Raw genomic sequence first — 112649 nt, 5'->3', positions numbered from 1 at the left:
CGTCCGCACCTGACGGCGTCCGTCCGCGGACAGCTGGGCCACATGGATGGCGCCGTTGCCGTACGCCACGTACAGGGTGTTGTCGTCGTCCACCAGCAGCCCCGCGTCGTAGTAGACCTGAGGCAGCGCCGCGTGTCTGGTCCAGGGCCCCTCGACGGCGGTGGCCGTGTAGACGTAGGTCGCGGCGAAATCGATCTGCCCGAGCCAGTAGAACGTCCGCTCGGCGGGACGGTAGGCGAGCGACGACGCCCAGATCCCTCTGACGTAGCCGCGCCCGCCGTTCAGGTCGTACTTGGAGCCGAAGTCCAGGACGGGCACCGAGTGGCCGGCGATCTCCCAGTTCACCAGGTCGTACGAACGCAGGACAGGTGCGCCCGGCGAGTAGTGCATCGTCGAGGCGGAGCAGTAGTAGGTGTCCCCGACGCGGATGATGTCGATGTCCGCGAAGTCCTGCCAGACCACCGGGTTCCCGTACGAGGCGGCCGGCGCCGAGGCGGCGGCTCTCGCCGGATCAGCCGGCAGCAGGGCGCCGACGGTCAGGCCGGTGGTGGCGGCCAGTGCCCTACGGCGACTCAGGATGTGACCTGTCCATGTCATGGGGGGTGCCGCCCTTTCGGTGGGGCTGCCGGGGGAGGGGGTGGAGCGAATGGTGCGGGGCCTGGTCCGAGCGGCGCACGAGAGAGAGGGTGTTCCATATCTCGAACGTCAACTGTCATGTCGAACGTCTTGGATGATAGGAGTCCCTGACGGGGCGTCAATACTTCTCGCAGCATTCGATGGAAGCAGCGAAATGTTTCGCTCACTGGGCGCCGTACACCGGCTTCGGTGACGTCGCCCCGGCGAGGAGCCTCAGCGCCGCCTCCCCGGCCTCGGCCGGGGACCAGCGGGCGCCCTTGTCCGCCGTGGGGCCGGGACGCCAGCCCTCCATGACGGTGATGCGGCCGCCCTCCGCCTCGAAGACGCGCCCCGTCACCCCGGCCGAGGCGGCGGAACCCAGCCACACGACGAGCGGCGACACGTTCTCCGGGGCCATGGCGTCGAAGCCTTCCCCTGGGGCCGCCATGGTCTCGGCGAACGTCGTCTCGGTCATACGCGTCCGGGCCGCCGGAGCGATGGCGTTGACCAGGACGCCGTAACGGCGCAGTTCGGCGGCGGCCACCAGGGTCAGCCCGAGGATCCCTGCCTTGGCCGCCGAATAGTTGCCCTGGCCGACGCTGCCCAGCAGCCCCGCCCCGCTGCTGGTGTTCACGACACGGGCCGCCGGGACCCGGCCTGCCCTGGCCTCGGCGCGCCAGTGCGCCGCAGCGTGCTTCAGCGGCAGGAAGTGCCCCTTGAGGTGCACACGCATGACGGCGTCCCAGTCGTCCTCGTCCAGGTTCACCAGCATGCGGTCGCGCAGGAAACCGGCGTTGTTGACCAGTGTGTCGAGCCGTCCGTAGGTCTCGACGGCCGTGCGGACCAGCGAGGCCGCGCCCTCGGTCGTGGCCACGTCCCCGTCGTGCGCGACCGCCTGCCCGCCGCGTGTCCGGATCTCCTCCGCGACGAGCCGGGCGGGCCCGGCCGCGGCGCCGGTGCCGTCGAGGCCGGTGCCGAGGTCGTTGACGACGACCTTGGCGCCTTCGGCGGCGAGAGCGAGGGCGTGCGCCCGGCCGAGTCCGCGCCCCGCCCCGGTGACGACGGCGACGCGTTCACTGCACAGTCCGGCCATGATCTGACTCCTCTCGTGGGAACCTGAAGGCCAGGGGGCCTGAAGGCCTGGGCGTCCGAAGGTCTGGGCATCCGAAGGCCTGAGGTCCGCAAGTCCGAAAAGCCGCCCGGCGGGTCAGCCGCCGGCTCCGGCCGCGTCGAGGAAGGCCGGGCGTTCGCCGCCCCCGTGGACGAGCAGGCTGGCGCCGCTGATGTACGCCGCACGGTCGGAGACCAGGAAGACGCAGGCGTCGCCCACCTCGGCCGGGTCGGCGAGCCGCCCGAGCGGCACCGTCCGGCCGACGGCGGTGATGCCGTTGTCGTCGCCGTAGTGCAGATGCGACAGCTCGGTGCGGACCATGCCGAGGACCAGGGTGTTGACCCTGATCCGCGGCGCCCATTCCACGGCCATGCTGCGAGCGAGGTGCTCCAGCCCCGCCTTGGCCGCGCCATAGGCCGCCGAGCCCGGTGACGGGCGGCTGCCGCTGACACTGCCGATCATGACGATCGACCCGCCGCCCGGCTGGGAGCGCATCAGCTCGTACGCGGCGAGGGATGCGGTCAGGGGGGCCAGCAGATTCAGCTGGACCACCCGGGCGTGCCGTTCGGCTCCGCCCTCCTCGAGCGGCCGGTACGGCGTGCCCCCGGCGTTGTTGACGAGGATGTCCAGCCTGCCGTGGTCGGCGCGTACCTGCTCGAAGAAGGAGCCGGCCGCGTCCGCGTCGCGCAGGTCGAGGGGACGGAACCGGGCGGCGCGCCCGGCCGCTTCGACGGGCTCGTCCGGCGGGCGCCGGGCGCACATCACCACTTCGGCGCCGGTCTCCAGTAAGGCACGGGTGATGCCGGCGCCCACGCCCCGGGTGCCGCCGGTCACCACCGCGACCCGTCCGGTCAGATCCGTGATCGATGCCATCGGGGCCTCCCGCGACGTGTGCTCCGCTGCTACCTTCACACCTAACAAACGTTTGGTGGAAAGGTAGCTGATCCGCTCATGGGTGTCTCCACCGCAAGCCCCGCGGAGGGCGTCGCCGTCGTCACCGTGGACTACCCGCCGGTCAACGCCCTTCCCGTACAGGGCTGGTACGACCTCGCCACCGCCGTGCGCGCGGCGGGTTGCGATCCCCATGTGCGCTGTGTCGTCCTCACGGCGACGGGCCGCGGATTCAACGCCGGCGTCGACATCAAGGAAGTGCGGCGATCGGCCGGCCACGACGCCCTGATCGGCGCCAATCGCGGCTGCTACGAGGCCTTCGCGGCGGTCTACGACTGCGAGGTCCCGGTCGTCGCCGCGGTGCAGGGCTTCTGCCTGGGCGGCGGCATCGGTCTCGTCGGGAACGCCGACGCGATCGTGGCCAGTGAGGACGCCACCTTCGGCCTGCCCGAACTGGACCGCGGCGCGCTCGGCGCCGCCACCCACCTCGCCCGGCTGGTCCCGCAGCACCTGATGCGGGCGCTCTACTACACGTCCCGTACCGCTGCCGCCGAGGAACTGCACCGCCACGGCTCGGTGTGGCGGGTCGTACCGCGCGAGCGGCTCCTCGAGGCGGCCCTGGAGCTGGCCGGGGAGATCGCCGCCAAGGACGGCTCCCTGATCCGCCTCGCCAAGGCCGCGATCAACGGCATCGACCCGGTGGACGTCCGCCGCAGCTACCGCTTCGAGCAGGGCTTCACCTTCGAGGCCAATCTCAGCGGCGTCGCCGAGCGGGTCCGCGCCACGTTCGGCACGGACCGGCCCACCAGGGAGGGGCAGCACCCATGAGCAGGGACAAGGCGATGACAGCCGCGGAGGTCGTGGGCCGGCTGCGCACCGGCATGACCCTCGGGATCGGCGGCTGGGGATCGCGCCGCAAGCCGATGGCGCTGGTCCGCGCACTGCTCCGCTCCGACGTCACGGACCTCACCGTGGTGTCCTACGGCGGCCCGGACGTGGGGCTCCTCGCCGCGGCGGGTCGGATCCGCACCCTCGTCGCCCCCTTCGCCACCCTCGACTCCATCGCGCTGGAGCCGCACTTCACCGCCGCCCGGCAGCGCGCCGCATTCGAACTGGTCGAGCTGGACGAGGCGATGTTCATGTGGGGCCTGACCGCGGCCGCCCAGCGGCTGCCCTTCCTGCCGGTCCGGGCCGGCCTCGGCTCGGACGTGCCGCGGGTCAACCCGCGCCTGCGCACCGTCACCTCACCGTACGAGGACGGCGAGGAGCTCGTCGCGGTCCCCGCCCTGCGTCTGGACGCCGCGTTCGTCCACCTCAACCGGGCGGACCTGCACGGCAACGCCCAGTACCTCGGCCCCGACCCCTACTTCGACGACCTCTTCTGCCAGGCCGCCGACACCGCCTACGTCTCCTGTGAGCGGATCGTGGACACCGCCGACCTGCTCAAGGCGGCGGGCCCGCAGACGCTGCTGGTCAAACGCGCCTTCGTGACCGGCGTCGTGCAGAGTCCGAACGGCGCGCACTTCACCTCCTGCGTCCCGGACCACGACCGTGACGAGGAATTCCAGCGTGCCTACGCCCGGGCCGCCCGCGACCCGGAGGCCTGGCGGGCGTTCACCGAGCGGTTCCTGTCCGGCGACGAAGAGGCCTACCAGGCCGCGGTGACGGCCTTTCACGAGGAGCGGCAGCGATGAGCGGCGGGACGGCGACGACCGGGGTGACACGAGCCGAGTACTGCGTGGTGGCCTGCGCCGAGGCCTGGCGCCACGCCGGGGAGGTCCTGGCCAGTCCCATGGGCATCGTCCCCACCATCGGGGCACGCCTGGCGAGGCTCACCTTCGCCCCCGATCTGCTGCTGACCGACGGCGAGGCACTGCTGATCGGCGACGTCCCGGCGGTCGGGGAGCGCGCCGACGTGGTGGAGGGCTGGCTGCCCTACCGCCAGCACCTGGCCCTCGTGGCCACGGGACGGCGGCACGTGATGATGGGCGCCGCGCAGATCGACCGCCACGGCAACCAGAACATCTCCTGCGTCGGCGACTGGTCCCGCCCCACCCGGCAACTCCTGGGCGTACGAGGCGCACCCGTCAACACGCTCAACAACCCCACGAGTTACTGGGTGCCCAGACACTCCCGGCGGGTCTTCGTCGAGCGGGTCGACATGGTGTGCGGAGCCGGCTTCGACCGTGCCGCCGAGGCCGGGCCGTCGGCCACCCGCTTCCACGACGTCCGGGAGGTCATCAGCGACCTCGGCGTCTTCGACTTCGCCACCCCGGACCGCACGATGCGACTGCGCGCACTGCACCCGGGCGTCACGGCCGAGCAGGTCGCGCAGGCCACAAGCTTCGCGCTCACCGTCCCCGACGAGGTGCCCCGCACCCGCGAGCCCACCGCCGCGGAGCTGCGCCTGATCCGGGAGGTCATCGACCCGAAGGGCGCCCGTGACCGTGAGGTGCCGGCATGAGCGGCGTCACGATCGCCACCGCCCTCACTGCACTGGTCGGGGTCCGGACCCCCCTCGTCCAGACCGGCATGGGCTGGGTGGCGGGCCCCCGCCTGGTCTCCGCCGCCGCCGGCGCCGGCGCCCTGGGGATCCTCGCGTCCGCCACCATGACCCCGGACCGGCTCCGCTCGGCGGTGCGCGAGGTCAAGTCCCGCACCGACGTGCCCTTCGGCGTCAACCTGCGGGCCGACGCCTCGGACGCGGGGGAGAGGGTGCGGATCATCATCGACGAGGGCGTGCGAGTGGCCTCGTTCGCGCTCGCCCCCCGACGGGAACTGATCGACCGTCTGAAGGATGCCGGGGTCATCGTGATTCCGACCGTGGGTGCCCGGCGGCACGCGGAGAAGGTCGCGGCATGGGGTGCCGACGCCGTTCTCGTGCAGGGCGGGGAGGGCGGCGGCCACACCGGCGGCGTCGCCACGACCGTCCTGCTGCCGCAGGTCGTGGACGCCGTGGACATCCCGGTGATCGCCGCCGGCGGATTCCGCGACGGACGCGGACTGGTGGCCGCGCTGGCCTACGGCGCCGCCGGCATCGCCATGGGCACCCGCTTCCTGCTCACCTCCGACAGCACCGTCCCCGACGCCGTCAAGGCCCGCTACCTCGCCGCGGGCGTCCAGGACATCACCGTCACCACCAAGGTCGACGGCCTGCCGCACCGGATGCTGCGCACCGACCTCGTGGACACGCTGGAGCGCTCCGGCCGCGCGGCCGGCCTGCTGCGCGCCCTGCGGCAGGCCTCCGCCTTCAAGCGGGAGTCCGGCATGAGCTGGGCCGGCCTGGCACGCGACGGCCTGGCCATGAAGCACGGCAGGGAACTCACCTGGAGCCAGGTCCTGCTGGCGGCCGGCACACCGATGTTCCTCAAGGCCGCGATGGTCGACGGCCGCACGGACCTCGGCGTCATGGCCTGCGGCCAGGTCGGCGGACTCATAGACGATCTGCCGTCCTGCGCCGAACTCGTCGAAAGGATCATGACGGAGGCACACGTCACACTCGGGCGGCTGAAAACCACCCCGTGACACCGCCCGGGCCGGACGGCGCCGCCGCGAGCACACGGGCCCGGCAGGCGGCCGGATCACCCCACGCGGTGCGCAGCGGGCGGGCCTTGCGGATCCACAGGGACAGGTCCGGTTCCGCGGTGTAGCCGAGGGCGCCGTGGAGGTGCAGGGCCGTACGGGCCGACGCGTGCGCCGCCTCACCGGCCGCCACCTTCGCCGCGGCGATCTCCCGCCCGGACGCCGGATCGCCCGCCGCCAGCGCCAGGGCCGCGGAGTGGACCAGGGGCTGGGCGAACTCCAGCGCGATGAGGGTGTCGGCCAGGCGGTGCTTGACCGCCTGGAACGAGCCGACGGCCACCCCGAACTGGGTGCGCCGCCGGACGTACTCCACGGTGCGTTCCAGCAGCGCGCGTCCCAGCCCCAGGCCCTGGGCGGCCGTGGCCAGCGCCGCGACCTCCACGGCGTGCGCGGCGGCCGCCGCCACCTTCGGTCCCCGCTCCAGCACGGTGCCACCGAGCGGACGGGCCAGCCTCCGCGCCGGGTCGGCCGACGGCTGCACCGGACCGTGCGACTCCGCGAGGCGTACGGTGTCGCCGTCCACGACGAACACCGCGTCGGCGATGTCGGCGTCCAGGGCGTACGGGCTGCCCTCGGACGACAGGACGCACAGGGACGCCACGGCCTCGCCCGAGGCGAGCCGCGGCAGCCAGGCGCGGGCGGCGTCGCCCCCGAGCCGGCCGAGGAGAGCACCGGCGGCGGCCGTCTCCACCAGCGGGCCGGGCACGGCATGGCGGCCCAGCTCGCCGAAGGCGACGGCCAGTTCCACGGGGAGGAGTCCCAGGCCGTCGTGCTCCTCGGGCACGGCGAGGGCGAAGACGCCCGCCTCGGCGAGCCGGGCCCACAGGGCGCGCCCGGGTCCGTGGTCGCCGCACGCCCAGGACCGTACGGCGCCCGGAGTACCGGCGGATCCCAGCATGCCGTCCAGCGTGCGGGCGAACTCCCGCTGCTCGGCGTCGGGGAGGAACCGCATCACCGGCGTCCCTTCGGAAGGCCGAGCAGCCGCTCGGCGATGATGTCGCGCTGGATCTCGTTGGTGCCGGCGTAGATGGGCCCGGCCAGCGAGAACGTGTACCCCTCCGCCCAACTGCCGTGCGCCGGTGCCTGAGTGGCCTCGTCGGACAGTTCGCCCCACGGACCGAGCAGATCGAGGGCCGTCTCGTGCAGGGCGATGTCGAGCTCGGACCAGAAGACCTTGTTGAGGCTGGACTCGGCGCCGATCGACCCGCCGGCGGCGATCCGTGAGGCGTGGGCGTAGGCGGACAGCTGGTAGGCGCGGGCGCCGATCACAGCGTCGGCGACCCGGTCACGCAGCGCGGTGCCGCCGGGGCCGGCGGCACCGCGCCACAAGGCGGCCAGCCGGTCGGCGGCGGCGGTGAAGCGGCCGGGGCTGCGCAGGGTCAGTCCGCGCTCGTTGCCGGTGGTGCTCATCGCGACCCGCCAGCCCTGGCCCGGCTCGCCGATGACGTCCTCGTCCGGCACGAACACGTCGTCGAGAAAGATCTCGGCGAAGGCCGGCTTGCCGTCCAGCCGCCCGATCGGCCGCACGGTCACCCCGTCCGCGTCCAGCGGGAACATCAGGTACGTCAGGCCCCGGTGCGGGCGCTCCGCGTCCGGATCGCTGCGGAAGAGGCCGAACGCGCGGTCGGCGAAGGCCGCGCGGGACGACCAGGTCTTCTGGCCGCTGAGGCGCCAGCCGCCCTCCGACCGCACGGCGGTGGACCGCAGCGAGGCGAGATCGGAACCCGCCTCGGGCTCGGACCAGGCCTGCGCCCAGATCACCTCACCGCTGGCCATGGGCGGCAGGACGCGCGCACGCTGCTCGTCGGTGCCGTACTCGAACAGGGTCGGAGCGAGCAGGCTGATGCCGTTCTGGGAGACCCGGCCGGGCGCGCCGGCCCGGTAGTACTCCTCCTCGAAGATCAGCCACTCCAGGAGGGTGGAGCCCCGGCCGCCGTACTCCTCGGGCCAGGAGACCACCGACCAGCCTCCGGCGAACAGCGCGCGTTCCCACTCCCGGTGAGCCGCGAACCCCTCGGCGGTCTCCAGTGACGGCAGCGGGGCCGGCGGCACGTGGGAGGCGAGCCAGTCCCGGATCCCGGCGCGGAAGGCGTCCTCGGCGGCGGTGAAGTCGAGGTCCATCACCCTCCTTCCCTAACAAGTGTTTGGTAGATTAACCTGCTTGGCGTCAGCCGTCGAGAACCGCCGGGAGCCGCCCATGAGCAGCGCACAGGCCCCGCCGCCGTATCTGCCCGGCCACGGCCTGCTGGCCGGCCGCACGGCCGTCGTCACCGCCGCGGCGGGCGCCGGGATCGGCGGCGCGACCGCCCGGCGGCTGCTGGAGGAGGGCGCCCGGATCGTGGTCTCCGACGCCCACACCCGCCGCCTGAAGGAGACCGAGGCCGAGCTGGCCGCCGAGTTCGGCGCGGACCGGGTCACCGCGCTGCCCTGCGACGTCACGGACGAGGGCCAGGTCGGTGCGCTGTTCGACCACGCCGAGGAACACCACGGGCGCCTGGACGTCGTCGTCAACAACGCGGGCCTCGGCGGCACGGCCGACCTTGCCGACATGACCGACGAGCAGTGGAGCAAGGTCCTCGACGTCACCCTCAACGGCACCTTCCGCTGCACGCGTGCCGCCCTGCGCCGGATGAGGGCAGCGGGCGCCGGCGGCGTCGTCGTCAACAACGCCTCGGTGGCCGGCTGGCGTGCGCAGCGGGGACAGGCCCACTACGCCGCCGCGAAGGCCGGCGTCATGGCCCTCACGCGGTGCGCGGCGGTGGAGGCCGCCGCATACGGGGTGCGGGTGAACGCCGTCTCCCCGAGCCTGGCCATGCACCCGCACCTCGCCAAGGTCACCACCCCCCGGCTGCTGGCCGAACTGACCAGTCGTGAGGCCTTCGGACGCCACGCCGAACCGTGGGAGGTGGCCAACGTGATCGTCTTCCTGGCCAGCGGCTACTCGTCGTACCTGACCGGCGAGGTCCTGTCGGTCAGCAGTCAGCACCCGTGAGGCGAGAATGGTCCGGTGCCGAAAAGCAGCAACGACAACCGCAAGAAGACCACGGTGAGCCAGGCCGAGCGGCGCGAGGAACTCCTGGCCATCGCCGCCCGCGTGTTCGCCGAGCAGGGCTACAGCGCCACCACCGTCCGGAAGATCGCGGACGCGGCGGGGATGCTGGCGGGCAGCCTCTATTACCACTTCGACTCCAAGGAGTCGATGCTGGACGAGATCCTCTCCACCTTCCTGGACGAGCTCTGGGCCCGGTACGACGCCGTGCTCAGCGCCGGGCTCGGTCCCAGGCAGACGCTGGAGGCCCTGGTGACCGAGTCCTTCCGGGAGATCGACCGGCACCACGCCGCGGTCGCCATCTACCAGAAGGAATCCAGGCACCTCGGAACCCAGCCCCGCTTCGCCTACCTCGTCGAGTCCCAGCGGAAGTTCGAGAAGGCGTGGCTCGGCACGCTGGAGCGCGGAGTGGCCGCCAAGGTCTTCCGCGCCGACCTGGACGTACGGCTCACCTACCGCTTCCTGCGCGACACCGTCTGGGTCGCCGCGTCCTGGTACCGCCCCGGCGGCCGGCACAGTCCGGAGGAGATCGCCCGGCAGTACCTGTCGATGGTGCTGGAGGGCATCGCACTGCACGAGGCATAGGCAGCCCCGCGGATCGCGGACACGCAGAAGGAGACGCCATGGCCGAGGCCTACATCGTCGAAGCGGTGCGCACCCCGGTCGGACGGCGTGGCGGCGGACTGTCCGCCGTCCACCCGGCCGACCTCGGCGCGCACGTGCTGACCGCGCTGATGGAGCGCTCCGGCGTCGACCCGGCCGCCGTCGAGGACGTCGTCCTCGGCTGCCTCGACACCGTCGGCCCGCAGGCCGGTGACATAGCCCGCACCTGCTGGCTGGCCGCCGGACTGCCCGAAGAGGTGCCCGGTGTGACGGTCGACCGCCAGTGCGGCTCCTCGCAGCAGGCCCTGCACTTCGCCGCGCAGGCCGTCCTCTCCGGCACCCAGGACCTGGTCGTCGCGGGCGGTGTGCAGAACATGTCGCAGGTGCCCATCGCCTTCGCCACCCGCCAGGCCGCCGAACCGCTGGGTCTGACCGAAGGGCCGTTCGCCGGCTCGGAGGGCTGGCGGGCCCGCTACGGCGACCGGCCGGTCAACCAGTTCCTCGGCGCCGAGGAGATCGCACGCACCTGGGACATCTCGCGGGAAGCCATGGAGGAGTTCGCACTGGGTTCCCACCGGCGCGCGATCCGGGCCATCGACGAGGGCCGCTTCGACCGGGAGACCGTCGCGTACGGCGACGTGACCCACGACGAGGGACCGCGCCGCGACACGAGCGAGGAGAAGATGGCGGGACTGCGGCCACTGGTGGAGGGCGGCCGGCTGACCGCCGCGCTCTCCTCGCAGATCTCCGACGGCGCCTCGGCCGTGCTCATCGCCTCCGAGCGGGCCGTACGGGAGCACGGCCTGACCCCCAGGGCCCGCGTCCACCACCTCTCGGTGCGCGGCGAGGACCCGATCCGCATGCTGTCCGCCCCGATCCCCGCCACCGCGTACGCGCTGAAGAAGGCCGGGATGACGCTCGACGAGATCGACCTGGTCGAGATCAACGAGGCCTTCGCCTCGGTGGTGCTGGCCTGGCTGAAGGCGACCGGCGCCGACCCCGGGAAGGTCAACGTCAACGGAGGCGCCATCGCCCTCGGCCACCCGCTCGGAGCCACCGGGACCCGGCTCGCGACCACGCTGCTGCACGAGCTGGAACGCACCCGCGGCCGCTACGGACTGCAGACGATGTGCGAGGGCGGGGGCCAGGCCAACGTCACCGTCATCGAACGGCTTTGAGGGCCGTGAGGGACTTCAGCCCATCGTGACCAGGAGGCCCGGCCCTCTTTCGGTACGCCGTATCGTACGATGACTCGCATGCCCCGTCACTCTCCCTCCCTGGCACGCGCGACCCCGGACCGCATCGCCGAAACGGCCCTCCTGCTGATCGACGAGGGCGGCCCCGAGGCCCTGACCTTCCGTGCCCTGGCGGCGCGGCTGGAGATCTCCCTCGCCTCACTGCAGCGTCGGTGCGCCGACCTGGCCGGACTGCTGGACCTCTGCCTCGACCACCTGGCCGCCCAGTTGCCCGAAGCGGCGCCGCACGCCGACTGGGCCGGCGCCACGGAGGCCCGGTTCACCGCGCTCCACCGGCTGCTGGCGGAGCGTCCGGGACTGCTGGCCCTGCGCGGTACGCGACCCTGGCTCGGGCCCCAGCTGCTGGCCCGGCTGGTCGAGCCGCAGCTCGCCGACAGCCTCGCCGCGGGGATGACGCCCGAGGAGGCGATCACCGCGTACCGGCGGATGTACCTGCTCACCCTCGGCAGCGCCGGCTTCGTGGACCACCACGACGTCAAGGCCGCCCAGGCCGCCACCCGAACGGCACTGGCCGCGCTCGACCCGGAGGAATTCCCCACCCTGACCGGCCACCTGGCCGCGATCGTGCCCGCCGTCACCGACGACGAGGTCTACCACGGCGCGCTGCGCCAGCTCATCGCCGCGGCGGATCCGGCACGGCAGTCCGCGCCGCCGGTTCACCGCCGCGACGCCTGACCCGGCGTCCGCCGCCTCCTTCTCCTCCTCCGCCGCGACACTCCGAACCAACACCACAGAGGACCTCGCCATGAGCAGCACCACGACCGGCCCGGCCGCCCGCGTCTTCAGCAGCGACAACGCCGCCGGCGGCTCGCCGGAGATCGTCGAAGCGATGGCCGCGGTGGCCGCCGGCCCGGCCCTGCCCTACGGGGCGGACGAGTGCACGGCCGCGGCCGAGAGCAGGCTGAGCGAGATATTCGAGCGTGACGTCGACGTCCTGCTCGTCTCCACCGGGACCGCCGCGAACGCGCTGAGCCTGGCGGCGCTGACCCCGCCCTGGGGCAGCGTGCTGTGTCACCGCGACAGCCACATCAACAACGACGAGTGCGGTGCGCCCGAGTTCTACACGGCGGGCGCGAAACTCGTCCCGCTCGGCGGCGACGACGCCAGGATCGACCCGGAGCAGTTGCGGGCCGCCGCCCGGCACAAGGCCGGTGACGTGCACAGCGTGGAGCCTTCCGTGGTGAGCGTCACCCAGGCCACCGAGACCGGAGCCGTCTACACCCTCGACGAGATCCGCACCCTCGGGTCCATCACCGAGGAGGCCGGTCTGCGCCTGCACATGGACGGTGCGCGTTTCGCCGGAGCCGTGGCCGCACTCGGCTGCACTCCCGCCGAGCTGACCTGGCGGGCCGGGGTCGACCTGCTGTCCTTCGGCGCCACCAAGAACGGCACGATGACCGCCGACGCGATCGTCGTCTTCGACCGATCGCTCACATCCGAACTCGCCTTCCGCGCCAAGCGGGCCGGCCAGCTCACGTCCAAGATGCGCTTCCAGGCCGCCCAGCTGGACGCCTATCTGCGCGACGACCTGTGGCTGCGCAACGCGGCCCACGCCAACGCCATGGCCGCTCGCCTCCAGGAGGGCCTCAAGGCCGTACCGGGGGTGGAGCTGCTGGGCACCGCCGACGTCAACATCCTCTTCTGCCGTCTGCCCCGGCGGATCACCGAGGCGCTGCTGGCCGAGGGCTACACCTTCTACCACGACCGCTGGGAGCCGGGAGTCGTCCGCTTCGTGACCTCCTTCGCCACCACCGAGCGGGACGTCGACCACCTGGTGCGGTCCGTCGTCCGCCACGCCGCCTGACACCGCTCGCTTCGATCCGACCTCGTTCGCCCTGCCAACCGTTCTTGACCGCCCCGGGATGGTCCGGATCTTGAGTGGCGATCCGACCGAGGGTCATCAGCAGAAAGCGGTCCCCATTCGCAGATTCCAGCGTCCCGCCCGGCCGCTGAGCTGGACGCTGGACAAGGGGGGAACGTCAACGCGCCAGAACGACGGCAGCGGCGCGTCCAGCGCGCGCACTACGGCCGCGCGCGCCACGGCCTGCTCGACCACGGCGAGAACCTGTCCCGCATCCGGTGGCAGTGCCTCCAGCCAGGAGGCGACCCGACGGCACAGCTGAGCCACCGACTCGCCACCGTGCGGCGCTGCGTCAGGGTCCGTCATCCACATGCCGAGCCCGGCCTCGTCCTCGGCGGCGACCGCGGCGAGTGTGCGGCCGCGCCAGCTGCCCATGTCGATGTCCCGCAGCGCCGCTTCCTCGACGACGGCTTCCCACCCCAGGGCTACGGCCGTCTGCCCGCACCGCCGTGACGGCGCCGCGTAACGGGTGGCGTTGACAGGCAGGGCTCCGGCAAGGGCCCGCGTCCGCCGCAGAGCCCGATCGTCGAGCGGGGCGTCAACACCGAAGCGCACCGGGCGTTGTGCGGGCGCGGGGGCACACACCAGCGTGAGCCTGACGGTCATGAATGCCCCTTCGCCGAGGATCGATTCATCGTAGGTGGCGTACGCCATGTTGGCCGAAGTGCTTCTTGCCCCTACGCTCTGGGACGACAAGGACGACAGCGCCACGGAAGTCCGGTGCAAACCCGGCACGGTCGCGCCACTGTGTGCCACCCCCACCAGCCAGGTGAGGGTGGTGAGTCAGACCCAACGCTGTCGTCGAGTGCCCCACACGACGCGGGACGCGTTGTTCCCGAGGAGGTCTCGCCATGGCGCAGTCCACTGCCGCCCCCATGCCCACCATCCAGACCGTCACCCCCCTGCCGCTGCGGACGCTCGCCCCCTGGGCCGTCTTCTTCGGTGTCCTGATGCTGGTCCTGCTGTACTTCGTCGGCGCCGAGCAGGGTGCCACCGCCGTGCTTTCCGGTGAGGGCGTGCACGAGTGGGTGCACGACTCGCGCCACCTCCTCGGCTTCCCCTGCCACTGACAGAGTTCTCGTCCATGAACTCGGTCACCGTTCGCACCCTTCTGGTGCGGGGCATGCTCGCCGGTCTTGGTGCCGGCGTGCTCGCCTTCGTCTTCGCGTACCTGGTCGGAGAAGGCCCGGTGAACGCGGCCATCGCGTTCGAAGAGGCCAACTCCCATGAACACGGCGGCGAGGAGCTCGTCAGCCGTTCCCTGCAGTCGACGGCCGGGCTCGCCACGGGGCTCCTCGTCTTCGGCGTCGCCATCGGCGGAATCGCGGCCCTGGCGTTCTGCTTCGCGCTCGGGCGGATCGGACGGTTCGGCGCTCGGGCCACGGCGGCCCTGACCGCGCTCGCCGGGTTCCTGCTCCTCTACCTGGTGCCGATCCTGAAGTACCCCGCGAACCCGCCCGCCGTCGGTGATCCGGACACCATCGGCAAACGCACCCTCCTGTTCGTGCTGATGATCGCGCTCAGCGTCCTCTTGGGCATCGCCACCGTCCTGCTGGGCCGCAGGCTCGCCCCTGCCTGGGGCAACTGGAACGCCTCGATTGCCGCCGGGACGGCTTTCGTGACGATGGTCGCGGTGGCGATGGCCGTGCTGCCTTCCGGGGACAACACACCCAAGGGCTTCCCGGCCACCGATCTGTGGGAGTTCCGCACGGCGTCCATCGGCATCCAGGCAGTGCTGTGGGCGGCGTTCGGGCTGCTGTTCGGCTTCCTGGCCGAAAGGGTTCTCGAACCGCGGCCGGCCCGCAGCCCGGCCTCAACAGTGGCTGCCTGATCCCCACGAACACGCACGGCGGGGTCTGTCCGGGGGCGCGCCCGGGCTGGATCCCGCCTTACGTGTTCGTGGGGCGGCCAGATGGCGTCCGTCCTCTGTGGAGCGTCTGCCGCTTGCGTCCACGTGTGCCGACGAAGCCGGTGTGCTTCGCGGCGGGTGATGTCGTAGGCGAGGCCCGCACTCCCGGCCCGCGTGGCGATCACGGCGGCCACGGCTCACTCACGCGGAAGCCGGGCGTCAGCTCCGTCCAGGGCCGGAGTCGTGGTCGTGCTTGTGCAGCGGGTCCTCGTACCGGTCCGCGCGACGATGGTCGTCGTGGCCGCCGTGCATGCTTCCCTGACCGTGCATGCCGCGCATCATGAAGATCATCATCAGCGGGCAGGCGGCCACGAGGGCCACCCAGGCCAGGCTTTCCAGCGACGCGCCGACCATCAGGGCACCGACTACGACGATCGCGACGGCGATTGCGTACATGCCGTAGTTGCGCTTGTCGCTCATCGCGAGCCTCCTTCGACGGAAGGCAGGGGGCCGCAACGAGTACGGCCGTTGCTCAGGTTTTGGTGAGGGGGCCGGCATGCAGTGCAGCCGAGCGGCGCCGGTACTCCTCTTCGTCGATCTCCCCGCGGGCCAGACGCTCACGGAGGATGTCCTCCGGTGTGGGCGCGGCCGGGGTGTGCGTGTGCTCGTGCGGCTGGTTCAGAGCGCGGAACAGCAGCACCGCGAGGGTGATGAACAGCGCCCAGAACAGGATCATGCCGGCCGACATCGCGAACCAGCCCCAACCGCTGACGTCGTGGCCGTACCAGAACATCGCCACTCACCTGCTTCGGCGTGGTACCCAAGCCGGGCACCAGGGTCCTTTGCCTTCCACCTCATCGTCTCTCCGGGATCTGCCGCGGTCTGGGGCCGGATGGTCCAGGGCTGATAGGCCATTCAGCCCCTGCCTCGTGAGGTATCCGGGCGCAGGCTGGAGGAGTGAGGTCCGAACAAGGAGGCGAGCAGCTGCAGTGAGATGGCCCACTCGTCCAGCAGCTTCTCCCGGCCGTCGAGGGCCACGTGGCCCTCGACGACGCCCTGGACGCCGAGGCCGGCGGCCGCCCGGGGCACGCACCCTGAGGCGTCCGGTCCTCATGCGGTCCGGTGAGGGCCGCTCCTGTATGCGGCGGCCGGATCGGGTCGCCTGAGCGCTCGCCGCAGCAAACAAGCCATCGTCTGACGAGTTAACCCAGTGTTTCGGCACGGGTGGTCGATCAGCTGCAGCGAGCCGCTAGGATCACGGCATGGTTACGGCTTGGTCGCCCTGGCGCATCGTCAGGACCCGCTCCGGTGCGGGTCCGCTGCTGCGCGTGCTGGCCATGGCCGTGCTCCTGTTCGGCGTCCTCGTGACGCACGGCGTGCACGTGGAAAGCGCCCAGGGGCACCTCTCCACCAGCGCAACGGCCGTCACCGCGGCATCGGACGGCGGCGGTCGCCATGCAGGCGTCGAGCCGGCGGTGCTGTCTGCCGCGGATGCCGACGATCACCATGGGAGCCATGTGCCGTCACATCCCGGCGAGCACTGCGCATCCGGACAGCCTCAGCAGGCTTCTGCCCTGGTGTCGCCCTGCTTCGCGGCGTCGGTTCGCGAATCGACCAGTTCCTATGACGCCTCAGCCGTTAGAGGGCCGACCGCCGTTGGGCCCATGGAGGGTGGATCTTCCGTGGCTCTCAGAGCGGCCTCCGTGGTGCAGCAGGTCTAGAGGGTACGCAGTCCCTCCAACCGGCCTGCCGGATGTCACCGGCTCGCCTGGTACGGCGCACGAGCGTCCTGTCCCGTGTTCATGAATGGGTCGTCACGCTCGTCGAAGCCGTCCTGCCCCCACACCCATGTCTGAGCCTCGCTCCATCCTTGCCGGAGACGTGGCAGCAGCGCGGAGGACCTGTGTCGACCCATTCCCGTACGCTCGCGCACGCCCTACGGGCCTTACGCGGCTCATCGGTGCCGTGCCGACTCGCTTCGGTGATCCGCGGCTGCCTCGTGATGGCGCTCGTGCTGTGCGCCGTCCTGCACGGTGTGCCCGAGGAGACGCACGAGCCGGTGTCGGTGCCTGCCGGATTCTCGGTGATCGCCGCCGACGGGGACCCTCATGACCCCCACGCTCCCCACGGGGCCGGTGAGTGTGCGGCGGAGTTGATCGTGCGTAGCGCGGCCCAGCCGGTCGAGGAGCGTGCCCTCGGCGTGATGGCCGTCGTGCTCGCCGTCGTGTCCGTGGTGGCCGGGAGGCCCCTGGTGCGGCGTGACCGCCGCAGACGTCGCAGCGCACGTGCCGGTCGCGTGATGCTCGCTCGTACGTCGCGGTGGCGGATCTAGACCAGTCGCTCGCAGCCCGCCGACTTCACGGCTGCCGCGTGCCCATGGCCGGAGCGCGGACGCATGGTCCGCCCTGGGGTCAGGACGCGCGAGACGAACCCGCACCGGTATTCATCGAGCGAGAGTGAACACATAGACATGCAGTCATTGACCAAGGCCGCGACCCCCTCGGGCCACTCCGCCCTGTCCGGGCTGGTGGGCGGCACCCCACTGCTTCGGGTGTCGGGGCCGCTGGCCCCGGCCGGGCGTGGCTTCTGGGCGAAGCTCGAAGGGTTCAACCCCGGCGGCATCAAGGACCGTCCGGGGCTGCACATGGTGGAGCGGGCCCGGGCCCGTGGCGACCTGCGGCCCGGCGGGCGGATCATCGAGTCCACCAGCGGGACCCTGGGACTGGGGCTGGCTCTGGCCGGGATGGTGTACGGCCATCCGGTCACCCTGGTCACCGATCCGGGGCTGGAGTTGTCCATGACCCGGCTGCTGAGCGCGTACGGCGCCCAGGTCAACGTCGTCTCCGAGCCCCACTCCACCGGCGGCTGGCAGCAGGCCCGCCGCGATCGCGTACAGCGGCTGCTGGAGCAGCACCCCGGCTCCTGGTGCCCGGACCAGTACAACAACCCCGACAACGTCGCCGCCTACACACCGCTGGCTCTCGAACTCGCCTCCGACATGGGCCATGTCGACGTGCTGGTGTGCAGCGTCGGCACCGGCGGCCACTCGGCCGGCGTCTCCCGAGTTCTGCGTCAGCTCTACCCCGAGCTGACCGTCGTCGGCGTGGACACCATCGGCTCCACGATCTTCGGCCAGCCCGCCCGGCCCCGCCTGATGCGCGGCCTCGGCTCCAGCATCTACCCCCGCAACGTCGCCTACGAGAACTTCTCCGAGGTGCACTGGGTGGCCCCCGCCGAGGCCGTGTGGACCTGCCGCCGGCTGGCCGCCTCCCACTACGCCACCGGTGGCTGGAGCGTCGGCGCGGTCGCGCTGGTGGCCGGCTGGCTGGCGCGGACGATGCCGGCGGACGCACGGATCGTCGCGATCTTCCCCGACGGCCCGCAGCGATACCTGGGGACCGTCTACGACGACGACTACTGCACCGCGCACGGCCTGCTGGACTGCCCACCGGCAGCCGAACCGGAGCTGACAGGCCGCCTGGACGAGAAGGAGGTCACCCGCTGGACCCGGTGCACCACCGTCGTCGATCCCCTCACGCTGCGAGGCGCCCAGGACGCGGCGGACGTCGAGGCCGACGCTGCGCAGGAGGACCGGTGAAGGGGCTGTACACCCAGGTCCGGTCGTACGAGAGCAGCGTCCAGCTGTTGATGGTCAACCAGTTCACCATCAACCTCGGCTTCTACATGCTGATGCCCTATCTGGCCGCCCACCTCTCCGGAACGCTCGGCCTGGCCGGCTGGATCGTGGGACTCGTCCTCGGCGTACGCAACTTCAGCCAGCAGGGCATGTTCCTGGTCGGGGGCACACTCGCCGACCGGCTCGGCTACAAGCCGCTGATCGTCGCCGGATGCGTGCTGCGCACCCTCGGCTTCGCGACGCTCGGACTGGTCGACTCCCTGCCCGCCCTGCTCGCCGCCTCCGCGGCCACCGGGCTGGCCGGGGCGCTGTTCAACCCGGCCGTGCGCGCGTACCTCGCGGCCGACGCGGGGGAGCGCAGGGTCGAGGCGTTCGCCCTGTTCAACGTGTTCTACCAGGCCGGCATCCTGCTCGGCCCGCTGGCCGGCATGGTGCTGACCGGTGTGGACTTCCGCATCACCTGCCTGGTGTCGGCCGGGATCTTCGCGCTGCTGAGCGTCGTACAGATCCGCGCACTGCCCGCCCGGACGTCCCAGGACGACAAGCGGCCCGACGCCCACTCCGGCCAGGGCGTGCTCACCCAGTGGCGCGGCATCCTCGCCAACCGGCCGTTCCTGCTCTTCTCCATCGCCATGATCGGCTCCTACGTCCTGTCCTTCCAGGTCTACCTGGCACTGCCGCTGGAGGTACGCCGGCTCGGCGGCGACGGGGAGTTCGGCACGGCGGCGGTAGCGGTGCTCTTCGCCGTCTCCGGGCTCACCACGATCCTCGGCCAGACACGAGTGACGGCGTGGTGCAAGACGCGATACGAACCAGGACAGGCACTCGTGCGCGGACTGGCGGCGATGGGGCTGGCCTTCGTCCCCCTGCTGGTCGCCACCGCCGTGCCGGTACCGAAGTCAGGGGTCGCGCTGTGGCTGCTCGCGGCGGTTCCGCCGACGCTCGCCGCACTGCTGCTGGCCATCGGCACGATGATCGCCTACCCGTTCGAGATGGACACCATCGTCCGCCTCTCCGGTGACCGCCTCGTCGCCACCCACTACGGGCTGTACAACACCATCTGCGGCATCGGCATCACCGTCGGCAACCTCGGCACGGGCGCCGCGCTCGACGCCGCCCGCGCTGCCGGTATGCCCGCGCTGCCCTGGATCACGCTGAGCCTGCTCGGCCTGGCCTGCGCCGCCGCCCTGTACGGCCTGTACCGCACCGGCCGACTGGCGCCGCCGGCCTCCGAGCCGCTCGCCCAGACCGTCTGACCCACCCAGGGGCGGGGCACCACCCGGTGCCCCGCCCCTGGTGGGCCCTGCCCTCTTCCAGGAGTCCTCCATGCCCGCTCCCCAGGAACATGCCGACGCCGCTGGTGATGAGACGGTCGGTCAGGTCCTCGTCGACCGGCCTTGATCCGCAAGGGTGCGCAGGGCGCCCGCGACTGCACAACGCCCTGCGGCCCAGGTTCGTCAGGCCGAGGGCCGAAATGCCAGCCCACGGCCGGGCTGATCGACTCCCAGTCAATACGCACCGCCGACACGGTCCCGTGCATGACTCGCGGCTTCGACGCGGGCGAAAAGGTCAAGGGCCGGAAGCGGTTCATCGTCACCGATACTCTCGGTCTGCTGCTGACCGCCCACGTCGTGACGGCCAGTGTCCAGGACCGCGACGGGGCCAAGCGATCCCTGTTGTGGACAAGGCTGGACCACCCCACGTGCTGAAGGTCTGGGCCGATCAAGGTTTCGCCGGTCGCCTGGTCGACTGGGCGGCCACCACCCTCAAGCGTTCCCTGGAGATCGTCCGCAAGGAGCCCGGACAGCGAGGCTTCCAGGCCCAGCCCGAGCGATGGGCCGTCGAGCGCCCTTTTGCCTGGCTCGCTGCCCACCGCCGCCTGGCTCGCTTACGAGCACCACACCGCTCACGCCGAGACCGTGATCCGCCGGGCCATGATCGGCGTGATGGTCCGCCGGCTCACCCGGCGGGGACCGGCCATCCGGTCAGGACTATGGCCTCTCAGGCACACAGAACCATGAGGCATCGTGCCGCAACACCTGGAAGAGTGCAGCCATGCCCAATAAGCGTCCGCGCAACGCGACACTGGCCGAGATAGTGGCCTCGTTGCCACCGGCCCCGGACCCGCCCGTCGAATGGGTGCGGTCGCCCGCCGGCCGTGAGGAGTTCGTCGACGACGAGGGCCAACTCTGGCGGAAGGTCCGAGGCCCGCTCCACCGGCGGCTCACCCAGCGTCTGGCGACCCAAGCGGATGCGCTGATCATCGGAGAAGCCGGCGGAGGAGAATTCCGCCACGTGCCCGCAACCGACCGGCTCGCGACCTGGAACCGGATCAAGGACCGGCTCATGGCGGACTGCATACCTAGTTACGCCCCATACGAGTTCGTCTCCACAGACGGCCTCACACTCCTCTATATCGAGGAAAGCTGCTGAATACAGCGTCCAGCAGCAGGCCGCATGGCAGATCACAAACACGGTCTGAGGTGATGTACCCACCAGCCGGTGGGTGACGGCCTGCTCACGGCGCAGCAACGCCACGAACTGCGCCAAGCACTCGTGGATGCCGCCGCTCTTCATACGACCCTGAGCCACGCCCGTCACGACCACTAGTTGGTGACCCGCATGTGCGCTGTCCGGGGCTGACCGCGACAAGAGCAATCAGCCCCGGACGGTGCTCGGTGTCGGCGGCCGTCCAGACCGGCGGACGACGCGACGTCACGCAGGGACGCCGAGCGGCGGGTGCTCGAGCACGCGGGGCTTGTACTCGACCAGCTGGATGCGGCCGTCGAAGGTGCGGTGCTCGATCATCTCCAGGGCAACGTCCGGATAGCCGTCGTAGATGCGCTCTTCGCCCGTGGCCCCGGTGATCACCGGGAACATCACGACCCGGAAGCGGTCGACGAGTCCGGCTGAGAGCAGGGACCGGCACAGGCTGAGGCTGCCGATCGTGCTGAGGAGTCCCGAGCCACTCGACTTCATGGCGCGGACCGCCTCGACGGCGTCGTCGCGGACGAGCGTGGAGTTGGCCCACGTCAGCGGCTCCTCGAGTGAGGAGGAGAACACCATCTTGGACGCTTGCGTGAGCTCGTCGACAGACGCCTCTTCTTCGGGCCTCAACTCGTCCTGGCCATCGGGGACCCCGCCTGCGGCGAAACCCGACATCAGGCGGTAGGTGTTCGCTCCCATCAGGTACGTGGCCTCGGGCTGCTCGCCGAGCCATGCGAGGTACTCCGGGCCCTCGAGGCCCCAGAACCCGGGCCATCCCTCTCCCGACGCGTGGCCGTCGAGGGAGGTGATGAAGTCGACCAGAAGCTCCGACATGGCGGTGTCCTTTCCTGGGGTGTCAGAAGTTTGGACCGGCCGGGAGCCACAAACTCATCGGCCGCGCCGTGGGAGTAACGAGATGCCACGGCTCAGTCGAACGGAATGAGCATCGCCGCCCGGTCGGGGAAGTCCTCGAAGTGCTGCAGCCCGCCGCTCAGCATGCCGATACCGAAGGAAAGCGCCAGCGAGGACAGGGGGGAGCGGTGTCGGACTGCGGTGGGTGAGCGGGGTGCGCCTGCGGCTGGGTGGGCATGCCGATGCGGTCGGCGAGGTAGGGCTGGGTCACGAATCGAGGCCTTTCGCGGGTGGGTCGGACACGCGACAGGGCATGCCGGCCCGCCGGGGCGTACGTGGCGGGAAGACGTCGGGGTCAGCGGCAGGATTGCCGGGTTCTTCGTCCGGACCGGACTTCGCAAGTGCCGGTCTTCGAACGGTGCCCTGGCTTCCTCGTACAGCGTGGGACGACGGTGACAACGACTGCGCGCCGTGACGGCGGCCTAGATCCGCAGGACGGCCGGCTGCGCGAACCGACGCCTCAGCGGGCAGCGCGGGAGGGGCCGCCGCACGCGCAGGTCTTCCGAGCCGGAGCCGTTCCGGAATCCGTGAGGTGGGAGGCGGCAGCCTGGAGCAGTGCCACCGCCGTGAGCCTGACAACGGGGTGACCGACAGCCCGGCGCAGCTGCTCCGCCCGCCGAGTCACTGGGCCTCTCCGCCGACGAGCTCATAGCCCGCCTCGTCGACCGCGGCCGCGACGACGGCGCGATCCAGTGGCTGCTCGCTGGTCACGGTGACCTTGCCCGACGGCAGGTCCACCTGGACGTCCTCTGGGCCCCGCCTCCCGGGGCGGAACCAGCCGGTCGCGCACCATGGCGAGGAGACGAGAACGGAGGTCGGGCGCGATGGACGCATGGCAACCGATGCTGGTTCTTCTCGGCGTGGTAGGGGCCGGTCTCGCTGCCCTCTACGGGCTGAGCCTCTGGCTGGCGGTGGCGCGGGCTCCTCTCGAAACCGGTCCCTTCGCCGGAGGTCTGAAGCCGGGGGAGCACGCCGCGTCGCGGTTCCATGTGCGCTGGTACCCCGTCACCATGATCTTTCTGGCCTTCGACATGGAGATGGTCTTCATGTACCCGTGGTCGAAGGTCGTCTCGGAGGTGGGCACCCCGGCGGTCGTGGAGATGTTCCTCCTCCTCGGCATCCTGTTCGCGGCGGTGGCATACGCCTGGCGCGAAGGGGCTCTGAGGTGGACCTGAGAGGCGTGCTCCGGCGTACGGCGATGAGCCGCCCGGCGGTGCTGGCGGTGACACTGCCCGGAGCGACAGAGCTCCGGCTGGAGGCCGAGGCGGAGGTACGCCGGCGGGGATGGCCCGTCGCACATGCTCCCGCAGCCGCGGATCTGCTGCTCGTCTGCGGCGACCCGGCGCCCGAGGACGCGGAGTGGCTGGACGGCATCGAGCGGTCCATGCCGGAGCCCGCCCTGCGCATCGTGGCAGGGGAGCGCGGGCGGATCGCCGCCGCGCTCGACGTGGCTCGCGAGGACCTGAGAGACAGGACGGCGACTCGACGCGACAGCTCGCCGCCCGAAGCATCCGGCGACCGACGTCACGACCACCACCGCATGGACCACGGCCAGAGTGACCATGCCGCTCAGCCCGGCCACGAGGAGCATGGTCACCACCAACCCGCTGACCACCAGGCGCACATGGACCATATGGATCACATGGGTCACGACATGCACGCCATGGGCGAGGTGGCAGGTCTTCCGATGGCCGAGAGGGGCGACGACCGAGATGAGCTGAGGCTCGACCAGCTGCACGTGCCGATCGGTCCCGCGCTGAGCGACTGGCCGACGGGGCTCATTCTCCGTCTCACCCTGCAGGGCGACGTCGTACAGGTAGTCGAGGTGGACCACCTCCCCGTACCGCTCGGCCCTCGGTTGCCCTTCTGGGGCGAGCCGTGGCTGCGGGCGGCGCGGGGCGAGGAGGTGACCCGGGGAAGTGCGGCGCGGCGGCGCTGTGCCGCGCATCTGGACAGCGCGGGACGGCTCCTCGCCGTCGTCGGCTGGGATGACGCTGCGGCGCGGTGCCGTCGGCTGCGGGACGAGGTGCTGCCGGGGGCGTCGCGTGAGGGGATCGGTGGCGATCTGCGCCGTATGGCTCGCAGAATCGGGCGGTCCCGGCCGCTGCGTTGGTCGATCGCCGGACTGGGGGAACTGCCGGCGGACAGGGCGCGGGCGGCCGGAGTGACCGGACCCTCGCTCGCTGCGGACGGGGACGCGTACGACCGGCTGCTGATGTGGCTGAGCGAGATCGAGCGCGGCCTCGAAGAGCTCGACGACACACGGCCGTTGGCGCCGGATGACCTGACCGGCCCGCGTGGCCGGCTGGACGGACCGCGGCCGCCGTCGCGGGCGCTGCTCGACGTCCTCCCCGAACTGCTGACCGGCGCGGAGTTCGCCTGCGCTCGGATCATCGTGGCCAGCCTGGACCCCGACCTCGACGAACTCGCCCTCGCGCCCGTTCCCGGAGTGGCCCATGCCTGATGCAGAGCCCCTTTGGGTGACCGTCGTCCTTCCCCTCGCCTTGGCCGTGGCGGCCGTGACCGCGGCCGGGTTCGACGCGGTGCTGTCCGGGTCGGCCGAGCGCGGGCCCGCCGGGAGCGTCCGGGAGGCGGGGCTGCGGGCGCTGTCCCCCTTGCGCGAAGCCCTGCGGCTGCTCGTCCAGCAGCCTCGTCGTACGAGGGCCGCCGACCGGCTGCTCGGAAGGCTGGGCGTGCTGTTGGTCCCGGTGGCCGCCGTGCTCGCAGGGGCCGTACTGCCCTGGGGCTTCCGTGCCGTGAGCGATCCGTCCGTCGGCATCGTGTGGTTCAACGCGATGGAGGCGCTGGCCTGGGCAGCGGTGTGGATGGCGGGCTGGGGGCCGAACTCGGCGCTGTCGCTTATCGGTGGGTACCGGTTCCTGGCTCAAGGCCTGGCGTACGAACTGCCCCACATGTTCGCGATCACTACGGCGGCCCTCGGGGCCGAGTCCCTGCGCGTGGGTGACGTGGTCGCGGCACAGGACGGCCTGTGGTTCGCGGTGTGGATGCCGGCCGCGTTCGTCGTCTATCTGCTGAGTGCGCTCGCGATGGCCTTCTGGGGGCCGTTCGAGTATCCGGTGTCGCGAGACGCCGCCGGTGGTGCGTCCGCCGAACTCGCGGGCGTGGACCGGCTGGTGTTCCTGGGCGGGCGGTGGCTGCTGCTGGTGGTGACCGCCGGATTCAGCGTGCCGCTGTTCCTCGGCGGCGGACACGGGCCGTTGCTGCCGGGCTGGGCATGGACGCTGATCAAGACCGCCGCCGTCTTGGCGCTGCTGGTGGCCGGGCGTCGGGCACTGCCCGTGCTGCGGATGGAGCGTTACATGGAGGTGGCCTGGATGGTGCTGGTACCGCTGACGCTGCTTCAGGCGCTGTTCGTGGCGGTCGTCGTGCTGAACCGATGAGAGGGAGGTGCGCCGCCGATGCTCGATGACGTGATCTTCTGGGGGCTGGCTCTGCCGGCGGTGGCCGCCGGAGTCATGGTGTTCCGGTTCGACTCCATGGCCCGGGCGACGTACGCGCTGCTGACCTCACTGCTCTGCGTAGGTGGCGAGGTGCTGTTGCTCGGGCTCGACTACCTCGGGGTCGTGATCGTGCTGATGATGACCATCGAGATGGCCATCATGGCCGTGTTCATGGTGATGTACATGATGAACCCGGCCGGACTCATGCCGATGACCATGGTCCACAACAAGAAGGGCGCGGCGGCGATCTGCGCGGCCGTCTTCGCCGTCCTCGTCGCTGGGATCCTGCTCGCCCCGTGGCCGTCCCGGCGCGGCAGACCGCCGGCCGATCCGACCATGGACCTGGGCCTGTCGCTGATGGGTCCTCAGATGCTCACCATGATGACCCTGGGCCTCGCCCTGTTCGCCACGATCGTCGCGACCGTCGTCCTGGCCACCCGTCGGGGCCGCTACGACCGCTTCGGCGACGACCTGAAGGCGCGGACCGCCGACGACGCGGTACGGGGAGGGATGGGCCGATGAGCCTTGAACTGTTCCTGTTGCTCGCTGCCGCGCTGTTCAGCGTCGGCCTGTTCGGCGCGCTCACCCAGCAGTCGATCGTGATGCTGATGATGGGACTGGAACTGATGCTGGGCGGCGTCATCGTCGGCGCGGCGGCCGTCTGGCACTACATCACCCCGGCCGCCGCAGACGGGCAGGTCCTGGTCGTCCTGGCGGTCACGGTCATGGCGGTGGAGATGGCCATCGGCTTCGCCGTCGTCACCGCGCTGTTCCGAGCCCGTGAGGTCGACATGACCGACATGGCGGCGGAGTTGAAGGAGTGAGGGCGCTGCTGTGGGTGCTCGTCGCGCTGCCCCTGACCGTGGGGACGCTGCTCGCGGTCGTCGGCCGACCGGCGGACCGGTACGCCCCCGCTGTCGCCGTCGGCACGACGATCGCCGCCCTCGGCCTCGCCGTCGCGGTGGCGTTCGAGCATCCTCGGGCCGAGGCGCCGCTGCTCGAAGGGCTTCCCGCCGGGCTCGCGGTCGACGGGCTGTCGGGCCTCATGGTCGTGACCGTCACGGCGGTGACCGCGGCCGTCCTCCTGTTCAGCGTCGCGGACATCGGACCGGGCGAGGCGCGTGCCCGGTTCTTCGGGCTGATGCTGCTGTTCAGCGGCGCGATGCTGACGACGGTCACCGCGACCACACTGCCGCTCCTGCTGATGGCGTGGGAAGTGATGGGTGCCACCTCCTGGGCCCTGATCGGCTACTGGTGGCACGACCCCGAGCGCGCCGACGCCGCAAGCAAGGCCTTCCTCACCACCCGCGCCGCGGACCTCGGCCTCTATCTCGCCGCCGGGGCGGCGCTGGCGAGCGGGCAGGTCGGCTCCCTCGCACTTGACGAGCTCCCGGACGCGACCGGCGCGTGGTCGGCGGTCATCACCGCCGGCGTCATCGCGGCCGCCTTCGGCAAGTCGGCCCAACTACCGTTCAGCTTCTGGCTGTCTCGGGCCATGCAGGGTCCGAGTCCGGTCTCCGCGCTGCTGCACTCGGCGACCATGGTGGTGGCCGGCGCGTATCTGCTGCTGCGGCTGGAACCGCTGCTCGCGCGGTCCGGCTGGGGCGGACCCGTGGTGGCGTGGACGGGCGCGGTGACGGCGGTGGCGCTCGGCCTGGTCGCCGTCGCGCAGACCGACCTCAAACAGCTGCTCGCCGCCTCGACCTGCGCACAGATCGGCTTCATGGTGCTCGCCGCCGGAGCCGGTGCGGTCACCGGAGGGACCCTGCAACTCATCGCCCACGCCGCGGCGAAGAGCCTCGCCTTCCTCGTCGCGGGGGCCTGGCTGACGGCCCTCGGCACCAAGGCGCTGCCCGCCCTGCGGGGCGCGGCCCGGTGGCACCGTACGGCCGGGATCACCTTCAGCGTCGCGGCCTTGGCTCTGGCCGGAGTCCCGCCCCTGGCCCTGTGGGCGGCGAAGGACGTACTCCTCGCCGGCGCCCGCGAGGACAGCACGGCGCTGTACCTCGTCGGGCTGGCCGGCGCGGCGATCTCCGCCATCTACAGCACCAAGGCCCTCTGGTTCGTCTGGCGGCCCGCTCCCGTACCGGACGAACATGAGGACCCGCTGCCGTACGCGACCCGGCTGCCGCTCGTGACCCTGGCCGTCGCCTGCGCCGCCCTGACGGTCACGTCCTTCCCGCCCGTACGCGACGCGGTGGAGCGGGTGCTCGGCGGCGAGGAGCAACCGGCCCCATATGCATGGGAGTTCGCCCTGTCCGGCGCGCTCGCGGTCGCCGTCTCGGCCGTCATCTGGATTCGTGGTCCTCGACTCCTCAGCCTCCCCGGCCGGATCACCGCGCCGGCGGTGGAATGGCTTCGCCTGGAGACCGCCGCGCGCACGTTCCTCGTACGTCCGGTACTGCGCCTCGCCGACGCCCTGGCGGCCTTCGACGACCGGGTGCTGGACCGCGCCGTCGAGGACACCGCCCGCGGATCGGTGCGGCTGGCCCAGTGGACCGACGCTCAGGCGGAGCGGCTCGTCGACGGCGCCGTGGAGGCCGTGGCGGGCGGTGCCCGCGTGCTCGGCCGCCTGGCGCGCCGGCCGCAGACCGGGCAACTGCACCAGTACCTCGCCCAGGCGGTCACCGCCTTCACCGTCCTCGCCGTCGTCCTCGTCCTCGTGAGGTGACCGCCGTGCTCACGGCCATCGTCCTGCTCCCGACCGCCACGGCGGCCCTCCTGCTGTGCGTGCCGCGCAGCGCGCCCCGCACTCTGTTCCTCACGGCCTGGGCGGTGACCACCGCCGCGGAGCTGCTCCTGACGGTGATCGTCTGGGCGGGGTACCAGGCCGACGGCGGTATGCGGTACGAGACGCGGGCCCGCTGGATCCCCAGCGCCGGCATCAGCTACCACGTCGGCGTCGACGGCCTGTCCCTGCCTCTGGTGGCCGTCACCTGCGTGCTGTTCCTCGCCTGCACCGCGTACGCGTGGCGCGAGACCCGACAGCCCCGGGAATTCGCGGCCCTGTTCCTCTTCCTCGAGACGACGTGCCTCGGCCTGTTCGTCGCCCTGGACCTGATCCTGTTCTTCGTCTTCTTCGACCTGTCCCTCGTGGCGATGTACTTCATCATCGCCGGGTGGGGTCACAAGGGCGCAGCCCGCGCCGCCCTGAAGTTCTTCCTCTACACCTTCATCGGCTCCCTCGCCCTGCTGCTCGGCTTCATCGGCCTCTACCTGGCGGCCGACCCGCACACCTTCGACATCGTCGAACTGACCGCAGACAACCCACTGGCCGGACGCGCGACGTACGGCGCCCTCGTCCTTTTCGCCATCGCCGTCGGACTGGCGGTGAAAACCCCGACCGTGCCCTTCCACACCTGGCTGCCACCCGCCCACACCGACGCCCCGGCCGCCGGATCGGCGATCCTCGCCGGAGTGCTGCTGAAGATGGGCACCTACGGCTTCCTGCGCATCGCCATGTCCGTCCTGCCCGACGCCTGGCGCGACTACGCCCTCGTCTTTGTGGTCGTCGGCGTGGTCTCCGTGCTCTACGGCGCCCTGGTCGCCCTCGCCCAGACCGACTTCAAACGCATGGTCGCGTACACCTCCGTCAACCACATGGGCTACATCATCCTGGCGATCGGCGCGGCCGGGGCCGTCGGCGCGAACCAGGAGGAGGCCCGGCGTCTGGCAGTCACCGGCTCCGTCTTCCAGATGGTCAGTCACGGACTTCTGACCGGGGCGCTGTTCCTGCTGTCCGGCGTGCTGTACGAGCGCGGGCGCACGTACGAGATGTCCGCGTACTCCGGCGTGGCCGGGCGGGCGCCCGTCTTCGCCGCTCTGACCGGCGTCGCCGCCTTCGCCTCGCTGGGGCTGCCGGGCTTCTCCGGCTTCATCGCCGAGTTCCAGATCCTCACCGGGAGCCTGGGCCCGGAGCCGGTCGCCACCGGCCTGGCCGTGCTCGGCATCCTGCTCACCGCGGGCCTGTTCCTGCGCGCCCTGCAACAGGTCTTCCTCGGGCCGCTGCGGCTACCGGTCGCCGCGCCCGGCACCGACCGGCCGTTCCCGGACATCCGGCTCCACGAAGGGATCGCGATCGTCCCGCTGCTGATCCTGGGCGTCGTCCTCGGCCTGGCTCCCCGGTTCGTCCTGGACGTCATCGAGCCCGCCTCGCGCACCGTGCTGGAGCTGCTGGCGCGATGAGCGAGATGACCGGGATGAACGAGAATCCCCTGGACCTCCTGCCCGAGGTCCTGCTCGCCGCGTCCGCCGTGCTCGGTCTGCTGCTCGGAGGCTGGCTTCCGCGCCGCCGGCAGTGGCTGACCGGAGCCCTGGCGGCAGTGGCCTGCACCGCGGGGATCGTGGCCGCCGCGATCGCCGCAGCCGGTCCCGAGGAGACGGCTTTCGGGGAGTCCTTCGCCCTGGACACGCTCACCGCCACCAGCCGGATCGTCATCCTCGGCGCCACGCTGCTGGTCCTCGCGCTCGCCATGCCGCGCCTGCACGCCGACCCACGCGAGACGGAGTTCCACGTCCTGCTCCAGCTCGCCTCCGCGGGCGCCCTGACGATGGCCGGGGCCCAGGACCTGCTCCTCCTCGCCGCCGGCTACCTGCTGGCCAGCGTGCCCGCCTACGCGCTCGCAGGGTTCCGCAAGGACGGCCCCGGAACCGAGGCGACCTTGAAGTTCTACGTCGTGGGTGCCCTTCTCGGCGTCGTGATGCTCGTCGGCATCACCGTCCTCCTCGCCGCCGGTCGCGCCACGTCGTACCCGATGCTGCGCACCGGACTCACGGAGGCACCCCCGGGGCTGGTCGCGACCGGCACGCTCGCCCTGCTCGCCGGTGTCCTGTTCAAGGCCGGAGCCGTGCCCGGCCACTTCTGGGTACCGGACGCGGTTCAGGGCAGCTCGGCACCGGTCGCCGCCTTCCTCACCACCATCCCCAAGGTCGGCGCGCTGGCGGCGTTCCATCGGCTCGCCGCCGTGCCGCTCGTGGACGCCGACCCGCAGTGGGCCGACCTGGTGGCGGTGTTCTCGGTGGCCTCGATGACATTGGGCAACCTGGCGGCCTTCTTCCAGCAGGACGTCAAGCGGCTGCTCGCGTACTCGACCATCAGCCAGGTCGGCTATCTCCTGCTTCCGGTTGCCGTCGCCGGACGCACCGGCCTCGACCAGGAGGCGCTGCTGTACTACCTGGCCGGGTACGCGCTGACGAACCTCGGCGCCTTCGCCGTCATCTGCGCACTCCCCGGCGCTCACACCATCGACGATTATCGCGGCCTGGCGCGGGCGCACCCGGCCCTGCTGGCCTCACTCGTCGTCTGCCTGCTGGGCCTGGTGGGCACGCCCCCGACCGCCGTCTTCCTCGGCAAGCTGGAAGCCTTCAGCGCCGCCTTCGACGGCGGCTACGCATGGCTCGCGGTCGTCGCGGCCGTGAACACGGTGGCCTCCCTCTTCTACTACCTGCGCTGGATCGCCCCGGCGTTTCTCTCGCGCGGGCGCGCGGGTGATCCGGGCGCGATGTCAAGATCAGCCGCGGTCGTCGCCTACGGGACAGCCACCGGATCCGTCCTGCTCGGGCTGCTCGGCGGGACCGTCCTGGACCTGCTCGGCGGACCGCTCGCGCGGTGAAGGACAAGGTGGTTCTTCGGCCTTTCGAGGCACCCCCTGCCTTCGAGGGCCGGTTTGGGGGCGGGGCGCGATCGGGTCGCGGCGCCGTTCCGGGGATCGACTCAGTAGCATGTCCGGCATGTTGCGTGTGAGCAGTCGGCTGCGTGTGGGAGGGGCCCTCGGGTACCTCCTGCTGGTCGCCGCGCTCACCTTCGGCGTGTTCGCCATGCACACGATGGGTCATCCCGAGCACTCGTCCGGCTCAGGCACAGGCGGCGCACCCCATACGGTCGCCGGCACGCACCAGGGCGAGACGGCTCCGGGGGCTGCCGAGACCCGGATCCCCACAGACCCCGTGGCAATGGCGGACTATGGGGCGGTCGCACCGACCGAACCGACCGCGGACGGGCCCTTGCCGGGCATGGACGTGCTGTCCGTATGCGTTGCGGTGCTCACCGGATGGCTGCTGTGGCTGTTCCTGGGCGCGGCGGCTCGCCGTATGGAGCGGCTGACGGCCCTGCTCGCCCGAGCGATGGCCGTGCTGCGTCCCCTCCAGCCACCGCCCAGACCTCTCCTCGCTCAGCTGTCAGTCCTGCGGATATAGGCCGGACCCGCGGCGCGGGCTTCGCATGCCCGCGCACACCGCGTGTACCGCCACATTCACCGCAGAACCGATCAAGCGAGGTTCGACACACATGACCGCACACAACCCTGCCCTGAATCGTCGCCTTCGTCGCCGTATGACGATCGTCAGCACCGTCGCCGCGGGCGGGCTGCTGCTCGCCGCCTGCGGCGGGGACGACATGGAGGGCATGGACCACGGGAGCGGCAGCTCCGCCTCCGCCACGTCCACGCCCACGGCGGCCGACAACCCGGCGCCCGGTGCGTTCAACGACGCGGACGTCATGTTCGCGCAGATGATGATCCCGCACCACGAGCAGGCCCTGGAGATGTCCGAGCTCGCGGACGGCCGGGCCTCGGACGCGGAGGTCAAGGCCCTGGTCGCGGACATCGAGAAGGCACAGGATCCCGAGATCCGGACCATGAGGTCCTGGCTGAAGGCCTGGGGCAAGCCGGAGTCCGCCGAGGAGGGCATGCCGGGCATGGACCACGGGTCCGGCGGCGTGGACCACGGGGCCGGGATGTCCGGGATGATGTCCGAGGGTGACATGAAGAAGCTCCAGGCCGCCAAGGGCACCGAGTTCGACCGGATGTTCGCGGAGATGATGATCGACCACCACGAGGGCGCGATCACCATGGCGGAGGGCGAGCAGAAGAACGGCCGCAACGCCACGGCCAAGAAGCTCGCCGCCGATGTCGTGAAGACCCAGTCCGCCGAGGTCGCGAAGCTCGAGAAGATCCTCGACCGGCTCTGATCCACATCCACCCACCGACCGCCCAGGGCTCCACGGCGCGCGCCCGAGGAGCCCGGGCGGTCGTCCCCTTTGCCACCGTCACCGCGATCGGCCGTCGCCGCTGCGGTGTGCCCGCACGCCCGCGAGGAATCATGAACAAGCGTTTTGCCGCCATGGCAGCCACGGCCCTGGCTCTCACACTCTCCCTGGCTGCCTGCTCCGGCAGTGGAGACCACTCGGACTCCACCGGCCCCACCGCGTCCGGGAGGACCGTGAGCCACATCCACGGTCTCGGTCTGGACCCCGCCGACCAGCGCCTGTACGTCGCCACCCACGAAGGCGTCTACACCCCCGACGCCGAGGGGGAGCCGGAGCTGGTCGGAAACAGCAAGGACGACTTCATGGGCTTCACCGTGTCCGGGGCGAAGACCTTCTACGCCAGCGGCCACCCGGCCTCCGGCGGCAACAAGGGGCTCATCAAGAGCACCGACGCGGGCAAGACCTGGAAGTCCCTGTCCTTGTCCGGCGAGTCCGACTTCCACGCCCTGGACTTCGCCCACGGCACGGTCTACGGCTACGACTCCACCAACGGTCTGGTGCGCACGACCGAGGACGGCGTCTCCTGGAAGGACGGCGCGCGGGTGGAGGCCATCGACATCGCGGTCAGCCCGCAGGAACCCGACATCGTGCTCGCCACCACCGCAGACGGCGCAGCCCGGAGCGCCGATGGTGGCAGCACCTTCGCCAAGGGTGAGAAGCCCGTGAGGGCCTTCCTCTCCTGGGCGGCGAAGGACGCCTTGTACGGCATCGACACCTCCGGCGGCGTACACCGCAGCAGCGACGGCGGCAGGACCTGGAAGAAGGCCGCCACCGTGCCGGGCGGCCAGCCCCAGGCGCTCACCGCGGTCGACGTCGAGCACGTCCTGGCAGCCACCCCGGCCGGGGTGTACGAGTCGAAGGACGGCGGCAACGCGTTCACGAAGCGCCTCGCCGTCGACACGAGCGGCGCCCACTGAGCGGTATCTCCCAATCTTTGACGCCGACAACCCCGGCCAGTGGATGCTTCACTGCGGACCGGTGCTCGCCGGCTATGACCCGGCGTGCCAGCAGGAGGCAGAGAAACCGAAGAGGTGGGCGGGGCCCGCTCGTCGACGTAGACGGGCCGGATGCGCGGGCTGGGTACCTGTGCGCGGCTGGGCTTACGGGTCTGACGTGCCAGACGGCCGGTCGCCGGACTCGCGTGAGGCCGGACAGGGGTTCGGTGAGTGTGCGGATGGCGTCGGGGGTGAGTGCGGGCATCGGGCCGTGGCACGGGGCTTTGGGGCAGCGGCGGGTCCGGGCCCCGAAGTCTGCGTCGCGGCCGACGTGATACCCGGCTGCCCGGGGTCGGCCGACAGCATCGGCTAAGGCGCTGGTCGGAGCGCGATTCGAGAGTCCCGCAGCTTGGCGGGACAGGTCCTGTTCGCTTCGGATCGATCACGTCGCACCCCTGCCCGCTCCGCTGCACATTCCTTTGGAAAATGCCAAAGCGTTCACCTGGGCCAAGCACACACCGTAGTGTCGTGCTCACGTTCGCGGGAACGGCCGTGCAGGGGGAGGGGATTCGGCGTGCCCGGAATCGACGAGAGTCTGCTGGAAGCCATGCGGTTGCCCGGCGCGCGAGGGGCGTCGGTGGTCGACTGGATCAGCGGTCTTGCCCTGGGCGCCGTGGGTGACGCACCGGGGGGAGACGTGGAGGCGACGGCCGCCGAGACCGCCGAACTCGCCCGTCTCGCCACGGAGAGCGGCGCCCTCGCCGCGGTCGGCGGCGACCCGGGCGGGTCGTCCGGCAAGGAACCACCCGTGCAGGACCTGATCGTCACGAACACGGACTCGTACCACCTGCTCAGGTTCGTCAGCACCACCTTCGACAGCACCGTCTTCGTGCACTTATGGCTCGACCGCGCCGAGGGCAACCTCGCCCTGGCCCGCATCCGGCTGGCCGAGATGGCGGACAGACTGGTGCTCGGATGATCACGTCGGCCCTGACCCCACGCACGGACGAACCGGCCTCGTCCCTGCTCGGCACCCTGGCCGCGGAAGGCGCGAGCGGCGCCCTGTCCACCGAGTCGGGGATCGTCTACCTCGCGGCGGGGCACGTCGTCCACGTCGAGTCCGCCCTCACCCCCGACCTCGGCGACCTGCTCACCCACAGCGGTGCGCTCGCCCCGGACGGCTGGTGGCAGGCGATCGACCAGGCCGGGCGCGGCTGCCGCGTCGGCCGTCAGCTGGTGGACGGCGGGCACCTCGCCGCCGGCGCACTGGAACTGTGCCACCTGGGCGCCCTGTTCGACGCGGCGTACTTCGTTTTCGCGCACGACGGGCCGGCCCTGCGCTTCCGCCCCGGAGTCGCGCACTGGCTGGGCGCGGTCCGCCCCGTACCGGTGGACACGGTGCTGCGCGAGTCGAGACGCCGCCGCGAACTGCTGCACCGCATATGGCCGGACCCCGCCGTCGACCTCGCCCCGCTCGCCCGGGTGCGGACGGACACCGTGGACCTGCCGGCCCGCCGCAGCCGTACCCTCGCCCAGGTCGACGGTGTCCGCACCGCCGCCCAGATCGCCACGGCCCTCGCCTGCCGCACCTTCCACACCCTCGTGGAACTCCGCCGCCTGGCCGCCGCCGGGCTGGTCGTCCCCGTCGTCCCCACCGCAACCCCCGCCCCCGCCCACGCCCCCGCGTCCGCCGCACCGGGACCCGCCCCTCGTCCGGCCACACCGGACGAGCCCGACACCGCACTGCTGCGACGGCTCCTGCACGCCTTGGAGGCACTGTGATCCGCGCGCGACGACAGCGTGCCGAAAGGAGACAGCTCATGGCCGTCGAGACCGACGTCCTGGACGAACTGCGGCGGCTCCGCACCCGCGTACCCCGGCTGACGGGCTCACTCGCGGCCACCGTCGACGGACTGGTCCTCGCCCACGACGTGCCGGAAACCGAACCGGAGGGACTCGCGGCTCTCACCGCCGCCGCCCTCGGCGTCGCCTACCGCATGACCGACGCCGCAGGCCGGGGCGACTTCCGCGAACTGCTGGTGCGCGGCTCCGGGGGCTACGTCGCCACCTACGCGGCCGGAGCGACCGCCGTCCTCACCCTCCTCGCCGAAGACCGGGTCAACGTCGGCCGCCTGCATCTCGAGGGCCGGCGCAGCGGCGCCCGGATCGCCGGCCTGGTGACCACCCGGGTGGGCCCCGGTACCGGCCGCCACGCCGACCGGCCCGCGCCCGCCGAACACCTCGCCACGGCGCCCCCGGCCACGGCCCGCCCCATCGGGACCCTCCCGGTACGCACCCCGCAGCGGCCCACCCACCAGCCGCGCCCGCAGACCGGGACCTGAGCCGCCCGAATCTACCGACCTACCGACAAACACCGAACGAAGAAACAACCAGCTAACGAAAGGAACCGCCTCATGGCGAACACGGAGACCGCGCTGAAGGAATGCCTGAGCTCCATCGACGGAGCCACGGCCGCCGCCCTCGTCGACTACACCAGCGGCATGGCCCTCGGCACCCTCGGCGGCAGCAAGGACTTCGATCTGGAAGTCGCCGCGGCCGGCAACACCGACGTCGTACGGGCCAAGCTGCGCACCATGGAACACCTGGGGCTGAAGGAGGAGATCGAGGACATCCTCATCACCCTGAACTCGCAGTACCACCTCATCCGCCTGCTCAAGGGGCGCGGCGGCAGCGGGCTGTTCCTCTACCTCGTGCTCGACGGGAGCCGGGCCAACCTGGCGATGGCCCGCCACCAGCTCCGCCGCATCGAGGCCGACCTGGAGGTCTGAGCCGGCAGGACCCGACGGAGCCCTCCGCGACCGGAACGGCGCGGAGGGCTCCGGGCCGGGCGGCCCGGCCCTCCCCGGCGGACTGGGCGGATCCGCTCCAGCGGATCGAGCTCCGCCGGACGCTACTCGGTGCGCAGCGCCGAGGCGGTACGCGCCCTGGCCGCCCAGCCGGCCGGGATCAGCGCGCCCAGTACCGCGATCACCACCCCGCCCAGCCCCAGCAGGAGCAGCTGAACCGGCTCGTACACATCGAGGACGGCCGACGGCAGACCGGTGCCCACCGCATGCCCCATCACCGGCATGACGAGTCCGTGCAGCGCGTACCCCGCCGGCACGCCGATCAGCCCGCCGATCACACCGATCGCGGTCACCGAGGCGAGCACGAGGCTCAGGACCTGCCACGGCGTCATGCCGATCGCCTTGCAGACACCCAGGTCGTGGACGCGTTCCCGGGTGTCCAGGACAACGGAGTTGAGGACGCCGAGACCGGCCACGGAGACCAGCATCAGGGTGAGCAGCACCGCCATCGCGGACATGATGAGGATGACGCCATCCTGCCCCGAGGGGGCGTTGGCCGTGGCGTCACCGCCCAGCGGACGGACGGCCGCGGCGACCTTCCGGGCGTACTCGCCGGCCCGGACACCGGGCCTCACCTCCACCAGGAAGGCACTGGGCACGGCCGACGCGAAGTCGGCCATGTCCGCGTGAATCTCCAGTTCGCTGCCCGAGGTGTCGAAGGACTCGCCCACGATCCGCAGGTTCGCGGTCTCCTTCTCGTAGGTCACCCGCACCGTGTCACCGATCTTGGTACTGGTCCTCTCCAGGAAGCGCGTGGGCACCACCACCTGCCCCCTGCCCGTGATCCACCGCCCGGAGATCATCTCGTAGCTGCCGGAGCGCGAATCGCCCTCGTAGAGGCTGGCCTGAACCGGACCGGAGATCCCGGCCACGGCCACTTCGGTCTCCGTCTTGCCGTAGTACGACCCCGTGCCCGCCTGCGACGTGATGGCGGACCGCACCTTCGCCGGGTCGGCGACCCTGGGTTCGTGCGTGCCTGCCACGCTGCCGCCCGCGGGGGACGGGTTCGCCGCGCCGCCCCCCACGGGAGGAGGCGGCGGGGGAGCGACATCGTTCGGCTGGGTGGTCGTGACCGTGACCGCGGCACGGCTCTCGGGATCCTGCGAGGCGCCGATCGCGGTGAGGGAAGAGGTCAGCCCTACCGCGAAGGTCGCCGCGACCGTACCGAACGCCACCGCGAGCAGCATGGCGAGGGCACGGACCGGATGCGTGAAGGGGGTGGCGAGACCGTAGGTCACCGCCCGGGGCAGCGGCAGCAGCCCGATCGCCCGGTGCGCCCACTGGCCGCGCCCTGTGCGCGGCGACCGGCCGACCGCGATGGCTTCGACGGTACGCAACCTCCCGGCCCGCAGAGCGGGAACCAGCGCCGCCAGCCCCACGATGACCAGGGCGGCGGCCGGCACCGTGACGTCCACCCACCAGGCCACAGAGAGCGAGACGGTGCCGTACACCGCCGCTGTGTCCGAGAGCAGCGGCACCGCCAGGAGGTTTCCCAGCACGGCCCCCAGGGCGATGCCGGCGCCGGCCGGGATCAGCGCCTGGGCCACGTAGGCGCGAACGACCTCGCCCGGGGTGAAGCCGATGGCCTTGAGAATGCCGATCCTGCGCAGACTGGTGCCGACCGCGCCACTGATCACACTGCTGACGATGATCACCGACATCACGATGCCGAGCACGCCGAAAGCCATCATGAACGGGACGGTCGCCGCCGCGCCCTGATCGGCGACGCGTTTGGTGTCCAGCCAGGACTGCGTACCCAGCAGCGCCCCGGGCCCCGCGGAGGCGGCGAGCTTCTTCCGGCTGGCGAGGATCTGCTCCTTCGTGCTCGCGGCGTCGAAGCGGTAGAGCATCTGGCTCGTGACCGGGTCGCCCTTCGACGCCAGTGCGTCGACCTGCGCGGGAGTCGCCCAGGAGTCGGCGGTCCTGCTGACCGACACGGCGAAGCCGACGATCGAAAGGGTCGGGGCGCCCGGGGTGTCCGAGGTCTTCAGTGGGGCGCCGATCTGGATGGTGGGCCCCTCGAACGACGCGTCGAGCACGATTTCGCCCGGCCTCTGCGCCCACCGGCCGGACTTCAGATCCACGCGGTCCACGTCGCCGCCCGGACCGGACCGTCCGACCAGGGTCAGCGTCGGCAAGGGGAAGCCCGTCCGGTCCACCGGGCGGAACGCCGTGGACGGGTGCGGTCCCGAACTCGCGGTGACGCCGGGCAGCCCTCCGGTCCCCGCCAGCCGCGCCGTACTCGTCTTGGCCGGATCGAACTGGGCGGTGATGTGCGCCCCTTGCTGCCTCGCGAAGGCGCGGTCGAAGGGCGCGGCCGCGGCGACCATCAGCGACCCGGCGACCACGGCCGACGCCACGGCCATCATGGTGGCCACGGCGATCACCACTGTCTGCACCCGCCGCCGGCCCACCCGGGAGCGTACGACCCGGGCCATCGCGCCGGTACCGAACAGCCTCATCGGACGGCCCGCGCGTGGGAGTCGAGGGCGACGTGACCGTCGACCAGGTGAAGAGTGCGGCTCGCGCAGGCCTGCGCCAGTGTCAGGTCGTGCGTCACCAGCACGATGGTCTGTCCGGCGCGGTGCAGATCCGTCAGCAGATCGCGGACGTCGTGGCCCGAGGAGGTGTCCAGCGCACCGGTGGGCTCGTCGGCGAGCAGCAGCGCGGGCCGGTTGACCAAGGCCCGGGCGACCGCGACCCGTTGGCGTTCGCCCCCGGACAGCCGGCCCGGGTAGGCGCGGGCGTGCTTCTGGATGCCCAGCATCTCCATGAGCTCACCCGCTCGGGCCGCGGCGCTGCGCCGACTGGTCCCGGTCAGCTGGGCCGGGAGCTGAATGTTGTCGGTGACGGTGAGGTCGTCGAGGAGGTTGAAGAACTGGAAGGCCATGCCGATGTGCTCGCGCCGGAACCTGGCGAGGGCGTGCTCGCTCAACTGGTCGATCCGCCGCCCGGCCACGGTCACGGCGCCGCTGGTCGGCTTGTCCAGGCCGGCCACCAGGTTCAGCAGCGTGGACTTGCCGCTGCCGGAAGGGCCCGTCACGGCAAGGGCCTCGCCTTTGGCGACGCTGAGGGTGAGCGGTCCGAGCGCCGGCGCGTCGGCGCTGTCGTAGCGCTTCGCCACACCCTCCAGTTCGATCACTTGGTGCATATGAGTTGTCCGTCCTTGCGGTCGCGAGAGGCACATCCCGGTGCCGGTCCTGCGAACCTAGGCGTGCCAGGCACGGGGCGAATCGGCCGCGGAACCGACATCGGGTCCTGCCTGCGGAGGGTCCGGCCGCGGAGTCATCCTTGAGGAGGAGGCCTCCGGGGCGATGCCCTGACCGGACAGGTGGACGCGGGCCGGGCGCGGAGCGCCGCACAATGCTCGGATGGAGAGGGAAGGCCGGCGCAGCCGGCACCAGCAACTCATCGACGCGTTACGCCCGGAGGCGAAGGCCGCTCCGCTGTCCCGGCGAGCGGTGCGGGCCGATGCGGTGCTGGCGGTCGTACTGACCGCCGGTGCCCTGTTCGTGTCGGTGCGCTATCCCGGCGGCGGGCCGGTGGACCTCAACCCCCCTGCGGTGGACACCGGGACCGGGATTCCGGCCCCGCCCCCGCCGCCCGGCCCCGGTCACGTGCCCGTGGAGGAAGAACCAACCCCCGTGCCCTGGGCCCTGGTCGTCCTTTCGACGCTGCCGCTGGCCGCCCGGCGCCGGTATCCGCTGACCTTGTTCGTGGTGGTGCTGGGGGCGGCACTGGCCATCGGCGGCTCCGCCTCCTGGATCACCGTCCTGGCCTGTGTCATCGCCGCCTACAGCGCCGTCGTGTACAGCCGATACCGGATAGCAGCGATCGCCGTCCTGGTGAGCGCCGCCGCGCTGTCCGGCTTCGCTTTCCGCGACGCGGAACCCGTGCTCCCCGGATGGTCCAGCCCAGGGTTCGTGCTCCTGGTGGCAGGGATGCTGGCCAGCCTCGTCCGCTTGTCGCAACTGCGGCTGGCCTCCAGCCGGGACCGGGTCAAAGAACTGCAGGCCGCCCAGGAGGAGGCCACCCGGCGTGCCGTCGAGGAGGAGCGTGCGCGCATCGCCGCAGAACTGCACGACGTCGTGACCCACAATGTGAGCGTGATGGTGATCCAGGCCGGCGCGGCCCGCACAGTGATGGACATGGCGCCCGAGCAGTCGAAGGAGGCACTGCTGGCCGTCGAGGCGGGAGGCAGGGCCGCCATGGCCGAACTCCGCCACGTGATGGGCCTGCTGGCCGCCCCGGACCACGAGAGGCCCGACAGCCTGGAGCCCCAGCCCGGGCTCGCGCAGCTCGACGCGCTCGTCGCACGCGTTCGCGCCGCCGGTACGCCCGTGAGCGTCGGGGTGTCGCTGCCTCCGGAGCCGCTGCCACCAGGGGTGGACCTCGCGGCGTATCGCGTCGTACAGGAGGCGCTGACCAACACGATCAAACACGCGCGCGGCGCGCGGGCGTCCGTGTCCATCGGTTACACCGACGCCTGTCTGGAGATCGAGATCACGGACACCGGTGGTACCGATGATTCCCCGCCGGTGCCGGGCAACGGCCGTGGCCACATGGGACTGCGCGAGCGGTTGGCCGTGTACGAGGGCGAGCTGACGGCCGGACCGGCGCCGACCGGCGGCTACCGGGTGACGGCCCGCATCCCACGGAGCGCGGTATGACCGCCGACCGGCAGCCGCTGCGCGCCGTCATCGCCGACGACCAGGCCCTCGTACGCACCGGTTTCAAGATGATCCTGGCCGCGGACGGCATCGAGGTGGCGGCCGAGGCCGCCGACGGGGCCGAGGCGGTCGCAGCGGTTCGCCGTACGCGGCCCGACGTCGTCCTCATGGACATCCGGATGCCCGAGATGGACGGCATCGAGGCCACCAGGCGCATCGTGGGAGACGCGGGCCAGGCCGGAACGCGGGTCGTCATCCTCACCACGTACGACCTGGATCACTACGTCTACGCCGCGCTCACGGCCGGCGCCAGCGGCTTCCTGCTCAAGGACGTCACCCCCGAACACCTGGTGTCCGCCTTGCGCCTGGTGCGGACCGGCGACGCTCTCCTCGCGCCCGCGATCACTCGCCGGCTGATCGAGCGCTTCGCCCCTCACGACGAACCGCAGATCACCGCCCCGCACCGCGATCTGTCCGGCCTGACCCCGCGTGAACTCGAGGTGCTCCGCCTCCTCGCGACGGGCCTCAGCAACGCCGAACTCGCCTCCCGGCTGTTCCTCAGCCCGACCACGGTCAAGAGTCACGTCGGCCGCATCCTGTCGAAGCTGGATCTGCGCGACCGCGTCCAGGCCGTGGTCTTCGCCTACGAGACGGGGCTCATCTCCCCCGGTGGGGCGCCCAGATGACGGGAGAGGCCGGGGAAGCCGCGGCAAAAGGTCAGCCGTGGTACGTGATGTACCCGTTGCCGTCGCTGTCGGAGCCGCTCGCGGTGTACGAGTGCACGTCGGCACGGCTGCCGGACGGCTTGTACACGTAGATCGTGTCCCTGTCGTTGTTCCACATGAAGTTGCAGTTGTCGCGGTACACGACGTTGCCGGCGTCGGAGTCGGAGCCGTTGCCGCCGCGCAGCTTCACGTAGTCACCCGGCTGAAGGGTGTGGTTCGCGGTGAAGGTGAACTTGTTGCCCGCGGCGTCCTTCACGACGTAACCCTTGAGGTTCACGGTCGTGGACCGCGAGTAGTTCTTGATGGTCAGGTACTCCTCGTCGGTGTTCCCCGTCGAGCAGCGGTTGGAGTCGGTCCCGGGGGCGTTGTACTGGATGCCCCGGATCTTCAGAGCGGAGTCGTACTCGGCGGCCTGGGCCGGGACCGCCGTCAGGGCGGTCAGGGCTCCGGCAGCGACGGCCGTGGTGGCGACAAGGCGTATGCGCATGGACGTTCGTCCCCCCTTGCAGGACCTTACTGTGAAGGTCATGTGATGGTTCGGTGAAGCATCCGGATCGTACACGCTTCAAGTACGTAGAAGGGCGGGCCCGGTGACATTGCCACCGAACCCGCCCCGGGGGGTGCGTGAGCGTCAGGCGCCGCTCGCCCGCAGCATGTCCTCACGCTCGACGATCTTCACGCGCTCGCGCCCCTCGGGCTCACCCAGCGCCTTCTCGGCGGCGTCCAGCCGGTACCAGCCGTCCCAGGTGGTGAAGCGGACGTCGCGCTCGGCGAGGAACGCGTCCACGGCCTCGGGCGCGGGAGAGGCGGGCGTGTGCAGCCGGCCGTTCGCGTAGTCGTCCAGCAGGTTCGCGACCGTCTCGTTCGCGTCGCCCTTGGTGTGCCCGATGAGGCCCACGGGCCCGCGCCGGATCCAGCCGGTGACGTATGTGGACTGCAGGTGCTCGCCGGACTCCTGCACGACCCGGCCGCCCTCGTCCGGGACCGTCCCCGAGTCGATGTCCCAGGGCAGCTTGGGGAGTTTGTCGGACAGATAGCCGACGGCCCGGTAGACCGCCGTGACGTCCCAGGTCTTGAACGTGCTCGTGCCCTTGACGTTGCCCGTGCCGTCGAGTTCCGTGCGCTCGGTGCGCAGCCCGACGACCTTGCCGTCCTCACCGAGGATCTCGACCGGGGACTCGAAGAAGTGCAGGAAGAGCTTGTGCGGCCGGTCGCCGGTGTCGCGGATCGCCCAGTTCTCCAGGGTCTTGGCGACCATGTCGGCCTGCTTGTTGCCGCGCCGGGTCGCGATCGAGCCCTCGTCGTAGTCGATGTCCTCGGGGTCGACGATGACCTCGATGTTGGGGGAGTGGTCCAGCTCCCGCAGCTCCATCGGGCTGAACTTCGCCTGGGCGGGGCCCCGGCGGCCGAACACGTGGATTTCCTTGGCCCGGTTGGTCTTCAGACCCTCGTAGACGTTCGGCGGGATCTCCGTCGGCAGCAGCTCGTCCGCCGTCTTGGCCAGCACCCGCGCGATGTCGAGCGCGACGTTGCCGACGCCGAGCACGGCGACCTTCTCCGCCTCCAGCGGCCAGGTGCGCGGCACGTCCGGGTGGCCGTCGTACCAGGACACGAAGTCGGCGGCGCCGTACGAGCCGTCGAGGTCGATGCCCGGGAGGGACAGCGCGCGGTCGGCCATCGCGCCGGTGGCGAAGATGACGCCGTCGTAGAACGCGCGCAGGTCGTCCAGGCCGATGTCGGTGCCGTAGTCCACGTTGCCGAAGAGCCGGATCTGCGGCTTGTCGAGGACCTGGTGGAGGGCCGTGATGATGCCCTTGATCCGCGGGTGGTCGGGGGCGACGCCGTAACGGATCAGGCCGAACGGCGCCGGCATGCGCTCGAAGATGTCGATGGACACGCCGGGTTCGGTGGCCACCTCGGACTTGAGCAGGGCGTCGGCGGCGTAGATCCCGGCGGGGCCGGATCCGACGATGGCTACCCGCAGGGGGCGGGGCATGGTCAGGTTCCCTTCGAACGGCGACAAGCGATCTCGCCGTGAAGCCTAAGCTAAGGCATGCCTAAGTCGGTATGCGGGTCCGGTCTATGAGCTCATAAGGCGACTTTATGAGCCGCTCACGGCAATGGCTGCTCCGCCCAGATGACCTTCCCCGCCGGCAGGTACCGCGTCCCCCACCGCTCGGCGAGCTGCGCGACGAGGAAGAGCCCGCGGCCGCCCTCGTCGTTCATCGTCGCGTACCGCAGGTGCGGCGACGTGCTGCTGCTGTCGAACACCTCGCAGATCAGGTTCCTCTCGCGCAGCACCCGCACGTGAATGGGGCCGCCGCCGTACCGGAGCGCGTTGGTGACCAGCTCGCTCAGGATGAGCTCGGTGGTGAAGGTCAGCTCGTCCAGGCCCCACTCGGACAGCTGCCGGGTGACCGCCGCCCGCACCTCGCCCACGGCCGCCGGGTCGGCCGGTACCGGCCATTCGGCGACCTGGTCGGAGGCGAGCGCCCGGGTACGCGCGACGAGCAGGGCGATGTCGTCGCTGGAGCGTGCCGTGAGCTGGGAGTCGAGCACCTCCCGGCAGGTGTCCTCGGGGGACTCGCCGGCCCGGCTCAGCGCTTCTCTCAGCATCTCCAGCCCGACGTCGATGTCCCGCTCGCGGTCCTCGACCAGCCCGTCGGTGTAGAGGACGAGCCGGCTGCCCTCCGGCAGCTCCAGTTCGGCCGTCTCGAACGGCAGTCCGCCGAGCCCGAGCGGGGGACCGGCGGGCACGTCCGGGAACTCGACGCCGCCGTCGGGATGGATCAGGGCCGGCGGGGGATGCCCGGCCCGTGCGACGGTGCACCGCCGGGAGACCGGGTCGTAGACGGCGTACAGGCAGGTCGCGCCGGTGACCGGGGCGCTGCCCTCCACCTCCGTCTCGTCCTGGTCGATGCGGCCGACCAGCTCGTCCAGCAGGCTGATCAGCTCGTCGGGCGGGAGGTCGAGCGAGGAGAAGTTGTGCACGGCGGTGCGCAGCCGCCCCATGGTGGCCGCGGCGTGCAGCCCATGACCGACGACGTCCCCGACCACGAGCGCGACCCGTGTTCCCGAGAGCGGGAGCACGTCGAACCAGTCGCCGCCCACCCCGGCCTGCGCGGGCAGGTAGCGGTAGGCGATCTCCAGCGCCCCCTGCTCGGGCAGGCTGCGGGGGAGCAGGCTGCGCTGGAGGGTCACCGCCATGCTGTGCTCGCGGGTGTAGCGGCGTGCGTTGTCGATGGAGACGGCGGCCCGCGCCACCAGTTCCTCCGCCAGGGCCAGCTCGTCCTCGTCGAAGGGCTCCGGCTTCTCGCAGCGCCAGAAGCTGACCACGCCCAGCACCAGGGTGCCGGCGCGCAGTGGCACCGTGATCAGGGAGTGGATGCCGTACTCCACGACCTGCGCGGAGCGTTCGAGGTCCTGAGCCCGCCAGCCGGGGGCCTCGCCCAGCCTGGGTTCCAGCAGGGGCCGGCCGGTGGCGAGGCTGCGGCCCTGCGGGGATGACCCGACGAACCGGATGCGCTCGCCGACGGGGTAGAGCGGGGCGTCCTTGCGGATGCCGCCCAGCGCCGTGCGGCTCAGCCTGGCCGCGGCGTCCGGCTGACCGCCGCCCAGCACCGCGTCGAACAGGTCCACGGTGACGAAGTCGGCGAACCGGGGCACGGCCAGCTCGGTCAGCTCCTCGGCCGTACGCGTCACGTCGAGGCTCGTCCCGATGCCCACCCCGGCGTCGTACAGCATGTTGAGCCGTTCCCGCGCCGTCTCCGCCCGGCCGGACAGCGCGCGCAGTTCCGTCGAGTCGCGCAGGGTGGCGACACTGCCGGGCGGCACCCCCGCACGGTCCGTGGTGCGCTGGTTGACGGCCAGCAGCCGGTCCCCGACCAGGTGCACCTCGTCCGTGGCGACGCGCCCGGAGGCCAGCAGGCCGGCGATACCCGGGTCCAGACCCAGACCGCGGACGGGCCGGCCCTCGGCGTCGGCCGGCAGCCCGAGCAGGCGGTGCGCCTCGTCGTTGGCGAGCAGCAGGGTGCCCTCGTCGTCGACGATGAGCACGCCCTCGCGCACGGCGTGCAGCACCGCGTCGTGATGTTCGTACATCCGGGTCATCTCGTGCGGCCCCAGCCCATGGGTCTGGCGCAGCAGCCGCCTGCTCACCAGCGCGGCGCCCGCCGTCGCCAGGGCGAGCGCCACCGCGGCGGCCGACAGCACGAGCGGCAGCTGGCGGTCGGCGGTGCCGCCGACGTTCTTCGTCGTCATCCCCGCCGACACCAGGCCGACGACCTGGCCGTCCGGTGCCTTCACCGGCACCACGGCCTGCACCAGGCGGCCGATGGTGCCCTCGACCTCCTCGGTCACCGCCTTGCCGGCCAGCGCGGGCGCGATCGTCCCGACGAACTTCTTCCCGATGCGGTCCGGTTTGGGGTGGGTGTAGCGGATCCCGTCGGTGTTCATGACGACGACGAAGTCGACCTTCGACTGTTTACGGGCGGCCTCGGCACGCGGCTGGAGGACCGCCGTGGGGTCGGGGCTCTCCAGCGCCTCGATCGTGCCCGGCGCGTTGGCGAAGGTCTCCGCCACGGCGAGCGAGCGGTTGCGGGCCTCCTGTGTGGTGTCGTGCCGCACCTGGAGCACCAGCGCCCCCACGGCCGCCACCACCAGCAGCAGCACGATCACCACGACGAGCAGGAACACCTGTCCGGCGACACTGCGCCCGCCCAGCACCGAACGCAGCCCCGCCACCGGATGCCACCGCGACGGGCCCGCCTCCCGTTGCCGCCGTCCGGGCGGGGCAGCGCCGGGCCGCTGGGGCGATCGAGTCCCGGATCGACCCAAGAGTCGGACCATGTGCCATGTCTACACTGCCCGGCCCCCGGGAGGCGAGGGGCATCTCCCGTGGTGACAGCGGGCTCTCACCGTTTCGTCACTTCAGGTACCCAAGGGAGCGGGCGAGCTCGGACGTTGCCCGGGCGATCTCCGTGTCCCCGTCCGACATCAGCCGCCCGAGCTCACCGCACCGCGCACGCACCGCCTGGCGCGCCGCGCGCTCCCACACCACCGGGTTCTCCCGGTGGTTCAAAAGCTTCGGGTAGACCGCGGCGGTGCTCTCCCACTGCCGTGCGTCGGCGATGCACTTGAGCAACCGGATGATCTGGGCCCGGCATGTCACCTGTGGCAGCTTCGCCAGCTCCCAGAGGAACGGGACCGTGGCGGCCGTCGCCTGCTCCACGACGAAGCCGAACTGGCAGATCCGTTTCCGCAGGTCGTCGAGAGCGGACCGGGCGGTCTCGGCGTCGCCCCAGGCGATGCCGTTGAGCAGGAGCGGAATGGCCGCCGCCGAACCCGTGGAGTCCTGGATGTCACTCCAGGGCACGCGGTCCAGAGCGGTGAGCGGCGTGTTCCTTGCCACCCCGCTCGGGGCGTCGGGGCGCTGTGGGCGCTCGCTGCTCGGGTTTTCCGTCGAAGCGCTGCGCATGGCGAGGGGCCTTTCCGCGGCAGTCGTGTCAGATGGGTGGACAGGCCGGCAACCTGGCCCAGACCGTCTTGCCCGCCGGGGAGCGGAGGACCCAGCCCCATTCCTCGGCGAGGGTGTCGACGATGCGCAGGCCCCGGCCGTGTTCCTCCAGGCCGGAGTCCGCGGATGCGTAGACGGGCGGGTGGTCGTCGGGGTCGGAGACGGTGACCAGCACATGGGTGGGGTCCAGGAGGAATCCGAGCAGGATCTCCGGTACGCCCGCCTCCCCCGGCGCCGCGTGCGTGGCGGCGTTGGCGGTGAGCTCGGTGACGACGAGAGCGGTGTCGTCACAGCGGTGGTCGAGCGACCAGTCGTGCAGTGTGTCGCGGGTGAAGGACCGCACTCGCGTGAATCCCTCCCGGCTGCACTCGACGCGCAGGGCGGCCGATGCGGCCAGGACACCCGAGAACTGCGGCAGCGTCCGCGGCATCGACGGTGGGGGCCCGGACGCCATCGAGGCCCATGGTCCGGAAGCGAGTTCGTCGCTCGGGCCGGGTGCGACCGCGAGCGCCGCGACCTCACTCGGCGGCCTGAGCACGTGCTGCGCGGCTGATGACACGGCATCTCCCCGATGCGACGTCAGGACTCGGCGCCCGCCCGGGGGTTGACGCCGCGGCTATTATCCACGCTGACGGCCCCCGCGTGCAATTGCACGAGAAATTGCGTGAGAAGCCAGCCGTCGGGGGTACGCGAGCCGGGGAACGAGAACAACAAGGAGACTGCGGTGCCACGAGTGCGGAACGGAGTGCAGGCAAGCTCGCTGGACGCCTGCTGGATCAAGAGCCGGCGCAGCAACGCCGAAGGCAACTGCGTCGAAGTGGCCACCCTCGCCGGCGGGGGGATCGCCATGCGCAACTCCCGTGACCCCGACGGGCCCGCGCTCGTCTACACGGAGGCGGAGGTGGCCGCGTTCCTGGCCGGGGCGAAGGATGGCGAGTTCGACCATCTGGTGTGACGTGAGGTGCGGTGAAGTGGAGCTCAACTGCCCAATTCCGGACGGCCACTGCGGGACTGAATGCGGCGGAGTCCGGCAGGGTGCGATAGTGTAAGTCGCCCTTGTGTCGGTCTGCTGGGAGCCAGGATGTCCGCCGCGTCGCATCGCATCTCCCGTCTGGAACCCTATCTGGACAGACCCGAGCCGGCGCCGACTCTGCTGAAGATGCTGGTCGGTGTGCAGCTCGCGGGCTTCCGCGAGGACGCCGGTCTCGCCCAGGACCAGGCGGCGCGCGCTGTCGGCTTCAGTGCCGCGAAACTGTCCCGCATCGAGTCGGGCAAAGGCCGCCGCCCACCGACGGAGAACGACGTCCGGGCGTTGCTGCGGCTGTACGGCACCGACGACTACGAGTCCTCGGTCTTGCTCAAGCTGCTGCGGTGCGCCGGTGAGCCGGGCTGGTGGCAGCGCTACGACAAGCGGCTGATGCCCGAGTGGTTCGACCGTCTGGTCGGCCTGCAGGAGGCCGCCGCCACCATCCGTACCTTCGAGATCCAGTACGTGCCCGGCCTGTTGCAGACACCCGCCTACACCAGGGCGGTGGTGGAGCGCGGCCTGCCCAACGCTCCTGCCGGTGAGGTGCAGCGGCGCGTCGAACTCCGCGAACAGCGGGCGCGGTTGCTGTCGCGGCCGGAGGCACCGCAGCTGTGGGCGATCATCGACGAGTCGGTGCTGCTGCGGGTCCTGGGCGGTGCCGAGGTGATGCGCGAACAGCTCGCGCACCTCGCCGTAATGGCCGAGCGCCCCAACGTGACCCTGCAGATCGTGCCGTTGAACGTCACGAACGCCTCGGCGCCGGCCATTCCGGTCACGTATCTGCGCTTCGGCGGCCTCGACCTTCCAGACGTGGTCTACCTCGAGCACATCAGGAGCGCGAACTTCCTCGAGGACCGTGACGAGACGGAGGAGTACCGGATCGCGCTGGACCGGCTCGCGGATGAGGCGCTCAAGCCGCGTGACTCGCTGGAGCTGCTGCGGACGACGATGGAGCAGCGCTATCCGTGACGGGTGAGTGCCTCTCGCCGGACGGCCCGCGTCCGGCGGGAGGCACCTCTGTCACCTTGCGAGGGGGAGCCGCCCCACACCGCCGAACTCGATCCATTCGTGGCTGAGCTGACGGGGCGCCACCTCGGTGTCGGGGCGCCACGTCGACACCTCCACGAGGCCCGGCTCGAGAATCTCCAGATCCTCGAAGTACGTGGTGACGTCCTTCGGCTCACGCACCCGGCCCCAGTGCCCCTGCGTCGCCTGGTCCATGAAGTCCGTCACGAAATCACGGACCTCGGCGTCCTCGCTGACCAGCTGGCACATCACCATGAAACTCCCGGGCGCGAGCCTTTCCCGTACCCGCCGGGCCACCGCCAGGGGCCCGTCGGTGTCGCTGTCCGGGATGCAGTGGAACACCGAGTTGAACAGCACGCACACCGGCTCCGAGAAGTCGATCAGCCGCTTGGTGTCGGGGTGGTCGAAGATCAGGTCCGTGTCGCGCATGTCCGCGTGGATGACGCTCGTGCGCTCGTCCTGCTCCAGCAGCGCCCGGCCGTGCACCAGCACCATCGGGTCGTTGTCGACGTACACCACATGGGCCGTGGGATCGATGCGCTGGGCGACCTGGTGCACGTTGTCCTGCGTGGGCAGACCGGATCCGTGGTCGAGGTACTGCCGTATGCCGTACTCCTCGGACAGGGTCCGCACCACCCGCTGCAGGAAGCGCCGGTTGTTGAGAGCCAGGCGGCGCGTGCTGGGCACGACCTTGTCGAGTTCCTCGCACGCGGCACGGTCCGCCGCGTAGTTGTCCTTGCCCCCGAGGTAATAGTCGTACATGCGCGCTGCCGTCGGCACGTTCGCGTCGATCTCGGTCGACAGCCGCTTCTCGGATTGCATCGCTCCCCCTGTGTGGCGCCGCGCCAACGGACTGGCCGGACAGGAAGTACATCCTAGGGAGCGGGAGTTGGCCGCTGCCAGCCCACTGCGAAAGGTGCCACGATCGACGACAGGATGATCGCCCTGTCGCGACGCGGTGTACGCCCGCCTGAGGCCCGTGCACTCCCGGCGACGATGAGAAGGGCGAAGCCGAGGGCGACGGTGGTCCCCGGCCGGTCGTGGTGCGGGGGCGCTGGTGCGCGAGCTCCTGGGGTGAGGTCCTGCGACGGAGAGGTTCTCCATCCCAACTCGCCCTGCCTCTTGACGTGTTGATTGCCGTCCTAAAACATTCGGGAAGCTCGATCGGTTCTGCGTGGTTCTGTTCGCTCCCGAAGGGAATCCATGTCCAGCAGACATCGCCTCGCCCGGGCCCTGGCGATCACCGTTCCCCTGGCCCTCGGTGCGGGGCTCGTCAACATGCCGCCCGCTGCCGCAGCTGCCGCCGAACCGCCCGGCGGCGCGGTCACGGTACGGATCGACCCGTCCTACCGGCAGCAGGAGTTCGAAGGGTGGGGGACGAGCCTCGTCTGGTTCGCCAACATCACCGGCCGTTACCCGGAACCCATCCGGCAGAAGCTCGCCGACATGCTCTTCGGGGATGACGGCCTCCGCCTCAACATCGCGCGCTACAACATCGGCGGCGGCAACGCCCCGGACGTCCGCAAGGACTACATGAAGACCGGCGCGACGATGGACGGCTTCTGGAAGGCCCCCGAGGGCACCACCCGGGAGGACACCGACTGGTGGAACCCGGACAACCCCGAGCACTGGGACTGGTCCGCCGACGCGGGGCAGCGCTGGTGGGTGGACCGGGTGAAGAGGAAGGTAACCCGCTGGGAGGCCTTCAGCAACTCGCCGCCCTGGTTCCAGACCGTCAGCGGCTACGTCTCCGGCGGCTTCGACGCGAACACCGACCAGATCAGGGCGGACCGCGTCGACGACTTCGCCGCGTACCTGGTCAAGGTGACCGAGCACCTAGAGAAGAAGCACCGCATCAGGTTCGACACCATCGCCCCGCTCAACGAACCCAACACCAACTACTGGGGCACCCGGCTCGGCCCTGACGGGCAGCCCACGGGCGGCCGCCAGGAGGGGGCGCACGCCGGACCGGAGCTTCAGCAGAAGGTCGTCCTGGCCCTGCGCCGCGCCCTCGACAAGGCGAAGACCCGTGCCGCCGTCTCCGCGATGGACGAGACCAACCCGAGCACCTTCGTGCGCAACTGGAACGCCTACGACGACTCCGCCCGCGCCGCCGTCGACCAGCTCAACGTGCACACCTACGGCACCGGCATGCGCACCAGCGCCCGGGACAGCGCCAAGGCCGCCGACCGGCCCCTCTGGATGAGCGAGGTCGAGGGCACCTGGGGCACCGGCACCGACTTCACCGGGATGGAACCCGGACTCGGCATCGCCACCCGCATCGTCGACGACATCCGGGAACTCGAGCCGTCCGCCTGGGTGTTGTGGCAGCCCGTCGAGGACGCCATCCCTCAGGCGCAGGCGGGCAAGAACTGGGGCAGCATCCACATCCCCTTCAACTGCACCGCGAAGGACACCCTGGAGACCTGCCCGGTCAAGACCAACACCAAGTTCCACACGCTGCGCAACTTCACCCACCACATCCGCCCCGGCGACCACTTCGTGAAGACCGACGACCCCTCCAGCGTCGCCGCTGTCCGGGGGTCCGGCCGCGGAGCGACCGTCGTGCACGTCAACAACGGCACCACCCCGCGCGCCGTGACCCTGGACCTGTCGCGGTTCCGGCGCGTCACCCACGGCGCCACCGTGACACCTGTGGTGACCAGCGCCGACGGCGCCCTCGTCCGTGGCACTGCCCAGCGGGTGAAGAACGACTCGGCCACCGTGACCGTCCCGCCGAAGTCCGTCACCACCCTCCTCGTCGACGGCGTGTCGGGCACCGACAAGGACGCCGCGCTCGTCCAGCCCGGCCATGTCTACCGCCTCCAGGGCGCCCAGAGCGGAAAGTCCCTGGCCCCGGCAGCCGACGGCGACGGCGTCGTCATCCGTACGGGCGACCCGGACGCCGTGTCGCAGCTGTGGTCCGTGAAGCGGCTGACCCGCGGGGACGGCAACCGCGAGCGCTACGCCCTGGTCAACGCGGAGACGGGCGACCGCCTCGCCGTGCGCGACAACGAGGCCGTGCTGGAGGACGCCGACACGCCGGGCGCGCAGTGGATCATGTCCACCACCGGGGACGGCACCTGGACCTTCGTCAACGCCGCCACGGGACGGCTGCTCGACGTCGTCGGTCAGTCGACGGCCGACGGTGCCCGCGTGTCGGCCCACCTGTCGGCCTCCAACGCGAACCAGCGGTGGTCCGTGACGGACGAGACGGTGCTGCGTACCGAGCCGGCCACGGCGTTCACCGTGCCCGGCCGCGCACCCGAACTGCCCGCGACCGTGACGCCCGTCTTCCGCGACGGCGCCCGCGGCGCGCTCCCCGTGCGGTGGACGCCGCCCTCCGACGCCCGCTGGGACGAGCCCGGAACGGTACGGGTGAAGGGCAGGGCGACCGACGCGCTCGGCCGGACCGTACCCGCCCGGGCGGTCGTCACCGTGGACACCGTCGCCTCGACGCTTCCGGCCCGGGCCAAGACCTACACCGGCGGGCGGCCTGGCCTGCCCGCCACCGTCACCGGCGTCGGCCGGCACGGCGGAACCGCCGAACTCCCGGTCACCTGGGACCCCGCACCCGACGGCGCGTACGACGCCGCCGGTGTGGTGACCCTGCGCGGCACCGCCCGCGTCCCCGGCGGCACCACGGCAGCGGCGACCCTGCGCGTCCAGGTCACCGCACCCCGCGAGGCCAACGCCGCGCTTGACGACGGCGTGACCACCGGGGCGACGTTCACCGAGAGCGGCTACTCCGCGGAAGGGCTGCGCAACGGAAACACCTCCGAGAAGGCCTGGTCCAACTGGAAGCCGGGCGCCAAGAACCCCTCCGACACCATCACCTTCACCCTGCCGCAGCCACGCGACCTGACGCGGGTCGTGACCCACTTCCACCGCGACGGCTCCAACGTCAGCTTCGCGGAGTCCCTCAAGGTGCAGGTGCGTGGCGCCGACGGCAGCTGGGCCGACGCGAGCGACTCCGTCCCCGTCGGTACCGAGGGCACGCCCGTCGCCGACGTGCCGGTGCGCGGCTCCGGCCCGGTGACCGGGGTGCGCGTGGTCATGACGGCCCGCCCGGGCGGCTACCTCACCCTCGGGGAGATCGAGCTCCGGGCCAAGGCACCCGGCACCTCCGCGGACGCCGCCGCGGCGGCGATCGAGGTGGACGGCGTGCCGATCGACGGGTTCGACCCGGAACGGACGAGCTACCGCGTGACCAGCGACCGCCCGGACCGGGCGAGGATCACCGCCACGCCGCGCGACCCGTACGCGGCCGTGTCGGTCCGCGAGGACACCGCACGGCGGGCCCAGGTGGTCACCGTGCGCAGTGAGGACGGTACGCGGACCCGGCAGTACAGGATCGAGCTCACCGGCTCCTGACGCATGAGAACGCGGGGCGTGCCAGCCGGACACGCCCCGCGTCGCCTCAGGGGATCAGACCGCCGGGGCCGGGTACGTCGGGTACTCCACCCCCGACACATGCTGCACGACCCGGATGACCTGGCAGGAGTAGCCGAACTCGTTGTCGTACCACAGGTACAGGATCGCGTTGTCGCCCTCGACCTTGGTGGCGCCGGCGTCGACGATCGAGGCGTGCCGCGAGCCGATGAAGTCGCTGGAGACCGCGTCGGGCGCGCTGATGAAGTCGATCTGACGCTTCAGCGGCGAGGTCAGGGACACCTCACGCAGGTAGTCGAGGACCTCCTGGCGGTCGGTCTCACGCGCGAGCTGAAGGTTGAGGATCGCGATGGACACGTCCGGCACCGGGACCCGGATGGAGCTGCCGGTGATCTTCGCCTTGAGGTCGGGAAGAGCCTTGGCGACGGCGGAGGCGGCGCCCGTCTCCGTGATCACCATGTTGAGCGGCGCGGACCGGCCCCGGCGCTCGGACTTGTGGTAGTTGTCCAGCAGGTTCTGGTCGTTGGTGAAGGAGTGGACGGTCTCCACGTGGCCGCGCTGGACCCCGAACTCGTCGTCCATCGCCTTCAGCGGCGGCACGATGGCGTTCGTGGTGCAGGACGCGCAGGACAGGATCCGCTCGTCCGGCTTGATGGTGTCGTGGTTGACGCCGTGCACGATGTTCGGGACGTCGCCCTTGCCGGGCGCGGTCAGGACGACCTTGTCGATGCCGGGACGCAGGTGCTCGGACAGGCCCTCGCGGTCGCGCCACTTGCCGGTGTTGTCGATGAGGATGGCGTCCTTGATGCCGTACGCCGTGTAATCGATCTCGGACGGGTCGTTCGCGTAGATGACCTTGATCTCGTTGCCGTTGGCCACGATCGTGCTGGTCGCTTCGTCGACGGTGATCGTGCCCTGGAACTGGCCGTGGATCGAGTCGCGGCGCAGCAGCGAGGCGCGCTTGACGATGTCCTGCTCACCGCCCCCGCGCACGACGATGGCCCGCAGCCGCAGGCCGTTGCCCGAACCGGCCTTCTCGATGAGCAGCCGGGCCACGAGCCGGCCGATGCGGCCGAAGCCGTACAGGACGACGTCGCGTCCCTCGCGGCGCTCGATCTTGTTGGCGCCGGTGGCACCGGCGACGGCCTCGGCGGTGAACTCCGCGACCGACAGACCGCGGTCGTCCTCGCGGTACGTCGCGGCGAGCATGCCGATGTCGATCTGGGACGGCCCGAGGTCGAGTCCGGCGAGGCTCTCGAGGAACGGCAGCGTGTCGGTGACCGACAGCTCCGCACCGGCGATCTGCCGGGCGAACCGGTGGGTCTTGAGGATGCTGACCACCGACTTGTTCACCAGGGAGCGGCTGTGCAGCAGGACGGTCACGTCCCGCTCCCGGTGCAGCTTCCCGATGATCGGGATCATCGACTCCGCGATCTCCTCGCGGTTCTTCCAGTTGGTGAAGGAGTCCTCGTTGGCAGTCACGAATCCATCTTTCGAGCTAGGCGGCGCTCATATGTTAAACCGTCGATTTCCGGATCATGAACGGGGGCCCAGGCCACCCCTCCCGGGGGCCCAGCCACCCCTCCGGGGGCCACTCCGCGAGCCCCCGGCCGCAGGGCCTGAGACCATCGGAGCGGCGGAGCCTTCACGCGAAAGGACGCTCATGGACTACGACGCCGTGGCCGACGAGCTGTACGCCACGCGGCCGGAGGACTTCACCGCAGCCCGCGCCCAGGCCGTGGCCGCCGCCCGCACCGCCGGAGACCGCGAGCTCGCCGACCGGATCGGCTCCCTGCGCAAACCCAGCCTCGCCGCGTGGGTCAGCAACCTCCTGGTCCGCAGCCGGCCCGGCGAGGTCGAACCCCTGCTCCGGCTGGGGGAGGGGCTGCGGCAGGCCCACCGGGACCTGGACGGCACCCAGTTGCGCGAGCTGAGCCGCCGGCAGCACGCGCTCATCCGCGCGTTGTCCCAGCAGGCCCGGCAACTCGCCGCGGAGGCCGGCCATCGGATCAGCGAGAGCGTGCAGCGCGAGGTCGAGAACACCCTGCACGCCGTGCTCGCCGACCCCTCAGCGGCCGAGGCATGGGCGACCGGCCGGCTGGCCAGGCCGCTCAGCGCGACCGTCGGATTCCCGGCCGCCGCCGAGGGCGCGGGGCCGCGGCGTGGCACGGCACCCGCGAAAGCCGCCCCCTCCCGCCCGGACGGGAAGGCCGACGCGGAGCACCGGCGGCGACTGGCCAAGGCCCGTCAGGAGGCCGAGGCAGCCGAGCGGGACCTGCGCACGCTGCAGGACGATGCGGCGGCCGCCGGCCGGGCGCTGGAAGACGCGAAACAGCAGGTGGAGCGCCTCCAGCGGCAGGTGGACGAGCTCACCGGGGAACTGGAACACGTTCGTGGTGAACACCAGCAGGCCCGCTTCGCCGAACGCACGGCACGGGAAGCGGCGCGCACGGCCGACCGCCGCGTCCGCGAAGCCGGACGCCGGGCCGCCACGGCCGCGTCCCAACTGGACCGCCTGACCTCAGCGGAGACCTGAGGGGCACGGCGAGGGCGAGTCCGACGAAGCGCGGCGTCGCCTTTCCGGCCCGCCCCGGGGCCTCCGCCGGGAGCGGGTCTGCCTGATGGCGGGCTGTCAGCCTCCGTCAGAGGGAGAGGGCCCCGGTCAGGAGGGCACCGGCGGTCATCACGAGTGTGGTGGCGAAGGCCCAGCGGAAGACGAACCGCTGGTGTTCACCGAGCTGGACGCCGCTCATGCCGACCAGGATGAAGGTCGAGGCGGTGAGCGGGCTGAGCGGGAAGCCCGTCGTCATCTGGCCGAGGATGGCGGCCCGGGCCACCTCGGCCGGGTCGGTGCCGAAGCCGTGTGCCGTCTCGGCGAGCACGGGCAGGACACCGAAGTAGTAGGCGTCCGGGGTGAAGACCAGACTCAGCGGCATGCCTGTGACCGCCACCAGCACCGGCAGATGTCCGCCGAGGGAGCCCGGTATCACCGACACCAGCGCCTCGGCCATCGCGTCGATCATCCGGGTCCCGGTGAGAACCCCGGTGAGCACACCCGCGGCGAAGATCATCGTGGTCACGAGGACCACGTTCTTCGCGTGCCTGTCGAGCAGTGCCTGCTGCTGTTCCCACGTGGGGTGGTTGACCAGGAGCGCCACCGCGAACCCGAGGACGAACAGCACCGGCAGCGGCATCACCTCGAGGACCAGGGCGACGACGAGCACGACGGTCAGCAACAGGTTGAAGACCGTCAGCCCCAGCCGCCGGTGCTCCGCCACCCGGACGGCGCCAGGACCGTCGCCGGGCGCGGCAGCGGTCGTCCGGACGGCTTCGGTGGTCCCCGGACCCGGCACCGTGAGCGCCCCGAGCCGCCGCCGCTCCCGGCGGCCGATCAGCCAGGCCGCCACCAGGACCCAGACGATGCCGAGCCCCATCGCGGGCAGCACCGGCGTGAACACCTCCGAGCTCTCCAGCTTCAGCGCCGCCATGGCCCGCACCGTGGGCCCGCCCCAGGGCACCATGTTCATCACGCCCGCCCCGAGGCAGACCACCCCGGACAGCACCAGCGGGCTCATGCCGAGCCTGCGGTAGACGGGCAGCAGCGCGGACACGGTGATCAGGAAGGTGGAGGCTCCGTCCCCGTCCAGGGCCACACACAGCGTCAGGACGGCCGTGGCGACGGTGATGCGCAGCGGATCGCCCTCGGCCAGCCGCAGCAGACCGCGGATCAGCGGATCGAACAGGCCGGCGTCGACCATGAGGCTGAAGTACAGAACGGCGAAGGCGATCATGATGCCGGTGGGCGCCACCTTCGACAGCCCGTCGAGCACCATCTCGCCCAGCTCGCCCGCGAACCCGCCCGCCAGCGCCGCCAGCACCGGAAGCACCACCAGCGCGACCAGCACCGAGACGCGTCCGGACATGGTGAGCAACAGGAACAGGGCGATCGTGGCGAAGCCCAGCGCTGCCTGCATGATGACGCTCGCTTTCTCGGGGATAGCCGAGAGTGTCCGAGCGCCGGCAGATCCATGTCCAGCATCAAACAGATATCTCTCGATGCGATTCACGCATCAATCGGCGCGCTGTGGCCTACGCTTCCCGGCCATGGAGGCCACCTTGCGCCAACTCTCGGCGTACGCTGCCGTCGCCAAGGCGACGAGCTTCACCGCCGCCGCCCTCAGGCTGGGCGTGTCGCAGTCGTCCCTCAGCCGCGCGGTCGCCGACCTGGAGCGGCAGGTCGGCGCCCAACTGCTCGAACGCGACACCCGCAACGTGCAGTTGACCGCCGCGGGCGTCGAGGCACTGCGGATCGCCGAGCAGATCCTCGGCGCCCACCGGGCCGGCATGAGGGAACTGGACCGCTTCCTGCTCGGTGAGTCCGGCACGGTCGCCGTCGCCACGCTGCCCTCCGTCGCCGCCGTGCTGCTCCCACAGGTCATCTCCGGCTTCCGCACGGACCGGCCGCGGGTGGCCGTGCGCCTGCTCGACGGTCTGGAACGGGCGGTGCTGAACCGCGTCCTGTCGGGCGACGCGGACTTCGCGATCACCACGGTCGGCGTGCCCCCGGAGCGGCTGGAACTCCGCCCCCTGGTCCGGGACCGTTTCGTGGCGGTCCTGCGCGACGACCATCCGCTCGCCGGCCGCGACGAGATGGGCTGGGCGGACCTGGCGCGCGAGCCGTTCCTCGCGGTCGGACGTGACTCCAGCGTGCGGCGTCTCACCGACGCCGCCTTCGGCCAGGTCGGCGCGCACGCGGATCCCGCGGCGGAAGCCGGCAGCGTCGCCACGGTGGGCGGACTGGTCGCCGCCGGCCTCGGCGTGACCGCGCTGCCCGCCCTCGTCCTGCCCCTGCTGGGCACCGGGCCCTTCGTCTTCCGGCCGCTCGTCGGCCCCGTCGTCGACCGGCGCCTGGACATCGCCCTGCGCGCCCGGCGCACCCTCCCGAGCGTCACCGAGCACTTCCTGGAGACGCTGGAGAACTTCCGTGCCGAGGGAAGGCCACTTCCGCCGGGAGTGTCCTGGGCCTGAACCCGATTGATGCGCTCTCCGCATTGATTGATGGCGTTCTTTTGCTGGACAGGCATTTCTCCGCCTCGGCAGTCTGAAGACGAACCTGACCAGCTGAGGCGAGGGGGCGCAGCGGTGCCGGACGACCAGCGGAACACCACGGGGCACGGGCAGTTGCGAGGACTGAAGGTCGTCGAGTTCGCCCACGTGGTGGCCGGCCCGCTCGCCGGTTCGATGCTCGCCGACCAGGGGGCGGACGTGGTCCACGTCGAACCGCCGGGCACCGGCGACGCCGCCCGCGCGATGGGGCCCCGGCGCGACGGCGTCCCTCTGTGGTTCAAGGTCGCCGCCCGCAACAAGCGCTCCGTCACCCTCGACCTGCACCACGCGGAGGGCCGCGCGGTCGCCCGCCGCCTCGTCGCCTGGGCGGACGTCGTCATCGTCACCCTGCGCGCCGGGCGTCTGCGCAGCTGGGGCCTCGACTGGGAGGCCGTGCACCGGATCAACCCGAAGGCGGTCCTGCTGCAGATCTCCGGCTTCGGCGCCACCTCGAGCCAGGCGGACGCCCCCGGCTTCGGCAAGATGGGTGAAGCCCGCAGCGGGGTCGTCCATCTGACGGGACATCCGGACGGGCCACCCGTCCACACCGGCTTCTCGCACGGCGACGCGGTGACCGGCCTGATGGGTGCCTACGCCGTCCTCGCCGCCCTCCACCGGCGCGACCACGACCCCGGATTCGACGGCGAGTGGATCGACCTCGCCCTGTTCGAACCCCTCTTCCGGCTCGTCGAGTGGCAGGTCATCGTGCACGACCAGCTGGGTACCGTGCCCCAGCGCTCCGGCAACCAGCTGGCGGTCGCGCCCGCCGCCGTCATCAACACCTACCGCTCCCGGGACGAGCAGTGGATCACGGTGACCTCCGCGACACCGCGTTCCGTGCGCAACGTGGCGCGGCTGCTCGACTTGCCGGAGGAGGAGTTCGCCACGTCGGAGCAACAGCACGCACGGCGTGGCGAGCTGGACGAGGGACTGCGGGCCTGGGTCGCCGGCCGCTCCGCCGCCGAGTGCCTGGAGGCGTTCGCCCGCGCCGAAGTCGTGGCCTCCCGGGTGTTCGACGCGGCCGACATCGCCGCAGACCCGGTCTACGCGGAACGCGGCGACATCGTCACCGTCGACGACCCCGACCTGGGCGAGGTCCGCATGCAGGCGGTCATCCCGCACTTCCGGCAGCGCCCCGGGCATGTCTGGCGCACCGGGCCCGCACTCGGCCAGGACAACGAACTCGTGTACCGGGACTGGCTGGGACTGAGCGACCGGGAACTGGCCCACCTGGAGAAGCACGATGTCGTCTGACGACCTCCCGGCGGCCCCGCCCCGCTCCCCGCTCCGCTCCCTGCTCTTCGTCCCCGGCCACCGCACGGACTGGCTCCCCAAGGCCCGGGCCGCCGGTGCCGACGCCGTCGTCCTCGACCTGGAGGACGCGGTACCCGCCCCCGACAGGCCGCTCGCCCGTGCCCGGGTGACCGACGCCCTGGCGGAGGCCGCGGCCCAACCGGTCGGCGGCATGGCCCTGTTCGTCCGCATCAACCCCCTCGACGACTGGACGGCCGCCGAAGAGCTGCGTGCCGTGGTGCGCCCAGGGCTGGCCGGAGTCGTCCTGCCCAAAGTGCGCACCCGCGCCGACGTACGGCTCGCGGACCGCCTGATCGGCTGGTGCGAACACGAGCATGGCCTGCCGCCCGGGACGACGGCCCTCGTCCCGCTGCTGGAGTCGGCCCGCGCGCTGCACGACGCCTACGACATCGCCGCGACGACTCCCCGGGTCGCCTACGCCGGCGCGCTGACCGCGCCGGGCGGGGACGTGGAGCGCGCCGTCGGCTACCGCTGGAGCCCCGAGGGCACGGAGACCCTCGCCCTGCGCTCCCGCGTCCTGCTGGACCTCCGTGCCGCCGGAGCGCCGTACCCGGTGAGCGGACTGTGGACGGACATCACGGACTTGAGGGGCCTGCGCGCCTTCGCCGAGCAGAACCGCTCCCTCGGCTACGACGGCATGATGGCCATCCACCCGGCCCACGTCCCCGTGATCAACGAGGTCTTCGCCCCCAACCCGGAGGAGCTCGACCGCTGCGCCCGACTCGTCGCCGCCGTGGAGGCGGCCCAGCGCGACGGTGTAGGGGCCCTCGTCTTCGAGGGCCGGATGGTCGACGAGGCCATGGCCGAAACCGCACGTGCGGTGCTGGCGCGACACGGACACGGCTGACACCATCCCGGCACCACGCCGCGGCACGATCATGATGGCTGTGGCGTAGCTCACAATGGGTCAGCAAGGCCGTCACGCAAAGCCTCACCGCCACGACACCAAAATTGAACCGTTCGTTTTCTTGAATCACTCGTGTTTGTGTGGATAGGTTGTCCGCCATGACCGCATCCCGGAACCCGACCACCGCCGAGGAGCTGCGCGGTGCCGGCCTGCGGGTGACGGCCGCCCGCGTCGCGCTGCTCGAGACCGTGCGGGACGGTGACCACCTCGGCGCCGAGGCGATCGCCTCCGAGGTGCGCGGCCGCGTCGGCCACATCTCCGTCCAGGCCGTCTACGAGGGGCTCCACGCACTCACCGCGGCGGGACTCATACGCCGCCTCGACCCGCCGGGCAGCCCGGCCCTCTACGAGGGACGGGTCGGCGACAACCACCACCACCTCGTGTGCCGGTCGTGCGGGACCGTCGCCGACGTCGACTGCGCGGTGGGCCATGCCCCGTGCCTGACCGCGTCCGACGACCGGGGCTTCGCCGTCGACGAGGCCGAGGTCATCTACTGGGGCCTGTGCCCCGCCTGCTCCACCGCCCGCAATCCCTGAGCGATGTGATCCACCCGAGCACCGTGACCCACCCTGTCCGGAAGGAATCCCATGACCGAGAACCACGACGCGATCGTCACTGACGCGAAGCAGGAGGAGACGGGCGGCGGCTGCCCGGTGGCGCACGGCCGAGCCCCGCACCCCACCCAGGGCGGCGGCAACCGCCAGTGGTGGCCCGAGCGGCTCAACCTGAAGATCCTCGCCAAGAACCCCGAGGTCGCCAACCCGCTCGGCGGGGAGTTCGACTACGCCGAGGCGTTCAAGAACCTCGACCTCGCCGCCGTGAAGCGTGACATCGCCGAGATTCTGACCACCTCGCAGGACTGGTGGCCGGCCGACTTCGGCAACTACGGCCCCCTGATGGTCCGTATGGCCTGGCACAGCGCGGGCACCTACCGCATCAGCGACGGCCGCGGCGGCGCCGGCGCGGGCCAGCAGCGCTTCGCCCCGCTCAACAGCTGGCCGGACAACGGCAACCTCGACAAGGCCCGCCGCCTGCTGTGGCCGGTGAAGAAGAAGTACGGCCAGTCCATCTCCTGGGCCGACCTCATGATCCTCACCGGCAACGTCGCCCTGGAGCAGATGGGCTTCGAGACCTTCGGCTTCGCCGGCGGCCGCGCGGACGTCTGGGAGGCCGACGAGGACGTCTACTGGGGTCCCGAGACCACCTGGCTCGACGACAAGCGCTACACCGGCGACCGTGAGCTGGAGAACCCCCTCGCCGCCGTCCAGATGGGCCTCATCTACGTCAACCCCGAGGGCCCGAACGGCAACCCGGACCCGATCGCCGCGGCCCGCGACATCCGCGAGACGTTCCGCCGCATGGCGATGAACGACGAGGAGACCGTCGCCCTCATCGCCGGCGGCCACACCTTCGGCAAGACCCACGGCGCAGGCCCGGCCGACCACGTCGGCGCCGACCCCGAGGCCGCCTCCATGGAGGAGCAGGGCCTGGGCTGGAAGAGCACCTACGGCACCGGCAAGGGCGGCGACGCCATCACCTCCGGCCTGGAGGTCACCTGGACCACCACGCCGACCCAGTGGAGCAACGGCTTCTTCAAGAACCTCTTCGAGTTCGACTACGAGCTCGAGCAGAGCCCGGCAGGCGCCCACCAGTGGGTGGCGAAGGACGCCCCGGAGATCGTGCCGGACGCGCACGACCCGTCGAAGAAGCACCGCCCGAAGATGCTCACCACCGACCTGGCGCTGCGCTTCGACCCGATCTACGAGCCCATCTCCCGCCGCTTCTACGAGAACCCGCAGGAGTTCGCGGACGCCTTCGCCCGCGCCTGGTTCAAGCTGACCCACCGTGACATGGGCCCGAAGTCCCTGTACCTCGGCCCGGAGGTCCCGGAGGAGACCCTGATCTGGCAGGACCCGCTGCCCGAGGCCGAGGGCGAGCCCATCGACGACGGGGACATCGCCGTCCTCAAGACCAAGCTCCTCGAGTCGGGTCTGTCCGTCTCGCAGCTGGTGTCCACCGCCTGGGCCTCGGCCTCCACCTTCCGTGGCAGCGACAAGCGCGGCGGTGCCAACGGCGCCCGCATCCGCCTGGAGCCGCAGCGCGGCTGGGAGGTCAACGAGCCCGATCAGCTGGCGCAGGTGCTGCGCGTCCTGGAAGGCATCCAGCAGGAGTTCAACTCCGGCGCCGGCGCCAAGAAGGTGTCCCTGGCCGACCTGATCGTCCTCGGCGGCTCCGCCGCCGTCGAGAAGGCCGCCAAGGAAGCCGGCTTCCAGGTGGAGGTCCCCTTCGCCGCGGGCCGCGTGGACGCGACGGAGGAGCACACCGACGCCGAGTCCTTCGAGGCGCTCGAGCCGGTCGCCGACGGGTTCCGCAACTACCTCGGCAAGGGCAACCGCCTGCCGGCCGAGTACCTGCTGCTCGACCGGGCCAACCTGCTCACGCTGAGCGCCCCGGAGATGACCGTGCTGGTCGGTGGTCTGCGCGTCCTGGGCGCCAACCACCAGCAGTCCCAGCTCGGCGCCTTCACCAAGACGCCCGGCTCGCTGACCAACGACTTCTTCGTCAACCTGCTCGACCTGGGCATCACGTGGAAGGCGACGTCCGAGGACCAGACCACGTTCGAGGGCCGCGACGCCGCCACCGGCGAGGTCAAGTGGGCCGGCTCCCGCGCCGACCTGGTCTTCGGCTCGAACTCCGAGCTGCGGGCCCTCGCCGAGGTCTACGCGAGCGACGACGCGAAGGAGAAGTTCGTCAACGACTTCGTCGCGGCGTGGGTCAAGGTCATGAACCTGGACCGGTTCGACCTCGTCTGATCGCCCCCGCCTGACAGGACGCCCGAGCCGCCGACCGGCCCGGGCGTCCCGCCGTTTCCCGCCGCTTGCTGATGCGTCGTCAAAGACCGGGCAAAGTAATTACATCACTCGCCCAACTCTCACCATGAAACGGCAAGAACCGCGGCCGCGCCCGAATTCGGGCGTACGTTCTGGCCGTGAACTCACATGCCACCGCCCACAGCGGCACCGGTCCTGAACCGCACCCCTTCGCCGGTCCATGGCCGACCACCGGCGGCACCGGCCGCCGTACCCTCCTGCGCACCGCGCTGACCGGGGCAGCGGCCCTCGGCGCGGGCCTCGCCGCCGGCACCCCGGCAACCGCCGCGAGCACGCCGCACACCCGCCCGCGGCCCGGCACTCCGCGGGAGGCCCTCGAAGAACTGGCCGCCGGCAACCGCCGCTGGCGCGCCTACCGCGAGCGCCACCCGCACGAAACCCCGGCCGTGCGGCGGACGCTGGTCACAGGGCAGCACCCCTTCGCGGTCGTGCTCGGCTGCATCGACTCACGCGTACCCCCGGAGCTGGTCTTCGACCAGGGGCTGGGGGACCTGATGACCGTGCGTACCGCCGGCGAGGTCCTGGACGAGGCCGTGCTCGGCAGCGTCGCCTACGGCGTCCTGGAACTGGGCATCCCGCTGGTCGTGGTGCTCGGGCACCAGTCGTGCGGCGCGGTGCGTGCCGCCGTCGAGGCGGAGCGGTCCGGCGAACAGCTGCCCGCCCACATCCAGTACCTCGCCGACCGGATAAGCCCTGCCATCGACCACAGCAAGGAGGGGGACGCGCGGATCGACGCCACCGTGGACGCCAACGTCCGGCTCGTGCGCGCCGCGCTGGCGGCCGAGCCCGACCTGGCCGCCAGGATCGGAACCGGCGCGCTCGCCATCGTCGGCGCCCGCTACGAGCTGACCAACCAGGCGGTCCACCACATCGGTTGACGACCGGCAGCGAGGTTCCGGAAGAAGGCGGGCGGCGGATGGATCACTCGCACACGATCTCGTCACGCGGCGTGTAGTGCGTGCGGTACGGCTCCCGCCCCACTTCCGTGCCGTTGTCGTGGAAGACCCGCTCCACCGTGACGTCGAACCCCTCGAGCGGCGTCTGCGGCACGCACTTCTCGTCGTGGCTCACCTTCTTCCCGGGTTGCCTCACGTTGGTGCGCGGGCCCTTGACCGACGTGACTTCGTCGTACTTCCTGGTGCCGAGGAAGGAGACGGTCACGGACGTGTCCGTGGACTCGGCCTGGATGTAGATCGCCTTGCCGGAGTCATTGGCGAACCTCAGGTCCAGGCTGCCCCAGGCGACCGTCGCCTCGCGGCCCTCCGGGTAGCGCTCGATGTAGAAGGAGTGGGCTCCGTGCTCCACGGGCTTGACCCCGGCGAAGAACATGGCGTTGTACACCGTCGTCGCCACGGTCGAGACCCCGCCGCCGGACGCCTTGGTGAACTGGTCGTCGAGGATGATGATGCCCTCCATGAAGCCGTTGGCCTCGGTGCGCTCCCCGACGGTGCGGTTGAAGCTCCAGGTCTCGTCCGGCTCGACGACGGAGCCGTCGATCAGTTCCACCGCCCGGCCGATGTTCCTGGTGCGGTACTCGGCGGGTTCGAAGTGGACGGTGAAGGAGGACATCGTCTCCGTCAGCCCCAGTTCCGCGGCGCTCTCGCGGGTCACCTCGGGCTGGATCCGGCGCACGGCCACCTCACCGCTGCGGGCTGAACCCGTCCGCGTGAGCAGGGGCAGCACCGCCTTGCCCAGCGCCTTGTCGGTGACCTCCTGGCCGGGCCTTGCGTCCTCGGCGACGACGACCCCGTCGCCGTCCGCTCGCAGCCGGGCGTTCCGGGCGGTGGTGGTGACGTCGTTCAGCGGCGTGGCCACGGCCGGATCATCCCGCAGCCCCTTCGCGTCGAGCTCCGGTTGCAACCGGCCGCCGCCGTCCGGCCGCATCCTCAGGTGCTCGCCCAGCACCTCCTGTCCGACCGTGAACCGCCTGCCGCCCGCGGTGAGCGTGACGGGTGCCGACATGGCCGGCTCCGCGAACGTGCGCACCGCCCTGCGTACCTCCTCGGGTGTGACCTTCGGCCGGGTCGCGCGAGCGGGCAAAGGCGTGACCGAGTCGCTGTCCCCCCGCAGGAAGGCGGCCCGCAGCGGGCCGACCGCGGCGTCCACGTCCAGCGCGTAGCCCGTGCGCGGCGCGGTCTCCTCGACTCGCCCGCCCTCGAAGGCGACGGCACCGTCGCGGACCTTCTGATCGAGCCCCTTCGCCAGCCGGCCGAGGGCGGCCCGCGCCCTGCTTCCTTCGACGCGCAGCACGGGTTCGATCTCGCCGCCGGAGCGGAAGAACCCGCCGAAGACGCTGAACGGATCCGCGCCGGTGCGCGCCGCCCGGTCGACGGTCTCCCGGACGTCGAAGGAGAGCCCGGCCCGCCGCGGATCGACCGTGCCCGTGCGGTCGCCGACCCTCACCCGCAGCTCCCGCGGTCCGGCCGCGCCCAGGTCGTGCTCCAGCTTCCGCACCGCCTCCGCACGGGTCAGGCCCCCGATCTGCACCCCGCGCACCGACGTACCGGAGTCGATCTCCCCGCCCGCGAGCATCAGCCCGGCGAGATACAGACCACCGGCACCCACGGCCAGTGCGCCGCCGGCCAGAGCGAGGGGTGGCAGGGAGGTGATGCGCGGGACGGCGGCTATTCGGGGACGCATGGGTCTCCTGCTGATCGAAAAAGGGTCGGTGCGCCCGGGACGGAACGCTGATGCGCACAGGCCCCTCAAGCTATCCACACCAACACGGCAAACCGGTATGGCCCACAACACTTTTGTCCGAGATCATGCCGAAAGCGGCCGGACGGACCGCGCACCGACCCGGCCGGCCCAGGGCCACAGAGTGGTAACGACGAACAACTGTCGGATCGTCGCCACGGTCTAGGCCACCATGAAGATCTCTTTCCTCATCCACAACGCCTACGGGATCGGAGGCACGATCACCACCACGTTCAACCTGGCCGGGGCGCTAGCCGAGCGGCACGACGTGGAGATCGTCTCGGCGTTACGTCACCGGGAACACCCCAACCTCGCCCTGCACCCCTCAGTGCGGCTGCGGGCGCTGGTGGACCTGCGCAAGGAAGCGGACCATCCGCTGCATCACAGACCGGCGAAGGTGTTCCCCGCCGCCGAGTACCGCCACCGCCAGTACAGCGAGCTGACCGACCAGCGCATCGGCGAGCACCTCGAGGCGCTCGACGCCGACGTCGTCATCGGCACCCGGCCGGGCCTCAACGTGCACATCGCGCGCCAGGCCCCGCGGCGCGTCGTCCGCGTCGGCCAGGAGCACCTCACCCTCGACAACCACTCGCCCCGCCTGCGCACGGCGCTGCGCCGCGCCTACCGCCACCTCGACGTGATCACCACCGTCACGGAGGCGGACGCCGCCTCCTACCGGCGCAAGATGTGGCTGCCCGGCGTCCTCGTGGAAGCGCTCCCGAACAGCGTCCCCGACCCCGTGCTGCCTCCGGCCGACGGCACCGCCAAGGTCGTGATCGCCGCCGGCCGCCTGGTCCCGGTCAAGCGCTACGACCTGCTCATCGAGGCGTTCGCCCAGGTCGCCGCCGCGTTCCCGGACTGGCAGCTGCGCATCTACGGCAAGGGCGAGGAGCAGCCCAGGCTGCGGCAGCTCATCGAACAGCTCGGCCTGTGGAACAACGTGTTCCTGATGGGGGCCGCCACCCCCATGGAGGCCGAATGGGTCAAGGCCTCGATCGGCGCGGCCACGTCGAACTTCGAACCGTTCGGCATGACCATCGTCGAAGCGATGCGCTGCGCGCTGCCCGTCGTCAGTACGGACTGCCCCTACGGCCCCGGCGAGATCATCGAGGACGGAGCCGACGGCCGGCTGGTACCGGTCGGAGACCGTGACGCGCTCGCCTCGGCCCTGCTGGAACTCGTCGGCGACGACGAACGCCGTCGTCGCATGGGCCGCACCGCCCTGGAGAACGCGCGCCGCTTCGCCCCCGGACCCGTCGTCGCACAGGCCGAAGACCTCCTGCGGCGTGCCGTCACGGCCCGGAGCACCGGCCGGCGTGTCACCGCCGATCGGAACCACCGCACACCCGGCGCACTGGCCGGACGGGGCCACGCCGCCCGCGACGCCGCCCACGCCGCGGCCGCCGGCGCTCTGCGCGCGATACGGAAGGGACGACGATGACCGCGTACCAGAACACCCTGCGCGCCGACTGCACGACCGCCGCGGACGGCCGCATCGTCTTCAGCCTCCCCCCGGACTCCGGTACCCGCCCCCGGCTGCTGCTGCGGTTGCGCCCCGAGAAGGGGCAGCCCGAGACGACCCGCCGCCTCCTCGACCTGGAGCCCGGCCGTACCGACGGCCACCTGCACGCCGTACTGGAACCGCACCCGGCCCTCGACGAAGGCCGCTGGGACCTGTACCTGCTGGCGGACCCCGAGGCCGGACGACAGCGGCTGCGCCCCGGTCTCAGAGATCAGCGCGCCCTGGTCGACGGACACCTGCGCGACCGGCCCTCCCCGGTAAGCGTCACCATCCCGTACGTCACGAAGGACGGCTTCCTCGCGCTCAGGGCATGGCGGCGCGCCGCCCACGCGGAGGCCGGCACCGTCGACGTCACGGACCGGGCCATCACGGTCACGGCCCGCCTGCACGGCGCCCGCCTCGACGAGGACGCCACCGTGCGGCTGCGCCTGCGCGGCAGCGAAACCGTACGGGAGCTGCGCCCGCGGATCGACGACGACGGCAGGGGCTTCTCCTTCACCGCCGGCAGCGAGGACCTGACGGTCGCGGGGGAGCGGCCCGGCCGGGTCTGGGACGCCTTCGTCCGGCCCGCCGCCGACGCGCCGCCGGTCAGGATCGCCCGGCTGCTCGACGACCTGGCCGACCGCAAGCACGTCTTCGTCTACCCGGCGGTGACGACCGGCAACACGGTCATGCGCCCTTACTACACGGTGGACAACGACCTCGCGATCGAGGTGACGCCGACCGAATAGCCGATATGCCCCCAAATGAAAACCATGGCGTTTCGGATGGTTATTCCGGCGGTGCGCCGCGGCAGACATGTGTGGATTCTGTGTGAAGGGGCGGCAAAAGAGGTTCAGGCGGTCGTCTCAACAACCGTGAACGCCAAGGGGACTTGCGGCCATAACGAAACTGAAGTACCCAGGTGAATCATGAACTTGTTCAACCGCGTCGTGCCGTCCCGCCGACACGCGCCCCTCCCCCCACAGCGTCCGGCCGGCACGTCGGCGTCCTCCGCCCTGTCCGACCCCGGCCTGGTGAATCTCACCGGTGAATGGGTCGTCGACCCCGCGCACAGCAGGATCGGCTTCTCCGTCCGCCACGCCATGGTGACCACCGTGCGCGGTTGTTTCCTGGAATACGAAAGCAGGCTCTACTTCGACGCTCTCGACCCCGCCCGCTCACGGGCCGACATCACGTTGTTCACCGCCAGTGTCGACACCGGGGTGGAACAACGCGACGCCCACCTGGTCGGCCGTGACTTCCTCGATGCCGCGACCTATCCGCGTATGCGCTTCACCAGCAGCGGGGTGGAACACACGGGTAGCGACCTCTTTCGCATGTCGGGCGACCTCACCATCAAAGGCGTATCCCGGCCGGTCGTACTCGACATGACGTACATCGGCCACGTCACCGACCCCTTCGGATACGAAAGGGTCGGTTTCGACGGCACCACCACGATCAACCGTTCCGACTGGGGCCTGACGTACAACAGCAGACTGGCCGAGGGCGGCGCGATGGTGAGCGAGAAGGTGCGGCTGCAGCTCGACATCGCCGCCATCCGCCTGGCCCCGACGGGCGGCTGACGACCCAGCCGCGGCCGTACGGCTCATGCCGCGTTCCCGGGCCCGGCCACGACACGGAACGTCGCTGGGCCCAGCCTGATCACCCCGTCGCTCAGCGGTGTGCACCGCACACCACCCGCGCCGCGCAGGGCGCGCTGCGCGCCGGGGCCGATCGTCACGTCCATCCAGGCGCAGGGCCGGGCGGGACGGTTCACGGCGAACACCACCGGACCGGTGCCGCAGTCGAGGGAGATCGTCGCGCCGACGTACCCGTCGATGTCGACGCCCCGGAGCAGGACGTTCCGGCGGGTGTGACGCAGGTCGGCGGACGGGGCGATGTCCACGGGCAGCTTCTCCGCCGCCATGATGGTCACGGCCGCGTTCCGATGCGCCGGCCGGGCGAAGTAGCGGTCACCGACCAGCCCGAGACCGCGGCGTACCTCCACCCGGTCGACCCGTTCGTCCGACGGGCCGTCCGCGGGCCCGTCCGACGGCCGCCCGGCCAGGCGGTGCGCGGGCGACACCAGCAGCTGCAGCACCTCCACCTCGGTCATGGCGGCCACCCTACGCCCGGGTGCCGGCCGCCTGCGGGGCCGGCGGCCGGCGGCACCGGCCGGCCCTCCCGGCGCGTCATTCGCCCTCCGTCCGTCCGGGCGTGCCCTCCTCCGCGGCGGCCCGGCCGTCGGCCGGCTCGCCCGCGGTGAGATGCTCAAGGACCTCGACCAGCTCCTGGCAGGCGTGCTCCACCGAACGCCGGGTGTTGATCTGCTCGGTGATCACCGCCGAGAGGATCAGGGCCGTCAGAGCCATCGCCCCGTTGAAGGCCTGCAGCTTGATCATCACCTCCACCCGGGTCAGCCGCTCGAACGGCCCGCTCCGGTCGGTCGCCGCCACCGTCGCCAGGACGGAGGCGACGAGCGCGCACAGCATGCTGCCCGCCAGCTGGAAACGCAGAGCTGCCCAGATCAGCAGCGGGTAGACGAGGAACATCACGCTGATCGAGCTGTGCGCGGCCAGCGGAACGACGCAGCAGGCGATCAGCGCCAGTCCCAGAACCTCCTTCCAGCGTGTCAGCCGCAGCGGCCGGCGGACGCGGGACAGCAGAAGCAGCACGGGGGTGACGAGCAGCACGCCCATCGCGTCGCCCACCCACCAGGCCAGCCACACGGCCCAGAAATCCGGCCAGTCGACCTTGTCCGTGACGAGCAGCAGGCCGGCGCCCACCGTCGAGCTGATCAGCATGGCGGTGAAGGCGCCCAGGAACACCAGGGCGAGACCGTCCCGCAGCCGGGCGAGGTCGGTACGGAAACCGGCCCGGCGCAGCAGCAGGTACCCCACGACCGGCGCGGCCGTGTTTCCCACCAGCACGCCGAACACCGAAGGGCTGAGGGTGGTGAGGGACATGATGACGAAGAAGGCCCCCAGGGCGATGCCCGGCCAGCAGCGCGGCCCGAAGATCAGCAGGAAGGCGACCGATACGCCGGTGGGAGGCCAGATGGGGGTGACGACCGAGCCCCCGACGACCAGTTCCCGCAGCAGACCCAGCTGCCCGGAGACGTAGTAGCAGGCGGCGACGGCCAGCGCTTGCAGAACGACGACGACCGGCGCACGCGGATCCTGGCTACCCACCACAGCAGCCATGAGACACCGAGGCCGCGGCGTCGGCGAGGTGAGCGCGGGGCCGTCCGGCCCAATGGCCGAGGACCCCGCGGCGCGACGGCTGAGGAACCCGCGGCCGGCCCTACGGCTGAGCGTCCGGCCCGTCGAGGCCCACCACCAGAACGGCGGCGTCGTCGTCGTGACCCACGCGCTCGGCGCCCTTGATCAGGGCAGCCGCGAGCGCGTCCACGTCCAGGGCCGCCACGGCCGCGATGCCGACGAGCCGGACCGCCTGGTCCAGGCCCTCCTCGAGCCGCATCGACGGTCCCTCCACGACTCCGTCCGTGAGCAGCGCGAAGACACCGCCGGTGGTGAGCTCGTACCGGGTCACCGGGTACGGCAGGCCCGCCTGGACGCCGAGCGGCGGCCCGCCCTCGTCCTCCGTGACGCCGGACTTCCCGTCCGCGGTGGCCCACACGCACGGCAGATGCCCCGCCCGCGCGCTCTCCAGCACACCGGCACACGGGTCGAGCCGCATGAACGTGCAGGTGGCGAACAGATCGGAGCCCAGGGACAGCAGCAGCCCGTTGGTCCGGGCGAGGACCTCGCCCGGGTCCCCGGTGACGGAGGCCAGGGCCCGCATCCCCGCCCGCACCTGCCCCATGAAGGCGGCCGCCTCGATGTTGTGTCCCTGGACGTCACCGATGGACAGGCCGATACGTCCGTCGCCCAGCGGGAAGGCGTCGTACCAGTCACCGCCCACGTTGAGCCCCTGGCAGGCGGGGGCGTACCGGACGGCCAGATGCAGCCGGTGGGCGACGGGCAGATCCCGCGGCAGCATGCCACGCTGCAGCGCGATGGCGAGCTCGACCCGCGACCGCTGCATCTCGGCCTGCGCACGCGCCTGCGCGGTCAGGGTGCCGAGCCTGGTCAGCAGCTCGTCGCCGTCGTCCGTCGTGCCGGTGCGGGACATGGATCACTCCGGCGAGGATGGCCGCCGTCGGCGACGACCCTCGAAGGCAAATCACCCGATTTACGTCCATAGGATGATACTCAGCCGAAGCGCTTCGCGACGACTCGCGCTTCCCGGCCGTGGTCCCTCCGGGCCGCCGTCACGCCCCGGTGAGGTGATGCAGAACCAGATAGATCGCGGCGGCGGGAACCCCGGCCCCGAAGAACGTCAGGACCCAGGCGGTGACGATCGAGCGGGCCACCTGCCAGCGCACCGCGGAGGCACGCCGGGTGGCACCGGCGCCCAGAATGGCCGCGGTGATCGTCTGCGTGGTGGAGATCGGCGCCTTCACCAGGAACGCGGTCGTGTAGAGAACGGTCGCGGCGGCGGTCTCGGCGGCGAAGCCGCGCGGGGGATCGAGGTGCACGATGCGCCGGCCGAGGGTGGTGATGATGCGTCGTCCGCCGCTGTAGGTCCCTGCGGCCATGGCGGCCGCCACGGCGGCGATCACCCAGGTGGGGACGGAGAAGTCGTCCTGCCAGCCCGCCGTGACCAGGGCGAGCACGATGACCCCCATGGTCTTCTGCGCGTCCTGAAGCCCGTGGCCCAGCCCCATGGCCGCGGCGGACACGGTCTGTGCCATACGGAAGCGGCGCACGGTGCGCCGGGGAGTCGCACGGCGGAAGATCCACAGGATGGCCGTGTGCAGCGCGTACCCCAGCAACACACCGACCAGTGGGGACAGCAGCATCGGCAGGATGACCTTGTCCACGATGCCGGACCAGTGAACCGAGGCGGAGGCGGCGAGGGCGGCGCCGACGAGCCCGCCGATCAGCGCGTGCGAGGACGAGGTGGGCAGCCCCCGCCACCAGGTGAAGACGTTCCACCCGATGGCTCCGAGGAGAGCGCACAGGACCAGCAGCAGGCCCGAGGTGTCCTCGGGCGCGCCGATGATGCCACTGCCGACGGTCTCGGCGACCCCGGTCCCCAGGAAGGCGCCGAAGAAATTCATCACCGCCGCCATGACCAGCGCCACACGTGGCGTCAGGGCCCTGGTGGAGATCGAGGTGGCGATGGCGTTCGCCGCGTCGTGGAAACCGTTGGTGAAGTCGAACGTCAGTCCCACGACGATGATCAGCACCACCAGAGTGAGCTCCATGCCCGATCGCCTTTCCGCAGCCGCACGGACCCATCGTGCCGCGAAAGCCGCCGGGGGACGCGCCAGGAGCCGCAGTGGTGGCACAGGAAGAACGGGTCGCCCGTTTTACGGTGTCTCGATGCGATCTGTCCCTAAATGGGTACTGCTGCCGTCGAGCTGCGCGCCTGCCGTCCTGGTTCTCGGCTGGATGGTGGCCGCATCACTGCACGGCCCCGCCTACGACCCAGCCGCTCAGACGATCAGTGTCCTGGCGGCCCCCGGAACCTCGGGCTCCTGGGTGATGACGGGAGCCTTCGTCGCCGTGGGCGCCTGCCACCTCCTCACCTCCTGGGGGCTCCGCCCCGCCGCGACACCCGGCCGCCTGGCGCTGGCGGCGGGCGGCGTCGCGGCCCTGGCGGTGGCGGTGATCCCGGCACCGAGCAGCGGTGGCTCCCTGAGCCACGGTTCGATCGCCGCCGTCGGTTTCTCCTTCCTGGCCGCCTGGCCGGTCCTGGCCGCCCGAACGGGTGGCGCCGTGCCGTGGGGGCTGCGCCCGCTTCCCTCCCTCGGCGCCACCGCCGCGATGGCGGTGGGCATGGCCTGGTTCCTGGTGGAGCTTCAGCTGCAAGGCGCCCCGGGCGTGGCCGAACGCGCGGTGACGACCCTCCAGTCCCTCTGGCCTCTCGTGGTGGTCCTCTCCTGCCTGCACCGCTCGGCGCGCGACCGGTTCCCGGTCTGACGCAAGCGCCGTGGAGCCGTCGAGTGGTCACCGCGGATACAACGGAGGGAGGCTGGAGGCAGGGTGTCCAGCGAACGGGAGAAGGCCCATGAAGGTCGGAGTTCTCACCGGTGGCGGTGACTGTCCCGGGCTCAACGCGGTGATCCGCAGCGTCGTGCGCAAAGGCGTCCAGGAATACGCCTTCGACTTCGTCGGTGTGCGGGACGGCTGGCTCGGTCTGCTCAAGAACGACGTCGTTCCCCTGGACATCGCCGGCGTGCGGGGCATTCTCCCGCGCGGCGGGACCATTCTCGGGAGCTCCCGCACCAACCCGTTCAAGCACGAGGACGGGCTGCGACGGGTACGGGAGACCCTCGCCACGCACGAGGTGGACGCGCTCGTCGTGATCGGCGGCGAGGACACGCTGGGAGCGGCCAGGGAGCTGAGCCGGCAGGGGATCAACCTGGTCGGCGTGCCGAAGACCATCGACAACGACGTCTCGGGCACCGACTACACCTTCGGCTTCGACACCGCCGTGGGAATCGCGACGGAGGCGATCGACCGCCTCCACACCACCGCCGAGTCGCACATGCGCGCCCTCGTGGTGGAGGTGATGGGACGGCACTCCGGATGGATCGCCCTGCACGCCGGCATCGCGGGCGGCGCCAACGTGATCCTCATCCCCGAGCGGCCGTTCGACATCGATCAGGTCTGTGAGCAGGTGAAACGCCGATTCGAGATCAACTACGCGCCGATCGTCGTCGTCGCCGAAGGGGCCGTGCCCAAGGACGGGCAGATGGTTCTCAAGGACCAGTCACTGGACGAGTTCGGCCATGTGCGGCTGTCCGGCATCGGCGAATGGCTGGCCCGGGAGATCTCGGCCCGCACCGAGAAGGACGCCCGCACCACGGTGCTGGGCCACATCCAGCGCGGCGGCACCCCGAGCGCCTTCGACCGGTGGCTGGCCACCCGCTTCGGGCTGCACGCCATCGACGCGGTCAAGGACGGTGACTTCGGCGTCATGGTCGCCCTGCGGGGCACGCGGATCGTCCGCCTCCCTCTCGCCGACGCCACCGGGGCGAACAAGGTGGTCGATCCGTCGCTGTACGACGAGTTCGAGGTGTTCTACGGCTGACCGGCCCTCACCCGCCGTGGGGTACGACCGCCACCGGGCAGCGGGCGTGGTGCAGTACCGCGTGTGCGACCGGACCCAGCCGGCCTTCGGCGGCCCTGGGATCGGTGCGGCGCCCCACCACGAGCAGGCCCGCACCCCGGGAGGCGTTCAGCAGCGCCTCGGCGGGGTGCAGCAGCATGACATCGGTGCCGACCCTGACGCCGGGATACTTCTCCCGCCAGGCCCGCAGCGCGTCCGAGAGCAGCAGAACCTCCTGGTCCTCCCACGTGGCGCGGTCCTCCTCGGTCACCACCGGCATCCGGGCGGAGACGGACTCGGCGGGAAACGCCCAGGCCTGCACCACGCGCAGACGCGCTCCGCGTGCCTCGGCGGCCGAGAAGGCGAAGTCGGCCACCTCGCCGGCCGGCCGGCGCCCGTCGAACCCCAGCACGACCTGCCCGTCGGGCAGGCCACCGCAGCGGTGGGGGACGAGCACGACAGGGCACGGGGCGGCCGCCGCCGTGCGCAGGGCCACCGAGCCGACCGCCAGACCATCGAAGCCGCCCGTCCCGCGCATGCCGATGACGAGGAGTCCGGCATCACGGGCCGCGGCGAGGAGCGCCGCGGCCGGGGCTTCGTCCGCCTGCTCGACTCGCACCTCGAGGTCCGGGTGGCGATCGCCGAGGTCCGTGACCAGGCGCTCGAGCAACCAGTCACCCATCTGGTGCAACCGATCCAGGGCCGCGGCCGGCACGGTGGCCCCTGGAAGCGGCGGAGAGGCGTGGAACAGCCGCAGCGGGACGCCCCGCAGCGCGGCCTCCCGCGCAGCCCAGCCGGCCGCCGCCGCGCCGGAGCCGGATCCGTCGACACCCGCCAGCACAGGAAGACGCACCCTGGCCTCCTTCGTCCGGGCCCGCGGGCCGCGAACCCCACAGGCGCCCGTTCGCTCTCCACCACTGTTCCACGGCCGCCCCGCTCCGGCGCCCGGACCGAGCGCCGGACCCGGCCCGGGCCGGTGGCCCCGGAACGGACGCACACGGCTATGGCCCGGCCTCCGACGGCCCCGCCGCAGCGCGGGGTGACCGCGGTCGCCGCGGTGTCAGCCGGTCCGGTCACCCCGGAGAGGCGTCGCCACGGCCGCGGCGCTCCTGAGCACCGGTACGGCCTCCAGCACCAGGATGGCGAGGTCGTCGTCGAGCGGCTCGGCGCTGAAGTCGTGGGCCGCCCGCCGGACCCGTTCCGCCACGGCCTTCGCGCCGAGTCCCCTGCACCCTCGCAGCACCTCGGCAAGGCCGTCGTCGTCGTCCAACTGCCTTGCGCCGCTGCGGCGTTCGGTCACACCATCGGTCACACACAGCAGTGTCTCGCCCGGAGCCAGGGTGAAGGAGTCGGCGTGGAACTCGGCGTCCTTCTCGACCCCGAGCAGGATCTGCGGGCTCGCGGCCGGCGTCACGGTGCCGTCCGTCGCCAGCCGCAGCGGCGGTGGGTGCCCGGCGCTGGCGATCGTGCACCGGGTGCCGCCGTCGACCGGATCGGGCTCCAACTCCCCGTACAGCAGGCTCAGGAAGCGGGAACCCTCCTGTTCGCCGCGGACCCTCATGGCCTCGGCCGCCTCCTCCGCCATGGCGAGGTTCAACCGCTTGAGCAGCGTCCCGACACCGTGGCCCTCACGCGCCAGCAGCCGTACGAGGTGCCGGGCCAGGCCGGTGACGGACATCGCCTCGACGTCGTGGCCGGACACGTCGCCGAGCAGGAAGCACCACCGTCGGTCCCCCATCGGGAACAGGTCGTAGAAGTCCCCGCCGACGGTCTGGCCCTCTCCCCAGGGCTCGTAGACGATCGCCGTGTCGACGCCCGGAATGGCGGCGAGGGACGTGGGGAGCTGCCTGCGTTGAAGGGTCCGGCTGATGCTCGCCTGCCGTGTGTAGTGGCGGGCGGTGACCACGGCCTGCGCCATGCGCCGGGCCACGTCCTCGACGAGCCGCACGACGGTGTCGGTCAGGTCGGGCAGTCCAGCCTGGCCGATCAGAAGCGTGCCGTGGTATCGGCCGCCCGCGACCAGGGGGAACGCCAGCGCCGAGCCACCGGTGTTCTCCTCGTCCGCGAAGTCGGGCCAGGGCCAGGGGACGCCGGTCGTGCTCAGCCCGGCGGACGGGCGGTCCTTCTCCAGGGCCAGGCGGAGCCTGCGGATACGCCGTTCGTTCATGTGCCAGACCCGGGAGAGCCGCATCTGGGCCTGGTCCGAGGTCAGCCACACAGCGCACCAGTCGGCGAGCCGGGGCACCAGAAGCTGGCCGGCGAGCGCGGCGACCATGTCCTCGTCCAGCTGGCCGGCGAGGAGCTCTCCGGCCTCGGCGAGGAACCACTGTCCTTCGCGCTCGGCCCACAAGGCCCGGTGACCGGGGCGCTCGCCCGGCACGAGGGGCTCGGGAAGGGACGGCCCGAGGCGGACGGCCTCGGTGAGGGGGCCGCCGACGCTCTCCTTCGGGGTGGCGAGCGGGGTCACGACCGCGCATTCCAGACGGAACCAGGTGGCCTTTTCGGTCCGCCGGTGGGTCACGCCCCAGGACTCGGCCAAGGCGCGCATCAGCTGCTTGCCGTAGCCGCGCCCGTAACTCCGTACGCTCTTCACGTCGCCGAGGCCTTCCGAGGGGCCGCGTTCCAGCACCTCGACCACGACATCCACCCACCCCGCCTCCGCCCGCGCGCCGTCGGCCGGGGGGCCGGGGCCGGCCTCCAGGTGGCAGGCCAACTCGATCTCGAACCCGGCGTGCGCGACAGCGCCGGTGACCAGTTCGCTGACGAGGAGCACGGCGTCGTCGACGGAGCGTTCACTGATCGTCGGCACCCCGGGGGAGTGCGGTGGGGTCCGTTCGACGAGCACGGCCCTTACGAACCTGCGCGCCGCTGAGGCCGCCATCTCGTTGGCCGGTACACGCATTCTCGCTGCCGCACGCGGTCCCGAAGACGACCCCGTTCGTGGTCCCATCGGCAACCCCTCGCCGAGTGACTGCGGACGAATACAGGACGAATGTAGCCTAAATGGGAGACACGGTGCGTTTGTCCGAAGAAGTGAGCTGTCATGGATGCTGCCGCCCACCCTCAACTCGCTTCTGTGGAGCCTGGCTCCGAGGAGCGGGAGCCCGCTGAGACCAGGCCCGGGGCCGCAGACGGGGCCGCCCCCGTTCCAGGGGATGGCTGGGTGCGCGTGGCCGAACTGCGCCCACTGCTCGCGGCCATGACGTCCCTCTGTGACGGTGACTTCACGGTACGCACAGGAGAATCGCCCGAAGGGATCCTCGCCGAGCTGGCGGGGGTGTTCAACCAGATCGTCACGCGCAACGCGCATCTGGCTTCGGAACTCGACCGGGTGCGCCGGGAAGTGGTGCGGCGGGGACGGCTGGACGAACGGCTCGCGGCCAGCCCCGGCCAGGGAGCGTGGACGACGAGCGTGGACGCGGCCAACACCCTGCTGGAAGCGCTGGCCGTGCCGATCGTGAACGCCACACGCGTGCTGGACGCGGTCGCCGACGGCGATCTGACGCAGCGCGCCGAGTTGCACGACGGCAGGCGGCAGCTCCGCGGCGATCTGCGGCGCCTGGGCTGCGGGGTCAACCGCATGGTGGAGCAGCTGTCGCTGTTCACCGGCGAGCTGACCCGGGTCTCCCGGGAGGTCGGCACCGAGGGGCGCCTCGGCGGCCGTGCCACCGTGCAGGGACTGTCCGGCGACTGGCGGTATGTGACCGAGGCGGTCAACACGATGGCCTCGCGGCTGACCGCGCAGGTGCGTGACATCGCGGTGGTCACCACGGCGGTCGCCCGCGGCGACCTGACCCAGCAGGTCACGGTCGAGGCGACCGGCGAGCTGCTGGAGCTGAAGCTGACCGTGAACACGATGGTGGACCAGCTGCGCGCGTTCGCCGACGAGGTCACGCGGGTGTCCCGCGAGGTCGGCACCGAAGGGCAGCTGGGCGGCCGGGCGCAGGTACCGGGGGTCTCGGGGGTGTGGAAGGACCTCACCGACAACGTCAACTTCATGGCGTCGAACCTGACCGCCCAGGTGCGCAACATCGCCCAGGTGACCACGGCGGTGGCCACCGGCGACCTGGGGCAGAAGATCACGGTGGACGCGCGGGGTGAGATCCTGCAGCTCAAGAGCACCGTGAACACGATGGTCGACCAGTTGTCGGCGTTCGCGGGCGAGGTGACCCGCGTCGCCCGCGAAGTCGGTACCGAGGGGCGGCTCGGCGGCCGGGCGCAGGTCCGAGGCATCTCGGGGGTGTGGAAGGACCTCACGGAGAACGTCAACTTCATGGCGGACAACCTGACCTCGCAGGTCCGCAACATCGCCCAGGTCGCCACGGCGGTCGCCCAGGGAGACCTGGGAAAGACCATCACGGTGGAGGCGAAGGGCGAGATCCTGGAGCTGAAGTCGACCATCAACACGATGGTCGACCAGCTCTCGGCCTTCGCCGACGAGGTCACGCGGGTGGCCCGCGAGGTCGGCACCGAGGGCAACCTGGGCGGACAGGCGCAGGTACGCGGGGTGTCGGGGGTGTGGAAGGAGCTGACCGACAACGTCAACTTCATGGCGTCCAACCTGACCTCCCAGGTCCGCAACATCGCCCAGGTGACCACGTCGGTCGCCAACGGCGACCTGTCGAAGAAGATCACGGTCGACGCCCGCGGCGAGATCCTGCAGCTGAAGGAGACCGTCAACACGATGGTCGAGCAGCTGCGCGCCTTCGCCGACGAGGTCACCCGGGTCGCCCGGGAGGTCGGCACGGAGGGACGGCTGGGCGGCCGGGCCCAGGTCGACGGGGCGTCCGGGGTGTGGGGAGACCTCACGGACAACGTCAACTTCATGGCCTACAACCTGACCTCGCAGGTCCGCAACATCGCCCAGGTCGCCACGGCCGTCGCGCAGGGCGACCTGTCGAAGAAGATCGACGTGGACGCGCGGGGCGAGATCCTGGAGCTGAAGACCACCATCAACACGATGGTCGACACGCTCTCCTCGTTCTCGTCCGAGGTCACCCGCGTCGCCCGGGAGGTCGGCAGCGAGGGGCAGCTGGGCGGGCAGGCCCGGGTCGAAGGCGTCTACGGCACGTGGAAGCGGCTGACCACCAACGTCAACGAGCTGGCCCTGAATCTCACGACCCAGGTCCGGGCGATCGCGGAAGTGGCCAGCGCGGTCACCCAGGGCGACATGTCCCGGGCCATCACGGTGGAGGCACAGGGCGAGGTCGCCGAACTGAAGAACAACATCAACCTCATGGTCTCCAACCTCCGGGAGACCACCCGGGCCAAGGACTGGCTGGAGTCGAACCTCACCCGCATGGCCGGGCTCATGCAGGGCCACCGCGATCTGGTGGAGGTCGCCGACCTGATCCTGCGCGAGCTGACACCGCTGGTGAACGCGCAGTTCGGCGCGTTCTTCCTGGCCGAGGCGGGGGCGCCGGCCGGTGAGGGCCTCGAGTTCATCGCCGGGTACGGCACCGACCAGGCCGGCGGGGGCGGCCCGCTCCCCGGCACCGGCACCCCGGGCCGTGGCCTGATAGCACAGGCCGCGCAGGAGAAGAAGCGCATCCTCATCATGGACGCCCCGCCCGACTACATCACCATCAACTCGGGGCTCGGCACGGCCCGCCCGGCCAGCATCGTCATCCTGCCCATCCTCTTCGAGGACCAGGTGCTCGGCGTGATCGAGCTCGCCTCGCTCAGCAGGTTCAGCGATGTGCACCTGGCGTTCATCGACCAGTTCGTCAACACGATCGGCGTCTCGATCAACACGATCATCGCCAACTCCCGTACCGAGTCGCTGCTGTCGGAGTCCCAGCGGCTCACCTCGGAGCTGCGTGAGCGGTCGGACGAACTCCAGCGCTCCAACGCCGAACTGGAGGAGAAGGCGGCCCTGCTCGCGACCGCCTCGCAGTACAAGTCGGAGTTCCTCGCGAACATGTCGCACGAGCTGCGCACGCCGCTCAACTCCCTGCTGATCCTGGCCCGGCTGCTCGCCGACAACCCGGACGGGCGTCTGGCCGAACAGGAGGTGCAGTTCGCGACCACCATCCACCGGTCGGGCTCGGACCTGCTCCAGCTGATCAACGACATCCTCGACCTGTCGAAGATCGAGGCCGGGCGGATGGACGTGCGTCCGAAGACCCTCCCGCTGATCAAGCTGCTCGACTACGTCCACGCGACCTTCCGGCCGCTCACCCTCGACCGCGGTCTGGGTTTCGAGATCGCCGTCGAGAAGGACGTGCCGGCCGAGCTGTACTCCGACGAGCAGCGCCTGCAGCAGGTGTTGCGCAACCTGCTGTCCAACGCGGTGAAGTTCACCCACGACGGCAGCGTTGAGCTGCGGGTCAGCCGGGTGGTGGGAGCGCAGTTCTCGGAGGAGACGCTCAACAACGCGGAAGCCGTCATCGCGTTCTCGGTGAGGGACACCGGGATCGGTATCGCCCCCGAGAAGCTTCCGGTGATCTTCGAGGCGTTCCGGCAGTCCGAGGGCAACACCAACCGCAAGTACGGTGGCACCGGTCTCGGCCTGTCCATCAGCCGGGAGATCGCCGGGATGCTCGGCGGCAAGATCGTCGCCGAGAGTGAGCCGGGCGTGGGCTCCAGCTTCACCCTCTACATCCCCTCCTTCCACCCCGGCGCCACCGCCGTACAGGGCCCGGCGGCCGCCGCCGGCGCCGCTCCCGCGCTTCCCGCGGAGACCCGGGCGGTGGCCGTCGGGGAATCGTCACCTGAGCAGGCTCTGGGCCGGGTGCGGAGCGCCGGCGCCGACGTCCTGGCCCCGGACCGGCCGGCGGGTGACTCTGCGGGCCGGCAGACCGTGGAGAGCGCCGACAGCCGGGAGGACACCTGGCCGGAGACGACGCGGCTCAAGCAGTGGCTCAGCGGACGCGCGGGGCGTGTCCTGACCGGCCGTCGCGTCCTCATCGTCGACGACGACATCCGCAACGTCTTCGCCCTCACCCACGCGCTGGGCCGGGTCGGCATCACCGTGAGATACGCGGAGAACGGGCGGGAGGGCCTGGAAGTCCTGGAGCGTGCCTCTGACGTGTCCGTGGTCCTGATGGACATCATGATGCCCGAGATGGACGGGTACGAGACCATCCGTGCCATCCGGAGCACCCCTCGTCTCGCCCACCTGCCGATCATCGCGCTCACCGCCAAGGCGATGCCCGGAGACCGCGACAAGGCGATCGACAGCGGCGCCGACGACTACGTGCCCAAGCCGGTGAACATCGACCGCCTGCTGTCGGTCATCTGCGTTCTGCTCGACCCGGAGTGCGACTCCCCGGCACCGGCGGAGAACGAAGAGGCCACCGATGCACCCCCCGCCGTGGCCGAAAGCGCCGACCATCGCACTGGAGACGCGTGATGAGCACCAGCCTGGCCACCCCGTCCAGCATCCTCATCGTCGATGACATGGAGGAGAACCTCATCGCGTTCGAGGCCGTACTCGGCCCGCTGCACCAGCACCTGGTCCGCGCGCGCTCGGGGGAGCAGGCGCTGAAGGCGATGCTGCGTCAGGAGTTCGCGGTCGTCCTTCTCGACGTCCGGATGCCCGGAATGGACGGCTTGGAGACCGCCGCCAACATCAAGCGGCTCGACCAGACCAAGCACGTGCCCATCATTCTGGTCACCGGGACCGAAGGCGGTGCGGACTACGCCTACCGGGGATATGCCATCGGCGCCGCCGACTTCATAGCCAAGCCCGTCGATCCGTGGGTGCTGCGCACCAAGGTCAACGTCTTCCTGGAACTGCACCGGAAGAACCGGGAGCTGGCGATGCGCACGACGGGTGCGGACGGGGACCGGCTCGCGGAGATCACCGAGCGGCTCACCGAGATCGTGCTGCTCTTGCGCGACAGGCCGGACGCCGACACGGGAGAACTGGTCGACCGGATCACGGAGGTGGAACGCGCTGTGGGAGCGCTGCTTCCGGGCGGCACCGGCACCGGGTGAGAGCAGGCGGCGACCGGCTCGGCCGTCAGGACCGGACGCGCATCCCGAACAGGAAGCGTGTCACACGGGTCCGGCGCACCAGCAGCTCGTACGCGGCCAGCGTCAGGGCGAGGGAGATCGTCACGAGCACCACGTACTCGACCGGGATCGGCGCCGACCAGCCCACCACGAAGTAGGCGACGGCGACGACGATCGGCTGGTGCAGGACGTACAGCGGGAGCACGGCGGCGGCAAGGTAGCGGTAGACGCGTTGACGCGTCGTCGGAGTCGGGGGAGAGGTGAGGGACACGGACTCCTGTGGTGGCTGTGGGCGGGGCCGGTCGAGCAGCCCGGGGATGCCGGCGACCAGGCACCAGCCGGCCGCCCCGAACAGGGCCCGGGAGGCCACGGCCAGCGGGGTCGACTCCGTGAAGGGATCGTCGGCCGTGATGAAGCCCGGAGCGCTCGCCCCGAACAGGAAGGCGCCGGCACAGGCCGCGAGGAGGGCGTCACGACGCATGGCGGTGCGGAAGCGGGCATCGGCGGCGAGGGCGAAGCCGGCGGCGAAGAACAGGAGGTACGACCAGCGGTGCCAGCCCGCGTAGTCCTCCTCCATACCGGCGAAGGCGCAGATCGCGGCGAAGACGGGGGCCGGAAGGAGCACGGCACCTCGCCGACGCAGCGCCAGGGCCGCCGTGCGGTCGGCGAGGCGCCGGCAGGGCTCGCTTGGAAGCCGGCGGTGGAGGAGGGCCAGCATGAGGGAGAACGTCAGCAGCAGTACGACGAACCAGAGGTGGCCGGTCTCGAAGTACTCACCCTGGACGAGGAACGGCAACTCGTCCCACTCCACGTGGAAATCGAAGAAGTGGGGCAGGAACTCGAGGTACGACTCGTCGTGGCCGGGGTCGGACGAGCGCCGGCGCAGCCACTGCGGAAGCGGGTTCAGAACGAGCGTCGCGAGGAGCAGGGGGACCCCCAGCCGGAGCAGGCGCTCTTTTGCGAAGGTGCCCGCACCGCGGCGCTGGAGCGAGTGCCAGGCGCCCAGGCCCGAGATCAGGAACAGCAGTGGCATCGCCCAGACGACCCCGAACCCGGCGATGACCGTGATGACTTCGGTGGTCTCGGCGTTCCTGACGTAGAAGTCGCCCTCGGTCGCGAACACCAGTGCCGAGTGGAAGAAGACGAGCCCGATGACCACCAGCATCCGCATCGCGTCCAGCTCCGGCCGCCGCCGTTCCGGCACCGCGACTCGCGGCGGATCCCCACGCGTCGTCATGCCGCGTCCTCCCCCCTAACTCGCGCGCCCTGCACCAGTGTTGGCCGGGCGGTCGTCGAAGGCCATACCCTCGGCGCACCGGGTGCGCGGCACCGCGGCCTGTGCCGGCCACTGGTGGTCAGTGTGAGATGTGGGTGCGCGGGGTCGCTGCCGCGTTGAAGTAATCACCGCTCTTGCGTCTGGTGTCCCAGGCCTGGTCGTTTCCGGGGCTTGTCCCGTTGTGCTGATCGGTGTCCCGAAAAGAGCCACGGGCCGTGCGGAGGAGTAGAGCAGAGGCTCGTGAGGTGGTTTCGCGGGCGGTGCGCAGCCGACCGCCCCGTCCCATAACCTCATCCAGGGGGATGCCCGATGCCATGTGGTCCACAGTGGGGAGGCGGCGGTGGTCGGGAGGGGCACACGGTTGCTCGCGGTCGCGATGGCAGCCATCTGCATCGCGCTCGTCGGCCCCAGCGCACCGAGCGGTGCGGTCTTCGCCGGCTCCCTGCCCGTCGGCGACGCCAGGGACGTCGTACCGAACCGGGTCATGACGTGGAACATCTGCAATCCCTGCGACGCGAGCAACGCTCACAGGGCGGCGGAGATCGCCACTCACGCCCCTCAGGTCATCGGTCTGCAAGAGGCCTGCGTGGGCGACGTCGAGAGGATCCGCAGGTATCTGAGGAGCGTTCACGGGCTGGTGTACCACGTCGAGTACGGGATGGTTCTGCGGGATTGGGGCCGCTGCGGGGGAGCACCGTGGAACCCGGGGGCCTTCGGCCAGGCGATCCTCTCGGCGGCACCGATGACGGACCACGTCAAGGTGGAGTACCCCGACGGAGGGTCCGAACACCGGGGGTACATGGCGGTCACCACCACCGTGGGCGGCCGCACCGTCCGCGTTTTCAACACCCACCTCGCCCAACGACGCCAAGAGGCGGTCCGGGCGGACCAGGCCGGCGTACTGGCCGCGGACGTCGCACGACACGACCGCGTGATCCTTCTCGGCGATCTCAACGCCGTGCCCGACGCTCCCGAACTCACCCGGATATGGTCACTGGCCACGGACGCGGATCCCGGGTGTCGCCCTTCGTCCGCCGGTGCCTGCGAACCGACCACGGACTGGCAGAGCAAGTTCGACTACGTTTTCCTGCGGGGCATCGCCCCGCTCGGGCACCGCGTGCGTCCGACCCCGTACTCCGACCACCACGTGCTGCGCGCCGACCTCGACACCACTCCAGGTCCGTAGGGCCCTGCGTTCCTGCTGCCCGTGATGTCGTTCAGTCGGGCGGCGTGACCGACGACCACACGACGACCACACCCCGAACCACTGCTCGGCGCCGCACTCCTCAAACCGCTCCACCTCGGTGCTACTGGGTGACCGGCTTGCCGAAGCGCTCGCCTTCGTCCCGTACGAGCAGGGACAGCAGAGAGGCCACCGAGAGCCCGGCTTCGGCCGGGTGTCGCAGCACCTTGTCGGGCTCGACGCGGTAGGTGTTCGTGCGCCCCTCCCGGGTGCGGGAGAGGTACCCGTCCTGCTCGAGGTCGGAGATGATCCGCGCGACGGCGCGCTCCGTGAGCCGGCAGCGAGCGGCGATGTCACGGATACGGACGTTCGGATTGTCGGCGATGACTGCCAGGACGCGAGCGTGACTGGTAATGAACGTCCAACCGGTGTGGGATGCGGGCACTCCGACCATGTTCAGCATTTTAGGGGACCACCGTTGCCGGAACCTGGTTACATGACATAGTTTTCAGGTAATGGATGACATGCTCCCGCGGGGGAGAGCCACAGAAGGAGTCCAAAGGTGCCCTGGGACGATGCCGCCTCGCCGACGCTCATGAGCAACCCCGGCGGAACGGGAATGCCGGAACAGGCGGCCGGGCATGCCGAAAAGGGCGCTGTGGTGCTCCGGTACGAATGGCGCGGGGCCTGCGTCATCACCGCCCGGGGCTCCTATGACATGGACTCGATCACGCCGTTGGCGGAGGCGCTGAAGGCCGCGGTCGGCGAGCATCCGAAGGTGGTTCTGGATGCCTCTGGCGTCACCTTCGCGGACTCGACGTTCCTGAACCTGCTGATCCTCACCCACCAGACGGGGACCCTGCGCGTGGTCGCGCCCTCGCCACAGGTTCAGCGGCTCTGTGAGATCACCGGGGTCGACGGCCTGCTGGAGATGCGGGCCACGGTCGACGACGCCGCCCTCTCCTGACGCCACCGCGGCTGATCAGAGCCCGGAACGGACGCAACCCGCGACCCCTCCTCCTTCGTACGCCCCTTGTACGGGAGGGATACGCAAGGGATGCGTCGTGTGTACGGTTCTTGCGGCTAGGGTGCGGTCAGGAGGTGTCCCATGTCCGAACTGTTCGACGCCGTCGACGCACTCGTCGCGTCCCGCGCCCCGCTGCCGCCGGCGGAGGAGCGCAAGCGGCTGCGCCAGGCCCACGGGCTGACGCTGGACGAGGTGGCCGGCGCGCTGAAGGTGCGTCGGGCGACGGTGTCCGGCTGGGAGTCGGTCAAGAAGCCGGTCGAGCCGCGCGGACCGGAGCGGGAGGCCTACGCACGGCTGCTGAACAAGCTCGCGGAGCTGTACCCCGTGCCCGTCACCGCCCCCGCCGCGGCACCCTCCACGCTCACCAGCCCGCCCGGCCCGGCCGAGCAGCCCCGGTCCGCGGGCCCGGCCCCGGACGCCGCGGTCACGACGGAGCACGAGAAGACCAAGACCGCCCCCGCCCCCGCTGCTCCCGCCACCCCCGTCGAACAGGCCACGCCGCGCCCGGCGCCCACCGCCAAGAGCCCGGCCACGCCGCACCGGCCGGGCACGCGGAAGGCGCCCCCGGCCGGCGCCCCCGCGGGCGACACCGACCAGCGCTTCGAGAACGGCCCACTCGCGGTCGTCGACGTCGACGCGGACGGCCGGGTCCTCGCATACTGCACCGGCGGCCTGATCCTGGACGTGCCCGCCAAGAGCATCCCGGCCCTGGTCGAGTGGACACTGACGGAGGCGAAGCTCGGCCAGCCGAAGCTGTGCGGCCCGGGCAAGGACGCCGACCCGCTGCTCGTGCTCACCGAGGCCGCACTCGAGCGCTACGGCCTGCCGGTCGCCCTCACCGACGAGGAGCGGCTCGCCGGGCGGATCCCGGAGGACCACAAGGTCATCAAGCAACTCGCGCGCGCCGACTGGAAGCTGACGAAGCGCGGATTCGGTCCGTGGGCACGGATCTACCGCCCAGCGCAGGGCTCGGACCGCAACTGCGTGCAGTTGTGCATCCCGTCCTGGCACGCCCTCGACTCCCGCCACTGGGGCCAGGCCGCTCAGCTACCGCCCGCGGAGCTCGCCCGGATCCTGGGCGTCTACGCGTCCCGGGTGATGACGCCGCGCGGCTCCACCGCCGTCACGGGCCTGGAGCTGATGACCGCTCTGCACCCGCCGACCCGCGCCTCCGAACCCGACCGGACGGGGAAGCGGCACTCCGAGCACAACCCCGGCTCGCTGGGCAAGGACCCGGTGGACTGCGCTCCGTGCGAGGCCCCCGACGGGCACCCGCTCCTGGCGGACCTGCCGCGCTTCCATGTCCGCGGCCCCGGCGAGAAACTGTTCGAGGAGGCGTACGACTGGGCCCGACCGCTCACCGACGCCGAATGCATGTGCCGCAACCTGGTCGGCATCGACGTCAACATGGCCTTCGCCGCCGGAGCCAACGGCCTGATCGTGGGCCTCGGCGAGCCGACGCACGTCAAGGCGCCGCCGTTCGACCCGAAGCTGCCCGGCTCCTGGCTGGTGGACCTGTCCCACGTCGACCTGTCCCGAGTGAGGATCGGCAAGGACAAGTGGGCGGATCTGGACGCGAGTCTGCTGCCCAGCCCCTTCACACCGAAGGGCGAGCGGCCGGAGGCACCGGCCTGGTACGCCACGCCCACGGTGGCCTACGCGGTCGAGATGGGCTACGAGGTGCGCCCGATCGAGGCATACGTGCGCCACGACAACGGCCGCTACCTGGACGGCTGGTACAACCGGCTGCGCGACGCCTACCTCGCCACGATGGCCGACCTCGGTGTGCACGCCGACATGGAGCCGGCCGACTTCCTCGCGGCCATGGACGGCTACCAGGAGCGTGATCCGCAGCTGACCGTCGTCGTCTCGGCGATCAAGGCCACGGTCAAGGGCGGCCTGGGCAAGCTGCGCGAGCGTCCGCGAGGCGAAGGCTGGCGGCCGGGACGGCCGTGGCGGGCGCTGTCCCGCCCGACCTGGCGGCCGGACATCCGCGCGGCGGTCATCTCCCGCACCCGCGTCAACCTCCACCGCAAGATCGTCAAGCATGCTGCGTTCACCGGGCAGTACCCGGTGGCGATCCTCTCCGACTGCGTCGTGTACGCCGCCGACGGCACCTCACCGCTGGACTTCCTTCCGTACCGGGACGGCAAGCCGCTGCCCGGCGGCTTCAAACTTGGCGTCAACCCGGGCCTGGTCAAGCACGAGGGCACCCAGAGCGTCCTGTGGGGCGAAGAGATCCGCGAGCGGTTCAACGCCCCGGAGCTCAACCTCGCCCGCTACATCAAGGACGGCACCGTCACCGACATCGACAACGGCGAGTAGGAGAAGGCGATGAGCCTGTTCGGGGACGGCCTGGACGCCGCGGTGCAGAAGTCCTTCACCCGCCCGGCGCCCAAGAGCGCGCCCGCACAGATGCGGTACCTCGTCAAGCAGCTCAAGGGCACCAAGCCGGTCGCCCAGATGCTGCGGATCTCCCAGCGCACCGTCGAGCGGTATGTGAAGGGCCAGATCAAGAAGCCGCGACCGGATCTCGCCGCGCGCCTGGAACGCGAGGTGAAGAAGCGGTGGCAGCCGCAGATCCGGGCCCGGGCGCGGCAGCGGGCGGCGACCACCGGCGGCATCGTCATCGACACCCGCGCCCGGATCGGCTACACCGCGCCGGTGGGCACGACCGACGACGCCCGGCTGCGGCACCTGACCGTGGCCTTGCCGCCGCAGTACGCCGCCCGTCTCTTCGACGCCCAGCAGGCCGGCGCCGCCGACCAGCAACTTCGGGACATCGCCGCCGAAGCGCTCAAGGAGGTGTACTTCCAGGACAGCGGCCGCCGCGCCGGCTCACTGGAGGAGGTTCGCTTCACCGACATCGAACACGTGGAGTTCGACCTGTAGGGTCCGAACAGCCGCGTGCCGCGCAACCACCGAGGCGCGACGGCGGAGCGAGCCCGGGAGCCCCCGTCAGCGCACGACGTCGAACACGTTCTTCTGCAGGCCGTTGGCATAGACCTCGTGCTCGACCAGCTTCAGCTTCTGGGTGTCCTTGTCCGTGGTGCTGAAGAGCCTCTTGCCCGCTCCGAGCAGGAGCGGGAAGACGAGCAGGTGGTAGCGGTCGATGAGGTCGGCGTCCGCGAGGGCCTGGTTCAGGGAGGCGCTGCCATGGACGATGATCGGGCCGCCTTCGGTTCTCTTCAGCGCGGCCACCTCGTCGAGTGAGCGCAGGATCGTCGTCTCGCCCCAGTTCGACACCAGGTCTTCCTCGCCGAGGGTGGTGGAGACGACGTACTTCGGCATCACCTTGTAGTCGGCGAAGTCCTCCATGTCGGGCCACACCGGGCTGAACGCCTGGTAGCTGTTCCGGCCCATCAGCATCGCGGTGGCTTCCTGCTGCTCCCGGGCCTTGATGTCGAAGGCCTCGGGGAGGAACTCGGTGTGCTTGAAGGTCCACCCGGAGTTCCGGTAACCGGGCTCGCCGCCCGGGGCCTCCACGACGCCGTCGAGCGATATGAAGGCAGTGCTGATCAGGGTGCGCATCTTGGTTCCTCGGTGTCTCGTGTCCGGGTTCTCGGCAAACTCGGTCGGCGCAGGTTCCCACCGCCACGCGGTCGCAGCGCACCAACCATGATCTCTGACTGTCGCCCACGCAGAAACTCATCGGTCATCGACGCCATCGTCGGTCGGTGCGGCCTGGTCGGCGGCCACCGGGAGCAGGAGCCCGAGCAACTCGTTCCGGCGGGTGATCGTGGTGGCGAGCGTATCGCGGCAATCCTGCCCGATTCCGGGCAGGAGCCTGGCTATCTCGTCGGCTGCCGACTTAGAGTGATCGCTCATGATCACCTTGGAACTCCTCACCGTCCACGGCTACTTCGACCGCGTCACCGGCACCGCCACAGCAGCCTTCGACGTCCGGCCCGCGTTCGGCCGGTGAGTCAAGCGATCGACGCGACCGTGGTCCACCGGCCGTCGTCGCACGGTCAACCGCGCATCACCTGAAGCGAAAGGACATCCGCATGCGCTCACTCCCCACCGGCACCGAGGCCGTGGTCTTCGACTGCGACGGTTTGCTGGTCGACACCGAAGCGTGCTGGACCGTCGCGGAGACGGCGATCTTCGCGGCGCACGGCCATCCCTTCGGTCCCGAACAGAAAGCCCTGGTGATCGGCCGGAGCGTGGATGCCGCGGGAGAGGCCATGGCCCGATACCTCGGGAGACCCGGCGCCGGGGCCGAACTCGCCGCCGATCTGCTCGCAAGGGTCCGCAAGGAGCTTGCCCGAGGTGCCGCAGCGCTCCCCGGGGCGGCAGAGCTGGTGCGTGCCTGCCGGGCGGCCGTCCCCATCGCCGTAGCCAGCAACAGCCCCCGGGAGCTGCTGGACGCGGCGCTGTGGTCGGCAGGCCTCGCCGACTGCTTCACCCACTCGTTCGCCGCCGACGAGGTTCGTGCGCCCAAACCCGCACCAGAGCTCTACCTCACGGCCTGCGAAACACTCGGTGTGGCCCCGAGGCGTTCCGTCGCCTTCGAGGACTCGGCCACGGGGATCGCCTCGGCCCGTGCCGCCGGGCTGTACGTCGCGGTCGTACCGTCCCTTGCCCCGGGAACCGGCCTCGACCACGACTGGCTCGGCGCAAGCCTGGCCGATCCCGGATTGCAGCGCTGGGCGAGGGAGCTGAGGCGTGAGCCGAGCCGCGGGAGCGCGCCCCGATGACCAGCGGTGGCCGCCTCGACGAACCGATCCGTGAAGGATGGTGCCGTTCCGGCTGGGGCCCGATGGTTGGAGGCACAGGTTCCGCTGCTTCACCGGGCCCCAGTCGTGAGGCCGGGTGCCCGGGAAGGTGGTGCCTACACCGTTCGTCGGAGGAGATGTCCTGAGGCAGGACATGCCTGTGGGCCCCGGTGTCACCGGAGCCCACAGGCCGACTCTGTTCTTGTGCTGGGTTACCAGCGATACCAGCGGCTCTTGCGGCCGCCTGTGTCCGCACTGCGCATCACGAAGCCCAGCAGCCAGACGACGAGCACGATGACGGCGATCCACCACAGGGCCTTCAGCGCGAATCCCGCGCCGAAGAGGATCAGAGCCAGAAGCAGAACGAGAAGCAGGGGAACCATAGTTATCGACCTCCGTCGCTCCGTGTGCCCGGCGATTCGAAGAACATACGGCCGATCTCCCTGGTTTCTTCACTGTTCTTGCGGGAACTGAACCCAGTTTCATCACGTCCGTCCGCGCGTCCGACGCATGACCCGGTGACCGGGGCTGGGGTCGAGCGGAACGCCCCCGTCCACCCGCCCCAGGTCGCGAAGCGGCTACGCGTCGGGTGTGCGGGAGCGCCGATCGGCGCGGCGTCGCAGGTACAGCGGCAGCACGTACCAGCAGAGGCCGAACCACAGCATGACCCCGCCGACGAGCACCTCCGCGAGCACGCCGGGAACGACGAAACGGAGAATCAGCAGCAGTGTGCAGCCGATGGTCAGGGCGAGCAGGACCATGCCGCACATCATCAAGCGGCCGGCGGCCTTCACCAGATCGTCCTTCATCCGCTGACCGGACAGGAAGCGGTGGATGGAGACGGGTGCGATGAGCGATCCGGTAGCCGCCGCGCCGAGCACCACGGTGGCGACGTAGATGGCGCGGTCCAGCGTCTGCAGTTCCCTGAACAGGGGGGTGAAGGCCACGCTGAGCAGAAAACCGAAGAGGATCTGCACGCCGGTCTGGGTGACCCGAGTCTCCTGAAGTATCTCGTTCCAGCGGCGGTTGACCCGTTCATGCGCTGCTTCGGGTGCTTCGGCCCCGGGCTTCGTGCTCGTGCTTCCGCTGTGGTGCCGCGCACAGCAAGCGGTGCTCTTGTCCTCCGGCTCGACGGGCTGCTGCGTCATGGTCATGGCATCCTCCCCAATTCAGAGAGTCCGCTTGCCCCGCCGTGGTGCCTTCCATGCAGGTGAAGAGGGAGGAGCGGCATCCGGCCCGGCGCCGGACGCCAGGGCGGACTTCAAGGGGGTGGAGTCAGGCAGTCGACGGTCTCCAGGACGAAGGGGACGTGGGCGGAGTCTTCGGTGACGCGGGTGCGGTGGGCGTCACGGTGGTTCCAGTGCCGGGTGAGCACATCGGTGGTGTCGGTGTAGACGATCTTGGCGAACCCGACACCATCGAGAACCCCCGGCCGGGAGGCGCCGACGGCCGGGTTGATGCGGGGCAGCGTGCCCTTCTTGGCCATGCGGCGGCCGAGGGCGTCGACGCTGGGCCGGATGCGGCGCGGGTCGGTGCCGAAGGCGCGGTAGGCGGCAGGCCAGGGCCGCGATGCGCGGACGTGACCGGGCAGGAGGCGATGCCCCAGGACCTGCTCGATCACCTGACGGCGGCCGTGCACACAGGGCAGGCCGGGCATGGCGGCGGAGTGCCGGGGTAGACGGACGGTGCCGACCGGGGAAGGGCCGTCCACGCCTGGGGAGGTCGAAGCGCCCCTTCCCCGGTCTCAGCGAAGCTGTGGAGGTGTTTTCCCCACTCCCGGCACCGTGGACATCACCCGGGACGCCCGCCGTCACGTCGCCTCCGGGTGCGGGCCCAGTGCCTCGGCGACCGCCATGCCCGGCGGGAACCCGCCGTCGCCTGCGGAGTGTCGGAACCCCGCCGGGTGCTGACAGCGGAGAAGGCCTGGCGTTCGTCCCGTTGGTCACGGTCACCGTGACGCAACAAGGCTGATGGCCCATCAGGCATCCCCGGACGCGCGCTCGTATTCGCTGGTGTCAGCCGATGCGGCGCGAGCGGGCCGGAGCCAGCCGGCCGACGACCACACCGGCCAGGGCCAGCGGTGCGGCGCCGAATGCGCCGGAGCGGCAGGTGAGGTGAGCCGGCAACGGCCGGATCTCGTCACCACGACGGCATTCAGCCAAACACCCGCTCTTTTTCCGTCTCTCGGACAACCGGGGACCCGGCCCGTTCCTCTCACACTGCGGGCGAAGCAAACGCCCCTCACGTGACGGCCCTGGCCCGGACTTCCGCGACGCGCCGTGCCGCCTGCTTCCTTCTCACAGCACCGGAGAACGAGGGAACCATGACCAGAAAGCGCACCGCTCGGCTGCGCCGTACGCTGCTCGCCGGAACCACGGCCATCGCCGTGACGGCCGTGACGGCCGGCATCGTGGCCGCAGCGCAGAAACCGGCGAAGGCCGCGAAGGGCCCCGAGCTGAGCCTCATCGCGGCGACCACCTCGGTGAAGCTCACCTCCTACAAGGAGGAGCCGGGTGTGTACTTGGACCTCGGCACTTACCTCATCGCCGAGGGCAAGCCGCTCGAGCTCAAGGTGACCCGCAAGTCCTACAAGGACCCGGTCACTGTCACCCAGACCGTGTACGAGGGCGGCAAGGCCAAGGCGAAGAAGCTGCCGGCGGGCACCGTGAAGGACTTCTCCGGGCTTCCCGGCTTCGCGGAGGTCACCCTCACCGACAAAGCCGGCAAGAAGGTCCTCACCCGCTTCGAGGACTTCTGCCCGAACAACGCCAGCGGCCGAGTGCGGCCCGACGCGCCCTCCACCTCCAAGTATCCGGAGAGCTGCCCCACCAACCCCTTCACCCTCGGCTCCGTGTGGGGCGTCGAGAAGGGCTGGGCGGCCAACACGTACGCGGGCTCCTACACCGAGCCCGTCCAGGTGCCGGCCGGAACGTACACGGCCAAGGTCCGTGTCGCCAAGAAGTACCGCGACCTGTTCGGCATTGCCGACAGGGCGGCCACGGTCAAGGTGACCGTGGTGGAAGGCAGCTACGAGGACGAGGAGGGCGCCACCGAGGCGGCGCCCCGGTCCGCGAAGGCAGGCGAGCACGCCGGGCACGCTGCCGGTCACCAGGCGCCGGCCGCGCACGCCGGTCACGGGCCGGGGCACGCCCCGTCCCCCGCCGAGGCAGCCGCGCCGGTGACGAGCGGTGCGGGTCCCTCGTACAACGTGGGCCACGGTCCGCTGAGGGCCGCGCCGCCGGCTCTGCCCTGGGCGCTGAAGAAGCAGAAGGCCGCGCTGTCTCCGCAGGCCGGGGACGGCGGCGGCCAGACCGACGGATCACGTCAGGCGCCCGCCCTGAAACCGCTGTCGAAGCGGCCCGCCGGCAAGCCCTCCGTCCCGGACGTCCCCAAGCCGGACCTGCGCTCGCTGCCTGCCTACGGCATCACCATCAGCGACGGCGAGAAGGACATCCCGGGCAAGGACTACCTGACGTTCAGCGCCAACGTCTGGAACGCCGGCCCGGCACAGCTAGTGGTGGACGGATTCCGCTCGCCCGGCAAGGCCAAGATGGACGCCTTCCAGTACTTCTACGACGCCAAGGGCAAGCAGGTCGGCTACACCCCGACCGGCACCATGGAGTGGGACCCGCGCCCGGGGCACGTGCACTGGCACTTCACCGACTTTGCCAGCTACCGGCTGCTGAAGGCGGACAAGAAGGAGGCCGTGCGCAGCGGCAAGGAGGCCTTCTGCCTGGCCAACACCGACGCCGTCGACTACACGGTGAAGAACGCCAACTGGCACCCGTACAACACGGACCTGGCCACCGCCTGCGGTGAGGAGAACTCGATCTCCGTCCGCGAGGTGCTGGACGTCGGCTCCGGCGACACTTACACCCAGGACCTGCCCGGCCAGTCCTTCGACATCACCGATGTGCCCAACGGCACCTACTACATCCAGGTGCTGGCCAACCCGGAAAAGCGGCTGAAGGAAACCAACCTCGACAACAACAGCGCCCTGCGGAAGATCGTGCTCGGCGGCAAGCCGGACAAGCGGACGGTCACCGTACCGGCGCACGACCTGGTGAACGCCAACTGACCCCGCCCCCGCGGACATGGCCGTGTCCCCGCCCGAAACCAGGGCGGGGACACGGCCATCGGTCCGTTTCCGAGGGGTTTTCCGGGAGACGCCGGGAGGACGTCCGACACCGCGACGCGGGCCTGGTGACCGCCACGACCGGTCGAAGGCCGGCAGCGGCGCGGGGATGATGAAGGGGTGAACAGGCAAGAGATCATTCGCTGGCTGGAGAGTTCGGGAGAGGAGCGCCGCGCGCTGTGGCGGTCGGAGAGCGGCGCGCCGCCGCCGAAACGGATACTGGTGGCCGATGACCGGATGAACGCCGACGCTGCGTTCCGTCTGGCGTGCGAAGGAACCTCGCTGTTATGGAGCGGTGACTTCCACAACGCTCGTCAGTTACTGCGTGCGCTGGCACGCCGCGTCGACCGTAAACCGCCGAAGCCCGGGACGTCACCGGCGCAGAGCTTCCATCTGTACCGTCAGACGCGGTCGAGGCGAGCGCGGATTCTGGGCATGCTGATCCTGCCGGTCGAGGCGGGGCATGTCATTCCCCTGCGCCGGGCCCCGGATGTGCGGCTGGCCTGCGAGCAGGCGTATGGGCAGTGCCACGAACCCTACGCTGTGTCACTTCGTGAGCTTCAGGGGGTACTCGGAGCCGCCGAATGGCGCGAGAAGGGCGTCCACGTGCCGGCGCTCGGCGAGTCGATCACGCCGCACTACGGTGTGTTCTCCCCGGTGCGGGGCGAGTACGTCGACCTGGTGGCCGAGGCGCCGCTGCCGTCGCGGGGCACGGCCTTCGACATCGGCACCGGCACGGGGGTGCTGGCCGCCGTCCTGGCGCGGCGCGGCGTCCGGCGGGTGGTGGCTACGGACCTCGACGCTCGTGCGCTCGCCTGCGCGCGGGAGAACATCGACCGACTGGGCGTGTCCTCCACTGTGGACATCCGACAGGCCGACCTGTTCCCGGACGGCCGGGCATCGCTGATTGTCTGCAACCCGCCATGGCTCCCCGGCAGGGCCCGGACGCCGCTCGACCACGCGGTGTACGACCCGGGAAGCCGGATGCTCCGCGGATTCCTCGACGGGCTGTCCACCCATCTGGAACCCGGCGGTGAGGGATGGCTCGTCATCTCCGATCTCGCCGAGCGCCTGGGGTTGCGCTCCCGCACGGAACTGACCGAACTGTTCGCCCGGGCCGGCCTGACGGTGGTGGGGCGCCTTGACGCCAGGCCGCTGCATCCCCGGGCCCACGACCCCGCCGATCCCCTGCACTCCGCCCGGAGGGCGGAAGTGACCTCGCTGTGGCGGCTGGCGGCGAATCCGGATGCCGCCGGCTGACTTCGCTGGATGGGGCCCGTGCCCGCGGATGTCCGCGGGCACGGGCCCCACTTCGTCACGACTGCGACCGCGTCACGACGCGTCGCGCACCGTGCCGGTGAACTCCGGGCCCTCGGCCGGCTCCCCGTCGTCGTAGGTCTCCAGCCGCAACCGCAGTGCCTCCTTCCCCTCGCTCACCTGGTCGGTGACCGTGGGTACGGCCACGTCCACGGTCCGGCCGCCCGCCGGCAGCTGGAACCACAGACGAGGCTCGTCCGGCAGCCGGGACAGCGGACGTTCAGGGGTCGGCGAGGCGTCGAAGTGCTCGTCCAGCCAGGCCGCGGGAACGTCCTTGGTGGACAGTTCGGTGCCGCCCGAGACGGGCAGGATCAACAGGTCGCCGAAGAGAGGGACGTCGGCGGCCTTGGAGAGGCTGATCCGCCAGACCAGCGGCTTCCCCTCGGTGACCTGGTCGGCGACCGGAGTCATGGTCATCGTGGGCCTGGGGTCGTCGTTCTCCACGGTGAGTCCGCCCCGGTGGGAGCCGACCACCGCGCCGCGCACGGTCTTCACGGCCACGGGATGGTCGACGTCGTCGGCGTAGCGGGTGTTGCCCCTGACCGTCACGGGTACGTCGACGCGGGTGCCCGGCTGGACCGTCACGACGCGCACGGCCGGGTACTCGCTGCCCGGCTGGTCCACGAACAGCCGGACCTTGCCGCTGCCCGTGCCGGAGACCCGCACCGGCACCTGGTAGGTGCGCGTGCCCAAGTCGCCCTCCTTGACGGTCGTCCGGCCGATGTCCACGCGCGTCAGCTTGGCGGGCTCGACCGCGGGAGTGCCGTGCCGCCAGCCGTAGGCGTCCATCAGCCACGCCTTCCCGGACGCGGTGCGCGGCGTCAGTCGCAGGGTCTTGACATGGCCGAGATCGAGGCCCGCCCGGGTCGCGGCGGACAGCGGTACGCGGATTTCGCGCGCCCAGTAGGAGGAGGTCCGGCTGGTGCCCGGCAGGCCGTCGAGGCGGACCTGGCCGAGGGCCGCCCGCTTGCCGGAAGCGTCGGTCAGGCCGACGTCCAGCTTGGTCCCGGCACTGTTCGGCGGGACGATCACACGCAGCGCCAGTGCCTTCGCGCGGGACAGGGACACCGGGCGGGCGGGGCTGAGCTCGGTGGCGGTGCCGGATCGGCTCCACTTCATGGCCAGTGCGTGCCGGCCCGGCTCCTTACCGGTCTCCCACTGGGCGAAGTGGGGAGAGGAGGCCTCAAGGTTCGGGGGGAGGCAGGAGACGGAGGGGCGCGGATCCACCTGGGCGCACAGCCGGCCGCCGCCGCTGATCCTGGCGGAGGAGCCGGGCAGGAACGCCCCGGAGCGGGCGGCGCCGACGGCATGGGTCAGCACCCGGGCGGGGCCGGCGGATGCGGCGCGCACGGGGGTCCCGTCGAGCAGCGGGCGGACCCGGTCGTCACCGGTGACGAACAGCCGGGCCGCGGCGGCGATGTACGTCGAGCCGGCCTTCTGCTGCTGCTTGGCCGTCAGCCGGGTGCTGGTCCCAGGCGAGCACACCCGGTCGTGCTCGTCGCCGCCGTAGGAGAAGTCGTCCTCGGACGGTGCCGTGGCCTGGCCCGGGGTCCACTCGCTGTTGAAGAAGTTGTGGTTGGCGCCGGTCATGTAGACCGCGCTGTGCAGGGCCTTGCCGCGGCTGACCCCGCGGGTCCCGTCGACGAATATCTCGCCCTGAAGGTCGGAGACGTCTCCGTCGCAGCCCGGCAGGATCGTCATGGACGGCACATCGGGTACGGGGTTCTGCCCGAAGATGGTGGGGCCTATCAGGACGGTGCCGCGTATCGTCCAGCGGGTCCGGCCCGTGTAGCCGTCCTGTCCGGCGGGCGGCGGGGTCAGGCTGTCCAGTGCGGCCCGGTTGACGCCCTCGCCGCCGCGGGAGTGGCCCACCAGCAGGACATCGCCGAGATCGGCCCGGGGCGCCTGCCGCACGATCGCGGGGGCCGTCGACGGGTCGGCGACCCAGTCCGCCCAGCGCGCCAGGTGCAGCCGTACCAGCGAGGAACGGGCCTGTGCGCCGGCGTCCTCGGTTCCCCCGTCCTGGGCATTGATGCCGTTGGCCGAGATCGAAACGGTCACATATCCCTGCGAGGCCAGGAGTTTCTGGTCGTGCCGGTAACCGCGGTAGCTCGGCACCGGCTTCTGGCCGGCCGGGCACGGCCACGCCAGGTCCACGTCGTCGCCCTTGAAGCAGGTGATGTGGCGCCCGTGCAGGAACAGCGCCAGCGGGCGGCGGCCCGTGGCGCCCGCCGGCGCGACCACCGCCGCCTTCATCTCCACCTTGGCGTCGTAGCCGGGCAGGCGCACCGACGGCAGCGAGTACTCCCCGCTGACCGTGCGGAACGGGCCGGTGACACCGGGGTCGACCTCGTTCACGGGCGCCGCCTGGGACGGAGCCGACGGAACTGCCGGACTCTCGAGTCTGCGCCGCTCCTTGGCGGCCTTCTCTCCGGCCGCGTCCAGACGGCGACCCGCGGCCACGGCCCGCAGGTCCTCCGCCTTCCCGAGGCGTACCCCGGCGAGCGGAAGCCGGAAGGTGCGCCCGTCGGCGGCGGGCACCGGGGCGCCCAACCGGCGGTTCCCGCTGTGGAATTCGACCCGGGCGTCGCCCACCGGCACCTTCCGGGGCGAGCGCCACACCAGCTCTTTCGCCTGCCCGGAGCCGGTGATCGTCCAGCCCTCGGCCATTCCCGGAGACACCGGCGACACTGGAGCGGACGGCCGCCCGGGCTCCGGTTCCGGCGCCGCCTGCGCCATCCCCGGCGACCCCAGCGCCACCGCGAGGGCCGCTGTCGCGGCGGCCACCACGCGCGGGACACGGATCACTTCTTGGTCCTCCTCATGGTCTGCTTGCTCGGGCACCCATCGGTCTCGGGCTGCCCTGGCGCATCGGAAGACGCAAATCCCGGCGTGTGGTTGCTTCTTGGCTCAGCTTTCACGCGGCTTTCGGCCGTCGTCGGCGGCAAGCCAGACCAATGTGCGATGAAATGATCCGATCTCGGCCCGCCGTCCCCGATGCCGGTTCGCTGAACTGGGAAGCGGGCAAGGGGAAGTGGACGCCTGGCACCCTGGGCCCCAGGGCGACGGCACGGTGATGCCGACTCATGATGGCGCTGTGTCCGTCCCGGACGCCGCCCCCGGCTGGTGATCGTCCGCCGGGAAGGTCGATTCATGCCCGCCCGCGGCCGTCGTCGCAGGGGGACGGGTGGGCATCGCCACAGGTCGCCGTACCACCAGGCTGCTCACCTCGTACCACATCTCGGTCGTGTCCGGTTCAGGCGCCGGGTGATAACGCCCGGCGCAGACCGAGAGGTTGACGATGAGGAAGGCGTGCCAGGCGCGGCCCACGCCTCGTCCGTCCGTGAACACCCGTCTGCCGTTGAGCCACCAGTCGACCGAGCGGACGCCGAACACGGTGCGCAGGTCCACCCATGCGCCCGGACGTACCGCTTCGTCGTGGTGATAGCGGTTGGTGCCGCGCACGTGGTTGGTGAATTCGATGAGGTCGGGGTTGTCAGGGTGGTATTCGAAGACGTCGATCTCCTGGTCGCCGTCTCGCCAGGTCCAGATCGCGGGCCAGGCGCCGATTTCCGTCGGCAGCTGCACCCGCGCTTCCAGGACGTCCCCCGCGCGGACGGTGAATCCTTCCTGGCTTCCCTCGGTGGTGAGCAGGCCGGTGTTCCACCACCCGTCCACTCGTCGCCTGGCGCGGAAGACGCCTGAGCGGCTGTACTCGGCATCGGCCACCAAGTAGTCCAGCTTGTCGTTGCCCGGATTGACCGGGCCCCCGTCGGGATAGGCCCACGAATGGCCCGCCACCCATTGGGTGGGGGAGGCGAAGTCGGCTGTGAAGACGACCTGAGTGGAAAGCGGGCGGCCGGGGACCGGTACGGAGCCGGCCGGTGAGGGTTCGGTCATGCCGGATGTCTCACCGGCTGGTGGCCGGCTATGCTCCTGATCTTCTCTTTACGGCACCTTGGACCCTTTCAGGTGAACGCCGCGCCGCGGCCGACCGAGCGCAAGGCACCAGCCGAACGAGCGCGGCGCACACCGCGGAACGGCATCAGTAGCCGTAGATCATCTTGTAGGCGACCTCGGGAAGGAACTGCCCGGCCGAGGTACCCGCTCCCACGCCGCAGTTGCCGTCGGACTCGCCCGGCACCTTGATCCACAGAAGCATCTCGGCGCCTCCGCCCAGCTGGGTGGGCGAGCCGATACGACGACCTGAGGGGTTGCACCACTGGCCGTTGGACCCGTTCCCGTTGCGGCTGGTGTCCACGACGAACGGCTTGGTGTAGCCGTAGCGGGAACTCAGTTCACGGTTGACGGAGTTGCCGTAAGCGGTGTTCTCGGCGGTGGGGATGTAGTTGGAGATGTTGAGCGAGAAGCCGTGGGCCTGTCGGAGGCCGGCTTCGTGGAGGCGCCTGGCCATGGTCGCCGCGTCGGCCCAGCGCGGGTTGCCGGCGTCCATGTAGACCCAGGTGTTGGGGGCCTGGCGGCTGAACTGGGTGAGGGCGCCGGTCAGCATGGCCTCGCGTTCGTCGATCTGTGACTGTGTCATGCAGCCGTAGTCGCCGAGGGAGTCCGGTTCGAGGATGACGACGGCCGGGCGGCCGCCGATCCCGCCGGCGAACTGCGCGACCCAGTCGGCGTAGGCGGACGGTGAGGCGGCTCCGCCTGCGGAATGCCCGCCGCAGTAGTCACGGTTGTAGATGTTGTAGGAGACCAGGACGGGCAGCTTGTCGACGCGGTCCGCCGCTCCCGTGTAAGCCCCTGTGGCGGTGCCGATGGTTCCGCTCCATGAGCCGAACCAGCGAGCCATCGGGGTGTTGGCTATGGAGGCGTTGATCGCGGCGGCTCGGCCGTCACCGGCATTGGCGGCCACCCACCTCTTCGCGCTGGAGTCGGGATCCACGTAGAACCCATTGGTCATCGTGGTCGGGTCGGCCGCATGTGCGGACGGTGCGGCGGCGAGCGCCAGCGGCACAGCGGAGAGAGTCGCGGCCAGGGCGCGGAGTCTGCGGCGCATGACAGAACCTCGATTTCATGGTGGGGGTATATCGAGAACGGTGATGCGCGATCTGAGCTGGGAGCGCTCCCACTGGAAGCGATCCCAAAAGCAGCCGGGGAAGGTATGGGGTGTGTTCGGTATGGTGTGACTGGGAAGTTGAGCTGTCAAGAGCCGGTGCACTGACGTAATTTCACATCGCGAGCGAGGTTCTGGCCTCCTCGGCCTGGAAGCGCTCCCAGCTCGGGAGTCCGGGCGGCGGGTGGCAGCGCCATGGCGCTGGGTGAGACGCTCCCCGTCCGGTCATGAGGAAGAGGGTCGTGGTCCATGACAGGCGCAGCACCGCGTCGGCAGCCGACGCTCGACGAGGTGGCCGCACGTGCCGGTGTCTCCCGCTCCGTGGCCTCCCGCGTCCTCAACAAGGCTCCGCATGTCAGCCCTTCCAAGCGTGAGGCGGTCGAGCGGGCTGTCCGGCAACTCGGCTACGTGGCCAATCCGACCGCCCGGGCTCTGGCCACGCGTCAGACAGGTGCTGCCGCCCTCGTCATCTCGGGAGAGGATCCGTCGATCTTCGCGGATCCGTTCTTCGCCCAGGTGATCGTGGGGGCCTCACAGACACTGGAGGAAGCCGACCTGCATCTGATGCTGTGCCTGGCCGCCTCCGAACGGGGCCGCAAGCGGGTCGAGGAACTCCTGCGGTCGAGGGGCGCCGACGGGGTCATGCTGATGGCGCTGCGCGACGGCGATCCACTGGCCGCTGCGGCCGAGGAGGCGGAGATACCGGTGGTGTTCGGAGGACGACCCGTCGACTCGGTTCCCCGGTGGTACGTGGACGTCGACAACGTCGGCGGCGCGCGGGCGGCGACCGAGCACCTGGTTTCACGCGGCCGGACTCGCGTGGCGGCGATCTGCGGGCGTCTGGACACCGAGGCCGGACGCGCCCGGTACCGCGGCTACCGGGACGCCCTGCTGGCGGCCGGCCTCGATCCGCTGCCGCCGCGGGAAGGGGACTTCACCGAACCGAGCGGAGCTGCCGCCATGGAAGCTCTGCTGGCCGACACGCCCGACCTGGACGCGGTGTTCGCTGCCAACGACAACATGGCGGCGGGGGCGCTGCGCACGCTTCGCGCGACCGGCCGGGCGGTCCCCGCTGATGTCGCGGTGGTGGGCTTCGACGACCTGACCGTCGCCCGGGTCGCCGATCCGCCCCTCACCACCGTCCACCAGCCCATAACAGCTCTCGGCCGGGAGATGGCGCGCATGCTCGTAACGGCCGTCAACGGGCACGATCCCACCCCGCTGATCCTGCCCACACGTCTGGTCACCCGCTCGAGCACCTGACAGGCACGGCCTGGCTCACGCAGTTTTGCGGTGCTCAGCGCTGAGGACGGTCCGCAGCCGCTGGTAGCGGTCGAGGTCTTCCCAGGTGTCGTGGTTGGGCGGACCGGGGTCGCGGCGTTCGGTGCCCCAGGCCCAGATACCGGCGGCGACGCCGACGACGAGGGGGATGAGCAGCCACAGCAGGGCGCCCACGGCTTCACCTCCTTCGCTGCGATGAGACGGATGGGCGGGCGGATCTCGGTTCAGGTGGTCAGCTGCTTGGGTGTTCCGCCGGAGATGGCGATCTTTCGGGGCTTGGCGTGTGCGGCCAGCGGGATGCGCAGGGTGAGGACGCCGTTGTCGTAGGCCGCCTCGGCGGCGGCTGTGTCCAGGGCGTCGGACAGGGTCAGGCGGCGGGTGAACCGGCCGGTGGGCCGCTCGGTCAGTACGGGACGGGCGTCGGCCGGGATCGGTGAGGGCCGTTCCGCGGTCAGGGTCAGCGTGTGATGCTCCGTGGTCAGTTCGATGGTGGAACGATCCATGCCGGGCAGGTCGAACTGCAGGTAAAGCGCTTCGTCGTCGCGCCAGGCGTCCGCCGGTATGACGGTGCCTTCTGAGGCGCCGACGTGCGCGAGCTGATGCGTGAGCCGGTCCAGATCCCCCAGCAGATCGGTACGCGCGAGTATGTCCAACTTCTCCTCCCTGGACGCAGGCCGCAGGGCTGCGGCCCGACGATCGAGTACCGCCTATCCATATATCCGACAGGAGAATCTCTGACAAGTAAGCGCTGCATGAAGTTGACAACGCGAGGCTCAATCTCTTGCCGTGGTGAGTCCGTGGGCAGGCAGATAGCCGGCGAGAAGTTGGAGATCGGAAGCTGGCGCTGTCCCTGTGGAGTCTGTCCGGGGCGGGTCGCCACTAAGGTCGAACCAGAATGTTGAGCCGCTACTTGTCAACTTTCTAGTGCAGTGATATATCAGGAGCAGAGCGAAGACCGCAGAAGCGACGTCAAGGAGGGATGACAGATGCTGATGCGTACGGATCCCTTCCGCGAGCTCGATCGGCTCGTCGAGCGGGTCCGGGGTACGGCCGCGCACCCGGCCGGCATGCCGATGGACGCCTGGCGTGCGGGGGAGGCGTTCTTCGTCGAGCTGGACCTGCCGGGCGTGAACCCGGAGTCCATCGACCTCGATGTCGAGCGCAACGTCCTGACCGTGAAGGCCGAACGCAAGCCGGCGTACGGCGAGAAGAGTGAAACCGTGATCACCGAGCGGCCCGCGGGGACGTTCAGCCGGCAGTTGTTCCTCGGCGAGACCCTCGACACCGAGAAGATCGAAGCCTCCTACGAGGCCGGCGTGCTGAAGCTGCGGATCCCCGTCGCGGAACAGACCAAGCCCCGCAAGATCGCCATCAGTGGCGGCAGCGACCGCAGGGAGCTGGACGGCTGACGTCAGAGCGAGACCACCTCTGCGGGCCCGGACGCCAGCCCGGGCCCGCAGAGATGGTCTCTTCCCTTTTGCTCAGTGGTGCTCGGAAACGAGAACCGCGTGGGTGCCGGGCTCCAGTGCCTGGAAGACGTCTGGGACGTCGGCCGGGTAGCAGATGTAGTCGCCGGGGTGAAGTTCGATCGGGTCTTCGGTGAGGCCCACCAGTGCCCGGCCCCTGCTGATCACCACGTGCTCCACGACGCCGGGCATGTGCGGGGCGGAGGAGCACCGCGGTCCTGGCTCGGCGTGACGCTGTAGAGGCGACGAGACGGTCGTCTTCGCGCTGGCCCAGGACGAGCCGGAGCGCAGGCGGCTCGCCTCACGTGGGCTAGGTCCTGTCTCTTTATGGGCCGGTGGCGCTGACCGGTTCCCGGGAACGGGCCCCGACCCCTGCTGAACGAGACGGTGCGGTACGGATCGCCGGTGCGCGGACGGCTGTCCTGCTCAACTCGGCGACGCCCCGGACAGCAGCGAAGGGGTCGCCGTCCGGGCGCAGAAATCGTCGCCGTCGTCCTGCGGCCCTGTTCGAGTGAGTCCGGAACGCCGTGAACACCGTCCCGAACATGCTCGAACGGTGTTCTCTCTTGCCACTGCGGCGAGCGGCGGTCAATTCTTTCTCCCGTTCCGACCCGGTACGTCGGCCGACCCACGCATGCGTCGGCCCCACCCTTCATGGAGCCGTCGGCGCGGACCGGTCCGCCGCTGTCCGATCGCGGCCGAATGCCCATCTCCAAGCGAATCCGAGGTGTCATGTCCTTTTCCGCACGACTCACCAAAATAATGCTCGCGGCGGGGCTCACCGCCACCCTCGCGGCCATTCCCACCACCAGCAGCGCCGCGCAGGCCGAGACCGCAGCAACCGCTGCGAGCCTTTTCTCCGCCTACACGACCAACGGAGCCGCTTACGGCAACGTGAGCTACACCTACTGGTCGACGGGTGACGGTTACTACGGCATCGAGGTCACCTCTCCTTATGCCGTCGACATCCGCCCGAACGACGAGTACGGGGCGGTTCTGCGCATGCATTACGACAGCCGGTCGGGGACGGGTCAGGTCCGGTCGCTCGTCAAGGTCTTACCGGAGGAGTACGGCACCGGGTCGAGTTTCTCCGGAACGGGCTACCGGAACGTGTGGTTCGACGTCTGCAACTGGCATTGGCTGAGCGAGGCCGTCTATTCCTGCGCCCGGCTGACCAGGAGCTGAGCTGCGGGCGGGCCCCGGGTCGGCGAACTGGGGTCTTGTGAGCCGCTGGCGCCGTCCTTGGACGACCCGGGCGATGCGTGACGTCGCCGTGAACGCAGCCGGCCAAGCGCCCCGACGCCACGGAGCAACGCACCGGGACCGGCCGGGGGGGGGAAGGACGGCGCCAGCAACCGCACAGCGGGGCAGCGGGTGGCTCAGCGCCTCCCGCCGCCACGGGGCGCCGATGGGGAAGCGGGGGTCACCTGCGGCATCGACGACCTCACGTACGCGGTCGGCCGCAAGTACACCCTCACCACGAGGAAGACCACCGGCGCCGCCGGGGTCTCCTACACGGGCACCGTCAAGGACCTGGAGACCGGGCGGGTGCGGACGATCGGCGCCTGGCGCGTCCCGCAGGACCACACCTTCCGCAACCGCGCCAACGCGTTCATCGAGAAGTACGACGGTATCCGGACCTGTGCCGACATCCCCGGCGTGAAGGTGTCGTACCCCCGGGCCGAGGCCGACGGAGATCCGCTGTCCTTCCCGGCGTACACCCGCAAGGCCATCAACGAGCCGGGCGAGGACCTCTACACCTGCGAGAACGTTTCCACCTACTCGGTGACCACCCCGGCCCCCGGCAGCTACACCGTGAAGTCCAGGGTCTCGGCCAAGTGAGGCCCCCATCCCTCCCGGCGTATCCGCGCCGGGAGGGCGATCCGCCGGTCCGCCGACGATCCTCGGCCCGGGACCGGGGCCGCGGCGTCCCTGCCGCCGGTGACGGGGTCCTGCCGGTGCGGAAAGCCGTTCCGGTTCGCGTCGCGCACGTGGGTGGACAAGACTGATTTAGCAGTCGTCCGGCTTCCGTCGGCTGAGCCATGCTTGCATCATGACCAAGACGGACAGGGCCTTACCCGAGCCGCCGCAGCCCGAACTGACCAGTACTCCCGCCGAGTTCGTCGCAGCGCTGCGCGCGCTGCGGATCTGGTCCGGACTCACCTACCGGCAGCTCGAGAGCAAAGCCGCCTCGCACGCCGACACCCTCCCGGCCAGCACCGTGGCGGCCACGCTGGGCCGCGCGACCCTGCCCCGCGAGCGGTTCGTCGAATCCTTCACCCGCGCCTGCGGCCTCGGCGAGGAGGAGACCCAACAGTGGCTCCAGGCACACGGCCGCATCGCCGCCGGTGCGCCCGCGCCACCCACCGGGGACCCGGGCGGCGGCAAGGGGGGAGCCCGCGTAGGCGGTGAGTCGGTGCCGGGACACTACGCGCGGTGGTGGCGCCGGGCGGTCGTCCTGCTCGGCGTCGCGGGCGTCAGCGCCGTCGGCGCCCTCGGGGCCCGCGGTCTGGTTCACGACGGTTCCCCGTCAGCCGGTCTGCCCGCCGTACCGGTCACCGGGCTGCGCATGCTGGCCGTGGGCAGTTGGGCCCGTATCCACCCCGCGCGTACACCTGAGCTGTGCGTGACCGAAGGCAGGGACCGCACCGGCCGCTACGAGACCGCCGTCGCCGCTCAACGCCCCTGCGCCCAGGCCGTGGTGCCCCAGGTCTTCCTCGAGCCGGTGGCCGAGGACGTCGTACAGATCCAGTGGCACCACCCGAAGCACGGCGTCGGCTGTCTGACCGTGCTGCGGACGGGGCCGGGCAGGAACCTGCTCGAGCCCCGCGACGACTGCTCCGACACCGACCAGGCCCAGCAGTTCCGTGTCGAGCCCTTCGGCCCGCCCTCGGCAGGCCACTTCCGCCTCCGTCCGGTCGGCACCGACTGGTGTCTGAGCCTGCGCGACCAGGACACCGTGAGCGGAGCGGAGGTCGTCCAGGGCCGCTGCTCCGGCGCCGCCGACCAGGACTTCCTGATCGAACTGACCCCTCCCTGGGCCGCGCCGGACCCGGCCACGCGCGGGCGTCAGCGGGCGGGGCGCCGACGGCCGGTCCGTGAGGCGGCGCCGTCAGCCGGTCGCCGGATCGGCGAGGTGTCGGGCGGGCCCGCGCCTCCGGTGGCCAGGCACCGCCCACGGCGCTTGAATGGAGGTAGTTGGCACTGCGACTTAAGTCAGCGCCGTGCCCAGATGAGGATGGCGGCGAGGTGGAGTGCGGCCTGGTAGGCGATGGCGAGTTTGTCGCATCGCGTGGCCAGGCCGCGCCACTGTTTGAGGCGGTTGATGCATCGCTCGACGGTGTTGCGCTGCTTGTAGGCATCGGCATCGAAGCCGGGCGGACGGCCGCCTTGGCGGCCCCGTCGCAGGCGGTGCCCGGCTTGGTCCGACGGCTGCGGGATGACCGCGCGGATCTGCCGGCGACGCAGGTGGCCGCGGATCGCGCGGGACGAGTAGGCGCGATCGGCCAGAACCATGGTGGGGCGGGTCCGAGGCCGGCCGGGGCCGGTTCGCGGCACCCGGATGCGGGCCATGACCGTCTCGAAGGCGGGTGCGTCACCGGCCTGGCCTGCTGTGACGTCCAGGGCAAGGGGCCGTGCACGACCGTCTGCAGCCAGGTGGATCTTTGTGCTCAGCCCGCCGCAGGAGCGTCCGAGTGCGTGATCGGCCGGCTCGTTTCGGCCTGCGGCCCCCTTTTGAGTGCTCCGGCGGCGTGCTGGTGGGCCCGGACGACGGTGGAGTCGACCGATACCGTCCAGCCGATGTCGTCGACGGCATCGGCTGCAGCGAGGACGGCGGCGAAGATCTTCTCCCACGTGCCGTCGACGGCCCACCTGATCAGCCGCTTGTGAGCAGTCTGGAACGAGCCGAGCTCTTCGGGGAGGTCCCGCCAGGGCGAGTTGGTGCGGTACTTCCACGCGATGGCCTCGAGCGTGCGGCGGTGGTCGGCCCAGCGCCGGCCCCGGACCGGATCGGCTGGCATCAACGGCTCGATCCGGTCCCACATCGCATCAGTGATCACTAATCGGACAGACACAACCGATCAACTGACCAACCCATCAAAGAGACACGCTCTAGTGGCCGACCCCGGCTCGGGGGCGGTTCCGGGGGCGGACGGTCATCCGCAGGGCGCGCGGCCGTACGGTGAGCCGGGCGACCTGGCGGATGGCCTGGCCCTCGGCGAGTTCCAGCCGTACCGCACGCAGCATGGTCGCGATCGCCGTGACCATCTCGGTGCGGGCGAAGCGGTCCCCCATGCACTTGTGCTTGCCGTCCCCGAAGGGCAGGAACGCGCCTGGCGGAGGCTCCTGCGCGGCGTCGTTCCACCGGTCCGGGTCGAACGTGAGCGGATCGGGGAAGCGCTCGGGGTCGCGGTGCAGGGCGTGCTGGCAGTAGGCCAGTTCGGTGCCGGCGGGCAGCGTCCACTCGCCGAGCCGGGTCTCCTCGGTGGTGCGGCGGGTGACCAACCAGCCGGGGTGGTGCAGCCGCAGAGTCTCGGTGATCACCCGGTTCAGGTACGGCAGCCGGGTCACGTCGTCGAAGGCGACCGGCCGTTCGCCGAGGACCTCATCCAGCTCGGCCAAGACCCTGGCCTCGATGCCGGGGTGGCGGGCCAGTTCGTACAGGGTCCAGGACAGCACCGACGCGGTGGTCTCGGTGCCCGCCACGGCCAGGGTGAGGATCTCGGAGCAGATCTGATCCCCGGTCAACGGCTCGCCGGTCTCCTCGTCGACGGCGCGCAGCAACATGGAGAGCATGTCCCCGGTGTCGTGCCCGGAGGCCTGCAGTTCCTCGACGGCGGTGTTGACGGTGGCGCGTACGCCGGCCCGTGCCCGGTCGAAGCGGCGGTTGAAGGGCAACGGCAGGCGCTCGGCCCAGTCGGGCAGCATGAGGCGCACACCGACGCCGTTCATCACCACCGACAGATCGCTGCGCAGCCGGCGGAAGACGGCGTCGTCGAGGCTACCGGCGAACACCGTCTTGGCCAGCATGTCGAGGCTCAGCCCGACCATCGCCTCACGCACGTCGAGGGGCCGCCCGAGCTCCCAGCCGGTGACCGTGGCCGTCACCTCGTCACGCATGATGTCGACGTACCGGCTGATCTCGGTGTGGGCGAACGCCGGTTGCAACTGGCGGCGTTTGCGTACGTGCGGCCGGCCGGTGGCGGTGACGACGCTGTCGCCCAGCAGCTGGCCCAGCTTGTCGTAGAGCCGGCCCTTGTCGAGAGAGGGCGCCAAGGCCTTGAGCATCTGGTGGATCAGGGCCGGGTCCTGGACCACGACGGTGCGCGTCCCGGGTTGCAGGACGATCTCGACGAGTGGCTCCCGTGTGTCGCGCAGCGAGTCGATGAAGCCGAGGTTGTCGCGCATTTTCAGAGCGTGGCCGATGAACGGAAGCGATCCTGATGCCCGAGGAATGTGGAGAGGCGCAGCGGACGTCACGGGGGAATCCCTTCACGGCAGTCATGGGCGCCCCTATGACTTCCCTGCACGTTCCCCAGCGCAATCCTGTCTTGAACGTGTCCTGCACCACGTGGGACGAGCTGGTCGGGGGAGGGGGAGCCACCCAGCCGAGAGCGTCGCACGGGGAGTTCCGGAGGCAAAGGGCCGGGAGGTCGGCCGCCCGACCGCTGCCTCGGCCCCATGCGCCCCTCCCGGCCACTGGAGACGTCGGCCCTGGGGCGGCCTCGCCGACGTCGACCTCGGCACTGCTGCATTGGTCAACTGGCCCCACAGTCAACGGGTTCACAGGGCGATCGAAGGTCCCGCCTTACGAGCACGAAACCAACCTGCCGCTGGAAGGCTGCATCCGAAGGCGATGAGCAGCGTGAGGCATCAGCGACCGTTCACCCCCAGCCGTCGGTGTCGCGAAAGGTGTGCGGGAGCCGGTGTGTATCACTGCAAAGCCCTGCTCACTTCTTGTACATGCCGTAGCCGCTGATCCCGGCGTAGACGGCGTCGGCGACCGCCCGGTGCACGTACACGCCGTTCGCCCGGTCCGTAGGCGGGGTGCTCACGACGGTGCTGCCGGTGCTGGTGGCGGTGATCAGGGTCGCCGAGCCGCCGCCGTCGAGGTTGAGCGCGTCGATCAGGCCGAGTTCCTCGCAGTCCAGGAGCTCGCCCCACGCGTGCAGCCAGGCCCCGTCCTCGTGGGTGGTGGTGTTGTCCTGCTGGGGCTGTCCCGTCAGGGTGACGAGGACTGTGTGGCCGCGCACGTTGGTGCCGAGGGCTACCCGGGAGTCGGTGCAGATGGGGGTGCCGTCGGCGCCGGTGCCCGTGGCTCCGCAGCTGTTGCGCAGCTCCTGCGCGACCGCGCCGTCGCGCAGGAGCTGGTGGAAGGAGCTGACGACGTCGACCGACGGGCCCAGCGGGATCTCCCGACCGAACCGCTCGTCGGTCAGCTTCTGCGAGATCGTGAGCGTGCTGCCGAGGCGCGCGTGGTCGCGCAGCCAAGTGCCGCCCGTGCCGACACCCTGCAGGACGCGCCCTCCGGACGGCACGTAGACCTCGGTGGTGCTGTCCTTGCCGCCGCCGCGGCCCGGGTGGGCGGCCGTCACCTTGCCGGTGGGGCCGAGGACGACCTCGTAGCCCTCGTCGTCGTCCGTGGTGACGTACGGGTCGAGGCCGGGCTTGGGCACCGGGTACTTGTAGTCCGAGGTGAACAGGATGATCTCGTCGGCGTCGGCGTAGACGCCCTTCTGGCCGCCGACCCGCTCCTCGGGGAGAGCCTCGTCATCGCCGTCGCGGGCGCAGCCGCGGGCCCGGCCGGGGTCGCGGTTGATGTCGTCGAAGGCCACGGTCGCGGATCCGTCGGACGGAGTCAGGCTCAGTTTCGTGCGAAGCTTGGTGATGTACGGGACGCCGTACTGGATCACGGCACCGTTCGTGCCCTTGCCATCGGGGCCGAGGCAACTGGCGCTGTGCAGCACGCCGTCGGTGACCGAGACGCCCAAGTGCTGCAGGGTGACGGGTCGGCTGGTGGTCCTCAGCTTCGGATGCGCGGGTTCCGACTTGAACAGGCCGCCGTTGACGCCGACCAGGGGGTGTCGGGACGCCACCGGGCTGACCCCGGCGAGCTGGTCGGCGACCGTCTCGGCCTGGCCGTCGCCCTCCACGCCGACGGTGCTCTGCAGGTCGAGCGGAGCGGCGGTGGGGTCGATCTCGACGACTTGGAGGAGACGGGGTCTGGTGCGGTTCTCCAGGTTCTTCTCGGTCCAGTTGGTGACCGTGATCCCGGCGGGGAGGTCCTTGGCGCCGGGCACGCCGGTCTGCGTCCAGTTCGCGGCGAGCAGGCTGGGCTCGGTCGTCGTGGTGGAGGCGGTGGCGGTCGACGTGGTCAGGGCGAGGGCCGTGGTGAGGGTGGCGGCCAGGGCGAGGGCCGGGCGCAGGGGCGTGGTCACTGGCACTCCGAGGTTCCGTCGACGAGCTCGTGGGAGCGGAAGGTGCCCGCGAACGGGGCGGGCACGGTCACGCTCTGGCCGCGCAGCACCACGTACGCGCCGTAGGTCGTGCTGCCCTGCCGCCACGTGCCCTGGTACGTGGCGGTGGGGTAGAAGCAGAGGTGCTTGCCGGTCTGGTTGAACACGGACGCGGAGGGGACCTCGGGGCCGTAACTGTTGCCGTGGTCATGGGTGCTGGGGCCGGTGTCCGGCTTGTCGAAAACGGTCATCGCGCCGCGCCCGTTGCGCTCGGCGAAAGTGCAGACCTCGGTGTCCTGGCAGCGCTCGTAGCCGGTGAAGCACAGGGCTCTGGCGGGCACCAGCTTGTACGAGCCGACCATCCAGCGGGTGCCGCCGACGACGTACTCGTCGCCGTGGGTCGGCCTGACGGTCTGAAGGCCGCCACCGTATTCGGGCCTGCCGTACACGCAGGCCCACATGCGGGTGTTGTTCTTGACGGACAGGATGGTGCCGGCGTCCCGCTCGGCCTTGGCGCCCTCGGTGACATCCGTGCGGGTGCCGGTCCCGCCGCTGCCGTCGTAGAGGCAGAACCGGCCGGCGGGACAGTCAGGGAAGGCGGCGGCGTCCGCCTTCCCGGGAAGGGTGAGCAGCGCCGTGCCGAGCAGGGCCAGGAGTACCGCGAACAGCGAGCCCCGCCGCACGCCTATCCGAGTGGATGTACGA

107 protein-coding genes and 2 pseudogenes (2 of these 109 running past the window's edge) are annotated in these 112649 nt (G+C 70.9%); 63 read left to right on the top strand and 46 right to left on the bottom strand.

From position 1 onward, the window contains the following. The 3 genes from IE212_RS24340 to IE212_RS24330 form a co-directional block, all read right to left on the bottom strand. Positions 1-597, bottom strand: the start of a protein-coding gene (locus tag IE212_RS24340) for a glycoside hydrolase family 43 protein (protein ID WP_190200053.1). The gene continues 1020 nt to the left of window position 1, outside the view; only the first 597 of its 1617 coding nucleotides appear in the window; the start codon lies at positions 595-597; the stop codon falls past the left edge of the window. 202 nt (positions 598-799) lie between these two features. Continuing rightward, positions 800-1708: an SDR family oxidoreductase gene (locus tag IE212_RS24335; RefSeq protein WP_190200052.1), complete on the bottom strand. Its 909-nt coding sequence runs from the start codon at positions 1706-1708 to the stop codon at positions 800-802. 114 nt (positions 1709-1822) lie between these two features. Beyond that, the gene (locus IE212_RS24330) at positions 1823-2599 is read right to left on the bottom strand and encodes an SDR family oxidoreductase (protein WP_190200051.1); all 777 of its coding nucleotides are present in this window, start codon (positions 2597-2599) and stop codon (positions 1823-1825) included. 78 nt (positions 2600-2677) lie between these two features. Between IE212_RS24330 and IE212_RS24325 the strand changes: the two genes are divergently transcribed. The 4 genes from IE212_RS24325 to IE212_RS24310 are packed head-to-tail and all read left to right on the top strand — an operon-like array spanning position 2678 to position 6142. After that, the gene (locus tag IE212_RS24325) at positions 2678-3445 is read left to right on the top strand and encodes an enoyl-CoA hydratase family protein (RefSeq protein WP_190200050.1); all 768 of its coding nucleotides are present in this window, start codon (positions 2678-2680) and stop codon (positions 3443-3445) included. Beyond that, the gene (locus tag IE212_RS24320) at positions 3442-4311 is read left to right on the top strand and encodes a CoA transferase subunit A (protein ID WP_190200049.1); all 870 of its coding nucleotides are present in this window, start codon (positions 3442-3444) and stop codon (positions 4309-4311) included. Before IE212_RS24325 ends, IE212_RS24320 begins: the two co-directional genes overlap by 4 nt. After that, the gene (locus IE212_RS24315; RefSeq protein ID WP_190200048.1) at positions 4308-5081 is read left to right on the top strand and encodes a CoA-transferase subunit beta; all 774 of its coding nucleotides are present in this window, start codon (positions 4308-4310) and stop codon (positions 5079-5081) included. The genes IE212_RS24320 and IE212_RS24315 overlap by 4 nt, the downstream gene beginning before the upstream one ends. Beyond that, a complete protein-coding gene (locus tag IE212_RS24310; RefSeq protein ID WP_190200047.1) occupies positions 5078-6142 on the top strand; it encodes an NAD(P)H-dependent flavin oxidoreductase in 1065 nt (354 codons plus the stop codon). The genes IE212_RS24315 and IE212_RS24310 overlap by 4 nt, the downstream gene beginning before the upstream one ends. Here the strand turns inward: IE212_RS24310 and IE212_RS24305 are convergent. Next, entirely contained in the window at positions 6111-7151 is a 1041-nt protein-coding gene (locus tag IE212_RS24305) for an acyl-CoA dehydrogenase family protein (protein ID WP_190200046.1), read from the bottom strand. The two genes, IE212_RS24310 and IE212_RS24305, sit on opposite strands and share 32 nt — an antisense overlap. Next, on the bottom strand, positions 7151-8320 hold the full coding sequence (locus IE212_RS24300; protein WP_190200045.1) for an acyl-CoA dehydrogenase family protein: 1170 nt from the start codon (positions 8318-8320) through the stop codon (positions 7151-7153). Before IE212_RS24300 ends, IE212_RS24305 begins: the two co-directional genes overlap by 1 nt. 76 nt (positions 8321-8396) lie before the next feature. Here IE212_RS24300 and IE212_RS24295 point away from each other — a divergent pair, with 76 nt between their 5' ends. From IE212_RS24295 to IE212_RS24275, 5 genes are all read left to right on the top strand, one after another. Then, entirely contained in the window at positions 8397-9191 is a 795-nt protein-coding gene (locus tag IE212_RS24295) for an SDR family oxidoreductase (protein ID WP_190200044.1), read from the top strand. Between the two features lie 15 nt (positions 9192-9206). Beyond that, positions 9207-9833 (top strand): TetR/AcrR family transcriptional regulator, encoded by a 627-nt coding sequence (locus IE212_RS24290; protein ID WP_190200043.1) that lies wholly within the window; start codon positions 9207-9209, stop codon positions 9831-9833. 38 nt (positions 9834-9871) lie between these two features. Continuing rightward, positions 9872-11029: an acetyl-CoA C-acetyltransferase gene (locus tag IE212_RS24285; protein WP_190200042.1), complete on the top strand. Its 1158-nt coding sequence runs from the start codon at positions 9872-9874 to the stop codon at positions 11027-11029. A gap of 78 nt (positions 11030-11107) precedes the next feature. Then, the gene (locus IE212_RS24280; RefSeq protein WP_190200041.1) at positions 11108-11782 is read left to right on the top strand and encodes a TetR/AcrR family transcriptional regulator; all 675 of its coding nucleotides are present in this window, start codon (positions 11108-11110) and stop codon (positions 11780-11782) included. A 70-nt stretch (positions 11783-11852) separates the two neighbouring features. Then, positions 11853-12911: a threonine aldolase family protein gene (locus tag IE212_RS24275; protein WP_190200040.1), complete on the top strand. Its 1059-nt coding sequence runs from the start codon at positions 11853-11855 to the stop codon at positions 12909-12911. 96 nt (positions 12912-13007) lie between these two features. Here the strand turns inward: IE212_RS24275 and IE212_RS24270 are convergent, their stop codons facing one another. Next, on the bottom strand, positions 13008-13622 hold the full coding sequence (locus tag IE212_RS24270; RefSeq protein WP_373301428.1) for a histidine phosphatase family protein: 615 nt from the start codon (positions 13620-13622) through the stop codon (positions 13008-13010). Between the two features lie 197 nt (positions 13623-13819). On the opposite strand from IE212_RS24270, the gene IE212_RS24265 reads away from it, so the two are divergent. Both IE212_RS24265 and IE212_RS24260 read left to right on the top strand, forming a co-directional pair. Beyond that, a complete protein-coding gene (locus tag IE212_RS24265; protein ID WP_190200039.1) occupies positions 13820-14038 on the top strand; it encodes a CbtB domain-containing protein in 219 nt (72 codons plus the stop codon). Between the two features lie 14 nt (positions 14039-14052). Further along, positions 14053-14799: a CbtA family protein gene (locus tag IE212_RS24260; protein ID WP_190200038.1), complete on the top strand. Its 747-nt coding sequence runs from the start codon at positions 14053-14055 to the stop codon at positions 14797-14799. Between the two features lie 237 nt (positions 14800-15036). On the opposite strand, the gene IE212_RS24255 is transcribed toward IE212_RS24260, so the two are convergent. The 3 genes from IE212_RS24255 to IE212_RS24245 form a co-directional block, all read right to left on the bottom strand. After that, complete coding sequence (locus IE212_RS24255; protein ID WP_229864569.1) at positions 15037-15297, bottom strand: DUF2933 domain-containing protein; 261 nt, start codon at positions 15295-15297, stop codon at positions 15037-15039. Between the two features lie 52 nt (positions 15298-15349). Then, positions 15350-15610, bottom strand: coding sequence for an SHOCT domain-containing protein (locus IE212_RS24250; RefSeq protein WP_190200037.1), 261 nt, complete (start codon positions 15608-15610; stop codon positions 15350-15352). A 122-nt stretch (positions 15611-15732) separates the two neighbouring features. Beyond that, on the bottom strand, positions 15733-15906 hold the full coding sequence (locus tag IE212_RS24245; RefSeq protein ID WP_190200036.1) for a hypothetical protein: 174 nt from the start codon (positions 15904-15906) through the stop codon (positions 15733-15735). A gap of 173 nt (positions 15907-16079) precedes the next feature. Between IE212_RS24245 and IE212_RS24240 the strand changes: the two genes are divergently transcribed. The 6 genes and pseudogenes from IE212_RS24240 to IE212_RS24215 all read left to right on the top strand — a co-directional run bounded on the left by IE212_RS24240 (position 16080) and on the right by IE212_RS24215 (position 20887). Then, on the top strand, positions 16080-16538 hold the full coding sequence (locus IE212_RS24240; protein WP_190200035.1) for a hypothetical protein: 459 nt from the start codon (positions 16080-16082) through the stop codon (positions 16536-16538). 260 nt (positions 16539-16798) lie between these two features. Then, positions 16799-17149: a hypothetical protein gene (locus tag IE212_RS24235; protein ID WP_229864568.1), complete on the top strand. Its 351-nt coding sequence runs from the start codon at positions 16799-16801 to the stop codon at positions 17147-17149. Positions 17150-17287: 138 nt separating this feature from the next. Then, entirely contained in the window at positions 17288-18415 is a 1128-nt protein-coding gene (locus tag IE212_RS24230; RefSeq protein WP_190200034.1) for a PLP-dependent cysteine synthase family protein, read from the top strand. Then, complete coding sequence (locus IE212_RS24225) at positions 18412-19710, top strand: MFS transporter (protein WP_190200033.1); 1299 nt, start codon at positions 18412-18414, stop codon at positions 19708-19710. The genes IE212_RS24230 and IE212_RS24225 overlap by 4 nt, the downstream gene beginning before the upstream one ends. 170 nt (positions 19711-19880) lie before the next feature. After that, a pseudogene (locus tag IE212_RS35085) lies at positions 19881-20345 on the top strand (transposase); the annotation flags it as partial. Between the two features lie 164 nt (positions 20346-20509). Then, on the top strand, positions 20510-20887 hold the full coding sequence (locus IE212_RS24215; RefSeq protein WP_190200031.1) for a hypothetical protein: 378 nt from the start codon (positions 20510-20512) through the stop codon (positions 20885-20887). A gap of 282 nt (positions 20888-21169) precedes the next feature. Here the strand turns inward: IE212_RS24215 and IE212_RS24210 are convergent, their stop codons facing one another. Both IE212_RS24210 and IE212_RS35080 read right to left on the bottom strand, forming a co-directional pair. After that, a complete protein-coding gene (locus IE212_RS24210) occupies positions 21170-21775 on the bottom strand; it encodes a dihydrofolate reductase family protein (protein ID WP_190200030.1) in 606 nt (201 codons plus the stop codon). Between the two features lie 699 nt (positions 21776-22474). Further along, positions 22475-22687 carry a hypothetical protein gene (locus IE212_RS35080; RefSeq protein WP_229864567.1) on the bottom strand — a complete coding sequence of 71 codons (213 nt, stop codon included), beginning with the start codon at positions 22685-22687 and terminating at the stop codon, positions 22475-22477. On the opposite strand from IE212_RS35080, the gene IE212_RS24200 reads away from it, so the two are divergent. The 15 genes from IE212_RS24200 to IE212_RS24130 all read left to right on the top strand — a co-directional run bounded on the left by IE212_RS24200 (position 22678) and on the right by IE212_RS24130 (position 36083). Next, positions 22678-23028 (top strand): NADH-quinone oxidoreductase subunit A, encoded by a 351-nt coding sequence (locus tag IE212_RS24200; RefSeq protein WP_190200029.1) that lies wholly within the window; start codon positions 22678-22680, stop codon positions 23026-23028. The two genes, IE212_RS35080 and IE212_RS24200, sit on opposite strands and share 10 nt — an antisense overlap. Further along, on the top strand, positions 23019-24317 hold the full coding sequence (locus IE212_RS24195) for a hypothetical protein (RefSeq protein WP_190200028.1): 1299 nt from the start codon (positions 23019-23021) through the stop codon (positions 24315-24317). The genes IE212_RS24200 and IE212_RS24195 overlap by 10 nt, the downstream gene beginning before the upstream one ends. Beyond that, entirely contained in the window at positions 24310-25254 is a 945-nt protein-coding gene (locus tag IE212_RS24190; protein ID WP_190200027.1) for an NADH-quinone oxidoreductase subunit H, read from the top strand. Before IE212_RS24195 ends, IE212_RS24190 begins: the two co-directional genes overlap by 8 nt. A gap of 18 nt (positions 25255-25272) precedes the next feature. Next, positions 25273-25836, top strand: a complete 564-nt coding sequence (locus IE212_RS24185) for an NADH-quinone oxidoreductase subunit J (RefSeq protein ID WP_190200026.1) — start codon at positions 25273-25275, stop codon at positions 25834-25836. After that, entirely contained in the window at positions 25833-26138 is a 306-nt protein-coding gene (gene nuoK / locus IE212_RS24180; protein ID WP_190200025.1) for an NADH-quinone oxidoreductase subunit NuoK, read from the top strand. The genes IE212_RS24185 and nuoK overlap by 4 nt, the downstream gene beginning before the upstream one ends. Further along, positions 26135-27985, top strand: coding sequence for an NADH-quinone oxidoreductase subunit 5 family protein (locus tag IE212_RS24175; RefSeq protein WP_190200024.1), 1851 nt, complete (start codon positions 26135-26137; stop codon positions 27983-27985). The genes nuoK and IE212_RS24175 overlap by 4 nt, the downstream gene beginning before the upstream one ends. Positions 27986-27990: 5 nt before the next feature. Then, positions 27991-29499: a complex I subunit 4 family protein gene (locus tag IE212_RS24170; RefSeq protein ID WP_190200023.1), complete on the top strand. Its 1509-nt coding sequence runs from the start codon at positions 27991-27993 to the stop codon at positions 29497-29499. A gap of 5 nt (positions 29500-29504) precedes the next feature. Beyond that, the gene (locus tag IE212_RS24165) at positions 29505-30926 is read left to right on the top strand and encodes an NADH-quinone oxidoreductase subunit N (RefSeq protein ID WP_190200080.1); all 1422 of its coding nucleotides are present in this window, start codon (positions 29505-29507) and stop codon (positions 30924-30926) included. Between the two features lie 118 nt (positions 30927-31044). Further along, a complete protein-coding gene (locus IE212_RS24160) occupies positions 31045-31509 on the top strand; it encodes a hypothetical protein (RefSeq protein WP_190200022.1) in 465 nt (154 codons plus the stop codon). Positions 31510-31600: 91 nt separating this feature from the next. After that, complete coding sequence (locus tag IE212_RS24155) at positions 31601-32281, top strand: DUF305 domain-containing protein (protein WP_190200021.1); 681 nt, start codon at positions 31601-31603, stop codon at positions 32279-32281. 131 nt (positions 32282-32412) lie between these two features. Continuing rightward, positions 32413-33276: a F510_1955 family glycosylhydrolase gene (locus IE212_RS24150; RefSeq protein WP_190200020.1), complete on the top strand. Its 864-nt coding sequence runs from the start codon at positions 32413-32415 to the stop codon at positions 33274-33276. Between the two features lie 592 nt (positions 33277-33868). Then, a complete protein-coding gene (locus IE212_RS24145) occupies positions 33869-34273 on the top strand; it encodes a hypothetical protein (protein ID WP_190200019.1) in 405 nt (134 codons plus the stop codon). Further along, complete coding sequence (locus IE212_RS24140; RefSeq protein WP_190200018.1) at positions 34270-35076, top strand: hypothetical protein; 807 nt, start codon at positions 34270-34272, stop codon at positions 35074-35076. The genes IE212_RS24145 and IE212_RS24140 overlap by 4 nt, the downstream gene beginning before the upstream one ends. A gap of 38 nt (positions 35077-35114) precedes the next feature. Continuing rightward, a complete protein-coding gene (locus IE212_RS24135) occupies positions 35115-35636 on the top strand; it encodes a roadblock/LC7 domain-containing protein (RefSeq protein WP_190200017.1) in 522 nt (173 codons plus the stop codon). A gap of 72 nt (positions 35637-35708) precedes the next feature. Then, positions 35709-36083: a roadblock/LC7 domain-containing protein gene (locus IE212_RS24130; protein WP_190200016.1), complete on the top strand. Its 375-nt coding sequence runs from the start codon at positions 35709-35711 to the stop codon at positions 36081-36083. A gap of 122 nt (positions 36084-36205) precedes the next feature. On the opposite strand, the gene IE212_RS24125 is transcribed toward IE212_RS24130, so the two are convergent. Together IE212_RS24125 and IE212_RS24120 are read right to left on the bottom strand one after the other, a co-directional pair. Beyond that, entirely contained in the window at positions 36206-38623 is a 2418-nt protein-coding gene (locus tag IE212_RS24125) for an ABC transporter permease (RefSeq protein WP_190200015.1), read from the bottom strand. Then, positions 38620-39312: an ABC transporter ATP-binding protein gene (locus tag IE212_RS24120; protein ID WP_190200014.1), complete on the bottom strand. Its 693-nt coding sequence runs from the start codon at positions 39310-39312 to the stop codon at positions 38620-38622. The genes IE212_RS24125 and IE212_RS24120 overlap by 4 nt, the downstream gene beginning before the upstream one ends. Positions 39313-39532: 220 nt before the next feature. On the opposite strand from IE212_RS24120, the gene IE212_RS24115 reads away from it, so the two are divergent. Together IE212_RS24115 and IE212_RS24110 are read left to right on the top strand one after the other, a co-directional pair. Further along, positions 39533-40831: a sensor histidine kinase gene (locus IE212_RS24115; RefSeq protein WP_190200013.1), complete on the top strand. Its 1299-nt coding sequence runs from the start codon at positions 39533-39535 to the stop codon at positions 40829-40831. Beyond that, on the top strand, positions 40828-41517 hold the full coding sequence (locus IE212_RS24110) for a response regulator (protein WP_190200012.1): 690 nt from the start codon (positions 40828-40830) through the stop codon (positions 41515-41517). The genes IE212_RS24115 and IE212_RS24110 overlap by 4 nt, the downstream gene beginning before the upstream one ends. Positions 41518-41548: 31 nt before the next feature. On the opposite strand, the gene IE212_RS24105 is transcribed toward IE212_RS24110, so the two are convergent. From IE212_RS24105 to IE212_RS24085, 5 genes are all read right to left on the bottom strand, one after another. Next, positions 41549-42043 (bottom strand): lamin tail domain-containing protein, encoded by a 495-nt coding sequence (locus IE212_RS24105; protein WP_190200011.1) that lies wholly within the window; start codon positions 42041-42043, stop codon positions 41549-41551. 144 nt (positions 42044-42187) lie between these two features. Next, entirely contained in the window at positions 42188-43552 is a 1365-nt protein-coding gene (locus IE212_RS24100; RefSeq protein WP_190200010.1) for an FAD-dependent oxidoreductase, read from the bottom strand. Positions 43553-43668: 116 nt separating this feature from the next. After that, the gene (locus IE212_RS24095; protein WP_190200009.1) at positions 43669-46404 is read right to left on the bottom strand and encodes a SpoIIE family protein phosphatase; all 2736 of its coding nucleotides are present in this window, start codon (positions 46402-46404) and stop codon (positions 43669-43671) included. 76 nt (positions 46405-46480) lie between these two features. Next, a complete protein-coding gene (locus IE212_RS24090) occupies positions 46481-47032 on the bottom strand; it encodes a hypothetical protein (RefSeq protein ID WP_190200008.1) in 552 nt (183 codons plus the stop codon). Between the two features lie 28 nt (positions 47033-47060). Next, entirely contained in the window at positions 47061-47630 is a 570-nt protein-coding gene (locus IE212_RS24085; protein ID WP_373301427.1) for an ATP-binding protein, read from the bottom strand. 165 nt (positions 47631-47795) lie between these two features. Between IE212_RS24085 and IE212_RS24080 the strand changes: the two genes are divergently transcribed. Both IE212_RS24080 and IE212_RS24075 read left to right on the top strand, forming a co-directional pair. Next, on the top strand, positions 47796-48026 hold the full coding sequence (locus IE212_RS24080; protein ID WP_190200007.1) for a DUF397 domain-containing protein: 231 nt from the start codon (positions 47796-47798) through the stop codon (positions 48024-48026). Positions 48027-48152: 126 nt separating this feature from the next. After that, positions 48153-49067, top strand: a complete 915-nt coding sequence (locus tag IE212_RS24075; RefSeq protein WP_190200006.1) for a helix-turn-helix domain-containing protein — start codon at positions 48153-48155, stop codon at positions 49065-49067. Positions 49068-49118: 51 nt separating this feature from the next. On the opposite strand, the gene IE212_RS24070 is transcribed toward IE212_RS24075, so the two are convergent. Continuing rightward, positions 49119-49946 (bottom strand): SAM-dependent methyltransferase, encoded by an 828-nt coding sequence (locus IE212_RS24070; RefSeq protein ID WP_190200005.1) that lies wholly within the window; start codon positions 49944-49946, stop codon positions 49119-49121. Between the two features lie 381 nt (positions 49947-50327). Between IE212_RS24070 and IE212_RS24065 the strand changes: the two genes are divergently transcribed. Next, entirely contained in the window at positions 50328-53498 is a 3171-nt protein-coding gene (locus tag IE212_RS24065) for a glycoside hydrolase (protein WP_190200004.1), read from the top strand. A gap of 54 nt (positions 53499-53552) precedes the next feature. On the opposite strand, the gene IE212_RS24060 is transcribed toward IE212_RS24065, so the two are convergent. Continuing rightward, positions 53553-54998 carry a glyceraldehyde-3-phosphate dehydrogenase gene (locus IE212_RS24060; RefSeq protein WP_190200003.1) on the bottom strand — a complete coding sequence of 482 codons (1446 nt, stop codon included), beginning with the start codon at positions 54996-54998 and terminating at the stop codon, positions 53553-53555. A gap of 181 nt (positions 54999-55179) precedes the next feature. Here IE212_RS24060 and IE212_RS24055 point away from each other — a divergent pair, with 181 nt between their 5' ends. Beyond that, positions 55180-56052 (top strand): hypothetical protein, encoded by an 873-nt coding sequence (locus IE212_RS24055; RefSeq protein WP_190200002.1) that lies wholly within the window; start codon positions 55180-55182, stop codon positions 56050-56052. 106 nt (positions 56053-56158) lie between these two features. On the opposite strand, the gene IE212_RS24050 is transcribed toward IE212_RS24055, so the two are convergent. After that, the gene (locus IE212_RS24050) at positions 56159-57490 is read right to left on the bottom strand and encodes a CitMHS family transporter (protein ID WP_190200001.1); all 1332 of its coding nucleotides are present in this window, start codon (positions 57488-57490) and stop codon (positions 56159-56161) included. Positions 57491-57620: 130 nt separating this feature from the next. Between IE212_RS24050 and IE212_RS24045 the strand changes: the two genes are divergently transcribed. The 6 genes from IE212_RS24045 (at position 57621) to IE212_RS24020 (ending at position 64612) form a co-directional block, all read left to right on the top strand. Next, a complete protein-coding gene (locus IE212_RS24045; protein WP_190200000.1) occupies positions 57621-58544 on the top strand; it encodes a LysR family transcriptional regulator in 924 nt (307 codons plus the stop codon). Positions 58545-58658: 114 nt separating this feature from the next. Then, the gene (locus IE212_RS24040; RefSeq protein WP_190199999.1) at positions 58659-59876 is read left to right on the top strand and encodes a CaiB/BaiF CoA transferase family protein; all 1218 of its coding nucleotides are present in this window, start codon (positions 58659-58661) and stop codon (positions 59874-59876) included. Further along, positions 59866-60783, top strand: a complete 918-nt coding sequence (locus IE212_RS24035; protein ID WP_190199998.1) for an HpcH/HpaI aldolase/citrate lyase family protein — start codon at positions 59866-59868, stop codon at positions 60781-60783. The genes IE212_RS24040 and IE212_RS24035 overlap by 11 nt, the downstream gene beginning before the upstream one ends. A 158-nt stretch (positions 60784-60941) precedes the next feature. Continuing rightward, positions 60942-61379 carry a Fur family transcriptional regulator gene (locus IE212_RS24030; protein WP_190199997.1) on the top strand — a complete coding sequence of 146 codons (438 nt, stop codon included), beginning with the start codon at positions 60942-60944 and terminating at the stop codon, positions 61377-61379. A gap of 51 nt (positions 61380-61430) precedes the next feature. After that, the gene (katG, locus tag IE212_RS24025) at positions 61431-63656 is read left to right on the top strand and encodes a catalase/peroxidase HPI (RefSeq protein ID WP_190199996.1); all 2226 of its coding nucleotides are present in this window, start codon (positions 61431-61433) and stop codon (positions 63654-63656) included. A 176-nt stretch (positions 63657-63832) separates the two neighbouring features. Next, positions 63833-64612, top strand: a complete 780-nt coding sequence (locus IE212_RS24020) for a carbonic anhydrase (protein ID WP_190199995.1) — start codon at positions 63833-63835, stop codon at positions 64610-64612. A 43-nt stretch (positions 64613-64655) separates the two neighbouring features. Here the strand turns inward: IE212_RS24020 and IE212_RS24015 are convergent, their stop codons facing one another. Next, positions 64656-66374: a VanW family protein gene (locus IE212_RS24015; RefSeq protein ID WP_190199994.1), complete on the bottom strand. Its 1719-nt coding sequence runs from the start codon at positions 66372-66374 to the stop codon at positions 64656-64658. Between the two features lie 229 nt (positions 66375-66603). Between IE212_RS24015 and IE212_RS24010 the strand changes: the two genes are divergently transcribed. From IE212_RS24010 to IE212_RS24000, 3 genes are all read left to right on the top strand, one after another. Further along, positions 66604-67872, top strand: a complete 1269-nt coding sequence (locus IE212_RS24010; RefSeq protein ID WP_190199993.1) for a glycosyltransferase family 4 protein — start codon at positions 66604-66606, stop codon at positions 67870-67872. Next, a complete protein-coding gene (locus IE212_RS24005) occupies positions 67869-68684 on the top strand; it encodes a transferase (protein WP_190199992.1) in 816 nt (271 codons plus the stop codon). Before IE212_RS24010 ends, IE212_RS24005 begins: the two co-directional genes overlap by 4 nt. Before the next feature lie 180 nt (positions 68685-68864). After that, positions 68865-69518: a YceI family protein gene (locus IE212_RS24000; protein WP_190199991.1), complete on the top strand. Its 654-nt coding sequence runs from the start codon at positions 68865-68867 to the stop codon at positions 69516-69518. A gap of 23 nt (positions 69519-69541) precedes the next feature. Here IE212_RS24000 and IE212_RS23995 read toward each other — a convergent pair whose 3' ends face one another. The 4 genes from IE212_RS23995 to IE212_RS23980 all read right to left on the bottom strand — a co-directional run bounded on the left by IE212_RS23995 (position 69542) and on the right by IE212_RS23980 (position 73207). After that, positions 69542-70051 carry a molybdenum cofactor biosysynthesis protein gene (locus tag IE212_RS23995; protein WP_190199990.1) on the bottom strand — a complete coding sequence of 170 codons (510 nt, stop codon included), beginning with the start codon at positions 70049-70051 and terminating at the stop codon, positions 69542-69544. 76 nt (positions 70052-70127) lie between these two features. Continuing rightward, the gene (locus IE212_RS23990) at positions 70128-71129 is read right to left on the bottom strand and encodes an MASE1 domain-containing protein (protein WP_373301426.1); all 1002 of its coding nucleotides are present in this window, start codon (positions 71127-71129) and stop codon (positions 70128-70130) included. 109 nt (positions 71130-71238) lie between these two features. Further along, on the bottom strand, positions 71239-72069 hold the full coding sequence (locus tag IE212_RS23985; RefSeq protein WP_190199988.1) for a PP2C family protein-serine/threonine phosphatase: 831 nt from the start codon (positions 72067-72069) through the stop codon (positions 71239-71241). Positions 72070-72208: 139 nt separating this feature from the next. Next, positions 72209-73207, bottom strand: coding sequence for an inorganic phosphate transporter (locus tag IE212_RS23980; protein WP_190199987.1), 999 nt, complete (start codon positions 73205-73207; stop codon positions 72209-72211). Between the two features lie 118 nt (positions 73208-73325). On the opposite strand from IE212_RS23980, the gene IE212_RS23975 reads away from it, so the two are divergent. Both IE212_RS23975 and IE212_RS23970 read left to right on the top strand, forming a co-directional pair. Next, positions 73326-73925 carry a DUF998 domain-containing protein gene (locus IE212_RS23975; protein ID WP_190199986.1) on the top strand — a complete coding sequence of 200 codons (600 nt, stop codon included), beginning with the start codon at positions 73326-73328 and terminating at the stop codon, positions 73923-73925. A gap of 88 nt (positions 73926-74013) precedes the next feature. Beyond that, positions 74014-75039, top strand: a complete 1026-nt coding sequence (locus tag IE212_RS23970) for a 6-phosphofructokinase (protein WP_190199985.1) — start codon at positions 74014-74016, stop codon at positions 75037-75039. A 7-nt stretch (positions 75040-75046) separates the two neighbouring features. Here the strand turns inward: IE212_RS23970 and IE212_RS23965 are convergent, their stop codons facing one another. Both IE212_RS23965 and IE212_RS23960 read right to left on the bottom strand, forming a co-directional pair. Next, a complete protein-coding gene (locus IE212_RS23965) occupies positions 75047-75910 on the bottom strand; it encodes a universal stress protein (RefSeq protein ID WP_190199984.1) in 864 nt (287 codons plus the stop codon). 207 nt (positions 75911-76117) lie between these two features. After that, entirely contained in the window at positions 76118-78007 is a 1890-nt protein-coding gene (locus tag IE212_RS23960) for a SpoIIE family protein phosphatase (protein ID WP_229864566.1), read from the bottom strand. 93 nt (positions 78008-78100) lie between these two features. Here IE212_RS23960 and IE212_RS23955 point away from each other — a divergent pair, with 93 nt between their 5' ends. After that, positions 78101-82411 carry a HAMP domain-containing hybrid sensor histidine kinase/response regulator gene (locus IE212_RS23955; RefSeq protein ID WP_190199982.1) on the top strand — a complete coding sequence of 1437 codons (4311 nt, stop codon included), beginning with the start codon at positions 78101-78103 and terminating at the stop codon, positions 82409-82411. Continuing rightward, entirely contained in the window at positions 82411-82998 is a 588-nt protein-coding gene (locus tag IE212_RS23950; RefSeq protein ID WP_190199981.1) for a response regulator, read from the top strand. Before IE212_RS23955 ends, IE212_RS23950 begins: the two co-directional genes overlap by 1 nt. A gap of 25 nt (positions 82999-83023) precedes the next feature. Here IE212_RS23950 and IE212_RS23945 read toward each other — a convergent pair whose 3' ends face one another. Continuing rightward, a complete protein-coding gene (locus tag IE212_RS23945; RefSeq protein ID WP_190199980.1) occupies positions 83024-84253 on the bottom strand; it encodes an acyltransferase family protein in 1230 nt (409 codons plus the stop codon). Between the two features lie 415 nt (positions 84254-84668). Here IE212_RS23945 and IE212_RS23940 point away from each other — a divergent pair, with 415 nt between their 5' ends. Next, the gene (locus IE212_RS23940; RefSeq protein WP_190199979.1) at positions 84669-85478 is read left to right on the top strand and encodes an endonuclease/exonuclease/phosphatase family protein; all 810 of its coding nucleotides are present in this window, start codon (positions 84669-84671) and stop codon (positions 85476-85478) included. Positions 85479-85599: 121 nt separating this feature from the next. On the opposite strand, the gene IE212_RS23935 is transcribed toward IE212_RS23940, so the two are convergent. Beyond that, complete coding sequence (locus tag IE212_RS23935; protein WP_190199978.1) at positions 85600-85929, bottom strand: helix-turn-helix transcriptional regulator; 330 nt, start codon at positions 85927-85929, stop codon at positions 85600-85602. Positions 85930-86037: 108 nt separating this feature from the next. Here IE212_RS23935 and IE212_RS23930 point away from each other — a divergent pair, with 108 nt between their 5' ends. The 3 genes from IE212_RS23930 (at position 86038) to tpg (ending at position 89394) form a co-directional block, all read left to right on the top strand. Next, positions 86038-86442, top strand: coding sequence for an STAS domain-containing protein (locus IE212_RS23930; protein WP_229864565.1), 405 nt, complete (start codon positions 86038-86040; stop codon positions 86440-86442). A gap of 141 nt (positions 86443-86583) precedes the next feature. Next, positions 86584-88827 (top strand): telomere-associated protein Tap, encoded by a 2244-nt coding sequence (gene tap / locus IE212_RS23925; RefSeq protein ID WP_190199977.1) that lies wholly within the window; start codon positions 86584-86586, stop codon positions 88825-88827. 9 nt (positions 88828-88836) lie between these two features. Continuing rightward, entirely contained in the window at positions 88837-89394 is a 558-nt protein-coding gene (tpg, locus tag IE212_RS23920; protein ID WP_190199976.1) for a telomere-protecting terminal protein Tpg, read from the top strand. Positions 89395-89460: 66 nt separating this feature from the next. Here the strand turns inward: tpg and IE212_RS23915 are convergent, their stop codons facing one another. After that, on the bottom strand, positions 89461-90033 hold the full coding sequence (locus IE212_RS23915) for a dihydrofolate reductase family protein (RefSeq protein WP_190199975.1): 573 nt from the start codon (positions 90031-90033) through the stop codon (positions 89461-89463). A gap of 117 nt (positions 90034-90150) precedes the next feature. Continuing rightward, entirely contained in the window at positions 90151-90330 is a 180-nt protein-coding gene (locus IE212_RS23910; protein ID WP_190199974.1) for a hypothetical protein, read from the bottom strand. Between the two features lie 179 nt (positions 90331-90509). Between IE212_RS23910 and IE212_RS23905 the strand changes: the two genes are divergently transcribed. Further along, positions 90510-91202: an HAD family hydrolase gene (locus IE212_RS23905; protein ID WP_190199973.1), complete on the top strand. Its 693-nt coding sequence runs from the start codon at positions 90510-90512 to the stop codon at positions 91200-91202. 230 nt (positions 91203-91432) lie between these two features. Here IE212_RS23905 and IE212_RS23900 read toward each other — a convergent pair whose 3' ends face one another. From IE212_RS23900 to IE212_RS23885, 4 genes and pseudogenes are all read right to left on the bottom strand, one after another. Next, on the bottom strand, positions 91433-91603 hold the full coding sequence (locus IE212_RS23900) for a DUF5670 family protein (protein WP_190199972.1): 171 nt from the start codon (positions 91601-91603) through the stop codon (positions 91433-91435). Positions 91604-91798: 195 nt separating this feature from the next. After that, positions 91799-92374, bottom strand: coding sequence for a DUF6328 family protein (locus IE212_RS23895; RefSeq protein WP_190199971.1), 576 nt, complete (start codon positions 92372-92374; stop codon positions 91799-91801). Between the two features lie 131 nt (positions 92375-92505). Continuing rightward, a pseudogene (locus IE212_RS23890) lies at positions 92506-92781 on the bottom strand (hypothetical protein); the annotation flags it as partial. Between the two features lie 454 nt (positions 92782-93235). Further along, positions 93236-93382, bottom strand: a complete 147-nt coding sequence (locus tag IE212_RS23885; RefSeq protein WP_190199970.1) for a hypothetical protein — start codon at positions 93380-93382, stop codon at positions 93236-93238. 161 nt (positions 93383-93543) lie between these two features. On the opposite strand from IE212_RS23885, the gene IE212_RS23880 reads away from it, so the two are divergent. Then, positions 93544-95298, top strand: coding sequence for a lysyl oxidase family protein (locus IE212_RS23880; protein WP_190199969.1), 1755 nt, complete (start codon positions 93544-93546; stop codon positions 95296-95298). A 177-nt stretch (positions 95299-95475) separates the two neighbouring features. Further along, positions 95476-96615, top strand: coding sequence for a methyltransferase (locus IE212_RS23875; RefSeq protein ID WP_190199968.1), 1140 nt, complete (start codon positions 95476-95478; stop codon positions 96613-96615). Between the two features lie 72 nt (positions 96616-96687). Here IE212_RS23875 and IE212_RS23870 read toward each other — a convergent pair whose 3' ends face one another. The 3 genes from IE212_RS23870 to IE212_RS23860 all read right to left on the bottom strand — a co-directional run bounded on the left by IE212_RS23870 (position 96688) and on the right by IE212_RS23860 (position 101683). Continuing rightward, positions 96688-99480: an alpha/beta hydrolase gene (locus IE212_RS23870; protein WP_190199967.1), complete on the bottom strand. Its 2793-nt coding sequence runs from the start codon at positions 99478-99480 to the stop codon at positions 96688-96690. A 276-nt stretch (positions 99481-99756) separates the two neighbouring features. Beyond that, positions 99757-100572, bottom strand: coding sequence for a LamG domain-containing protein (locus IE212_RS23865; RefSeq protein ID WP_190199966.1), 816 nt, complete (start codon positions 100570-100572; stop codon positions 99757-99759). Between the two features lie 145 nt (positions 100573-100717). Further along, complete coding sequence (locus tag IE212_RS23860) at positions 100718-101683, bottom strand: glycoside hydrolase family 6 protein (protein WP_190199965.1); 966 nt, start codon at positions 101681-101683, stop codon at positions 100718-100720. 306 nt (positions 101684-101989) lie between these two features. On the opposite strand from IE212_RS23860, the gene IE212_RS23855 reads away from it, so the two are divergent. Further along, entirely contained in the window at positions 101990-103003 is a 1014-nt protein-coding gene (locus tag IE212_RS23855) for a LacI family DNA-binding transcriptional regulator (RefSeq protein WP_190199964.1), read from the top strand. 15 nt (positions 103004-103018) lie between these two features. Here the strand turns inward: IE212_RS23855 and IE212_RS23850 are convergent, their stop codons facing one another. Both IE212_RS23850 and IE212_RS23845 read right to left on the bottom strand, forming a co-directional pair. Continuing rightward, positions 103019-103195 carry a hypothetical protein gene (locus tag IE212_RS23850; RefSeq protein ID WP_190199963.1) on the bottom strand — a complete coding sequence of 59 codons (177 nt, stop codon included), beginning with the start codon at positions 103193-103195 and terminating at the stop codon, positions 103019-103021. A 50-nt stretch (positions 103196-103245) separates the two neighbouring features. Then, a complete protein-coding gene (locus IE212_RS23845) occupies positions 103246-103674 on the bottom strand; it encodes an Hsp20/alpha crystallin family protein (protein WP_373301425.1) in 429 nt (142 codons plus the stop codon). Between the two features lie 333 nt (positions 103675-104007). Here IE212_RS23845 and IE212_RS23840 point away from each other — a divergent pair, with 333 nt between their 5' ends. Next, a complete protein-coding gene (locus IE212_RS23840; protein WP_190199962.1) occupies positions 104008-104430 on the top strand; it encodes an Hsp20/alpha crystallin family protein in 423 nt (140 codons plus the stop codon). A 72-nt stretch (positions 104431-104502) separates the two neighbouring features. Here IE212_RS23840 and IE212_RS23835 read toward each other — a convergent pair whose 3' ends face one another. Beyond that, positions 104503-104679 (bottom strand): cupin domain-containing protein, encoded by a 177-nt coding sequence (locus IE212_RS23835; protein WP_229864564.1) that lies wholly within the window; start codon positions 104677-104679, stop codon positions 104503-104505. Between the two features lie 540 nt (positions 104680-105219). Between IE212_RS23835 and IE212_RS23830 the strand changes: the two genes are divergently transcribed. The 3 genes from IE212_RS23830 (at position 105220) to IE212_RS23820 (ending at position 107755) form a co-directional block, all read left to right on the top strand. After that, the gene (locus IE212_RS23830; protein ID WP_190199961.1) at positions 105220-105672 is read left to right on the top strand and encodes a hypothetical protein; all 453 of its coding nucleotides are present in this window, start codon (positions 105220-105222) and stop codon (positions 105670-105672) included. 189 nt (positions 105673-105861) lie between these two features. After that, entirely contained in the window at positions 105862-106329 is a 468-nt protein-coding gene (locus IE212_RS23825; protein WP_190199960.1) for a DUF3472 domain-containing protein, read from the top strand. 211 nt (positions 106330-106540) lie between these two features. Continuing rightward, positions 106541-107755, top strand: coding sequence for an XRE family transcriptional regulator (locus IE212_RS23820; RefSeq protein ID WP_190199959.1), 1215 nt, complete (start codon positions 106541-106543; stop codon positions 107753-107755). Here the strand turns inward: IE212_RS23820 and IE212_RS23815 are convergent. The 4 genes from IE212_RS23815 to IE212_RS23800 form a co-directional block, all read right to left on the bottom strand. After that, positions 107704-108533 (bottom strand): IS5 family transposase gene (locus IE212_RS23815; RefSeq protein ID WP_373301424.1). Its coding sequence is split into 2 segments (ribosomal slippage): positions 107704-108203 and positions 108203-108533, totalling 831 coding nucleotides; the frame shifts between segments, so codons are not numbered across the junction. The two genes, IE212_RS23820 and IE212_RS23815, sit on opposite strands and share 52 nt — an antisense overlap. Positions 108534-108600: 67 nt before the next feature. Further along, positions 108601-109968, bottom strand: a complete 1368-nt coding sequence (locus tag IE212_RS23810) for a cytochrome P450 (RefSeq protein ID WP_190199958.1) — start codon at positions 109966-109968, stop codon at positions 108601-108603. A 470-nt stretch (positions 109969-110438) separates the two neighbouring features. Then, complete coding sequence (locus tag IE212_RS23805) at positions 110439-111926, bottom strand: phosphodiester glycosidase family protein (RefSeq protein ID WP_229864562.1); 1488 nt, start codon at positions 111924-111926, stop codon at positions 110439-110441. Next, a protein-coding gene (locus IE212_RS23800; protein ID WP_229864561.1) for a peptidase inhibitor family I36 protein crosses the window boundary here: on the bottom strand, positions 111923-112649 show its 3' portion. It continues 11 nt past the right edge of the window; the window shows 727 of its 738 coding nt (coding positions 12-738); its start codon lies beyond the right edge, outside the window; it ends in the stop codon at positions 111923-111925. Before IE212_RS23800 ends, IE212_RS23805 begins: the two co-directional genes overlap by 4 nt.

The organism is Streptomyces djakartensis (genome assembly GCF_014651075.1).
GTDB lineage: Bacteria > Actinomycetota > Actinomycetes > Streptomycetales > Streptomycetaceae > Streptomyces > Streptomyces djakartensis.
Note: the sequence above shows the minus strand (reverse complement) of the source record. Positions and strands in the feature narration are given on the sequence as shown.

What these genes read in the sequence shown, in the direction of transcription:
- IE212_RS24335 (WP_190200052.1), bottom strand. Translation starts at nt 1,708, where the DNA reads ATGGCCGGACTGTGCAGTGAACGCGTCGCCGTCGTCACCGGGGCGGGG.
- IE212_RS24330 (WP_190200051.1), bottom strand. Translation starts at nt 2,599, where the DNA reads ATGGCATCGATCACGGATCTGACCGGACGGGTCGCGGTGGTGACCGGC.
- IE212_RS24325 (WP_190200050.1), top strand. Translation starts at nt 2,678, where the DNA reads ATGGGTGTCTCCACCGCAAGCCCCGCGGAGGGCGTCGCCGTCGTCACC.
- IE212_RS24320 (WP_190200049.1), top strand. Translation starts at nt 3,442, where the DNA reads ATGAGCAGGGACAAGGCGATGACAGCCGCGGAGGTCGTGGGCCGGCTG.
- IE212_RS24315 (WP_190200048.1), top strand. Translation starts at nt 4,308, where the DNA reads ATGAGCGGCGGGACGGCGACGACCGGGGTGACACGAGCCGAGTACTGC.
- IE212_RS24310 (WP_190200047.1), top strand. Translation starts at nt 5,078, where the DNA reads ATGAGCGGCGTCACGATCGCCACCGCCCTCACTGCACTGGTCGGGGTC.
- IE212_RS24305 (WP_190200046.1), bottom strand. Translation starts at nt 7,151, where the DNA reads ATGCGGTTCCTCCCCGACGCCGAGCAGCGGGAGTTCGCCCGCACGCTG.
- IE212_RS24300 (WP_190200045.1), bottom strand. Translation starts at nt 8,320, where the DNA reads ATGGACCTCGACTTCACCGCCGCCGAGGACGCCTTCCGCGCCGGGATC.
- IE212_RS24295 (WP_190200044.1), top strand. Translation starts at nt 8,397, where the DNA reads ATGAGCAGCGCACAGGCCCCGCCGCCGTATCTGCCCGGCCACGGCCTG.
- IE212_RS24285 (WP_190200042.1), top strand. Translation starts at nt 9,872, where the DNA reads ATGGCCGAGGCCTACATCGTCGAAGCGGTGCGCACCCCGGTCGGACGG.
- IE212_RS24280 (WP_190200041.1), top strand. Translation starts at nt 11,108, where the DNA reads ATGCCCCGTCACTCTCCCTCCCTGGCACGCGCGACCCCGGACCGCATC.
- IE212_RS24275 (WP_190200040.1), top strand. Translation starts at nt 11,853, where the DNA reads ATGAGCAGCACCACGACCGGCCCGGCCGCCCGCGTCTTCAGCAGCGAC.
- IE212_RS24270 (WP_373301428.1), bottom strand. Translation starts at nt 13,622, where the DNA reads ATGGCGTACGCCACCTACGATGAATCGATCCTCGGCGAAGGGGCATTC.
- IE212_RS24265 (WP_190200039.1), top strand. Translation starts at nt 13,820, where the DNA reads ATGGCGCAGTCCACTGCCGCCCCCATGCCCACCATCCAGACCGTCACC.
- IE212_RS24260 (WP_190200038.1), top strand. Translation starts at nt 14,053, where the DNA reads ATGAACTCGGTCACCGTTCGCACCCTTCTGGTGCGGGGCATGCTCGCC.
- IE212_RS24255 (WP_229864569.1), bottom strand. Translation starts at nt 15,297, where the DNA reads ATGAGCGACAAGCGCAACTACGGCATGTACGCAATCGCCGTCGCGATC.
- IE212_RS24250 (WP_190200037.1), bottom strand. Translation starts at nt 15,610, where the DNA reads ATGTTCTGGTACGGCCACGACGTCAGCGGTTGGGGCTGGTTCGCGATG.
- IE212_RS24240 (WP_190200035.1), top strand. Translation starts at nt 16,080, where the DNA reads ATGGTTACGGCTTGGTCGCCCTGGCGCATCGTCAGGACCCGCTCCGGT.
- IE212_RS24230 (WP_190200034.1), top strand. Translation starts at nt 17,288, where the DNA reads ATGCAGTCATTGACCAAGGCCGCGACCCCCTCGGGCCACTCCGCCCTG.
- IE212_RS24215 (WP_190200031.1), top strand. Translation starts at nt 20,510, where the DNA reads ATGCCCAATAAGCGTCCGCGCAACGCGACACTGGCCGAGATAGTGGCC.
- IE212_RS24210 (WP_190200030.1), bottom strand. Translation starts at nt 21,775, where the DNA reads ATGTCGGAGCTTCTGGTCGACTTCATCACCTCCCTCGACGGCCACGCG.
- IE212_RS24200 (WP_190200029.1), top strand. Translation starts at nt 22,678, where the DNA reads ATGGACGCATGGCAACCGATGCTGGTTCTTCTCGGCGTGGTAGGGGCC.
- IE212_RS35080 (WP_229864567.1), bottom strand. Translation starts at nt 22,687, where the DNA reads ATGCGTCCATCGCGCCCGACCTCCGTTCTCGTCTCCTCGCCATGGTGC.
- IE212_RS24190 (WP_190200027.1), top strand. Translation starts at nt 24,310, where the DNA reads ATGCCTGATGCAGAGCCCCTTTGGGTGACCGTCGTCCTTCCCCTCGCC.
- IE212_RS24185 (WP_190200026.1), top strand. Translation starts at nt 25,273, where the DNA reads ATGCTCGATGACGTGATCTTCTGGGGGCTGGCTCTGCCGGCGGTGGCC.
- nuoK (WP_190200025.1), top strand. Translation starts at nt 25,833, where the DNA reads ATGAGCCTTGAACTGTTCCTGTTGCTCGCTGCCGCGCTGTTCAGCGTC.
- IE212_RS24165 (WP_190200080.1), top strand. Translation starts at nt 29,505, where the DNA reads ATGACCGGGATGAACGAGAATCCCCTGGACCTCCTGCCCGAGGTCCTG.
- IE212_RS24160 (WP_190200022.1), top strand. Translation starts at nt 31,045, where the DNA reads ATGTTGCGTGTGAGCAGTCGGCTGCGTGTGGGAGGGGCCCTCGGGTAC.
- IE212_RS24155 (WP_190200021.1), top strand. Translation starts at nt 31,601, where the DNA reads ATGACCGCACACAACCCTGCCCTGAATCGTCGCCTTCGTCGCCGTATG.
- IE212_RS24150 (WP_190200020.1), top strand. Translation starts at nt 32,413, where the DNA reads ATGAACAAGCGTTTTGCCGCCATGGCAGCCACGGCCCTGGCTCTCACA.
- IE212_RS24140 (WP_190200018.1), top strand. Translation starts at nt 34,270, where the DNA reads ATGATCACGTCGGCCCTGACCCCACGCACGGACGAACCGGCCTCGTCC.
- IE212_RS24135 (WP_190200017.1), top strand. Translation starts at nt 35,115, where the DNA reads ATGGCCGTCGAGACCGACGTCCTGGACGAACTGCGGCGGCTCCGCACC.
- IE212_RS24130 (WP_190200016.1), top strand. Translation starts at nt 35,709, where the DNA reads ATGGCGAACACGGAGACCGCGCTGAAGGAATGCCTGAGCTCCATCGAC.
- IE212_RS24125 (WP_190200015.1), bottom strand. Translation starts at nt 38,623, where the DNA reads ATGAGGCTGTTCGGTACCGGCGCGATGGCCCGGGTCGTACGCTCCCGG.
- IE212_RS24120 (WP_190200014.1), bottom strand. Translation starts at nt 39,312, where the DNA reads ATGCACCAAGTGATCGAACTGGAGGGTGTGGCGAAGCGCTACGACAGC.
- IE212_RS24115 (WP_190200013.1), top strand. Translation starts at nt 39,533, where the DNA reads ATGGAGAGGGAAGGCCGGCGCAGCCGGCACCAGCAACTCATCGACGCG.
- IE212_RS24110 (WP_190200012.1), top strand. Translation starts at nt 40,828, where the DNA reads ATGACCGCCGACCGGCAGCCGCTGCGCGCCGTCATCGCCGACGACCAG.
- IE212_RS24105 (WP_190200011.1), bottom strand. Translation starts at nt 42,043, where the DNA reads ATGCGCATACGCCTTGTCGCCACCACGGCCGTCGCTGCCGGAGCCCTG.
- IE212_RS24100 (WP_190200010.1), bottom strand. Translation starts at nt 43,552, where the DNA reads ATGCCCCGCCCCCTGCGGGTAGCCATCGTCGGATCCGGCCCCGCCGGG.
- IE212_RS24095 (WP_190200009.1), bottom strand. Translation starts at nt 46,404, where the DNA reads ATGGTCCGACTCTTGGGTCGATCCGGGACTCGATCGCCCCAGCGGCCC.
- IE212_RS24090 (WP_190200008.1), bottom strand. Translation starts at nt 47,032, where the DNA reads ATGCGCAGCGCTTCGACGGAAAACCCGAGCAGCGAGCGCCCACAGCGC.
- IE212_RS24075 (WP_190200006.1), top strand. Translation starts at nt 48,153, where the DNA reads ATGTCCGCCGCGTCGCATCGCATCTCCCGTCTGGAACCCTATCTGGAC.
- IE212_RS24070 (WP_190200005.1), bottom strand. Translation starts at nt 49,946, where the DNA reads ATGCAATCCGAGAAGCGGCTGTCGACCGAGATCGACGCGAACGTGCCG.
- IE212_RS24065 (WP_190200004.1), top strand. Translation starts at nt 50,328, where the DNA reads ATGTCCAGCAGACATCGCCTCGCCCGGGCCCTGGCGATCACCGTTCCC.
- IE212_RS24055 (WP_190200002.1), top strand. Translation starts at nt 55,180, where the DNA reads ATGGACTACGACGCCGTGGCCGACGAGCTGTACGCCACGCGGCCGGAG.
- IE212_RS24050 (WP_190200001.1), bottom strand. Translation starts at nt 57,490, where the DNA reads ATGCAGGCAGCGCTGGGCTTCGCCACGATCGCCCTGTTCCTGTTGCTC.
- IE212_RS24045 (WP_190200000.1), top strand. Translation starts at nt 57,621, where the DNA reads ATGGAGGCCACCTTGCGCCAACTCTCGGCGTACGCTGCCGTCGCCAAG.
- IE212_RS24035 (WP_190199998.1), top strand. Translation starts at nt 59,866, where the DNA reads ATGTCGTCTGACGACCTCCCGGCGGCCCCGCCCCGCTCCCCGCTCCGC.
- IE212_RS24030 (WP_190199997.1), top strand. Translation starts at nt 60,942, where the DNA reads ATGACCGCATCCCGGAACCCGACCACCGCCGAGGAGCTGCGCGGTGCC.
- katG (WP_190199996.1), top strand. Translation starts at nt 61,431, where the DNA reads ATGACCGAGAACCACGACGCGATCGTCACTGACGCGAAGCAGGAGGAG.
- IE212_RS24015 (WP_190199994.1), bottom strand. Translation starts at nt 66,374, where the DNA reads ATGCGTCCCCGAATAGCCGCCGTCCCGCGCATCACCTCCCTGCCACCC.
- IE212_RS24010 (WP_190199993.1), top strand. Translation starts at nt 66,604, where the DNA reads ATGAAGATCTCTTTCCTCATCCACAACGCCTACGGGATCGGAGGCACG.
- IE212_RS24005 (WP_190199992.1), top strand. Translation starts at nt 67,869, where the DNA reads ATGACCGCGTACCAGAACACCCTGCGCGCCGACTGCACGACCGCCGCG.
- IE212_RS24000 (WP_190199991.1), top strand. Translation starts at nt 68,865, where the DNA reads ATGAACTTGTTCAACCGCGTCGTGCCGTCCCGCCGACACGCGCCCCTC.
- IE212_RS23995 (WP_190199990.1), bottom strand. Translation starts at nt 70,051, where the DNA reads ATGACCGAGGTGGAGGTGCTGCAGCTGCTGGTGTCGCCCGCGCACCGC.
- IE212_RS23985 (WP_190199988.1), bottom strand. Translation starts at nt 72,069, where the DNA reads ATGTCCCGCACCGGCACGACGGACGACGGCGACGAGCTGCTGACCAGG.
- IE212_RS23980 (WP_190199987.1), bottom strand. Translation starts at nt 73,207, where the DNA reads ATGGAGCTCACTCTGGTGGTGCTGATCATCGTCGTGGGACTGACGTTC.
- IE212_RS23975 (WP_190199986.1), top strand. Translation starts at nt 73,326, where the DNA reads ATGCGATCTGTCCCTAAATGGGTACTGCTGCCGTCGAGCTGCGCGCCT.
- IE212_RS23970 (WP_190199985.1), top strand. Translation starts at nt 74,014, where the DNA reads ATGAAGGTCGGAGTTCTCACCGGTGGCGGTGACTGTCCCGGGCTCAAC.
- IE212_RS23960 (WP_229864566.1), bottom strand. Translation starts at nt 78,007, where the DNA reads ATGGGACCACGAACGGGGTCGTCTTCGGGACCGCGTGCGGCAGCGAGA.
- IE212_RS23955 (WP_190199982.1), top strand. Translation starts at nt 78,101, where the DNA reads ATGGATGCTGCCGCCCACCCTCAACTCGCTTCTGTGGAGCCTGGCTCC.
- IE212_RS23950 (WP_190199981.1), top strand. Translation starts at nt 82,411, where the DNA reads ATGAGCACCAGCCTGGCCACCCCGTCCAGCATCCTCATCGTCGATGAC.
- IE212_RS23945 (WP_190199980.1), bottom strand. Translation starts at nt 84,253, where the DNA reads ATGACGACGCGTGGGGATCCGCCGCGAGTCGCGGTGCCGGAACGGCGG.
- IE212_RS23940 (WP_190199979.1), top strand. Translation starts at nt 84,669, where the DNA reads ATGGCAGCCATCTGCATCGCGCTCGTCGGCCCCAGCGCACCGAGCGGT.
- IE212_RS23935 (WP_190199978.1), bottom strand. Translation starts at nt 85,929, where the DNA reads ATGGTCGGAGTGCCCGCATCCCACACCGGTTGGACGTTCATTACCAGT.
- tap (WP_190199977.1), top strand. Translation starts at nt 86,584, where the DNA reads ATGTCCGAACTGTTCGACGCCGTCGACGCACTCGTCGCGTCCCGCGCC.
- tpg (WP_190199976.1), top strand. Translation starts at nt 88,837, where the DNA reads ATGAGCCTGTTCGGGGACGGCCTGGACGCCGCGGTGCAGAAGTCCTTC.
- IE212_RS23915 (WP_190199975.1), bottom strand. Translation starts at nt 90,033, where the DNA reads ATGCGCACCCTGATCAGCACTGCCTTCATATCGCTCGACGGCGTCGTG.
- IE212_RS23910 (WP_190199974.1), bottom strand. Translation starts at nt 90,330, where the DNA reads ATGAGCGATCACTCTAAGTCGGCAGCCGACGAGATAGCCAGGCTCCTG.
- IE212_RS23905 (WP_190199973.1), top strand. Translation starts at nt 90,510, where the DNA reads ATGCGCTCACTCCCCACCGGCACCGAGGCCGTGGTCTTCGACTGCGAC.
- IE212_RS23900 (WP_190199972.1), bottom strand. Translation starts at nt 91,603, where the DNA reads ATGGTTCCCCTGCTTCTCGTTCTGCTTCTGGCTCTGATCCTCTTCGGC.
- IE212_RS23895 (WP_190199971.1), bottom strand. Translation starts at nt 92,374, where the DNA reads ATGACCATGACGCAGCAGCCCGTCGAGCCGGAGGACAAGAGCACCGCT.
- IE212_RS23880 (WP_190199969.1), top strand. Translation starts at nt 93,544, where the DNA reads ATGACCAGAAAGCGCACCGCTCGGCTGCGCCGTACGCTGCTCGCCGGA.
- IE212_RS23865 (WP_190199966.1), bottom strand. Translation starts at nt 100,572, where the DNA reads ATGACCGAACCCTCACCGGCCGGCTCCGTACCGGTCCCCGGCCGCCCG.
- IE212_RS23860 (WP_190199965.1), bottom strand. Translation starts at nt 101,683, where the DNA reads ATGCGCCGCAGACTCCGCGCCCTGGCCGCGACTCTCTCCGCTGTGCCG.
- IE212_RS23855 (WP_190199964.1), top strand. Translation starts at nt 101,990, where the DNA reads ATGACAGGCGCAGCACCGCGTCGGCAGCCGACGCTCGACGAGGTGGCC.
- IE212_RS23840 (WP_190199962.1), top strand. Translation starts at nt 104,008, where the DNA reads ATGCTGATGCGTACGGATCCCTTCCGCGAGCTCGATCGGCTCGTCGAG.
- IE212_RS23835 (WP_229864564.1), bottom strand. Translation starts at nt 104,679, where the DNA reads ATGCCCGGCGTCGTGGAGCACGTGGTGATCAGCAGGGGCCGGGCACTG.
- IE212_RS23830 (WP_190199961.1), top strand. Translation starts at nt 105,220, where the DNA reads ATGTCCTTTTCCGCACGACTCACCAAAATAATGCTCGCGGCGGGGCTC.
- IE212_RS23820 (WP_190199959.1), top strand. Translation starts at nt 106,541, where the DNA reads ATGACCAAGACGGACAGGGCCTTACCCGAGCCGCCGCAGCCCGAACTG.